The organism is Telmatobacter bradus (genome assembly GCF_048629425.1).
Classification (GTDB): domain Bacteria; phylum Acidobacteriota; class Terriglobia; order Terriglobales; family Acidobacteriaceae; genus Telmatobacter; species Telmatobacter bradus.
Genome location: NZ_CP184532.1, coordinates 2416426 through 2531768 on the forward strand (window position 1 = coordinate 2416426; position 115343 = coordinate 2531768).

Sequence of the window (115343 nt, forward strand, 5' to 3'; positions counted from 1 at the left end):
TTTGCGCATTTGCCTCCGTTGCCAAGCATCATGAACATCCCGGTTCCGGACTCTGGCTAAGTGGCTGGAGCGTGATCGCGCTACACTTTGCCGCGACCATCTTCACCGGACTGCCCGGCATTCTCGGTCTCCTCTTTAACTGGATCTGTGCTGCCGCGCTCACCTGGGCTGCCGTCCTGTTCATGAGCGCCATGGTTCCCTACCGTCACGAGCCCACCCGGCTCTGGATGAGCACTTCGATGCTGGTGGCCAGCACGCTCTATTTGGCCCTGCTCATTTTTCTTCCTTCCAGTCCCCTGCTTGGTCCCGCCACGTTCCTTTTTGGCGTTCCACCTCTGGCCATTGCTCTTAGTACGCTGCCGCGCTTCCAAAGCAGCCTGCGCTGGACGGTGGTCAGCATGCAGAGCATACTGACGGTCTTTCTGCTTTTTACGCAACACCGGCCCGACGGGATCGATCTGGCCATCAACGCCATTCTTTTTACCTATTATCTGAACTGCACTCTGCACTTCTGTCTGTTTAACAAAAAGCTCACCACAGGTACATTCGTTACCATTGCCGGCTTCTTTTCCTGGGCAATGGTCTTTGTGCTAGGTCCCCTGCAGCATGCTTATTTCCCAAGCCTTCACATTGAGAGCGAGGTCTGGAATCTACCCAAGTATGTTGTGGCCGCTTCGATGATCCTGCTGATGCTTGAGCGCCAGATTGATTACAACAAGTACCTGGCACTGCACGACGAACTCACGGGACTTCCCAATCGCAGACTCTTTCAGGACCGGCTGAACAACGCCATTGAGCGCTCTCGCCGCTGCCAGCAACAGATGGCAATGCTGCTGATTGATCTGGACTACTTCAAGCAGGTCAATGACACCATGGGCCACCACATGGGCGACCTGCTGCTCAGGCACGTGGGCGAGGTCTTTCTTGGCCGCCTGCGTCGCAGTGACACCCTGGCCCGTACAGGCGGCGACGAGTTCTCGATTCTACTCGAAGAAAACATCAGCCTGGACGGAGCCCAGCAGGTTTCTGACGCGCTCAGACAACTGCTGGCGCAGCCCATTCTTCTGGATGGACAGATCGTTCGCAGCGGAGCCAGCATCGGCATTGCCATGTACCCGGAAGACGCCCGCACGGGAGAAGACCTCTGCATCCTGGCTGACCGCAAGATGTACGATTCCAAACGCCAGACGCATCTGCTCCGCGAACAGTCTGAATCCGCAGGCAATGTACTGAATCCTGGACCTACAGCCACGGCTTTCGATCGCTAGTTTATTTTAAGGGTGCTTGCTTTGGCGTCTGCGTAGCGGGTTGGAAGGTTACAGGCACCATTTTGATGTTTGACCATTCAGTAGGAATTGGCTCCCATTTCGCGTTGGGCCACTGAGTCGGAATTGGTACCATTTTCGCGCGGGGTTCATGCCGAACCGGCATTAAATCAGCTTTGAGTCCTTCGTTCTGGGCTAACAGCGTGCAAGACTTCTCTTTCGAGTTTGAGAGCGACAGGGAGGCGAAAAGCTTCGAATCTGTCTGCGCATCAAAGCTCAAAACGGACGAATGCACTCTGTTCTTCGAATCAGCCTGTGCGGTGTTCGAAGGCCAGCTTGTTAGCGAACTGGACCGAAGTCCTTTTTTGAGCGGTGCGAAGCTCGATTCTGAGATGCGCGGCAGGGCACTCTTGCAGTTCGTCCGTGGCTGTACAGCTTGCGCGTTCTCTTCCTCTCCTTGATGTGTTTTGAGAGTGGGTAGCGCCGATTGGCACATGGCTACAACGCTCGCACAAAGAAACAAGCCGACAAATATCGATCGCAACTTGCTGCCTCCACTTTAAGCCATTAGCTTTGCCAAAGAGTATACGTCGTCTTTATGCAACAAGAACAGTGAGAGAGTACTGGACGTTTTACTGGCTTCCCGGGCTCTTCTGTTTGGACGTACACCCTAAAACAAAAAGAACCCGGATTCCTAAGGAATCCGGGTTCTTTTTGTGTACTAGCAGGATTTAGGCCTGGCTACCGGCCGGTCCGCGTCCACCGGGACGACGGCGACGGCGGCGGCGGTTCTGCACAGCAGCGGCCGGGCGACCGGGCTGAGCAGGCTGATCCGGCTGCGTGGAATCGGCGCGGTTGAAGTTCGGCTCGGTCTCTTCGTCGAACTCTTCGCCATCTTCATCGTCGAAGTCGTCTCCGCCTTCGATCAGGATCGTGCTCTGATTCGACTGCGGCTGACGCTCTTCGAACTCGTTGCGCTGCTTGGCAGCACGCAGAGCTTCTTCGGCAGCTTCAACAACTTCCGAAGTCTCTTCAGCACCTTCCGCAGGAGCGGCGACGGCCAACTTGGCCTTCTGCTCCTTGATGAGCGCCTTGCGGCTGAGCTTGATGCGGTTGCCTTCGATGGCCAGAACCTTCACCATTACCTGATCGCCTTCGCGCAGCTCGTCCTTGACTTCCTTGACGCGGTGCTCGGCGATTTCGCTGATGTGCAGCAGGCCGTCGGTGCCCGGGAAGAGCTCGACGAATGCGCCAAACTCAGCCAGACGAACCACCTTGCCAAGATAGGTTTTGCCGATCTCAGGAACAGCCGCGATGTTGCCGATGATCTCGAGAGCCTTCTTCAGACCCTCGGCGTCGCTTGAAGCCACGCTGACCTTGCCGGTGTCATCGACATCGATTTTGGCGCCGGTCTGCTCGACGATGCCACGGATAGTGGCGCCGCCCTTGCCGATCAGGTCGCGGATCTTGTCGACAGGAATCTGGATGGTCTCAATGCGGGGCGCATACTGCGAACGCTCCGAACGGGGGCCGTCGATCACGGCATCCATCTTGTCCAGCAGGAAGAGACGACCACGACGAGCCTGCTCCATAGCTTGCTGCAGGATCTCGCGGGTCAGACCGCCGATCTTGATGTCCATCTGCAGGGCGGTGATGCCCTTGCGGGTACCGGCCACCTTGAAGTCCATGTCACCGTAATGATCTTCGGCACCGGCAATGTCGGTCAGGATGGCGTAATCGTCGCCTTCCTTAACCAAGCCCATGGCCACACCGGCCACAGCACCCTTGAGTGCAATACCTGCGTCATACAGTGCAAGACTTGCGCCACACACCGAAGCCATCGACGACGAGCCGTTGGACTCGAGAATGTCGCTGACAATGCGGATGGCGTAAGGCTGTTCGCTGGCATCAGGCAAAACAGCGGTAATGGAGCGTTCCGCCAGGGCACCGTGACCGACTTCGCGGCGTCCAACACCCGTCATACGGCCCGTTTCGCCAACGCTGAAGGGCGGGAAGTTGTAGTGCAGCATGAAGCTTTTCTTCTGCTCGCCTTCGTAGCTCTCCAAACGCTGACCTTCATCGATCGTGCCCAGAGTTGCCGTAACCAGAGCCTGCGTCTCACCACGGGTGAACAGAGCCGAACCGTGGGTGCGGGGCAGAACGCCGGTCTCGATGGTGATCTGACGAATCTCGTCAAAGCCACGGCGATCGGGACGGATGCGGTCCTTGGTTACCTGCTCGCGGAAGATGCGCTCACGCAGAGCTTCGTAGTAGGTGTTGAGCTTCTTCTTGGCATCCGGCTCATCGGCCGGCAGAGCAGCAACCAGTTCGTCCTTGATCTGCTTGACGAGCGCATAGCTCTCCAGCTTCTCATGGGTCTTGGTGTCGAGCGCGTCCTTCAGACGGTCGCCAACCTTGGTCTTCAGCTCTTCGTAGTATCCCTCGTTGAACTCGGGCGCAACAAAAGTGCGCTTCTTCTTGCCGGCCTTGGCAACCAGTTCTTCGATGGCAACGACGATCTTCTTGATCTGCTCGTGACCAAACTCGATGGCCGCCAGAATGACCTCTTCGGTCTCTTCCTTGGCGCCCGACTCAATCATCACGATGCCGTCCTTGTGGCCGACAACCATGATATTGATGGAGGTTTCCTTGCGCTCGGTGTAAGTGGGGTTCACCACGAACTCGCCGTTCACGCGGCCAATACGGACCGCGCCCACGATGGCGCTGAAGGGAATGTCGCTGAGGGCCAGAGCGGCGGCGGCGCCGTTGATGGCAACCACGTCAGGATCGTTTTCCTTGTCGGCCGAGAATACCAGAGCGATGACCTGGGTTTCGTTGCGGAATCCCGCGGGGAAGAGCGGACGGATAGGACGATCAATCTGGCGAGCGGTCAGAATCTCTTTCTCGCTGGGGCGGCCTTCACGCTTGATGAAGCCACCGGGGATGCGTCCACCTGCATAGGTATATTCACGATAATCAACAGTGAGGGGAAAGAAGTCGATTCCTTCGCGCGGCTCATTGGAGGCTACTGCGGTAGTCAACACCACGGTCTCGCCCGTGGAAACTAGCACGGCACCACTGGCCTGCTTGGCCATGCGTCCGGTCTCAAAGACCAGTCGTTTGCCGCCGGCAAGCTCGACAGCTACTTCTTGCTTAGACATAGTATTCCTCGTTTCGTTTGTTCGCTTGGGAAACTTGTAGAGGGGATACGCCCGGGACGACCTCACAGGGGCCGCCGGCATACCGGTGGCGCACAAACCGGAGAGTAGCGCGCTGGCTGCACGGAGCCTTGCAGGTTCCAGACATGCCAAAGCCGCCGGACCGTGCGCAATCAATGGAGATGCGCAGGCCCTGGCGGCTCAGCAGGTTTGCCAGGTACACCACAGCCACGGGTTCCAGACTCAGTCTGGTTGTGGCCCAATTCCGGTCTGGGCGCTTCCGGGTCAAAATTTTCTTTCTGAGTTCTACTTGCGGATTCCGAGCTTGCCGATCACGTCGCGGTAGCGGTCCGTGTCGTGCGACTTCAGGTAATCCAGCAGGCGGCGGCGCTTGCTGACCAATTGCAGGAGGCCACGACGTGAGGCGTGATCCTTCTTGTGGGTTTTGAAGTGTTCGGTCAGCTCGCCAATGCGCTCACTCAGAACCGCGATCTGTACTTCGGGCGATCCGGTATCCGTTGCGTGAGTGCGGAAGCGTTCGATGAGTTCGGTTTTCTTAGCAGTCGCCAGCACGGCGTCAGTACTCCTCTTTTTCTCAGTCCACTCTTCAGTGTCTGAAGTGAGATTACCATGAAAGCCCCCCCGAAGGCTATGCCCTCGCTCTGGAGGATCAAGGAAAACATCTTTATTTTCAGCGTGGCTCGAATCGGAAGAGACGGCTGTCGCATTTTTCCCTGCAGCTTTCAACAATCTGTAGCTGCAGGGCCTCGGGATGCGCAGGGTTCAGGAGATAATTCCACGTATACGGAACGACCGCCGATGGAACGCGGGCCAGAACCGTCGCACAGCTGCGCAGCCAGCCATCCCCAAGGCTCCGCGTCCCTCGCTCGTTGCTGTGCCAGTCAGAAAGTTCTGTGGGATCGATCAGATGGACCGGCAAAGCATCGGGAGCTGATATTTTCAGCAGCGTATGCGAGTCTGGAATCGCTTCCATGTCGCATTCAAGATGGACCAGGACCTCGCACAGGGCAGCAGCCGGTGACTCGGCCAGAAAGACAATCCTGGAACCTCTGCTGTGCCAGCGGGATGAGGCGTAACGGCCACCCTCACCACTCAAATCCGTATGATTGCTGATTCGCCAATAGGTCGCCATGGAGGATTACGCAAACATGCCTTCATCGATCTGAATGAGCCACTCTTCCACCATGCGCCCACCGATCTCAGAGCGCATCATGGCCAGAGGCGTGCGCTCTTCCAGACGTTTTTGGGGCTGCAGCAACCAGTGCCGCGCCTTCTCCGGCTGGCCAAAGACGCGGACTGCCTGCTCGTAAAGCCGCAGCACCCGCGCCAGACGGTCGGATTCATCCAGATTGAAGGCTTCCTTGCGCGCCCGCCGATGCTTGAGCGTTCGGGCGGGAATGACCACATCCAGCAGATCCTTCAGCACAATGCCGGAGGCAGCGGAAAACTCCTCCAACACGGAAAGTGGAATTCCCTTCTCTGCTGCTTCCAGATCGACCTGAAAGAGCGCAGACGGAGGAACCGGGATGTGTACGGCCAAGCTCATGGGGACATTGTGCCACAGAAAAAGAGGCAAAATGTCCCTATGAGCGATTTTTCTTACTGCTCTTCCAGCCAGTAGTTGGCGCGGGCCACTACTTTGGCTCCGTAATTCTCAGCCGTGCGTACGCGCAGGGTATGCAGCCCTGGCGTCGGGTCTGATGGACTAAAGGTGATCAGATAGCGGTTGCGGGCGTGACGGGCAGCCCGCATCACCTGCTCCTGAAATCTTTTGTCGCCGGTAAAGGTCAGATACTCGCCACCGCTCATCTGGGCAACTTCCTTGGCGATGTTCTTGCGGAAGCCCTGAACAATGGCCAGCAGGGCCGGCAACATGCCCGTGGTGCGATCGTCACCGGAATCCTTGACGTCGTGCGCCAGCTCCGCCCACATGGGCGAAAAACTCACGCTTAACACCAGAACCTCACTGCCGCCGATCTTCTGCACCAGCTCAGCCGGTTTGATGTGCTTGCTGCCATGATCGCGTTCCTCGCTGATCAGCAGCAACACCCGGCGATACTCCTTGGGCTGCGTCTTCAGCAGGTCAACGGCCGCGCTAACCGTATCCAGAATCGCCGCTCCTCCATCGCCCGGCTGCAGCTGCTTGAGCGCCTCGTTCACCTTTTCGCTGTCGCCGGTGAAGTCCTGAATCAACTGCTGATCGGAGTCAAAGCCCATCAGCGCCACCTGGCTGCGATGGTCGCTCAAAAACAGGTCCAGCAACGGTCCGAGCTTGGCCAGCTTGTCGAACTCCAGCTCACTGGCGCCGCCGTTCTCAAAGGCCACCACCAGCGAAACCGGTGCGGTGTCCATCTCTTCCTGCACACGGATCTTCTGCGCTACGCCATTGTCTTCCACCACAAAGTCGTTGGCGCGCAGACCATAGACCACATCGCCATCCTTCTTTTCGACCAGCGTCGGCACCAGAACTTCGGTAGTGTTCATGTGTAGCGTGGGCGCATCGGCATGAGCATGCGGCATAGGCAGCGGAGCTTCAGCCGGGGGCAGCTGCTGGGCGTACAGAAAGGATGAACTCAGAAAAGACAGGGCGACCAACTTCAACACAGAGAGTCTCATGGGCACCAGTTCCCTTCGCAGCTCAGGCCTTGCGGCCGGTTTCCCGCTCAATCTGTCCAGTCCAGAGCAGATAGTGCAGCAGCTCCCAGCGCATGGTCCAGGCAAACTGCATGATGTAGGCAGCGGTCAGCGTCTCGGCCGGTTTGCCGGTGTAGGTTTCTACCCGCCAGCGCACATATTCACTGCGCCAGAAGGTCAGGCGGTGGCCGCGAGTTGCATTCCAGAGAAATCGAATGGGGGCGAGCAAGGCATCTCCTCGACCCCTAGTATAGCTGCTGCTCCCGCCGTTTTTTCTTCGCCAAAAGAAGAGGCCGAAGACGCGATAAGCGCCTTCGGCCGGCCTTTTGCTGCTTACCTGCCGTCTTCAGGAAATTTTTTCGAAGAGACTCTTGTTCGTGCTTTCGAGCGAGGCAATCATGTTTTCGAGGGCCGTGTACTGCGTCTCCGAGGTGGAGAGCTTGGTGGCAACCGACGCAATGTCGGCCTGCATCAGATTGTTCTGCGCTGAAGTCAGCTGCATATTGATATTGGAGCTGGAATTGGAGGCCGCTGTCATCTGGTTCATCGAATTGTCGACCGTCACCCTTTGCTGCGATACATAATTCAGCGCCGTATTCAGACTGGCAATATCACCCGCTGCCTGTGCGGCATTCACCGTTCCGGTCGAATAATCGGCAATCAGACTATTCAGCGCGCCAAAAACATCGGCATTGCCAGACTGAAAGATCTGGTCGCCCGGCACATTCAGCTGGATCTTCTGCCCGCCGGGGGTTTCAAAGAAGTTTACGTTGCTGTCGCCTACGTAAGTCGTGGTGGCAGGCGAGGTGCTGGCATCGGTGCTGAAGGGTGCCGTGTTGCTCTGCCCTCCAGCAAAGATGTACTGCCCCTGGTAATTGGAGTTGGCCAGCGACTGTACCTCGTCGCGCACTCCGGCCAGCTGGCTTGAGACCGATTGCACATCGCTCGGGCTCAAGGTGCCGGCGTTGGCGCTGGTGGCCAGCGTAATGGCCTGCATCAGCTCTGAAACCACGCCACCCAAGGCCGAATCTGCCACCTGCAACTGACCCTGCACCTCGGTGGCATTCTGCGTAAATGTATCCGACCGCTGAATCTGGTTGAGCAAAGAAACATTTTCGCCCACCGCAACCGGATCGTCGCTGAGTGCGTTGATGCGCGAACCGCCCGCCATTTCCTGCGTCAGTTGCTGTTCCACGCCCTGCGTCGTGTCCAGCGAATTCGTCATGTAACTGAGATAATTTGGATCTACCCGCATGCGCTGCACCCCTGCCTGTTGAAGATCTCAGCCCTGAACGGGCTCTTTTTTGTCTGCTTGTTCTACTTGACGGCGTTCTTCGTCGTTGGCCGGAACAGACTCTCTGGACTGTTGATCCGGCCATCGGGAATCGTTAGAGCATTTTCGGAATACACGTAGACTTTTTAATGGGCGTTCTAAGTTCCTTTTTCTTGAGGAAAAAGGAACTTAGCATCCAGCTTTCGGTCTACAGCAATTCCGAAAATGCTATACGCTGCTTCTGCTTTAGGAAACCGTGGTCGGCGTTCCAAGGTTCAGTGCCGAAGCCATCAGCGTATTCATCAGCGAGAAGACCTGCGAGGCGGCTTGATAACTCCGCTCCAGCGTCGCCAAAGTCGATGCCTCGTCGTTCAGGTTCACACTGGATTCCGAGCTGACCTGCGACTGCAACTGTGACACCGAGGCGTTTTGCGCAGTGCTCTGCGTCTGCACCTCGGAGACCAGCGCGCCCAGATCCGTCAGCATCGTGGAGTAGTAGTCGGAGGGCGTTGCACCATTGACAATCGGCGCGGTCGCCAGATCCGCCATGGCTACCGAATTCGAGTTATCGCCCGTGCCCGCCGAGGAAGAAGCCGCCGCAATGTGATTCGGGTCGGTCATGATCACGGCCATCGTGCCCGCGCTACCGGCTACCTCATCCTGCTGATAAAAGACGTTCCCGGCATCCGAAGTATCTTCGTCCAGATCCGTTCCCGCATTGTTCAGCGCGTTCACCTGGGTTGAGATGCCGTAAGCCAGCTGGTCAAGATGCCCGAGGACGGTAGAAATATCCTGATCACGCGCCTGCAGTGCTCCCCCCAACTGACCGCCTCCCTCGTACAGCTTTGAGGTAATGTCGGCCGAGCTGGTGGAACCACTGCTCGTCGTCGTCAGAAAGACGTCCGTCACACCATCATTGGCACCTGTGGTCAGGGCGTTATACGAGTCGCCGGAGACCAGAAGCTGGCCATTGGTCGTGGTGATCTCCAGACGGTCCTGCCCGGTTGCAACCTGATTGATGCCAACCAGCTTGGAGAGATTACTGATGTCCTGCCGCCGCTGGTCTTCAAGCGAGAGGTTGTTTTCCGTATTTCCCTGTGCTTCAATCTGCTTGTTCAGCGAGGCAATCGACTTGGTCAGCGCGTTGATCTGGCTGACGGTGGTTGCCACCGACTGGTTCAGGGAGCCCTGCTGCGCACTCAGATTCTGAGAGGCGCTGGAAATATTGGCGGCCAGGGTCGAGGCCGTCGACAGAACCTCTTCGCGCTTGGACTGATTGGTCGGATCCGATTCCAGCGAGGAGAACGAATCAAAGAAGCTGGTCAGGTTCGTACCAATATCGCCCGACGAAGTGGTGCCTGAGCCGGTATTGACCGAAAAGACCGACTGTACGGAATTGAGCGCCGTCAGACGCGCGTCCGAAGCCGAGGCCAGTTGTTGCTGCTGATCAAGCCGTTCCTGCAGAACCGTGTCGGCCGTCGATTTGATCGTGACTACCGAAGAGCCATCGCCATAGTGAATGCCCCGGATCGTGAGCGGCGCATCTTCCTGCCAAACCGCCTTTTCCGCCGTGTAACCAGGCGTATTGGCGTTGGCCACATTGTTGGAGACCACGTTGAGCGCTGCCTGATCGGCATCCAGCGCCTTGCTCATCACGCTGAAGGCTGAATTAATTGTAGCCATGGACGCTCTCCGCTCCTGACCACTCACCAGCAGCCCGCTCGCCATATTCGATCTGGCCCATGCGGATCTCTCTCAGCCGGTGCATTACCCGCAGGTTGGCGCGGGTCGCATCCAGCACCCGGGAAAATACTTCCATCGGTACCGCAGCCTCCCGGGCCTGACGCGTCAGCCGGGCTTGCAATCCATTCGGAATCGGTGTTAGCTCCCGGTTCAGCGCCTGGCAACTGAGTGCCAGCTCCTCCAACCGGTCGGCATCCAGCTGAGCCAGCGCCCGCGAAGCCTCTACCACCATGTTCTTCAATTCCGGATGCCTGTTCTGCACCCCAGATTCGAGCATCTTGTGTTCCTTTCCCATCCCGCCAGAGAAACCCATCCCCCAGCGCCCTGTTCCTGGCTGATCCAGCCGCCGTTTCCCGGTCTAGCCTGGTTCTGCCGTTACCCCACGACATTTCTTCTGATCAGTTCCGGGAGGTACCATCCATGCCCATCTCCGACCCGTGTTCCAGCAAGCTCCCGCCAGGACAAGCCGAGCGGTCCATCTTCGCTTTAGGCAGTCACCATCATCGAATCTGTGATCTTGGAAGCCACGGCCGAAGCCGGAACGTTATAGGTACCAGAGGCCAGTGCCGACCTGACCGCTGCCACCTTGTCCATACGCACACCCTCATCGGAAGCCGTCTGCGAGACCTGCGTTGCCGCGCTGCTGACCGTTGCGCTGTCGCTATCGAGCGCGCCTGATTCATTGATGGCCGCCTGGTTCCTGGCGTTGGCGGCGACCTGTGTGGTCTACGAGGCCTGCGAAGGACCCAGAAGCGACTTCAATCCATCCAAACTACTGCGAATATCCATGGTTTGCTCTCCTAATATTTCGTATCGGCTTTGACTCAAAACACTTCAGTCATTTGAACTTGCTCATCATGGTATTGTCGTGCAAAATTCTGGTTACTCGACAAAGGGTTAAGGGTTACTAATCTGGGTACTATTATGCACATTACCCTCCGGAGAGAGCGAGTGAATAATTTTGTTTGCGATCCCAAAACCGCCCTGCTGGCTAAGCGACTCGCCCAGCACCTGGCCGGCGTAGTCCGACAGCGCACCGGTTGAGCCGCAATCGCTCTCGTCTTCGCTGTCCGACAAACCGTCCGATCCGTTCAGGGGTTGCATTAACTCTTTCATCATCTGCGCCTCAAACTCATGAGCCGCCTTCGTCATGCGCACCTGTGTGAGCGACGCCCCGGGCGTGGTTGTTGCGCTGCCGTATACCGCTGAAATCTCCATCAGAGCACCTCCACATCTGCTTCAAGGGATCCGGCTTCCTTCATTGCCTGAAGAATCGAGATGACGTCCCGGGCCCCTGCCCCAATCCGTTGCAATTCCTGCACCAAATCCTCAACAGTCGCCCCTTCTTTGAGTTCAATCCGGTTCACAGGGCGATCCTGGGCCTGCACGGTGGTCTGCTGCACCACCTGGGTCGTCCCGTTGGAAAATGGCCCGGGCTGGCTGACGATCGGCTGGGTGATCACGTTCACGCTCAAACCACCATGCAGAATCGAAACCGGTTGCAGCCGTACCGACCCACCAATGACCACCGTTCCGGTACGCTCGTTGACCACTACGCGGGCCTTGGGATAGACCGCCACCTCGGTGGATTCCACCCGGTCGAGCAAGGCGACCATATCCTCGCCCGGCAGGGGCACCACGGCCACCCGCCGACTATCGAGGGCATGGGCACGGCCTTCCCCGATCGAGAGATTGATCGCGTCCGACATCAGTTGCGCGGTGTGAAAATCCGGCTGGTTCAGGTCGATCATCACCGTCCGTAACTGCCTCAAATCAAAGGGAACGCTGCGCTCCACCAGGGCTCCATCGGGAATGCGGGCCGTGGTCGGATGATTCACCTGACGGCTGCTTCCGCCGCCGCCCGCCATATAGCCACCCAGTACCAGAGCGCCCTGTGCCTGGGCATAGATCTGACCATCCGGCCCGTAGAGCGGCGTCATTAGCAGTATGCCTCCCTCCAGCGACTTGGCGTCGCCAGCCGAACTGACGGTAATATCCATCTTCTCGCCCGGCCGACTGAAAGGTTCAAGCGTAGCCACCACAAAGACGCCGGCCACGTTCTTGACCTGTAACTTTATGTCAGGAGGAAGGTTAACGCCCAGCCGCCCCAGCGCTGCTACCAGCGTTTGACCGGGAAAGACCGCCTGCTGGCTGTCACCGGTGCCGCGCAGACCCACCACCAGACCGTAGCCGATCAGTTGGTTGTCGCGTATGCCCTCAATGACGGCCACATCCTTGACCCGCGACTTCTGCGAGACGGCCTCGCCCGGCGCACGGACTGCCAGCAACGCCAACAGACAGAATGCCAGCCCGATCCGCGCCGCAAGATTTCCTGACCCCTTCACCACAGCCTCCCTGCTCCAACCATCCAGAATCGAAAGATCGCCGTCCCGTCTATACGTTTTTTTTCCATTTTTCATCCGGTCCCCGTTTCCAGATCTGCACATTATTAGCCGTACCTAACGAAATTTGCCCTAAAGATTAAGACTTCTCTTGCCTGGTAGCCGTAAAAATGAGAACTTGCTCATCTTGACGCGTTCTGCTTTGCTGACCTGTGCAAGACAAGCTCTCTTTCTGCGGGCGATTCCTGTTCATGGTTTGCCCTGCTGTGTTTCGAGCATGGCAGCCCGTCCTGGCCCCAGAGCCCGGCAATGCACCGGAGCTCCCCCGATCTTCAGACGCACCTGAAACGTGGCGCCCTCTATGGCGGGTTGCAGGGCAATCCCCTCGTAGCGGGCATTCACATGCGAAAACGTCTCTTCCACGATCACTGGATCCCCGGCCAGAATCACCGGGGGAACGGAGCGTGAGGCTCCGGCCAGCGCATGTGCGGCTGCCAACTGCTCCTTCTTTGCCGGATCCGGCCGGGAGAGCAGAATCAATTCTTCCGGACTGGCCGGACGGCTGAGATTGCGCACCAGCACCCAGCGATTGCCTGTAAACGGATCGTCAATCTCGCGCACAATGCGCGTTCCAGGTGGAATCGATGCCTCTGCGTCCATGCTGGCAAGCAGGGGCTGGCTACCTGCAAAGCACACTGCCAGCAGCAGACAGGCACTTCTCCACCACACTCTCCCTGTCGGCATCTTTGCTTCCACCATCGTTCTACCTTTTTCCTGGTTCTGTTGCATCTGGAGCCAGTCGCTTCTGATTCTGTGGCTTCTGCTTCGGGCGACTTCTGCCTGCCAGCACAACTTCTGGCTTCATCCTTTTCCGCCCAACAGGCTACCCAAGATCAATGCGCCATGTTGTTGACCTGCGAATACATATCGTCGGCTGCCTTGATCACCTTGGAGTTCGACTCATAGGCACGCTGGGCCAGAACCATCTGCACGAACTCGGTGACCACATCGACGTTGGAGTTTTCCAGGTAATTCTGCTGCAGGGTGCCCAGACCTTCCGTGCCGCCGGGATTACCGGTCACCGGATCGCCCGAATTCTGCGTGCCCACCAGCAGATTGCCACCCACTGCAGCCATTCCGCCAGGATTGGGGAAGGTGGCCAATTGCACCTGTCCGAGCTGGCTCGGATTAGTCTGCCCGCTGATGGTCGCATTCACCACACCGTATTGGGTGATAGTCACGGCCGTTGCATTGGCCGGAACCGTAATCGTCGGAATCAGCGTATCGCCATCGGTGGTCACGATCGTGCCCTGGCTGTTCAGATGAAACTGGCCGGCGCGTGTATAGGCGATGGTGCCATCCGGACGCTGCACTTGAAAGAAGCCCGTGCCCTCAATGGCCAGATCGTACTGATTGTCGGTCTCGTTCAGCGAGCCCTGGGTATTAATGATCTCGGTGGCCGCTGACTTGGTGCCCAGACCGATCTGCAGACCGGCTGAGATCGTGTTCTGGCTCTGCGCCGCACCGGGCGTCACTACATTCTGATAGACCATATCCTGAAACTGCAGCCGCGACTGGCGAAAGCCGGTGGTCGAAGAGTTGGCCAGGTTATTGGCAATCGTATCCAGGTTCATCTGCTGGGCGCTCATACCACTGGCCGCCGTATACAAAGCTCGAATCATGGGTTCCTCACTTGTAAAAAACCTTAGATCTTAGGCAGATCCTCAGTCGCAAATTTGTTGAAGTCGGTATGGAAAATAGTCAAAGCCTTCTGCATCATCTCGGCCTGCCGCTGCATGACGATCATTTCCAGCGAACCCTGCACCACATCCTGATTGGCGCTTTCAAGCGCGCCCTGATGCACGGAAGCCTCGCGTGTGACTGCGGCCTTGACTCCTTCCGGAGCCCGGTAGCGGTTGGCACCCTCTGGAATCAGCTCCGTTCCCTTGGGAAAGCCGACCACGGCGATCGTCGCCACCCGGCCGCCCGCCACCGAAACACTGCCGTCTGCGCCCACCGAAATCTGCCCCGGCGGAAGCTGAATCTGCTTGTCGGCATTCGAGAGCACGGCCTCGCCGGCCTCGGTCTGCAGCTGACCGGCAGGCGAACGGCGGAAGCCGCCATCGCGCGTATAGCGAATGCCGCCCGCGGTCTGAATCTCGAAAAAACCCTGCCCTTCAATGGCCAGATCGAGCGGATTGCCGGTCTGCTGCAGTGATCCCTGCGCCTGATTGAGCAAATCGCCGCCCACCAGGCCAAAGTTGTTCACGGTATGCCCCAGCTGCGAGTCGGTTGCATCCGGCCCCATCAGAACAGAGCGGAAGTACTCCCGTTCAGCCCGATACCCCGGCGTCTGCGCATTGGCCAGATTGGTTGCAGCCATATCCAGCGCCTGCGTGCGCGCCACCAGTCCAGTCATTGCCGCATAATACCCACTATCCATCGTCCGCTTCTCCACTGCCCGGCCCAGCATTCCCCGGATCATGGTCAGTGCCCGGAATTTCCGTGCACCAGACCCCAGCGAATGCCTCTCGGGCGTTCTGCCCTGAAAGAGTGCAAACGGAAGACCGGACGGTGGAAAAAGAGATTAGGAGAGATTCAGAGTAGGGGGAAAAGGGGGGAAGAGTACCAGAATATGCGCACGGGGCAAAAAATAGCCAAAAAAAGGAGGGAAAGATCCTGAAAAAGGGCTTAGTTGCGGCAGAAATCCTGTTTTTTGAAGACTCTATCTTTTTTGGGAAAGCAAATGTATTTCACCTGTCAAGACACGGCCTCCTGCTCACAGCCGTATCTTGACAGGCAGTCTTAGGTCACGCACAGAAATAAGTCTTTAAGCTTGGAATCATCCAAGTTTAAAGTTTCTCTCTCTGGGACATTGTTACCGGCAACTGCAACCAGACTGAACCTTCTGGAAGGACCTTGGGGACCTCTTCCAGAGTTCTCTGCTTCCATTTTGCAGGCACATACAAGGGGTTTTACAGAAGACTCTCCGCACTACAACAGAGAGCTACTGCAGGCCGTCACAAACGATCGTCACTTCAAAGGTCTGATCGTCGAAGGCATAGATGTGGTGGAGCTGGAACTCGGGCGCCTGCACATGCAGGTTATAGTCCCGTCCGGTAATAACCGCCGGAACCGACAGACCACAATTCGCGCTCAACTCCGGCACCTTGCCCTTCCAGGCACCAGCCAGCATGTTGCAGATCTCGCCGATACCGTCTTTGACGATATCGTCGATCTCACTGAACTCCATGCCGGTCATACTGGCGGCAATCTTCAGTGCACCATTCCCGCCGGTCCGGAAGACACATGCACCGCTGAGCAGTCCGCCAAAACCAACCACCGAAGTTACAGATTCAGGCTCGGGATTGGGCACACTCTCAGTACGTTGGCAATTCACCCCCAGCATCAGGTGAAAGACTTCTTCCACACTTGCATCCAGGTTTCTGGGGTCGGAAACCAGTTGCACGGACTCACGTAAGGAAACCGCCATTTCTTGCTCCATTTCGCGATGAACGATCAATCGGTTTCGGACGACCGCCGCAGTTCGAACGCCATTCAACATACGGACACCTCCGCCTAGGCAGCGTTCACCAGAGGCAAAACCCGTTCCTTGACCTGTTCGGCCGTGAAAGGCTTACGGATGTAACCCTGGGCACCAGCCTGAATGGCCTGTTTTACATGCTCTTCACTCGACTCGGTCGTGATCATCACTACCGGAACGCCGGGGGCAAGATTCTGCAGCCGGATCTGGCGCAGAAACTCCAACCCATCCATCGAGGGCATATTGATGTCAGAAAGAATCAGGTCAACCTGCTTGGCCTTCAATAGATCCAAACCCTCAGTGCCACTGCCAGCTTCATGCACAATCAGCGGGTCGAGACCGGCCTGCCGTAACGCACGTTCCACGATTTTACGCATCACCGAGGAATCATCCACAATCAATGTACGAATTTCACTCATGCCCTAGCTCCTCTGCTGTTGTGCCTATCGGCTCTCTACGCCTTTCCTTGAGTGGGATGCAAGAAAACTTTCAGAGCCTGCTATGCAGAATGTGAACAGAACGACAGAAGAACAGAGCAGGAGCAGCTTCCCTTGCGCTGATTTCGGATAAGGAATTTTCGGAATTGCTGCGGATCAGAGGAATGCTCTTAAGTGCCTTTTAGATCAGGATAAAAGCCCCCAGAAGAAGGTTTGAAAAGTCTAGACGTTTGCTGAAAATGTTCTGGAAGTATGTATTTTCATTCGCTTGGCGGAGCTTCCCTGAAGAAATTCCGCCCCCCAACGAAAAGCGCCAGACTGTTAACCAGTCTGGCGCTTTCCCTTTTTTTCACTGTGCGCGAATCGTACAGATCAGATCCTGTACCGAATCCGCATCCGGCATGGGCCCGGTCTGTTTCTTCTTCCAGAGCCGCATCCAGAAACAGTCGTGGACTCGTATCAGACGTGAATCCACGGGTTTGAAGCGCTCCAGGCGACGGCTGATGGCCTCGGCTAGCACCGGCTCGCTGACAGCTTCAATCAACTCGGTGGAAGGAAATCTGGCGGCCAGAATCCTGGTGTGCGCGGGACGGAAGAGCGACTCCTGCACCACACCGCTTTCCACCCGCAGCCCTGTCATCCGCTCCAGTGCCAGCGCCAGAACCGGATCCAGACGATCCTCAAAGCCCAGATAGAGGATCTTGCCTGCCGCCACCCGCAAGGGCAAGGCACCAAAGGCATCCACGAAGAGACGTGGCACCAATGGGGTCAACCCCTCGGCATCATGAAACTCCATACCCAGCACCGGGCAGCCCCACTGCATGGCGAGAGCGCGTGTAACCAGAGGCTCCCCCACACCCTGCTGGCGGACCAGCCAGTAACCGAGTCGCCCGCCGCCGGCCGTCTTTTGCGCTTCGACCGCCTTGCGCAGATGCTCGCTGGTAATCCAGCCTTGGCGCATCATCAGCAAACCCAAGGGGATGCGGTGACGATGCGTCTCTACCGGACCACCCCAGCCGTCCATCTCGCGACGCAGAGCCGCAGCCACCAACGACTGCGTGCACTCCGGCGAGCAGCTCCAGCCCCCTTCGACCAGCGGAGCCGTACGGCTGCGCCAAAGATGCAGCCAGCCGGAACGGCAGACTGGATTGGCGCAAGACTCGAAGAAACCAGGACGCGGTGAAGATGCGGCGGATTTCTCTCCGACGCGCATCGCCATCTCGTTGCGTGTGCGCTGCCGCGCCTCGTCGATGGCTGCCATCAATTCCTTTTCCTTTCCAGGGGTTAAAAGAGGCATCGGATCCCTTCCAGCCGTTTGCGCGGCTCGGCCACTTCCGTGATCCGAAGACCAAAGTTGCCATTGACCAGAACCACATCTCCACGGGCCACAATCTTGTCGCCCACCACCAGATCCACCGGATCAGAGACGTGACGGTCCAGTTGTACGACATCGCCCGGACCGAGGTTCAAAATATCGGAAAGCGGCAGCTCCCGGCAGCCAAAGCGCAGAGAGGCTTCCAGTTCCACATCGAGCAGCAGTTCCAACCCAGGCGAGAGCACAGGTGCGGACGTTGCATGCGCGGGCGAATGGGACGCTGGAGGCGGCGGTGGGGGTGCCTGAGGGGGCGGCGCAGCAGCGGCGGGCTTGGCGGTTTCCACTGGCGGCGCGGCGGCAGGCTTGGGAACCCGCACATCGTCCTTGACCAGAACCGTCCAGGCACGGTCGCCCGACTTCAGCTGAAAGGTGTGCGAAACCTTGCTTTCACCCTCGATCGGTTCGATGATGTCTACCCGGCACTTCTTGCCGGTCTTGGCCAGAAGGTCTCCGGCGGCAGCATCAAAGGTCTCCCGCAGTAGTTCTCCCCAGCTGTCCTTCTGCCCTGGCCCGTCGCCGAGCAGGGGTGCTTCCAGAATAGATCCGTCGATGACGACGGCAAAACGGCCCGACTCATCTCCATTGACGGTTGCGGCCCAGCCAAATGAACCGGGCGAAAGTGGTTTGGGCAGTGAGTCGACGAGCTGGGGCTCCCCGACCAGTGCCTGGGCAAACAGATCTGTAGCAACGCGAATCCAGCAATCTACGTAGTTCATTTTTTATGCCTCACCCATTTTCCGCTCCATGATGGCGGCACGATGCGGGCCCTGGCGCACGGCACGGGCCTCTGTCAGAGTCTGGCCACCCACGCGCCAGATGGGCGGCGTGTTGGCCGGTATATCCAGTTTGAGTACCTGACCCGGCTGAAGATTTTCAAGATCGCGGGCCTGCAGGCGGGTGGAGGGCAGCTGCAGTGAGCAACCAAAGCTGATCTGGCGGGCGGTCTCTTCCATGCGGTGCCGCATGTCGTCGGCATGGCGGCGGCGGCGGGCCCAGTCCGAGGTCAGGCGACGCAGAATGGTGTTGGCCACCACGGCCGGGAAGGCCAGATTCAGCAGACCCGAGCTGTGCGGCATGCGGATTTCAAAGCTGAGGCAAAGCGTCTTTTCCGTGACGTTGATGATGCGCGCCACCTGGGTCTGCATCTGGCGGCGTTCGAAGTTGAAGCTCAGGCCCACCGGCTGCCAGGCAGCGGTCAGTTCGCGGCAGATAATCTCCACTACCGACCCGAGGATCGATTCTTCAATGTCGGTCAGCTCGCGCAAGGGGCCATCCTTGCCCTCGCCACCGAGCAGCAGGTCGATGATCGGCGGTGCCAGACCGAGGTCCAGCTGCATGACCGAAAGTGCACCGAGCGGCTCCAGCCGTACCGAGGCAACATAGCTGATTTCAGGAATGCGCAGCAGAAATTCATTGAACTGGATCTGCTCGGCCGAGACCAGATTGACCTGGAAACGGGTGCGCAGCCAGGCGCCCAGATTATGGGTAAGATTGCGCGCGAACAGATCGTTCAGCATGCTGATGGCGCGCAACTGGTCGGTCGAGATCTGACCGGCCGAGGCAAAGTTATACGGTACGATCCGGGCTTTTATCTCGGTATGTTGCGCGTCCGGCGCCGAACTGCGCGCTGCCTGGAATAGCGCATCGATCTCATCCTGTTTGAGCGTCTTCTCGATCAACTTGTTCCCCCCTCGTGCTCTGCTCGTTGACGCCGGCCTTTTTTAGAGCATTTTCGGAATACACGTAGACTTTTTAAGGGGCTTGCAAGGTGCCTTTTTCTTGAAGAAAAAGCACTTGGCATCCTGCTTTTGATCTACACCCATTCCGGAAATGCTATACCGGCTCATAGCCAGCTTCTGCTACTGGCTGCGTTCCGCTTTCTTCTTAACTGTCTTTTTCTCAAAGACCCCGCGTGCGGCCAGATCGCGCAGCGCACTGCGCAGATGAGCCACCGCCGAGGCATGTACCTGGCTGACCCGCGATTCCACCACGCCGAGCGCCAGACCTATCTCGCGCATCGTCATCTCCTCGTAGTAGTACAGGGTCATCACCAGCCTCTCGCGATCGGGCAGATGCACAATCGCATCAGCCAGCCGTTCCTCCAGTTCGCCGCGCAGACAGCGGAAGAGCGGGTCTTCTTCCGGACGACCCGGCACATAGGCCAGCTCCTCCTCGCCCGAGTCCTCGTTGCGCTCCATGTGCAGCGTGCCGATCTCCAGTCCCTTCAGATCGCCCAGCAGCTGCTGGTAGTCTTCGAGACTCAGCCCCAGCTCGTCCGCCACCTCAGGCTCGCCCGGCGCCGTGCCGTTACGCGCCGTCAGGGTACGGATCGCCTCTTCCACCGCCCGGCCCTTGCGACGCAGCTCCCGCGGACTCCAGTCGAGCGTTCGGAGGCTATCAAGAATCGCGCCCCGGATGCGGAACTGCGCATAGCTGCGAAACTGAACCTTCTTGTTCGGGTCGAACTTGGCGAAGGCGTCCATCAGCCCCACCACGCCTGCCGAAACCAGATCCTCGATGTCCACATGCTGCGGCAACCGCTCGTGGATTCGCCGGGCCAGGAAGCGGACAATGGGCAGATGCTCGAGCAACACCCGCTCCTGTTCGCCACTGAGCACGGGCGAGGGTGCCCCCGTCGCGGGCGGATAATTCCCGACGACTGCGGTCGCCCTGCGCGCCGACCTTTGATTGCCGCCCACCGCCATGTTTTCCAGTGCCATGCCTTCGACCTCTCCTTGTTGGCTCATCGCGGAGCTTTTCTTCTGCCGACGCTCCGTGGTCTTTCTTGCTGCCTTCATGCCATGAGCCCCAATCCTGCTTGACTGCCGACCTGAACCGCTTTGTCTGCCGCAAACCTCATCTCTGCCCTGACTTTCCACGCTGTTTTTGCCTGCCAATCCCTTCTGTTTACCGAACCGTACCGACCGGACGGAGCCGGACATCGGATGGAATCTCGCTGGCCGAGATCACCGAAAGACGGGGCATCACCGGCTCCAGCCACCGCTTGACGTGATAACGGACCGGACTCGGACAAAGGAGCACGGGAAGGGCCGTTGCCGAAGCCGAGCCAATGAGTTGTCTCAAAGAATCCACCAACCGGCGCAGGACCGGGGTTCCGGTGCTGGCCGCCAGCCGGTTACCGGACTCGGGCGAGAGCGTAGCCATAATCTCTTCCTCCAGATTGCCGTCGAGCAAGAGCACCGGCAGCTGTCCATCGCCATCGAGCAAGGGCTTGACCAGTCTGCGTCCAAGCGCCTGACGAGAGGCTTCGACCAGCGCCACCGTGCTCTTGTTCATGGGTGCCGTCTCCAGCAGCGCTTCCAGAACGGTGCCCAGGTCCCGAATCGAAACCCGCTCGCGTAAAAGCTGTTCGAGCACTCGTCCAACCTCGCCGAGGGTCAGCACCTTGGGGACCAATTCCTCCAGAAGTTTTGGATGACTCTCATTGAGCGAATCGAGCAGACGCTTGACCTCGGCCCGGCCCAGCAGCTCCCAGGCGTGGGTGCGGATCAGCTCTCCCAGATGGGTGGTGATGACGGTAACCGCATCGACCACTGAATAGCCGCTGGCGATGGCCTGCTCTTCGAGGTTGGGCGCAATCCAGATGGCTGGCACACCGAAGGCGGGCTCGCGGGTTTCGCGGCCGGCGAGTGCGCGGCGGTTGGGATCGCCCGAGACGGCCAGCATGTGCGTACCCTCGGTCTGCCAGCGTCCGACCTCGATGCCGCGCAGGCTGAAGAGGTACTCACGCGGCTTCAACCGCAGGTTGTCACTGATGTGAACTGGCGGCACCAGAAAGCCGAGTTCGGCCGAAAGGTGACGGCGCAGGGTACGGATCTTGGCCAGCAGCTGACCGCCCTGCTTTTCGTCGACCAGAGGAATCAGCTGGAAGCCAATCTCCAGGGTCAGATCTTCCAGCTTGAGCAACTGGGCCAGATCGGCTGCCTGGGCCGCTTCGGGCTTCTTCTTGTCGCCTGCCGTCAGCTCTGGCACCAGCGGTGTCTCAGCGGCCACCTTGGCCACGCGGCGACCGAGCAGGAAGAGGCTGACTGCAACCAGCATAAAGGCGAATTTGGGCAGGCCTGGGATCAGGCACATGGCTGCCGAAACAATCGCTGCCAAATAAAGCGTGGAAGGCTTGCCGAGCAACTGGGAACGCAGCTCGCCGCCCAGTTGGCCGGAAGAGTTGGCGCGGGTGAGCGTAATGCCGCCGGCCACCGAGACCAGCAGCGAGGGAATCAGCGTCACCAGTCCATCCCCGACGGTCAGCACGGTGTAGGTTTTGGCCGCGGTCGCCAGATCGACACCTTGCTGCAGGGTTCCGATGAGCAGGCCGGCGATGATGTTGATGCCGGTAATCAGAATGGTGGCCAGCGAATCGCGCTGATTGAAGCGGGCCGCGCCATCCATGGCACCGTAGAATTCGGCCTCGCGGGCGATGGCCTGACGGCGTTTGCGGGCCTCATTCTCATCGATCAGGCCGGCATTCATGTCGGCATCGATGGCCATCTGTTTGCCGGGCAGTGCATCGAGAGTGAAGCGGGCCGTGACTTCAGCAGTACGTACCGCGCCGTGCGAGACGACCAGGAACTGGATGGCGACCAAGGCCAGGAAGAGCACAAAGCCGACTACGTAGTTGCCGCCCACCACATAGTTACCAAAAGCCTCGATCACCCGACCGGCAGCCTCGGTGCCCTCCTGCCCGTGGAGCAGAATACGGCGGCTGGAGGCGATGTTCAGCGAGATGCGGAAGAGGGTGAGCAAGAGCAGCAGGGTGGGAAAAACGCTCAGTTCAACGGCCCGTCGGATCTGCATGGCGGCCAGAAAGACGATGCAGCTGGCGGCCATGGAGAGAGCCAGCAGCAGATCAAGCGCCCAGGCCGGCAGCGGCACCAGCATGACAAAGATCATGCTGATAGCCGCCAGCGGCAAAATGAAGTCGCGCAATTGACCGAGAAGAGAACCCATGCCGGAAGGCGACGCGGGGGCAAGAGCAGTCGTACTCATCAGATACCTCCGTTAAAGCCCGGCCGCTCGGTACGCGGATTCACAGGCGGTTGAACTGATTGCTGTTGTTGAGAGCGGGCGCGGCGATCGCGCATCTCGGCCTCTACCCGCTGGCGATACAGGAAGGCCAGAATCGAGGCTACGGCCGCATACAGATCGACCGGAATATTCTGGCCGACCTCGACGGCGCGGTAGAGCGAACGAGCCAGCGGAGGATTTTCGATGATCGGAACACCGGCCCAGCGGGCCTCGGCCTTGATCTCTTCGGCCAGCAGGTTACGTCCCTTGGCCAACACCTTGGGGGCTTCCATGGTGCCAAAGTCGAAGCCCAGAGCCACCGCATAGTGGGTCGGGTTGGTCAGCACCACGGCTGCCTTCGAGACGTCTTCCTTCACCTTGCGGCGACGCATCTGACGCTGCAGGCCGCGGATGCGGGAGCGGATCTGCGGATTGCCTTCCGTCTCCTTGTACTCGTCGCGCAACTCCTGCTTGCTCATCTTCAGGCGGGATTCCCGGCTCTGCCACTCCACCAGGAAGTCGATCAGTGACCAACCGAAGAGAATCCAGGCAGCGGTCAACAGCAATCCGTAAACGTCGCCCGAAAGCATCTCCAGCCGGGCCGTCGAAAAGGGCGGCACATGCAACTGGCGGGCGATGCGCTGCACGGCGAAGACGGCCAGAAGACCGGCCGGCAGTAGCGATTTGCCCATGCGGGCCAGCGAACGGATGGAAAACAATCCTTGAATATTGGTGACCGGATTTAGTCGCTCGAACTTGAAGCCGATCGATTCCATGTGGATGTTCACGCCGCCGGTCTGCAGCAGGGCCACGGCCAACGCCGCGACCACCACGGCAAACATCATCATGATGATGGGCGAGAGCACGGTAAGCATCAGCCCGCGCAGCGCGATCATGGTCGGCCCGACAGTGGAAGGCTCCCAGTGCCCAGGCTGGCCGAGAGCCAGAAATCCGGCCAGAGCGGTACGCCACTGCTCAACGATGCGTCCGCCCATCACGCCCAGGGTAAGAATGCCGGCCAACGAGGCCGAAGCCGCCGTCAGCTCCCGGCTGTGGAGGATATCGCCATCTTTGCGGGCTTTGTCGCGGCGATGTTGGGTTGCCTGTTCTGTGCGCTCTCCGGGCATCGACTAACCTCCGTGTCCGGGAGCGGCAACCAGCCGCTCGGCCATGTCGAGCAGGGAGGCGAAACGCCCCTCAATGAAGTGCGGCCAGAGGGCCAGGGAGCCAATCAGCACGCCAAAACCGGTCAGCGTCTTGATAGGAACGGAGAGGTTCATCACCGGCAACTGGGGACTGATCTTGCCCAGCAGCGAGATGGAGACTTCGACCAGCATGGTGGCCGAAAGCACCGGAGCTGCCAACTCAATGGCGGCCAGAAAGACACCGCTGACGGCATGCACCAGAGCCAGCACGGTACTGGGCGGCAGTGCGTATCCACCCAGTGGTACGGCATGAAAGCTGCGGATGAAGGAGGCCAGAAGAATGCGGTCCAGCCCGGCGGTGAAGATGACCAGCGTGCCCATCAGTTGAAAGAAGTCACCCAGCAACGACGTTTGCTGGTTCGAGGTCGGATCCATCAGGTTCACCAGCGAAAAGCTGAACTGCATGCCCAGCACCTGCCCGGCAAAGAGCAGCATCTCATTGAGCATCGCCAGACAAAGTCCGTAGACCAGACCGACGGCCAGTTCACCCAGAATGGCACTGAGCGTCAGGTCTACATGCGCTCCGGGCAGCGTCGCCACCAGCGGCGAGATCAACCAGGCAATCAACCCGGCCAGTACCGCCTTGGTGCGCATGGGAATGGCATTCGAATTGAAGGGCGGCGCGAAGACAAAGATGCCGCTTACCCGAATCAGGGCCAGAGTCATCGCGCACAGAAAGCTGGGCCAATCGGTCATCCGTATCCCCTTTTAACCCAGAAAACGATGGAAGTCCGTCATCAGCGAACGGGTGTAATCGACCAACCGACCCAGAAACCAAGGCATGCCGACGAGCAGAATCAGAGCCACCGCCGCCAGACGCGGAACGGTCGTCAACGACTGCTCCTGCAGGCTGGTGACGGTTTGCACCAAGCTCAATACAAAACTGATGGCTGCGGCGGCCAGCAATACGGGCGCGGCAATCAGCATCGATTCCTTGAGAAGCTGGCGCATCAGCTCGGAAACCATATCCGGTGTCATTCCAGTCCCCTTTCCTAAAAGCTTTTGAGCAGCGAACTGGCCAGCAGGTTCCAGCCATCCACCATGACAAAGAGAAGAATCTTGAGCGGCGTGGAAACCACCACAGGCGGCAACTGGAACATGCCGATCGAGGTTGTTACCGAGGCCGTTACCATATCAATCAGAAGAAAAGGGAGAAAGAGCACGGCGCCGATGGCAAAACCAGCCTTCAGCTCGGAGAGAATGTAAGCCGGAATCACCACCCGCATGGGCAGGTCATCGGGCGTATTGGGGCGCGGAATCTGCCCCGCGGCGGTAAACAACGCCAGATCTTTTTCGCGGGCGTACTTCAGCAGAAAGTGCTTGATCGGCACCGATCCCCGGTCGATCGCCACCAGTCCCGTGATCTGTCCAGCGCGAAAGGGCTCGACTGCCTGCTGGTCCACCTGATTGAGCACGGGAGTCATCAGAAACCAGGTCATGAACAGGGCCAGACCCATCAGGGTGGGATTGGAGGGTGCGGTCTGTGTGCCCAGCGCCTGACGCAGGAAGTGGAAGACCACCAGCAGACGCACCAAGGGCGTCATGGCCATCAAAATGGCCGGCAGCAGAGTAATCAGCGTGAGCGTGAAAAGAATCGTCCAGGGAGTCGAGTCCGAGGGCCGCATGCGGGCGCTCAGATCAGGCAGGATGGAGTTCGCGGCCGGTGCCGCCAGCCACAGAGCTACCACGAAACCCTCCCGCTCAGATGGCCCTCACGGCTGCGGGCGGCATCCAGAGGATAGAAGGAGGGCGAACCGTCCGCCGCACTGGCCACCAGAAAGCGGCGTCCTTCCACTTCAATCAGCGACAGAGTCTGGCGCGGCGCCAGCGTAATCCGGTCAATCATCTCCAGCCGCGAGCGGCTCTGCGGGGTGCGATTGAGCTTTTCCAGCAACCAGCCGGCCAGCCCCCCGGTCTTGCGATCCTGCATCCGATCCTTCATCGTTCTCCTTTTCTGCGCGCACCGTGGGATCTCTTCCGCCTCAGGCCAACCGGGTAATGCGCACGGCCAGTTCGGTATCAAGCACCTCGAACTCGGTCCAGGCCAGTTGCACCTCGCGGGCGTGCAGCGGCATGTCCTCGCCGTTGGCCCACTGGCTCTCAATCACCTGGCCGGGCTCAAGCGCCAGCAGATTGCGCACCCGGAAGTCGCGCACTGGCACCGAGATATCCACCTCGACCGGAAGCGCCGCCATAGGCCCGGTCAACCCCTCCTCGATGTTTTCTTCCTCATCGGAATCGGTGGGCGTCGGCGGATTCACGGTTACCAGCGCCTGGTTGGACAAACTCTCCGTCTCCTCCGGTTGCGCCATCGACTGGGACGCGTCTTCAGGAGGCGGCGTTGGCAGAACAGACCCCATGGACAAATTGGGAAGGTTCGACAGGTTGGGCAAATTCGGTAATTGTGTTGTGCTTGCCATACGCCGGTAGATATTGCAGTAGGGTGACCAGAATTCAGACAAGCTCATTAAAGGATTCTCATAAAAGAGATCCCCACGTCAGATAGCTTCCGTACCCCTCATCTTTTGCATCCCAACAGTTCTGCCTGCATCCATCTGCCGCGCTGTTACACTGAAAGCAACAACCCAAGCCGGGGCCCGCGCCCATCGCCCGCCCCAGGCCCTTGAATCGAGGTCAGAAGACAATGCCGGAATTGAATGAGAACAAACCTTTTGCGTCCACCAGCCTGCGTTTGAAGATCGGTCTGGCCGAGATGCTCAAAGGCGGCGTCATCATGGATGTGATGAACGTCGAACAGGCCCGCATCGCCGAAGAGGCTGGTGCTACCTCTGTGATGGCTCTGGAGCGCGTGCCCGCCATTATCCGCGCCGAGGGCGGCGTAGCCCGCATGGCGCGTCCCGGCCTGATCAAGGAAATCATGAAGACCGTATCGATTCCGGTCATGGCCAAGGCCCGCATCGGCCACTTTGCCGAAGCCCAGATTTTGCAGGAGATCGGCGTTGATTACATCGACGAGAGCGAGGTTCTGACCCCCGCCGACGAGGCCCATCACATCGATAAGCACGCCTTCCAGACCCCCTTTGTCTGCGGCGCGCGCAACCTGGGTGAGGCTCTGCGCCGCATCGCCGAAGGCGCGGCCATGATCCGCACCAAGGGCGAGGCTGGCACCGGCGACGTGGTTCACGCCGTGCAGCACATGCGTCAGATTACAAAAGAGATGCGCCAGCTTACCGTGCTCAGCGAGCAGGAGCTGTACGCCGAAGCCAAGAACCTGCAGGCACCTTACGAACTGGTTCGCCTGGTGGCCCAGCTCGGCAAACTGCCGGTACCCAACTTCTCGGCAGGCGGCATTGCCACCCCGGCCGACGCTGCGCTGATGATGCAGCTTGGTGCCGAGGCCGTCTTCGTTGGCTCGGGCATCTTCATGAAGGAAGGCGTAACGCCGCTCGATGTGGAGAACAATCCCGCAGAACGTGCCGAAGCCGTCAGCCGCGCCAAGGCCATCGTGCTTGCCACCACCCACTTCAACGACCCCAAGGTTCTGGCCGAGGCCAGCGAGCAGGTCAAGGGTGCCATGAAGGGCCTGGCTGCCGCCTCCATTGCCGAAAAAGACCAGCTGCAAACCCGCGGCTGGTAACCCTGCGGTGGGCCAATGGGCTTCGGCTTGACTGGGCCGTTGGTAATGGCAACCAGCTGCGGTGGGGCTAACTGCCTTCGGCTTGACTGGGTCGTTGGTAATGGCAACCACCTGCGGTGGGGCTAACTGCCTTCGGCTTGACTGGGTCGTTGGTAATGGCAACCACCTGCGGTGGGGCTAACTGCCTTCGGCTTCACTGGGCCGTTGGTAATGGCAACGCTGGTAAATCTGCTGCATGCAATCGCTCCAAATCAACTCCGAAGGGCACGGTTTATCCCGTGCCCTTCTTTGCAGTTTGCGACCAAAGTTTTTCTTAAGTCGTACCTAATCGTGAGACTTTGGCGTGATTGTTTCTTGGAACGGCATTATGGGTGCGCAGCACAACGAACAAAAGCAATGAAATGATTAGGAAGATCTAAGGGGGTTAGGTTTTGAGTGAGCGTTTTCTAATGCCAAAGATCGGCGTCCTCGCTATTCAGGGTGATTATGCTGCCCACGCGGCAGCTCTTGAGCAGGCCGGAGCAACCGTGACCGAAATCCGCAAGCCCGAGCAGCTGGAGGCACTCGATGGCCTGGTGCTGCCCGGCGGCGAGTCCTCCACTATGCTCCGTTTTTTGGAAAAGAATGAGTTCTTTCTCGCCCTGCAGCGCTTTGGCGCGCACAAGCCGGTCTTCGGCACCTGTGCAGGTGCGATTCTGCTGGCAAGGGAAGTTCTGAACCCGGCGCAGAAATCGCTCGGTCTGCTCGACGTAACGGTGGAGCGCAACGCCTATGGCCGCCAGATTGACTCGGCGATTCTGACCACCGAGACGGCCATTGAGGGTGGGCCGCTGGAGATGGTCTTCATCCGTGCCCCGCGTCTGCTCTCGGCAGGCCCCGCCGTGGAGGTGCTGGCACGCCGCGATGCAGATCCGGTGCTGGTGCGCCAGGGGCATCTTTTGGCGGCCACCTTCCATCCGGAGCTCTCCTCCGATGGCCGTGTTCATGCGCTGTTCACCGCTATGGTGCGGGCCACACTACAAGCCTGAGGCAGATTGAAACGCGCCTCAAATTGGCCTCCCCTCAAGCCTGCTTCCCGAATCAGACACCGATTCCATGACGTCTAAAAATCAGTTGCAGATTTTTAGGTCCACATGAAGCACAGTGAGAGTAAATTCATTGGGACGAGGCGCGCCATGCCCACGGCATTCACTTCCCCAATCCGTGCCACGGAACTGCAAGAACCTGGTGCGGGAGGCCGCCCGCCAGTTGATCGCCGCCCCACAGGCGGCGGAGGCGGTGGCGACGACGATAAACATCCCCGCCGGCGTGGTCCGCGCGAGGCTCTGCACCAGGTACGCAGTCTGGTTTTTACCGCCATTCTCTGTGACATGCTTCTGTTTCTGGCCCTGGTCTCTCTCTTCTTTGCCCGCCAGAACGGCGTACATCTGGATATGGCCAGCCATCAGCAGGTCCATGACTGGCTACCGCTCACGCTACCCAAAATTCTCTTCCTCAACACGCTTCTGCTGCTAACCAGCTGCATGACGATGGAGCTGGCCCGCCGCCACATCTTTGTTGAAATCGATGTGCTGGAGGAATGGCTTGGGCTGGGCAAGCCGGCGCTGCGTCAGGCCCGTCCGTGGTTGGCGGCAACCACCGTGCTTGGCCTGCTGTTTCTGGCTGGACAGTGGGAGGCGTGGAAGCAGCTGAGGCTGCTGGGGCACAGCCTTAATTCCTCTTTGGACCCCTCTTCCTACTTTTTTTCTCTGCTGACCGGCGTGCATGCCCTGCATCTGGCCATTGGCCTGCTGGGGCTGCTCTTCTGCCTGACGCTGGTGGGATTTCTGCGCAAGGTTGAGTTCCGCCAGATCGCTATTGACTCTACCGCCTGGGTCTGGCAGGCCTTCAGCCTCATCTGGTTGGGGCTCTACTCGGTTCTGCTCTTTGGGCAATGATGTAGGCATTGCAAAAGGCCGAAGCGGCAGGGCTCCGGCCTTCGTTTGCCTCAAATTTCTTCTTTGTACCGACCGCATGGAAACTGGCACGAAGCCTCTCCCAATCAGGCTGTCCTCAGACCAACCAGCGCAAGCATCTTTTCTTCCAGAGTAGGCTGCACCGGGCACTCCGCATAAATCTGGCGATTGAGCGACATCAACAGATGGACGGCATCCAGTTCGCCATTGGGCGCCTGCATGCTGCCGGTCTCACAGACATATTCATCGGTAAGATATTCGATGGCGTGACCGAGAATCTCGAGCGCACGACCGGCGCGGGGATCGATCCGCCGACGAATGTTCTGCGGAACGGAAAACTCCTGAACCGATGCGGCCATCGGGGCCACCAACATGGAAGCTCGCGAGACGGTCATGAAAATATCCTCCCCCTCATATTCGGCACGAAAGGAGAAAAAGACAGGGTACCGTTGTACTGGCTTCCACTCTGGGAAGTGAATATGCTGTATGATTCTGAGACGATTGGCTGGTTTTCTGGCGCGGAGGAAAGCTTTCACGTTACGCCCTCCATCCGGTATACTTTGCCCGTCTGCCGGTAGAAGAATTTTTACTGCCGCAGGAAGGAAGACGGAGGAAAGGAAGCATGGCAAAGGACGCGTTTTTTCGCAGGCAGAAAGTGCTCCTGATCGAAAACGCTTCTCGCCACTTTGGTCCGCCGCCTTCGTAAAGCTTTTCTTGACTCCACGGATCGATCTTGACGGAACGAATCCAAGAACCTAACCTCTAACCAGCGTGCTCCCCACTTCGGTACTCCCCAAGACCGAAGAAACCACGCTAACCTGTTTTGTGATTCAGGACGAGGCGGTGATGACCCCCATTCCTTACCACTGGCAGTACCTTCCGTTGTTTTTGCAGATTCTGGTCGCCTTCGGCATGGGCGTCGGCATGGTTCTGGCCTCATGGTTCATTGGCCGGCACCGTAACACCAAGGTCAAACTGGATAGCTACGAGTGCGGCATTGAAGCAGTGGGCGACGCTCGCGGTCGCTTCAGCGTGCGCTTTTATCTGGTGGCCGTGCTTTTCATCCTGTTCGACGTGGAAGCGGTCTTCATGATGCCCTGGGCGGTGATCTACCGCCAGCTACCGCAGATTACCGGTTCGCGGCTCTTCGGCTTTTGGGAGATGCTCGTTTACCTCGGCTTCGTCGGCGTGGGCCTCTATTACATTGTGCGCAAGGGCATCCTGAACTGGAGCCAGGACAAGGCGGATCTCTGATATGTCCGAAACCCTGAAGGAAAGATTGTCTGGTGTGCAGGCCGTTACGGAAGCTCTGCCCGACCACCCGGCCGTGAAGGTGTTGCTTGGCTGGAATCCCAGGGCCATAGTGGATGCGCTCCTCGATCGGGGCGAACTCTCGCTGACCGTGCCGAGCACATCGATTCTGGAGGCGGCTCAAGCCCTCCAGGCCGCAGGCTACAACTTTTTTGAAGATATGACGGCGGTCGACTGGTTCCCTTCCGCGCCGCGCTTCCAGTTGAGCTATCACCTGCTCTCGCACGCGTACAAGGAGCGGATCCGGCTGCGGGCGTTTGTGGAGGAAGCCAACCCCGAGCTGCCTTCGATTACACCTGCTTGGCCTGCCGCCAATTACTATGAGCGCGAAGTTTTTGACCTGTTTGGCATCCGCTTTACCGGCCACCCCAACCTGCGGCGTATCATGATGCCCGACGAGTGGGAAGGCTATCCGCTGCGCAAGGACTATCCCGTGGAGGGCTACCGCTAATGGCTGAAACGATTGGTACGCCTATTCTGGCAGCTCCTCCGGCCGAAGGCGCGCATGACCAGCACATGGTCATCAACATGGGTCCGCAGCACCCGGCAACGCATGGTGTTTTGCGGCTGGTGCTCGAACTCGATGGCGAAATCGTGGTGCGGCTCTACCCCGAGATTGGCTATCTGCATACAGGCATAGAAAAAACCTGCGAGGCCAAGTTCTACCAGCAGGTGGTTCCGCTGACCGACCGTGTGAATTACCTGGATCCGCTGGCCAACAACCTGGGCTACTGCCTGGCGGTGGAAAAGCTGCTGCAGCTGGAGATTCCCGAGAAGGCGCAGTGGCTGCGGGTGCTGCTGACTGAGCTGAGCCGGTTGAATTCGCATCTGATCTGGCTGGGAACGCACGCCATGGACATTGGCGCGCTCACCGTTTTTCTGTACACCTTCCGCGAGCGTGAAGAGATTCTGCGCATGTTTGAGGCTTTGGCCGGACAGCGCATGATGACCAGCTACTTCCGCATCGGTGGACTGGTGATGGAGCCGCCGCTGGACTTTCTCGGGCGGGTGCAGGCCTTCATCAAGATTCTGCCGGAAAAGATCGACGAGTACTCCAACCTGCTGACCGGCAACCCGATCTTCCGCAACCGCCTGAAGGGCGTGGGCTATATTTCCGGCGCGGACGCGATTGCCCTCGGCGTGACAGGCCCGCCGCTGCGCGCTTCCGGCATTGATTTCGACCTGCGGCGCGACATGCCTTACTCCAGCTACGAGAAGTTCAACTTCAACGTGCCCATCTCCACCGATGGCGACTGCTGGGCACGGTACGAGGTGCGCATGATTGAGATGCGCGAGAGCATCAAGATCATCCAGCAGGCGCTCGACGGCATGCCGGAAGGCGCGGTGAAGGCCGATGCGCCCAAGATTGTGCTGCCCGACCGCGAGAAGATGAAGACGCAGATGGAGGCTCTGATCCATCACTTCAAGATCGTCACCGAAGGCTTCAACGTGCCGGCCGGTGAGGTCTATCAGGGCATTGAGTGCGGCCATGGGCAGATGGGCTACCACGTGGTGAGCGATGGCTCGGCCAAACCCTGCCGCGTGCATATGCGCTATCCTTCGTTTGCCACGCTGCAGGCGCTGGAAACGATGTGCAAGGGCCAGATGATCGCCGATGTGGTTGCGGTAATTGGCTCGATCGACATTGTGCTGGGAGAGATTGACCGATGAGCGCCGAAACGATGAGCATCTTTTCGCCTAAGCTGGCCGCGCGTTTTGACGCGCTAGTGCTGAAGTATCCGGTCAAACGCTCGGCGCTGATCCCCATGCTGCTCTACGCGCAGGACGAGATCGGCTATCTTTCCGATGCGGTGGTCAGCGAAGTAGCCGAGCGCATCGGCATTACGGAGCTGGAGGTGCGCAACGTGGCCACCTACTACTCGATGCTGCGCTTCAAGCCGGTGGGCAAGTACAACATTCAGGTCTGCACCAACATTAGCTGCATGCTGCGTGGGGCCTATCCGCTCTTCGAACGCTTCCAGCAGGAACTGGGCATTGGGCCCAAGCAGACCACGCCCGATGGCGTTTTTTCTCTGGAAGAAGTGGAGTGCATCGGTGCCTGTTGCTGGGGCCCGGCCATTCAGGTCAACTACACCTATCACGATGAGCTGACGCCCGAGGCTGTGCCGCAGATTGTGGCGGAGTATCGCGCCAAGGAGGCTGGCAATGCCTAGACTGGTCTCCCATCCCGACGAAGTGAAGATCGTCTCCAGCCGCTTTGGCAAGGGCGCGGCCAACATCGACAAATACATTGAACTGGGCGGCTATCAGTCGGCGCGCACCTGCATTGAAAAGGGGCCCGAATGGATCATCGAGGTGATGAAGGCCTCGGGATTGCGCGGACGCGGCGGCGCGGGCTTCCCGACCGGCTTGAAGTGGTCGTTTGTGCCCAAGCAGTCGGCCAAGCCGAAATATGTTCTGGTCAATGGCGATGAGAGCGAGCCGGGCACCTGCAAGGATCATCTGATCTTCCTGCACGATCCGCACACCATCATCGAAGGCACCATCATTGCGGGTCTGGCGATTGGCGCAAAGACGGGCTTCATCTATCTGCGCGGCGAGTATCGCTACCTGCTGGAGATCATGGAAAAGGCCGTGGCCGATGCTTATGCCAAGGGCTTTCTGGGCAAGAATATCTTCGGCTCCGGGCAGGAGTTCGAAATTATTACCCAGACCGGCGCAGGTGCCTATGAAGTGGGCGAAGAGTCGGCGCTGATGGAATCGCTTGAAGGCAAGCGGGGCGTGCCGCGCATCAAGCCTCCCTTCCCGGCCGTGGTTGGCCTGTATGGTGGCCCGACGGTCATCAACAATGCCGAGACGATTGCCACGGTTCCGCATGTGATTGCCATGGGCGGCGCGGCCTTTGCGGCGGTAGGCTCAGAGCGCAACGGCGGCACACGCTTGTTCGGCGTGAGCGGCCACGTGGAGCGACCCGGCGTCTACGAGATGCCGATGGGTTACAACCTGAAGAAGCTCATCTACGAAGTAGCGGGCGGTGTGCGCGGCGGACGGCAGTTGAAGGCCGTGGTTCCCGGCGGATCGTCGACGCCCGTGCTTTTGCCCAACGAGATTGACATTGGTCTGGACTTCGATCAGGTAGGCAAGGCTGGCTCCATGATGGGCTCGGCGGGCGTGGTGGTGCTGGACGATCAGACCTGCATGGTGGAGTTCGCGCTGCGCACCATCAGCTTTTATCAGCATGAGAGCTGCGGCTGGTGCATCCCCTGCCGCGAAGGCACTGACTGGCTGAAGAAGCAGATCACGCGCGTGCATGCCGGCTACGCCGAAGAGCGCGACATTGACACGATCAAGTATCTGGCCGAAAACATGATGGGGCGCACCTTCTGCCCGCTGGGCGATGCGGCCGCAATGCCGACTCTCGCCTTTGTGAAAAAGTTCCGCAAGGAGTTCGAGGATCACCTGAACGGCAAAGCCTGTCCGTTCGCCAACCACACCGATCTGGCTGTGCTTTAAGGGGCAAAGAGAATGGCAGATGTAACCTTCACAGTCGATGGAAAGCTTCTTACAGCCCCTGCCGGGACGCTGCTGATTGAGGCCTGCCGCAAGGCGGGCATCGAGATTCCGGCCTTCTGCTACTATCCCGGGCTGAGCCTGCAGGCGGCCTGCCGCATGTGTCTGGTGCGCCAGGAAAAGGTTCCCAAGCTGCAGACGGCATGCACTACAACCGTCGCTGAGGGACAGGTCTTTTTTACCGACACGGAAGAGATTCATCAGTCGCGCAAAGCCATGCTGCAACTGCTGCTCGGCAACCATCCGCTGGATTGCCCGGTGTGCGACGCGGGCGGCGAGTGCGAACTGCAGGACATGACCTTCAAGTACGGCGCGGGCGAAAGCCTCTATGAGAACGCCAAGAACCATCGCGAAGAACAGCAGTGGTCGCCAGCCGTCTTCTATGATCGGCCTCGCTGCATTCTTTGCTATCGTTGCGTGCGCGTCTGCGGCGAAGGCATGGACGTGTGGGCCCTGGGGATTCAGAATCGCGGCTCAAGTGCGGTGATTGCACCGAACAATGTGGACCAACTGGACTGCGAACAGTGCGGCCAATGTATCGACATCTGCCCGGTGGGCGCGCTGACTTCTGGAAGTTACCGCTACAAGACTCGCCCGTGGGAGATGAACCACGTTTCCACCGTTTGCACCCACTGCGGCGATGGCTGCAAGGTCACACTGGGCGTGCGGGCAACCAGCGAGGGCGCGGAGATTATACGGGCCGACAACCGCGACAAGAGTGGCCTGAATGGCGACTTTCTGTGTGCGCGTGGCCGCTTCGGCTTCGATCTGGTGCACAGCGAAGAACGGCTGACCACACCGCTCGTCCGCAACAGCGAAGGCAAGCTCGAAGCTTCCACCTGGGAGCAGGCGCTGCGCACGGCAGGCGCACGGCTCAAGGAGATTCGTGATACCAAGGGGGGCGCGGCGCTGGGCGTCGTCGGCTCCAAACGCTCCACCAACGAAGAAAATTTCCTGTTGCAGAAGCTGGCGCGCACGGTGCTCGGAACCAGCAACATTGACCACGAACGCACCACTGATTACGCTGTTTTTGCCGCCGCGCTGGCCGGTAACAGCGACCGCACGGCCAGCCTTAAGGATCTGGAAGCGCCGGCGGCAGTGCTGCTGGTGGGCGCGGACCCCACGATGGAGCATCCGCTGACGGCCTGGATGCTGCGCACGGCCGTTCGTCTGCACCGGACGCGGCTTTACATTGCCAACCCTCAGCCGATCAAGCTTGACCGGCAGGCCAAACTTACGCTGCGGCTTGCGGCTGGGGAAGATCTGGCCAAACTGCTGGCAGGCGAAGCAGAGTTTAGCCGCGCCGTCCGCGAGGAAGAGTCGCTCGTCGTGATTCTGGGCCCGCAGTGCGGTAGTGAGGCGATTCGTTCGCTGGTTGCGTGGGGAGTTCAGAAGCCCGGCGTACGCTTTGCCCTGCTCGGCGACGAAGTGAATGCGCGAGGCGCAGCCGACATGGGTATTGCATCCGATCTTCTGCCCGGCTACAAGCCCGCTGCACCCCCGGGCAAGACGCTGGCCAGCATGGTCGAATCTGCCGCCAAAGACGAGATTGCCGCGCTGCTGCTGGTGGGTGCAAACCCGGCGGCGGTGCCTGGTTTTGATTCCGCCGCGCTCAAGAAGACCTTTCTGGTAGTTACCGACAGCTTTTTGACCGAAACGGCGGCACTCGCCGATGTGGTACTGCCTGCGGCCACGCTCTACGAGAAGTCCGGCACCGTCACCAACAGCTACGGCGATGTGCAGCGCGTGAACAAGGGCGCGGATCTGCCTGGCATCAAGCCCGACTTCGAAATCATGGTGCGCCTAGCAGGAGCCATGGGAGCCGACGTGAAGACGCTGGTTCCCTTCGGCAAGGGTGCGAGCGCCGATCTCGGCCAATCGCGCGGCGCACAGGCTGGCGAGGCAGATCGTCATGCGGTTTACCTGGAGGCAAATGGCCTGGAGCCGCGCCTGAGCCCCTTCGATCCGCTGGCCATCCTCGACGAAATCGCGCAGGCGGTTCCCGGCTACGCGCTTGACCGCATCCAACTGCTGACCGGCAACGCGGAGCACGCAGAGACGGTCGCACCGGAAAACTTTGTTCCCAGCAATTTTGTTCCCATTGAGGCCCTGATGGGCGTGGAAGAGCCTGCGGTGAAGGTAGTGGCACAGTTTTCCGCAGGGCCCTTGGGCCGCCACAGCAAGGCGCTCAAGGCACTCGAAGAGCATCAGGAAAAAACACACAAGACTGCGCAGCATTGAGTTCAACCTTTCCGCCGCGAGGCTGTTGCGCGACGGATCAACGCAGAAAAGGCTGAAGGCACGTGACGATTCTCGCATTTATTCTCTGGAGCCTGCTCAAGGCCATCGTGGTAACGGTGGTGATGCTGATGGGCGTGGCCTACACGGTGCTGCTGGAGCGCAAGCTGGTGGGCCGCATCCAGAACCGCTGGGGACCCACGCGGGTTGGTCCCTTCGGCCTGCTGCAGCCACTCGTCGATGGCGCAAAGTCCTTCCTCAAAGAGGACCTGATCCCCGCCAACGTCTACAAGCCGCTCTATCTGCTGGCGCCGATTCTCTCGCTTGGCTGTGCGCTGCTGCTGATCAGCGTAGTGCCGTTTGGCGAGCCGAAAATCGGTCCTGGCGGCTTTGACCTCTTTGAGATTTCGAACACCAACATCGGCCTGCTGGTGATTCTGGCAGTGACTTCGATGGGCGTCTACGGCGTGGCGCTGGCCGGGTGGTCGTCGAACAACAAATTCTCGCTACTCGGCTCGTTGCGCGCTTCGGCGCAAATGATCAGCTACGAGCTGGCGCTGGGAATGTCGCTGGTGGGCGTGGTGCTGGTCTCAGGCACCTTCAACCTGCGCAAAATTGTGGAGCAGCAGTCTACGCACGGCATCGCCAGTTGGAACATCTTTGGTGGCTTCCAGTTTCTGGCCTTCTTTGTGTATTTGATTTCAGCCTTTGCCGAGACGAACCGCTCGCCCTTCGACCTTGTAGAAGCGGAAAGCGAACTGGCGGGTGGCTACAACATCGAGTACAGCTCGATGAAGTTCGCCATGTTCTTTATGGCCGAGTACGGCAACATGATCAACGTGGGCTGCGTGGCCACGCTGCTGTTTTTGGGCGGCTGGACCAGCCCGCTCGGCGACCTGATTCCGCCGCCGCAGAACATCTTTGTGCATGCGCTGATGCCGATCTTCTGGTTCGTGCTCAAGGTCTTCAGCTTCCTCTGTCTTTACGTGTGGGTGCGCGGCACGTTGCCCCGCTTCCGCTATGACCAGTTAATGAACTTTGGATGGCGGTGGCTGTTGCCGCTGGCCATTCTGAACATTGTGGCGACCAGCCTCTGGCTTGCCTACCGGTAAGGAAAGATGCATCTGATCTTCTTCGTACTCTTCGCCGTCTTCTGCCTGGCCGGGGCCGTGAATCTGCTGGTGCAGAGCCATCCGCTCAACAGCGCCCTGTCGCTGATTGTGGTGATGACTTCGCTGGCGGTTCTTTACCTGCTGCTGGGCGCGGAGTTTTTGGCCGTGGCGCAGGTGATCGTCTACGCTGGCGCGGTCATGGTGCTGTTCACCTTCGTGGTGATGCTGTTTAATGCCGGCCGCGAAGAGCATACGCTGGGCAGCAAGGCCTATCGCATCGTCGGCTTTCCTGCCGTGGTGGTGATTCTGGCCGCAATTGCCTCGGTGATTCTCTCCGCGCAGGGTCTGGGCTCGGCCGGTCCGAAGAACGCCATGGTCACGACCGAAGACCTGAGCCGGGTGCTCTTCCATGAGCTGCTGCTGCCCTTCGAGGTCACCTCGGTGCTGATCCTGATTGCGATTCTGGGCGCGGTAGCCTTGGCCAGCAAGGGCCACGGCGAGCAAGACGGAAATCAGGGCGGCAATCATCCGCAAGAAAGGAACTCGCGATGAATGGATTCCTCGCCCAACAGGTTCCGCTTTCCTGGTTTCTGCTGCTCAGCGCCGCGCTCTTCGTGCTGGGTGTCATCGGCTTTCTGATCAAGCGCAATCTGATTACCGTCTTCCTGTCGATTGAGCTGATGTTGAACGCCGTGAATCTTTCCTTTGTGACCTTCGCCTGCCAGTGGCATGCGGTCAAGGGTCAGATCTTCGTCTTCTTTGTGATGATGGTTGCGGCGGCGGAAGCTGCTGTGGGCCTTGCAATCATCATTGCCATCTTCCGCGCACGCGCAACCCTGGCCGTCGACCGTATCGACCTGATGAAGCTATGAACGAGCCTTTGTATCTGAGTCTGATTCCGCTTCTGCCGCTCTGCGGCTTCGTGGTGAATGGCCTGTTGGGCAAGCGATTGCCGAAATGGCTCGTCACCACGGTCGCCTTGCTTGCGCCGCTGGCCTCGTTCAGTGTGGTCGTGCGCGCCGCATGGATCTTCTTCACCACGGGAGCCGCAAAGCCCTTCGTGGAAAGCTGCCCCGTTCCCTGGATCAGTGTGGGCAGCTTCCATGTGGACTTCAGCTTTGTGCTCGATCCGCTTGCGCTGGTCATGCTGCTGGTGATCACCGGCGTAGGCTTCCTGATTCACGTCTACTCGGTGGGCTATATGGCCGAGGAAGAAGGCTATGCGCGGTACTTTGCGTACCTGAACCTCTTCCTCTTCTTCATGACGGTGCTGGTGCTCGCGGGCAATGCCCTGCTGATGTTCGTCGGCTGGGAGGGTGTGGGACTGGCTTCGTACCTGCTGATCGGCTTTTACTTCAGCAAGGATTCGGCCGCGAGTGCCGGTAAAAAAGCCTTTCTCGTCAACCGCGTGGGTGACTTCGGCTTTCTGGTGGCGCTCTTCTACCTGATCGCCAACTTTGGCACACTCACCTTCACGGAGATTGCCAGCAAGATCACGGCCTGCGCCGGATGGCAGGGCGGCGTGCTCACGGTGATTGCGCTCTGCCTGCTGCTGGGCGCAACCGGCAAGAGCGCGCAACTGCCCCTCTACATCTGGCTACCCGACGCCATGGAGGGCCCCACGCCGGTCTCGGCGCTAATCCACGCGGCCACCATGGTGACGGCGGGCGTTTACATGATCGCGCGCCTGCATGTGCTCTTCGATCATGCGCCTGTCGCTTTGGCCATCGTCGCCATCGTGGGCGCGGCCACGGCGCTTTTTGCAGCCACCATTGGGCTGGCGCAGAACGACATCAAACGGGTGCTGGCCTACTCCACCATCTCGCAGCTGGGCTACATGTTTCTGGCCTGCGGCGTGGCGGCATACTCGGCTGGCATCTTCCACCTGATGACCCACGCCTTCTTCAAGGCGCTGCTCTTCCTGGCGGCGGGCTCGGTGATTCACGGCCTCGGCGGTGAGCAGGATCTGCGCAAGATGGGCGGGCTTTGGAAGAAGCTACCTGTCACCTTCGCCGTTACGACCGTCGGCGTCTTCGCCATTGCCGGCTTCTATCCGTTGGCGGGCTTCTTCAGCAAGGACGCGATTCTCTACGCCGCCTTCCTCGTCCCCGGCTATGGTCCGCTGCTGTGGGCCATAGGCGCGCTGACGGCACTGCTCACCTCGGTCTACATGTTCCGGCTCTGGTACCTGGCCTTCCTCGGCAAATCGCGTTCGGAAGACCTGCATGCCCACGAGAGTCCATGGTCGATGCTGGGTCCGCTTGTACTGCTGGCGCTGCTCTCGATTGTTGGCGGCTGGATCGGCGTCGAACGTTTTTCTTCCTTCCTTGCTCCCTCCACCGGCGCGCTGCATCTTGAAAGCTCGATTCCGCATCTGGAGATCATTCTTAGCGTGATCGCCGTCGCCCTCGCCGCGCTTGGTCTGCTGATCGCGCACATCTTCTATTCCGCAAAGCCGGAGGCTCCGGCCAAGCTTGCCACCTCGATTGGCCCGGTCTATACGCTGGTAGCGGGCAAGTACTATATGGATGAGATCTACAACGTGCTGATCGTCAAGCCGCTGCTGCTGCTCTCGCGCTTCGTCCTCGAAGGGGTGGTGGACTTTGCGATTCTTGGCGGATTGGCCTGGCTGCTGGCAGGCGTTGCCAACCTGAGCGGCGCGATTTTACAGTATTGGCAATCGGGCAATCTGCGCAGTTATGCGGCGTGGCTGGCGGCGGGTGCTGCGGCACTACTGCTCTACACGATTCTGCCCTGGGAGCTCATCGCACCCTTTCTTCACATCCTCACGAAAGCTGCGGGGCACTGAGCATGGAAGTACTTAATCACACGATTCTGACCCTGATTCTGCTGGTTCCTCTGGTGGGCGCGCTGCTGGTTGCGCTGGTGCCTGACCGGGGCAGGCTACCGAACTGGATTGCCCTGCTGACGACGCTCGTGAGCTTCGGCCTCACGCTGCATCTGCCCGCGCATTTCCAGGCCGCGCAGGCGGGCTTCCAGTACGAGATCAACCTTCCCTGGATCGAGAGCCCGGCCATCAACTACCACGTGGGAGTGGACGGACTGAGCCTGTGGTTTGTGGTTCTGGTGGGCCTGCTGGCTCCGGTGGGAGTGGTGGCCAGTTGGAACGCGATCAAGGAGCGGCGCAAGGTTTTCTACTCGCTCTTTCTGATTCAGCAAACGGCCATGGTGGGCGTTTTTGTGGCGCTCGATCTGATGCTCTACTACGGCTTCTGGGAGCTTTCGCTGGTGCCGATGGCGATTCTGATCGCCATGTATGGCCGCAAGGATGGCGCCAAGGCTGCGCTGAAGTTCTTCCTTTTCACCTTCATCCCCTCGGCTCCGCTGCTGGTGGCCATTCTGTGGATCTATAGCCAGACCCACAGCTTCGATTACGTCTGGCTGCAGATCCTGCTTACCCACGGCGGATTCTCCTCTGCCGCTCTGTGGTGGGCATCGCTCGCCTTCCTCTTCGCCTTCGCGGTCAAGGTTCCGGTCTTTCCGCTGCATGGCTGGCTCAGCGACACATTCACCGAAGCCCCCGTGGCTCTGGCCATGGTGGTGGCTGGCAAGCTGGGCCTATACTCCATGCTGCGCTTCCACATCGGCCTGTTCCCCGATCAGGCAAAGTACATTGCCCCATTACTGATCGCGCTGGCCGTCATCGGCATTCTGTATGGCGCTTGCCTTGCTCTGGTGCAACGCGAGTTCTGGAAGTTGATGGCCTACGCCGCGCTCAGCCATCTGAGCCTGATTACGCTTGCGATATACGGCCAGACCCAGATCGGCTGGAACGCGGCCGTATTCCAGATTCTGAGTCACGGCGTGGTAGATGCAGCCATCTTCCTTCTACTGGCACTGCTGGAACAACGCTATGGCAGCACCCAGATCGAGAGCTTCGGCGGTGTGGCATCAAGGCTGCCGCGCCTCGCCACCTACTTTGTGATTGCCACCCTCGCCATGATCGGCCTGCCGATGTTGAGCGGCTTTGTGGGCGAGTTTCTGATTCTGTCGAGCACCTTCGCAGACGTCAGCCATGCGTGGGCCATTGCCGCCGCGCTGGGCGTGATTCTGGGCGCAGCTTATATGCTGATTCTGGTACAGAAGATCTTTTACGGCGCGGAGGGCAAACTGCCCACTGCAGCCCCTGACCTGCAGGTGGGCGAACTGGCCACGCTAACCCCGCTTGTGGTGCTGATGCTGGTCATGGGAGTGGCTCCGGCGCTCTGGCTGCAGACGGTTGAGCCAGCCGTGCATCCACCCTCTGCCCAAAGCCCGGCGCACACCTTCGTGCTGCCCGCTAACTTTATCGCCAATCACTCGGAGGTCCTGCGGTGAACCCAGTGCCTGACATCTTCCGCATCCTTCCTGAAGTGGTTTTGACGCTGACCGGCGTGGCCATCATGCTGATTGACGCGAGCCTGCCCGCCAAAGCACCGCGCCGCCCCATGGGCTGGCTGGCGGCGATTGGGACCGCCTTCGCGCTGTGGGTGAGCCTGTGGCAGCTCTCATTGCCGATGGGCACGGGCTACTTTGGCACGGTGGAAACCAGTCCCTTCACGGTCTTCTTCCATGTGCTGATCTGCGGCATTGTGCTGGTGGCCCTGCTGCTGGCCATGGACGCACTGCCTGAGGACACGCACCATCAGGGCGAGTACTACGCGTTGGTCGTCTTTGGCGCGGTGGGCATGTGTCTGCTGACCTCGGCCATCGAACTGCTGCTGGTCTTCATCGCTCTGGAAATTTCCTCCATTGCCACCTACATTCTGGCTGGCTATCGCAAGGAAGACGGTAAAAGTCTGGAAGCCGCCATCAAATATTTCCTGCTGGGCTCCTTTGCCACCGGCTTTCTGCTCTACGGCATTGCCCTGGCCTTTGGCGCAACGGGAACCACACAGGTATACGAACTGGCCCGAGCGATTCCCACGGCCGCCAACCACCCGCTGGTGCTGGCCTCGCTGGCGCTGATGCTGGTGGGCATTCTCTTCAAGGTTTCGGCCGCGCCCTTCCATGTGTGGACGCCGGACGTGTACGAAGGCGCGCCGTCGCCGGTGGTAGCGCTGCTCTCGACGGCCCCCAAGGCTGCGGCCTTCGCGCTCCTGCTGCGGGTGCTCTATGAGGTCTTCCCGAGCCTGCACGCGCTCTGGCAGCCGCTGCTGTGGGTGGTGGCAGTCCTGAGCATGACAGTGGGCAATTTGGCCGCGCTGCGCCAGCAAAACGTGAAGCGCATGCTGGCCTACTCCTCGATTGCGCACGCCGGCTACCTGCTGGCCGCATTTGCGGGAACCGGTACGCTGGGCATTGCCGCCGCCAGCTTCTATGTGGCTGCGTATGCCGCCATGAATGTGGGCATTTTTGCAGTGATTTCGCTGGTCAGCGGCTATCACGACGAACTGCCCACGGTCAGCGACTATCGTGGCCTGCTCTACCGTTCGCCGGTGCTCGGCAGCATGCTGCTCTTCTTCCTGATCTCGCTGGTGGGCGTTCCCTTCACCGGCGGATTCTTCGGCAAGTTTTATTCCTTTTCCGCCGCAGTGGATGGCGGAGCCATTGCCCTCGCCATCATCGGCCTGCTGAACTCGGGCGTGGCCGCGGGTTACTATCTACGTCTGGCGGCCACGGCTGCGCAACGCGATCCCGAGGCGGCTCTCTCCGTTCCTGCATCGTCCACCTACGTGGGTATTCTGGCTTCCATGGCGCTGGTGCTGGCGTTGGGCGCAACGCTGGTGCTGGGCATTGTGCCAAATGGCGCGCTGCATGCCGCGCAGGCCTCAGCACATACGCTGCAGGTGCTGCCCCAGTAAGCAATCCGAAGCATTTCACAATGGGAAGCAGGCGTTCCGTCTTTGCCACGGAGTTCCTGCTTCTTTTTGGCTGGAACCAGAAGCGCAAACCGGACGGGTGGCTCCTTCCGTTACAATCACTTCGATGAAACTCGGTGAACTGGCAAGCAAACTCGGAGCGGAGCTGCGCGGCAACGCGGAGCTGGAAGTAACCGGCGTCAAGGGCATTGAAGAGGCTGGCCCAACAGAGATTACCTTTGTGGCCAACCCCAAGTACGCCGCACTGGCGCGCACCACCAAGGCCGCGGCAGTGGTCGTCGAACCGGAGTTTCCTGAGATCGAAACCGCCACGCTGCGCATCCAGAATCCCTACAACGCATTCAGCCGGGCGCTTCAAGTCTTCTATCAGCCGCCGACGTATGCGCCCGGCATTCATCCCACAGCCGTCGTCGACGCCACAGCCACTGTAGGCGAAGGCGCGCATATTGGCGCGTATGTTGTCGTTGGCCCCGGCGCAAAGATCGGCGCACATGCGACCCTTCTGCCCCATGTGGTGATCTACCCCGGCGTGACCATTGGCGAACGCTTTTTTGCCCATGCGCATGCCGTTGTGCGTGAACACTGCGTGCTGGGCGACGATGTAAAGCTGGAAAACGGCGCGATCATTGGCGGCGATGGATTCGGTTTCTCGAAGAATGCCGTGGGCGAGTGGGAGAAGATTCCGCAGTCGGGTCCGGTGGTGATTGGCAACCGCGTGGATGTGCAGTCGAATGCATGCATTGACCGCGCCACGGTGGGCGCAACCGAGATCGGCGACAACGCCAAGATCGACAATCTGGTGCAGGTGGGCCACGGTTCGAAGATCGGCAAAAGCACGCTGGTTTGCGCGCAGACCGGGCTGGCTGGCTCCTCGATCATCGGCAACAACGTAATTCTAGCCGGGCAGGTAGGCATTGCCGGGCACTGCACAGTGAACGACGGCGTAATTCTGACCGCGCAATCGGCGGTTTCACACGACGTGCCCGCAGGCAAGGTGCTCAGCGGCTCGCCGGGCTTTGATAATCGCACCTGGCTACGCTCGGTTACGCTCTTCCAGCGTTTGCCAGAGCTGGCCAAACGGCTGGACCGCCTGGAAAAACGCGTCCTCAAAGCGCTCGGCACCGAACCACCTGCGGTGGGGCCAACTGCTTCGCTTGACTAAGCCTGTAGCTGTGGGACTTTGCAGAATGTTTTCAGCCGTCAGCACCATGCGCTGACGGCTGAAATTTGCTTACCTGCCCGCACTCACCACTGCGCCCCCGGTTGAAAAAGCATCGGCCAGCGTTACGGTTTTCATCTGTGCCTTGATCTGCTCAAGAGAGGCATTGCTCCACACGTAGACCTCAAAGGTTTCGCCCGGCAACACGTCGAAGTAGTTGTCGCTCAGGTCCACATCCAGCGAGCCAAAGCTCAGCGAAACATCCCGCGCCAGAACCGGCGAAGATACACGCACTTTGTATAGATTTCTGGCTGGAACAAACTCCCGCTGCGTGGGTGACCATGCGCGATGATCCTTTTCCCACGGCATCTGGCTGACCGCATCCACCTTCAGTTTTACGGGCAGCAGGTGGATAGCCTTGGTGGGAGCCAGATAGAGAATGTTCCGCGAAAGAATGGTATTTCCGCTCGAAAGCTCTGCCAAAACAAAAACACGGGAAGTGTCTGTTACAGCAGAGTCGGTGATGCGCTTGAGCGGCCACTCGGTGTAGACGCGGCTCGACAGCTCGGCTACCTTCACCGGTTTGCGATCATCGAGCAGAATGCGGCCACTCATGTCCATCAGGCGAACCCGCAGAGTGGTTGCGCCCACCAGCTTTTCTGGCGTGTCGTTCACAATGTACACGCGCACCGCGCCGTTTTCAATGTGCGGCGAAACCAGTACCGGCGCGTAGAAGCGTTTGGCGTAGTACTGCAGCGCCTTCCAGCGTCCGGTGTAGTCGATGGAAGACCAGGAGGCGACCGGCCAGCAGTCGTTCAACTGCCAGAAGATGGAACCCATGGTTTCAGGCCGCGAGCGGCGGAAGTACTCTGCGCCCATCTTGATTCCCTCGGCCTGCAGCACCTGACTGGCGTAGAGGAAGCTGGCAAAGTCCTTCGGTTCGCCGTAATCCCGCAACATGTAATCCTGGATGATCGAGTTGCCCTCATTGTTCTTTTGATGGGCCTGCATCACGGACGTAAAGATGTTGGCGCGATCCTGCGGCGTGGTAAAGCTCTCGATGGTCGCCATCTCCGGGAAGGACTGGAAGCCAAACTCGGAGACGAAGCGGGCGTGGTGGGTTTCGTAGTTGCTGAAGGGCACGCGGCCGTGCCACACATCCCAGATGTGGTCGTCGCCGGAGTGGAAGGTGGGGGTTTGCGGTTCGTAGTCGGCGCTGGGCGAGCTGGGCCAGTAGGGCGTTTCCGGCGCTAGGCGCGCCACCACGCGGTTCAGAATGCCACTGAACTCGGTCAGGTAGTCCTGCCACATCTGCATGCGCACGTCGCTCGGCAGCAGGTTGCGGCGGCCCCAGCCAAAGGCCAGCTCCGTCTCGTTGTTGCCGCTCCACAGCACGATGGAGGGATGATTGCGCAGTCGCTCGACCTGCTCCCCGGCCTCGGCCTCGATGTTCTGCTTGAAGCTGTAATTGCCGGGCTGCCAGTCATTGCCGAACTGAAAATCCTGCCAGACCATCAGGCCCAGCTCGTCGCAGATGGAATAGAAGTCGTCACTCTCGTAGTAGCCGCCGCCCCAGTGGCGGATCATGTTCATGTTGGCATTGCGGGCAGAGGTCAAAATGCGCCGATAATCGGCCTCGGTCACACGAGGCGCGAAGCTATCAAAGGGAATCACATCGGCGCCCTTGGCAAAGATGGGAATGCCGTTCACCACCAGCTCAAAGCTGCGGCCCCACTTGTCCAGATCGCGACGCAGCACTACCGAGCGCAGACCGATGGCGCGGCTGGCCGTCACGGTTTCAGCTCCGCTCACAACCGTAGCCTTGAAGTGATAGAGAGGCTGCTCACCATAGCCGGCCGGAAACCAGAGCCGGGGCTTGCGCACTTCCACGGGAAAGCTGATCTTGTTGCTACCTGCATGCAGCAAGACTGAACGGCTTTGCACGGAGCGGCTTTCCGTGGCCACTCCCAGTTCCTCACAACTAAGCGCAATCCGCGCCTGCGTGGTCTTGGCCGCAATCACTTCCACTTCCGCGTCCACATGGGCAACATCGCGGCTCACATCGCGCTCGTGCACGGCAAAGTCTTCGATCCGTGCCTGATTCCAGACCTCGATGCGCACCGGCTTCCACAGACCGCTGGTAACAAAGCGCGGTCCCCAGTCCCAGCCATATTCATACGCAGGCTTGCGCAGCAGCGTCTTGCCCTCCGTGCCGCTCTTGCCCATCCACGGATCTTTGCGGGCCAGCTGATCGGCCGCATAGATGGGAGAATCGAAGTGGACCCAGAGATGATTTTTTCCGGCATGCATGTGCGCTTTGACCGGAATCCGCCACATGGGGAAGGCGTTGTTGGCCTGCAGGATCTGCACCCCATTCAGAAAAATCGTGGCCGGGCCGTCGATGCCCTCAAAGACCAGATCCACATTGGCGTGCGCCACCGTTGCCGCGCTCACATCGAAGTCCAGCCGGTACTCCCAGCCGACGTTTTCAATCCATTGCAGCTTCTGCTCGTTGTCGCGGTAGAAGGGATCGGGAATTGCCTTGTTGGCCAGCAGGTCCAGATGCAGATCACCGGGAACGTGGGCACTCAACCAGTTTTCTTCCAGCTTCTGGTTGGGCTTGGTCTGGCGGAACTGCCAGCCCTGATCGAGCACTACGCCTTGAACACGGGGACTGGGCGCAGACCCCGTCTGCCCCCCAGCCAGCGCGAAAGCAGCCCCCCACAACACGCTCAACAGAATCAGGCCATGCGTCTTTCGCATCCTCTTCACTCCTCCAAGGCTATCGTCCCGGCAAAGCCAACCGTTCTCCCGGTCAAACTCGTGGATTTTTGCCTGTACTTACCATAGATTTATCTACCATCTTCCATCAGCACAGAATTTGCTGATAGCGTATTAAAAAGCAAAAAAGTGATTCCCGATTTTGCTTCCAGGTGGAGGGGAGAGTTGTGAAGCGGATCCCAACCATGAAAGACGTAGCCAAAATGGCTGGTGTAGGCACCATGACGGTGTCCCGCTTTCTGAATGGCTCGGCAACCGTGTCGCAGGAGACGGCCGAAAAGGTCGATCAGGCGATCCGCGCACTACACTACCGGCCCAACCAGATGGCGCGGGCGTTGCGTGGCCAACGCAGTCACTCTATCGGCCTGATTCTCCCCTATCTTTACGATCCCTTTTTTGCTTCCTGCGCTCATGCCGTCACGTCTGTAGCCAGAGAACTTGGCTATACCGTGCTGATGACCACCAGCGATGAGGATCCAGAGATCGAGGCCAGCGAGACGGCGCGCATGCTGCAGCGCTACGTCGAGGGGCTGATCGTGATTCCCGCCAACCAGGGCAAAACCCGCCTGACCTATTCGCTGCTGGGCGATCTTCCCCTGGTTGCCTTCGACCGTCCGGTAGATCTGGAAGGCGTGGACACGATTCTGGTGGAAAACGCCGGCGGCGCAAAACGCATGGTGGAGCACCTGATTGGCCATGGCCACAGCCGCATTGCCTTCATGGGCATGAGCCGCAACCTTTACACCATTCAAGAACGCTTTCAGGGCTATCTGCAGGCCATGCACAAGGCAGGACTGAAGGCAGAAGCCAGCTTTGACTGCACCAGCGCCGAAGCCACCCGAGCCGTGCTCGAAGAGCATCGTCAGCGGCCCCATCCGCCCACGGCTTATTTCACATCGAACACGCTGACCTCGTCGTTTGTGCTCAGTGAGGCGCAAAAGCTTGGTCTGAAGATTCCCGACCAGATTGCGCTGGCCGGTTTTGATGACTTCTTTTTGGCTGATACGCTTTCTCCACCGCTCACCGTGGTGCGACAGCCCTACGAAGAGATGGGCCGCACCGCCGCCCGCCAGCTCTTCCGCCGCATCAGCGGTGGGGGCACTCAGCAAAAGGGCGCATGCATGGTTCTGCCTGTCGAACTGCTTTTACGCCAGTCGTGTGGGTGTAATACAGAGCACAGAGAGCAGAGAACAGAGAGTAGTTCGTAGTTCTCTGTGCAAGGTTCCCAGGTCTGAAAATCCAGTTTCAGAGGTTGATTCAGAGGTTTCCTGTTCTCTGTCCTCTGCTCTCTGCTTTGCCGCCGCCAGCACACAGACCACAGGCATAATGGGCAGCCGGTAGCGGCCCACAGCCTGCACGCCACCTGAAGCTATCAGGAACCACGCCACCAGCCCCAGCGCCAGCGCTGAGGCTGGAAGGGCGACAGTACGGCTTGCAAGCCCGGCCAAGGCCATCGCATAGAGTGCGAGCAGCCACACTTCCAGCAGGACCATTCCTGCTGCCAGCGCCGGATGTTCCCGCGCCAGATGCAGAATCGACGCGGCGATGCCCTCATGCACGATCCGCACCGGAGCGTCTTCTGCTCCACTGCCCAGCAGCCGGTACAGGTCTGCCGCACAGGGCGTAAAAGCAACCACGGCCGAGCCCACCATCTGGGTGCGGATCAGGCTCCAGGGATGCGCGTGCAGAATGCGCAGCGTCTCACTCTTCTGAAAGGCCAGCCGCTGCACCTGATTCCAGTCACGCTGCCCGGGATGCGCCGCGCGATAGGCTGCTTCATCGCCATAGCCCATCCGCCGCTGTTCTTCGCCGAGCGTCAGGCCATCGGCTTTTGCCTGCACTTCCGCCGCGCTGTAAAAGTACGCATTGCGCACGCCAATGCTGGAAAACCCCGCATAGCCGGTCTCGACCCAGTTTCTTGCCTGCCAGGCCAGCAACCACGGCAAGACGCACAACAGCAACACGGCCGCAGAGCGCCAGCGCATTCTCCATCCAGCAGGCAAAAAAACGAGCAGTACAAGCGAAAAAATGAAGGGCAGATAGTAGCCAATGGGGCGAATAAAAGCCGCTGCCGCCAGCCAAAATCCGCCCAGCGCCAGCGTCTGCAGTTGCCGGGTTCTGCAAAAGACAAAAATCCGTTCGAGCGCCAGTAACAACACAAAAAGAAAGAGCGTCTCGCTGAGCAGCCGCACGCTGTAGACAATCGAGACCGGCTCCAGAGCAAAGAACCACGCGGCCAGCCGCACGTTGCGCGCGTCCTGCCTGTCCGCATTTTGGAAGCTGGCCCGCGCCAGCCTGGCCACCAGATAAATACTGGCCGCCGAAAGACCCACCTGCAGCAGCGCGGCAAAGGCTGGCCCGAAGCTCCAGCATGCGGCCAGAAACAGCGGATAGCCCGGCGTGCGGTCAATCTCCGCCAGACCTGCCGTGGCAAAGCGCCCCAGAAAAAGCAGATTCTGTCCCGGCTCAAGATAGCTGGCCGTGTCGCCGCTGGTCATTCCACTGGTTCCCGTACGGCAGAGAGCCGCAGCCCACAGAGCCAGGCGCAGAGTGCCGCCCACGGTAACTGCCGCGGCCACGCTACCGGGCCAGTGCAGCTTCAACGCTCTTCCTCTACTCGCTCTTCTTCCACCCGCTCTTCCTCCACCAACGCCCAGTAGATCTGTTCCCATGCCAGAACCCGCGATTCCATGCTGAAGCAGGTGGCAATGCGTTCCCGCGCCAGCCTTCCCACCTGCTGCCGCTCTTCCGGGCTCAGCTTCATCAGGCCCAGCATGGCATCGGCCAGAAGCCGCGGATCCTTGGCCTCCACCACACAACCGGCAAAGCCCACCAGTTCCCGCACGCCGCCCACACCGGTGGCTGCAACCGGTTTTTCCATGGCCATGGCCTCGCCCAGCACCAGGGGCATGCCTTCCCAGGCCGAGGCCAGCACAAAACCATCGGCGGCATCGAGCAGCGCAGGAAGATCGCGACGTAAGCCGAGCCAGCGCACACGCTCTTCCAGGCCAAGGCTGACGGCCAGTTCCCGCAACGCCTCGCGATCGTCACCCTCGCCGGCAATCCAGAGACGAGCCTCGAATTTTTTGGCAGCCACCAGCTCAAAGGCCCGCAACAGATTGGGTAGATCTTTGGCCGGCATCAGCCTGCCTGCCGTCAGCCAGATAAATTCTCCGCTCACCTCCATGGCCGCGCGCATGGCTTCGCGGCGTTCCGCGGAGGGTGCGAATTCTTCCACGTCGATTCCATTGGCCAGCACCCGCATACGGGCGCTCCCGACCGCACCAATGCAGACAAAACGCTCTGCCGCAGCCTGACTGACCGCCGTCGTCTGGCGGACCAGCCTGTCGGTCATGGCATAGGCCATCATGCGCAGCCAGCCGCCCTCCCACACGTTGTGGACAGTATTCACCACCACGATGCGCGGAGAAAGAAGCTTCAGGCAACGCGCAAATACATTGGAGTGGAAGCAATGGCTATGCAGCAGGCGGGGACGAAAGCTCTTCATCCAGCGGCGCGCCTGCCAGAGCGCACGCAAAAACGAAAAAGGATTTTTGCGCATGCGCAGCCGCGTTACCTGCAGCTTTGTTGGCCATTCATCGTGTACCGCACGGCCCAACACCAGCACCTGCACCGTGTGGCCGCGTGCCGTCAGACGTTCGCCAACCGCCAGCGCCTGCCGCTCCGCTCCCCCCATGCCCAGCGTCGTAATTACCAGCCCGATCCGCATCGTTGTTCAAGCCTCAGCCAAAGGTGGCTCGATCATAGCAAGCAAAAATCGAATTGAGCCAACCGCCAGATTGTAATTTTTCGGAAAGATTCTGGCATAGATCTGCCCGAAACGGCATTTTATCGGGAAGCGCTACCATTTTGCCGATCAAACACTTCCTAAGTTTCAGGAATTAAATGAAATCCTTATTTGCAAACTCTTGCAATCACGGTACAATTCACGGGAGGTTCAAGATGGCCGGAGATATTCAACTTACGTGCAGCGATTGCGGGCAGGATTTCACATTTACTGCCGCCGATCAGGCGTTCTTTCAGGAACGTGGATTTTCCACCCCCAAGCGTTGCAAAGCTTGCCGGTTGGCAAAAAAGGGTGAACAGGGAGGCTCCGGTTATCGTTCGGCTCCTTCCCAGGGGACCGCGGTAATTTGTTCCGGGTGCGGACAGAGCACGACGGTTCCTTTCGAACCGCGTGGCGATCGTCCGGTGTTCTGCCGGGATTGCTATCAGGCTCGCAAAGGAAGTGGAAGTGGTGGACCGCCTCGCGGTCGTGGCCGCTACTAGGTTTCCCGACCTGGAAGCTTTGCACTGCAAGTCCGACTGGGTTTCGGAATCGACTTCTGAAGCTCGTGAGAGTTTGTGCGCCTGCTTATGATGCTCTTTGTCCAGGCAGGCCACAGAAACACGTCCGTGGAAATTTACGGCCCAAGCTAAACACCAAAAAGGGCGAGTCCGTCAGGATTCGCCCTTTTGCTTTGCTAAAACTTTTTACAAACGCGCTTTTTACAGAATGCTTGCGCTCTTGCGAGTGCTCAGTACGGAAGCCTCACGCCGGGTGTTGGAGGCCCGATCAATCTCTTTCCAGAACCCTACAAAGTAATCAATGGCAGAGATAATGGAGACGGCCAGGGCAAAGTAAACTGCCGCCACGGCGTACCACTTGACCGGAATCACCAGCCAGCCAAACTGCCAATGATGCCATTGATGCGCCAGAATGGACGAAACCACCGCAACAATCTGCACCACGGTCTTGAGCTTGCCCAGATCACTGGCCTGAATCGTAAAGCCGGAAGAGGATGCGATGGAACGCAGGCCGGAAATGAGGAACTCGCGGCTGATGATGACCACTGCGATCCAGACCTTGACCACGTCGGGATTGTAGGCCACCAGCGCCACCAGAGCACCGGTCACCATGATCTTGTCGGCCAGCGGGTCCAGCAACATGCCCATCGTGGTAATCTGCCCACGGCTGCGTGCCAGATACCCGTCCAGACCGTCAGTAATGGAAGCAAGAATAAACAGCAGCGAAGCGATAACTTCCTGCTCGCCGCCCCCTTGCCAGGGAAAACTCTTCGACAGGATCCACAGAAACAACGGGATCATGACGATGCGGCTCATCGTAATGGAATTAGGAAGATTCATTTGTCGTGCGGCTCCGGTTCGTCTCTCCGGTTCCCTTTTATTATTACACTTTGTTAAGGATGGTTGCATCCTTGCCACACCGACGGCTGAGAATAAAATAAGTGGGGTAGCTGCCTGAGTACAGTTACCACTATGGGTTGTGGTTTGGGGGCGTAAGGCTGGCTCTTGAAGGCCGAAAGCGCGTTGGTTCCGTGACGACCGCATTTTCCAGCAGGCGATAAAAGAGCATCCCCCGGCGACGCGATTTCCTGCGATTGAAGCGAAAAGCAAATTCATCCAGATAGGCGTCCAAGTGCTCGGCGGTCACCGATCCCTGATGCGTTCCCAGCAGCCAACGCTTGAGCAGCGATGCAATCTTATGTGCTCCCGGCATGACCACGTGAGCCGGATCTCCGCTCGTGGAGATGCTCTGAGCATGATGCTGATAACCTTCCTTGGCCAGCCCCGCATAGCCCTTCCAGCCATCTGTGCATACGATGGAACCCGGCTCGGCCGCGTACTTCACAAAGGCGGTCAGTCTGTGCGCCGAGCCATCCTCGATCCGCTTAAGCCGCACCCGCCCGAAGCCTTGGGGTGCGAGCACCTCGATGGCGATGGCCACCATGAACTTACGCTCCGCGCCGCGTCCGCGCGTTCCCTGTGCGATGCCGCCCACATAGGTCTCGTCCACTTCGACCGTGCCCTGAAGCCGGTCGCGGCCCGGACGTACCATGGCTGAGCGCAACTTGCGCAGCATCGTCCAAGCCGTTTGATAGCTGCCCAGGCCGAGCAACCGCTGCAACCCCAGTGCGCTCACGCCGTACTTCTGGTTGGTCATGAACCACACGGTGGTAAACCAGTCGGCCAGCGGGACGCGGCTGCGGTCAAAAATCGTTCCCGCAGTCACCGAGACCTTGCGCGCACAGCCGGCACAGCCCCAGCGCCCGTCCGGCAAGCGCCAACCTTTTCCACTGGCACACTTGGGGCAGCGAAAACCGTCAGGCCAGCGCAACTGCTCCAGGTAGTCGATACAGGCTTGCTCATCCGAAAACCAGGCCCGAAACTGCTGCCAAGTGCCCGGATAATCAAGCTTCGAATCGGGTTTTGACTTAAAAACCACTACATATAGAGCATACTGTACTTAGGCAGCTACCCCACTAAAATAAAAAAGAAACGTGCGAATCCCTTACGGTCATCGCACGTTCTTTTAAGCTCTAATACACCACTGGAGTTGTCTGCGTTGGTAATTTAGGCTGATTCTCACTCATCTCGTGATGCGCAATAACCGCCACCAGCACCATTACTCCGACCGAACATAAGATCAGTACTGCTGTTTGCTTGCCAGATAAGCCCTGGTTCAGTTCCGTTACGTCCGCATAGCGAATATCGATGGTGGCAGGATTGTTGTGCGGCTGCATGATGAACTGCTCTGGACCTATATTGAGGACTCGCCCAAGGATTCCGCTCATATGCATCTTCCCCTTTCTATAGAGAGCTGCACTCTATTTCGCCCAAGCAGTGAATCTCTATTCTGTACAAACGTGGAGATGCAATATAAAGTTGCGCTAGAAAGAAAAAAGGATGAGGCAAACGCCCCATCCTTTTTTCAATCGTCTGCTTTTGTCTTTGACTCTTAGGTCAGGCGTAGATGCCACGCTGACGGATGGTGACGGCCACGCGATCAATGGCCAGCATGTAGGCCGCAATGCGATTGTTGACCGCATGCGCCTCGGCGTAGCGAACCACGTCATCGAAGCTGTCGCGCAGAATCTGCTCCAGCTGTTCGTTGACCACCGATTCCTTCCAGAAGTACCCCTGACGATCCTGCACCCACTCAAAGTAGCTGGCAGTAACGCCGCCGGAGTTGGCCAGAATGTCAGGCACGACAAAGATGCGCTTTTCCGCCAGAATCTCATCGGCCACGGCGGTCGTCGGGCCATTGGCGCCCTCCACCACGATCTTGGCCCGAATCTTGTCGGCATTGCGGCTGGTGATCACATTCTCGGTTGCGGCCGGCACCAGAATCTCGCACTCGCTCAGCATCAGTTCCTCGCTGGGCATGGCTTCAGCCTCGGTATAGCCGAGGATGGAGTTGTTGCGATACTTGTACTCCAGCAACTGATGAATGTCGATGCCATTCGGGTTGTACAGACCGCCATCCTTTTCGGCAATGCCCACGATCTTGTAGCCCTGCTCCATCATCAGGCGGGCGGCATTCGAACCCACATTGCCAAAGCCCTGAATAATGACGCGGCAGCCGTCGATGGACATATTCAGATAGCGCAGGCTCTCGGTGCAGGCCACGCCCACGCCACGGCCGGTAGCCTCAATGCGTCCGCGCGAACCACCAATATTCAGCGGCTTGCCGGTAACAACGCTGGTCACCGTGTGGCGGGCATGCATCGAGTAGGTATCCATGATCCAGGCCATGGTCTGCTCGTTGGTGTTCACATCAGGTGCGGGAACGTCCTTTTCCGGTCCAATGAAGTCGCTGATCTCATTGGCATAGCGCCGGGTCATGCGTTCCAGTTCGCCCTTGCTCATCTTGTGCGGATCGCAGATGACGCCGCCCTTGGCTCCGCCGAAGGGGATGTTGACGACGGCGCACTTCCAGGTCATCCAACTGGCCAGAGCCCGAACCTCGTCCAGCGTCACATCCGCCGTATAGCGAATGCCTCCCTTGGCGGGTCCTCGCGCAATGTTGTGCTGCACCCGGAAGCCGGTGAACATCTCGATCCGACCATCATCCATCACCACCGGAAAATGCACGATGATCTCGCGGGCCGGACTGCGCAGCAGCTTCCACAGGCCCTCATCCAGGTTCAATTTACGCGCGGCAAAATCGAAGCGCGCACTCTGTGCTTCCCAGGGATTAATCTCCTGGTCTAGGGAAAGTTTCGGGATGGTTGTCGACATCTTTGGTTTCTCCTTGCGGTTGTCCTACACCTCAAGCATTTTCGAAAGACCTGCCAGCGTTTCAGGGGACGTGCGGGGAACCTTTTTCTTGGAGGGAAAAAGGCACCTGATCGCCAGCTTTCGGTCTACACCTATTCCGAAAAAACCTCCGGGGTGAAGCAACCGTCAAACACGCCCAAACCTCAGTGAGAATAGGTCACCAGCCATATGGAGTCAAGCTGGTGACGGAAATTACCTCACTGAAAGTTTCCCGGTGTAACAAGGACACATCCCCGCAGGGAAACGCAGTGCGAAAAGGAGCATTATACTTCTACCATGCACAAGGTCCCGTTCCCTTCTCCGGCTTGCTGGTCGATTGCATTCCTGTTCCTCCCTTTGCTGGCGTCTGGACAGGCGCAAGCCCCGCAAGCAAAAAATCCAAGCGCCGCCGCGCTTGTCTACCGCGCCTTTGTCGAGAACAAGAACGACCTGAATGCCCTGCGTAATTATCTGTTTACGACCGACGTCAGCGAAGTGAACTTCGACAAGAATGATCAGCCGAACAAGGCCCGCACCACACACTCCGAGGTCTTCTTCATTGACGGCGAACCGGTGGAGCGCGTGCTGCTGGAAAACGGCCAGCCGCTGGCCGAAAAAGAACGCCGTAAACAGGAAAAAGAGATCGACGAGCAGATGGCCGATGCCGCTTCGCCGAATCCCAAGCACCGGGAAGAACGGCAAAAGCAGGCCGCCAAGGCTCTGGGCGAAGAGATTGAGCTGCGTGAAGACGTGGCCAACGCCTACACCTTCACCGCGCTCGACAAAGAACTCTGCCTGGGCGATCATCACTGCACTCGGCTTGCCGCCGAGCCACGCTCCGACTTCAAAGGAAAAAGCCGCTACCGGGAGCTGCTCCCCCTGCTGCATGGCACCCTGCTGATTGATACGGACTCTGGCCAGTGGGTAGACATTGACGCCGTAATGGTGCGCAAGCTTGGTGGAGGTCTCCTCTACATCGGTGGCGAATCCAACATTCATTTGCACCAGGATCCGGTGGCGGAAGACCTCTGGGTGCTTACCCGGGCCGACGTCCGCCTGAACGTCCGTCTGTTCTGGGCACACAAGAACGTGCGCATTGTGGCCACCGGTCGCGACTTCAAGCGTTTTGGCTCCTCTGCGCGCCTGGTTCCGACGGAGCCCGATGCCGCCAAACCGGCAGCGGAACCGCCGGCGGGAGCAGAAAGCACCACAAAACCCGACGTTGCCAAGCCGTAACTGGCTCATATTCTGCCTGAAGCGTTTAAACTGGGGCTGTGAAAACCAACGCGCAGTCTGTCCAGCCCGCCCGCAAGGAGTTCCTCGCCCTGGCGAAGGAGCACACGCTTGTTCCTGTCTACCGCACCCTGACGGCCGACCTTGAGACGCCGGTCTCAGCCTTTCTGCGCGCGGCCTGGCCCGAACAGGAGTGCTTCCTGCTGGAGAGCGTGGAAAACGGCGAACAGGTGGGTCGCTACACCTTTATTGGCCTCACACCCTTCAAGCGCATTGTGGCCCGCGGTCGCGACATTACCATCGTAGAAGGCAAAAAGACCGTTCAGCAGGAAGGTGACATCTACGAGGTGCTGCGTCGCCACCTCTCCGGCCACAAACCGGCGGTCATTCCCGGCCTGCCGCCGTTTACCGCTGGAGCCGTTGGCTACTTCAGTTACGACGCCGTCCGGCAGATCGAACGCCTGCCTGAAACCGCCAAGGACGAGTTGGGCATTCCCGACGCCATCCTGCTCTTTTTCGATGAAGTGCTGGCCTTTGACCATGTGCGCAAGCAGATCTGGTTGGTGGCAACGGCCGACGTGACCCGCAGCAAACCCGCACTGGCCTACGAAAAGGCCATCGCCCGGCTCGATAAGCTGGAAAAGCGCCTGATCCAGCCCCTGCCCAAGCTCAGCAGCAAAAAGCCTGCAGGCAAGCTCAAGGTGGACTATCGCACCCGCAAGAAGGATTTTCTTTCTTCTGTAGGCAAAGCCAAGGAATACATTGCGGCGGGCGACATCTTCCAGGCCGTCATCAGCCAGCGCTTTGATGTGGAGCCGGGCGTGGATAGTTTTCAGGTCTATCGCGCCCTGCGTACGGTCAATCCCAGCCCCTACATGTTCTTTCTGCGCTTCTCCCCGGAGGCCATGCTGGGAACGCCCTCGGCAAAATCCAAACTGGCAACCAAAAAATCGAAGCGCCCGGCCATTGTGGAGTTGGCTGGCTCCTCGCCTGAACTGCTGGTGCGTGTGCATCAGGGCACGGTGGAGTACCGGCCCATCGCTGGAACCCGTCCGCGCGGCCTGACCGAGGAAGAAGATCAGCGGCTGGCTGAGGAGATGATCCACGACGAAAAGGAACGGGCCGAGCACGTGATGCTGGTGGACCTGGGTCGCAACGACGTAGGCCGCGTCAGCCAATTTGGCAGCGTCAAGCTTGATCGCCTGATGTTCATCGAGCGCTATTCACACGTGATGCATATTGTCAGTGCCATTGTGGGCAGACTTCGTCCAGAATTGACGGCCGTTGACGCACTGCGAGCCTGCTTTCCTGCCGGAACTCTGACCGGAGCGCCCAAGGTTCGCGCCATGGAGATCATCGAAGAACTGGAACCGGTGCGCCGTGCCACCTATGGCGGTACTGTACTCTACGCTGACTTCAGCGGAAACCTCGATTCCTGTATCGCAATACGGTCCATGCTGGCAGTCAACGGTAAAGGATATGTGCAGGCAGGGGGTGGGATCGTGGCGGACTCCGTACCAGAAAGTGAATATCAGGAGTCAATCAACAAGGCAAAAGCGGTAATCCGCGCCATTGAGCGGGCGCGCGAGCTTTAGAGAAAATTTCTAACATATTTTTTATCAATCAGATCCCTGCCAATAGCTAAACCTTTCAATAGGGTTACTTGGCAGGGATTTTAGTTTTATAGAAATTCCATATCTGCACTCACTTTAGGGCAAGTTTCACCATGAAACCGCGCTGCACACTTTATTGTGCCAAAACACTACAGGCCCTGCACACTAGCTTCATACCTTGCTCACACCAACCGCCCATAAGGGCAATACGTTGAGCCCCCTGTGCGAAAGGACACTCCATCATGATGATCTCCGGCCTGCAGAACACCTCGCCACTCTACAGTAAAGACCTCACCAACGTTTCGACAGCACCCTCCGCTTCTGCCCCTACAGACAGCAGCCTGGATGGCGGCAGCTACAAATCCAGCCCACTTGCCAATCTGATTTCTTCCATCCAGTCTGGCGATATGGCCGGAGCCAAGCAGTACCTGAACGAGGCTGAAGAATATCAGTCTTCCGCGCAGAACAGCCCGCTGTCGGCCTTTCTGGGCAGCGTTTCCGAAGCTCTCTCCAAGGACGATCTGGGCTCGGCACAAAAAGCCGTAAGCACTCTGGAAGTTGCTGCGCCGCATGGCATCTCCTATTCCTCTTTGAGCCTTTCGACCTCGGCTCTGCCGGGCACGGTTGCTGGCTCCGCGCAGAATGCGCCCCAGGATTACGACAGCATCATGTCCTCGCTGCAAGCTGATGTACTGAATCTGTTTGGCGCCGTCGCCTCGGGCGACACCAGCGGCGCACACTCGGCCTACAACACCCTGACCAAGGACATGAACATCTCCAGCATCGATTCAGTCACAAACACGACCAACGATGCGACCAGTGGCAATCCGCTGGCTACGGCCATTCAAAAGATAGGCAAGTCGTTGCAGACGAACGACATCAACAGCGCTCAGGCTACTTTGACCAATTTTCTGGATAATCTTTCCTCCGGCTCGGTGGTCAATACGACCGTCTAAGCTCGGATTTCCAGCCATTCCAGAGCTGCCCATGCGTGGACACCTCTGGAATGGCCTTTGCAAGAAAATCCCAGGGACATTCGGGGGCCCGGTGCAAACCGGGCTTTTTTTGTTTTTCTATCACGGTATTGGGGTCAGAACGCAGCGTCAGGACGCGGAGTCAGCGCCAAAGATGCGGCGGAAGAAATTGCCCACGCGCTGCAGGATGCCGGGCTTGCTTGCCGCCGGAGCAGGTTGGGGGCTGGCAGGAACCGCAGTCTTCTGCGTCTTGTCCTGAGCATTGTAGGCCAGTGGCTCCAGTGGCTCCAGCTTACCGCTGCTAGGCGAGGTGGCTGGCAATGGCTCCAGGCCTTCGCTCTGCGCCAGAGGAAATTCATTGCCTACATGCTCGCCCGGCGGGCAGCCGCAGTCTTCCTTGTCGTCCGAGACGCTTTCATGCAGGCTGCCGTGCTGGAAGACGATCTTTTCTCCGGCCTGCACCCGGTAGGCTCCGCCCTCAAAGAGGTTGGAAACCAGCACATAGGGGGCCTGCGTACCCACATTGTCAATACAGGTGTCGCCCTTTTCGCCCAGCCGCACCTTCAAAACCGCCGCGCCGGGTCCGCTGATCAGGATGCGGAAATCGGGAGTAAGCAGCACGTCGGAGTTGCGGCTGGCAGTGGTATTGGCCAGGCTCATTTCCAGTGCGCCGCGCTCGATGGCCACCAGCAGACCAGGCTCACCGGCCAGGCTTGTATCTACGGCCAGCTTGACGCTGGTAGTGGCGCACAGGCGCATCTCGCCACGCCGGGGCAGCTGCACCAGAGCCGCATCCTTGCCTGCGGTCACCGTACCGCTAGCGCCGATCATGGCTCGTCCGCCGTCCACTTCCAGCCCGCCGCTCACCTTGGGCCCAGCGCCGGGTGTTTTGCTGTTCAGAGAAATGATGGCGATGGGGCCGACCGAGACACTGCTCTGTGTTTGCGCAACGGAGGAGGCAGAGGCCGCCAACAGCAGGCCAGCCGTGGCAGTCAGAGCCGTGGTAGCCATAATGGATGCTTTCCTTCTCAAGTCACACAACCCCGTACGCATGGCCGTTATAAGTTCAGAAAATTGCGGATCATCTCGTGGCCATGCTCCGTCAGCACGCTCTCGGGATGGAATTGCACGCCCTCGATGGGCAGGGTTTTGTGACGCAGGCCCATGATGACCACCCCGGAAGCCTCGTGTGTCCGGGCCGTCACCTGCAGCTCGGCAGGCAGAGATTCTTCCCGCACTACCAGCGAGTGGTAGCGGGTACAGGTCAGGGGCGACGGAAGACCAGCGAAGATTCCCTTCGCGTCGTGCTCCACCGGGCTAACCTTGCCGTGCATCAGCTGGCGGGCACGCACCACCTCACCGCCGAAGGCCTCGCCAATGGCCTGATGGCCCAGGCAAACGCCAAAAATGGGCACCTTGCCGGCCATGTGCTTGATCAACGGGATCAGAATGCCGGCTTCACTGGGCGTGCAGGGGCCTGGCGAAAGCAGAATACGGTCGGGTTTGAGCGCCTCCACCTCTTCCGGCGTCAGCTCGTCGTTGCGGCGCACCACCACCTCAGCGCCCAGTTCTCCCAGGTACTGCACAAGGTTGTAGGTAAAGGAATCGTAATTATCGAGGACGAAAACCATTGTGAAGCCAGTGTAGCGCGTGCGGGCTGTTTTCTCATCTTTCTGGCACACGGAACTTGCTGATCTGCGACTATCGTCTGCGGGTGAAGGCATGGATTCCTGGCATTCTGTAATCTGCTTCCGGGTTGCATCCGACCCATCTGCTCTGCCACACTGAACGCGATGATTCTTCATTTTCTGGTCAATGGCCGTGTGCAGGGCGTGGGGTTTCGCTGGTTCGTGCAGCGGGAAGCCGCACAGCTTGATCTGCGCGGCTGGGTACGCAATACCGAAGCAGGGCAGGTTGAAGTGCTGGCCTCGGGTTCAAGCGAGGATCTGAACCTACTACGCCGCAGTCTGGAGCGCGGTCCTCGTGGCAGCCGCGTGGATCGCATCGAAGAAAAGATCATGGACGACAGCCATGCCGAGGGGCTGGGCAGCTTCCGCATCGATGGCGCGTGGTAGGCCACGGCACAGTTTCAAACCGCCCATCCCACAGTTCAGGCCGCAAATCGTATTTCTTCCTCTAAAATACGCAGGAAGAACATGAATACATTGGAAGACTCTTCCCCGAAGTCTGGCCACCAGATACTCTTTACACTTTTTCTGGCGACTCTGGCAGCGCTTCCTCCGCTGGCCACTGATCTTTATCTCTCCACGCTTTCTGTCATTGGCCACGCTCTGGACGTTACGCCGGAGGCTGCTGGCTACACGGTGAGCGTGTTCCTGGCTAGTTTTGCGGCCGCGCAGTTATTTTTTGGCCCGCTCTCTGACCGCATGGGTCGCCGCCCAGTGGGGCTGTTTGGCTGTGCCCTGTTTGCTCTGGGTGGTTTTGGCTGCATGCTGTCCAGTTCGCTGTCCATTCTGCTTCTCTGGCGCGCTCTGGAGGGTGTTGGAGCCGGTTCTGCGACCGTGCTGGCCTTTGCCATTGTTCGCGACCGCTTTGAAGGCAACCATGCCCGGGTAATGATTTCCTACGTGAGCGCCACGCAGGCTCTTGCACCCATGATTGCCCCCGTCTTCGGCAGCCTGCTGTTCAAGGTTGCTGGCTGGCGGATGCTGTTCGCCTTTCTGGGCTCGGCAGGCATTCTGCTTTTGCTGATCTTTCTTTTTGGATTTCGCGAATCGCTGCCAATTGAGCAACGCGCCGCCGCAGGCCTGACTGAACTGCGGAAGAGCTTTCAGCGCATCTTTGGAAGCCGCTCCGTGCTTGGGTACTGCCTGTTGAACGCCTTTATGCTGGCTTCGCTGCTAGCCTTCATCACCGGCTCTTCGTTCCTGTTTGTTGACCTTTTGGGCATGGGCCGCACCACCTACGGCTGGCTGCTGTTTCTGATTGCTTGCGGTTCCATGATCGGCTCATGGCTGAGCGGACTGCTGGGCACAGCCAGAGTTGGCCACGGCCGCATTCTGGCTGCTGGTCTGGCGCTGGCACTCCTGGCCACCTGCGGACTGCTCATACTCAGCCTTGCAGGATGCTTTAACGTTGCTACGGCCCTGCCGCTCACCATCCTGCTTACTATTGCCGTGGGTCTGACCATTCCCAACGCCGCGCATGGAGCGCTGGCTCCGCTGCAGGATGTGGCCGGTACCGCGGCGGCCGTCTTTGGCTGCATGGGCACACTCGGCGGAGCCATCTCCGCGGCCGTGGTCGCCTCCATGCCGCATATTTCGCCGCTGACGCTCTCGGCAATCATGGCTGGCTTTAGCGTGCTGGCCGTGCTGGACGCACTGCTTCTGGCGCGTCCCAAACTCTAGACAATCCCCATTGCTGCGCGCCCCATTGCACCGCGTTGCGCTTTATAATCCGAGAGTGGATGTTGAACCGCGTTTCCGCCTGTTCCTATTCCACAGAATGACCTTTACTGAGGAGCCGACGGTTCATGTCCGAAGCAATCAAGCCAAGCGATATTGAAAGCCTGAAGAAACTAGTCCGCACAGTGCCAGACTTCCCCAAGCCTGGAATTCTTTTTTACGACATCACCACCCTGCTCAAGGACAAGACTGGTTTTGCGCAGATGATCGATGCCTTTGCCTCGCACTACATCGAGCGCAAGGTCGATCTGGTTCTGGGCATTGAAGCCCGCGGCTTCATCTTTGGACCCGCGCTGGCCTACCGCCTGAATGCCGGCTTTGTGCCGGTGCGCAAGCCACGCAAACTGCCCGCGCCGGTGGCCCGCGTCACCTATGATCTGGAGTACGGCTCCGACACGCTGGAGATCCACAAGGACGCGATCCAGCCCGGCCAGAATGTGGTTCTGGTGGACGATCTGCTGGCCACCGGCGGCACCATGGAAGCCACCGTTAAGCTGGTAAACGAGCTGGGCGGCAAGATTGCCGGAATCGCTTTCGCCGTTGAGCTGGACTTTCTCAAGGGGCGCGAGCGCTTTCCCGAGCACGACGTCTTCAGCCTGCTGCACTACAGCGAGTAGCTTTGCCTGTCTGAGTCAGAAATCTGCAAAGAGAAAACCCTCCGGTTGTCTGGAGGGTTTTCTCTTTGTGCAATACGACCGGCTCTACTCTTGCACTTCAACCGGCTCGATGAGAGGAGCTTCTTCCTGGAAGCTCTGCGGATCGGCAAAGCGATAGCCCACGTAAACATCGGTGAGCAGATAGACGGGATTGGAAGCATCGTCTTCGATCTTCTTGCGCAGCTGCCGCACAAAGGTGCGCAGATATTCAACCTCTTCGCGGCAGTCTCCACCCCAGACGGCGGTCAGCAGCTTGGCGTAGGTGACCACGCGACCAGCACGCGACATCAGGCAGTGCAGAATGTCGAATTCCTTGCGGGTCAGGTGTACGGCCTCGTCCCGCTTGGTGACCACGCGCTTGACGGGGTCCAGACGAATTTCACCAATCACGATGGGCGCATCCTCGGCCCGCTCGGGAGCGCGCACACGGCGCACTGCAGTGCGGATGCGAGCGATGAGTTCGCGCACGCTGAAGGGCTTGGTCACGTAATCGTCGGCCCCAAGATCGAGCGCGGCCACCTTGTCTTCTTCCTGATCGCGCACGGTCAGCATCAGGATGGGCAAGCGGGGCGCAAAGGCGCGAATGCGACGCAGGGTTTCAATGCCGCCAATGCCGGGCATGTTCAGATCCAGCAGAACCACATCCACGCTGCCGGCGCGCAGCAACTGCAAAGCTTCCTCGCCCCGTGAGGCCTCGGAGACCTGAAAACCCAGCTCCAGCAACGGCGGGCGCAAAGCTCTGCGGATGGCAGATTCATCGTCCACAATTAGGATCCGGATGGCTGATTGATTCATTGCGTATTCCCCCTATGCTGTCTATCCGGGATCGAAGCGTAAAACGTCGTTCCCTCAACTTCTTCGCTGGTTACCCACACAAAACCACCGTGCAGAATGGCCACACGCTTGGCCACCGACAGGCCAATGCCAGTTCCCGGCGCACGATTGGCAAGCGAGGTTGATCGGTAATAGCGGTCAAAAATGCGCTCGCGATCTGCCATCGGAATCACTGGTCCAAAACTATGTACCGAGAGTATCACTTCAGCCTTGGCTCTTTCGGCGCGTACGGTGATGGTGGTGCCGTAGATCGAGTACTTGCAGGCGTTGTCAACGTACTGCGTCAGCAGCATCACCAGAAGCTGACGATCGCAGCTCATCGTCATCTCATCGTCATCGAGCACAAGTTCGACCTTCATGCTGGCAGTACGTTCGCGCAGGCTGGCCAAAACTTCTTCAATCAATGCGCCCACGCCGATGGGGGAAGCGTTGATCTTCACCTCGCCGCCGTCCAGCCGCGCCGTCGTCAGCAGGCGTGTGGTCAGCTCGTTCAGCACGGCGGTCTGCTCATCGATGAGCGAGACCAGATCGGCCTGCCCTGCCGAGAGCTTGCCCATCTCTGCCAGCCCCGTGCTGGCCGCGCGAATGGCCGTCAGCGGCGTTTTGTAGGCGTGCGCCAGACTATCAAGCACGGTAGCCCGCAACTGCTCGGTGCGCCGCTCGGTTTCAATGCGGCTTTCGTTGGCAAAGGCGCGATAGCGATCAAAGGTCATGGCGATCAGCGAGCTGATGGCGTTGTTGGTCAGCGGACTGGTTTCGCCGCGTACCACCAGGCTGCCAATGGGAACGGAGCCAAGCCGCACTACGCGCCGTCCTAGCCCCGTCTCCAGATCGTCATCATTGGTCTCAAAGTAGTAGACGTTCTGCGCCAACTCCTGCGGATCGATCTTCCAATAGCCGGCCTGATAGACGCGATGCAAATCGGCGTCAAAGACCGCTACGGCCTCCACCTCGAAGATGTCGTGAATCAGATCGGCCAGCTGTACACCGGGCTCCAGATGCTGGTTCAGTTGCAGCGTGCGGCGGGTAAAGTCGTAAAGCGAACGCATCTGTTCTTCGCGCTGCTCGGCCTCGCGGGCGTGATCGTGCACACGCGCTGAAAGTCTGCTGACAACCAGCGCCACCAGCACAAAAGCGAAGAAGGTAATTGTGTTGATCGGGTCCGAAGCCATCTGCAGTTCGGGCTTGCGGGTGATCAGCAGGCCGTGGGCCACCACCGCCGAGAGCGAAACAATCAGCGCCTGCCAGAAGCCGCTCAGCAAAGCGGTTGGCACTACGATCATCAGATAAAGCAGAAAAGCAACCGGAAGCAGCCATCCGAACCAGTGCGCCAAAAAAGCGAGCAGCACCACCGCCAGCACACCCAGCGCACACTCCAGAGAAAACAGCAACATCTTGAGCCCGGATCGAAACCGGTTACGGATTGCCCATGCGTTGCGCACGGGAAAGTAGATTTCAGCCATCTTTCCTAACCTACAACTGCGGATCTGGATTTGGCCAGATCCTGAGGAATTCAGATTGATTTTTTTGCGTGAATGCGCCGAAGGACAAGTTGAGTGTAACAGCTTCCCTTATGCGTTCTTCATCTGCCAAGGGGCGGAAACTCGTCGCTGTCAGACTGGTTGTGCCTGCAGATTCAATCACTTTTGTATCGTTGGAAGCGTGCTGAAATCAATACCCCTAAAAAACTTTTTTATTCCTCATAAGTTCTTTATGGTCTATGAGTGTAACTAGATTCAGATCAATTGAACACGCCGGTAAGAAAGCTTTATAAAAACAGGATTCAGTACCGGGTCGTTGCATAAATCCCGTTACACTTGAGTCCGCCGAGCGTATATGCCTCACCACTGATGTTCTCTTGTTTGTTCAGCCACCTTTCGGCTGATTCAATCCTTTGCTGCAGAACAATATTTTTTTGGAGGATTCGTGTTGATGCAAAAGACTTGGAATCGCGTTTTTCTGTCGCTGGCCGGTGTGGCCATGGGAACTGCTCTGACAGCAATGGCTCAGAGCCCAGCTCCGGCTCCAGCTGCTCCTGCGGCCCCTGCGGCAGACGCTCCAACTCCGCTCTCCACATTTGTTCTTACCGGCCCCCTGCAGTGGCTGCCGCCTGCCACTCTCGATGCGGGTCCGCTCGGCAAGGTTTCCGTGAACGGCATTCTGAGCGGCTACGGCCAGTTCCAGAACAACGCCGTCCCCGGCGACGACGTCAAGAACGCCACACTGACCAACGGTGAAATCTTCATCCAGAAGGCGGACGGAAAATACCAGTACTTTGTACAGGCCGGCACGTATGCCCTGCCCTCTCTCGGCACTCCTTTTATTGCCGCTGACAAGACGGTAAGCAATTTCTATGGCCCGGTTCCGGTGGCCTTCCTCAAGATTCCCACCGGCAAGAACACCTCTTTCCAGATCGGCCAGTTGCCGACGCTGATGGGCGCTGAGTCCACCTTCAGCTACCAGAACTTCAACGTGGAGCGCGGCCTGCTGTGGAACCAGGAGAATGCCATCAACCGCGGCATTCAGGTAAACCAGACAATCAACAAGTACCTCACCGCTTCGCTTAGCTGGAACGATGGTTACTACTCGGATCGCTACTCCTGGATCAGCAGTTCGGTTACCTTTACCAAGGGTCCGCACAGCCTGGTTTATGACGCGATGGGCAATGCCGGACACACGGCCTACCAGACCACAGCCACCCCGGTGCAGAACAACAGCCAGATGCATGTTGTGATCTACACCTACACCAAGGGACCGTGGATCGTGCAGCCGTACTACCAGTACAGCAACGTGCCCACGGACCCCAAGGTGGGCGTAACCAAGGGCGCATCCACCAACAGCGGTGCTCTGACGGTCAACCGTTCTTTCAAGTGCGGCTTTGCCCTTCCGCTGCGCTATGAGTACATTGCCACCAGCGGAAATGCCAACAATGGTGCGGTCAACCTGCTCTACGGCGCAGGCAGCTCGGCCACCAGCATTACGGCAACGCCTACCTACCAGAAGGGTGCGTTCTTTGTCCGCGGCGACGTTGCGTGGGTTCATGCTTCGGACTACACCTCGGGCGACGTCTTCGGCAAGAATGGCAACAACAACAACCAGACCCGTGGCGTGATTGAATTCGGCTACATCTTTGGCAATAACCTGAGCTCGAAGTAACTCAAACTCCGCGCGGGGCCATGTGTGCGGCCTCGTGAGCAACATCTGTACAGGACTCGAACAGCAGAGTGGACAGATTCCTCCAGGGGTCTGTCCACTCTGCTTTTATGCTTACTGACTTATATTTCCGCCCAAATTATTTTTTGCATCCTTATCCGTTCCTGATGCTGTTCTGGATAACTTCATGGTGTGGCAAGTTTGTACATTTTTTTGAAACATTGCGAACTGCCTCACAGATTGAATTCCGGAACCTCTACCGCTCAGGGACATCGCTTCAAACTGCTCGGCCAACAAACCGGACCTCACTCCTCGCATTGGATTTGCCGTAAGAATATCCCGGACCATCCCGGGAGCAGCCATACAAGAAAGACAACCTTAGGAGAATGCTCATGGCAGAACAAAAAGCACCTCAGATGCAGGCAACTCTCGGCCTTACCGGGCTGACCAGCAACGCAATGGCTCTCATCGCTCCCGGCGCATTCCTTTGGCTCACCTTCTATCTGCAGGCAACCACCGGCGTGACCGCACCGTCGATGTGGATTGGCATTCTGGCCGCACTGGTTCTCTGCTTGGCCACCGCCGTCGCCTACGCTGAAATCTCCAAGCTCTACCCCGGCACCGGCTCCAGCTACTACTACGCCGAGCAGGCCATGCTCAGCAAGGACAAGGGCTACAAGTACGCCCGTATCTCCAAGTTCATCGTCGGCTGGGGCTCGCACCTTTACTACTGGGTCTACCCCGGTGTGATGGTTGCCACCACCGGCATCTTTGTTGGCTACGTGGTCGGCTTCCTGTATCCGAACTTCATCAGTGGTTCGAACCCCGGACCGGTGTTCATGGCTCTGGTGGCCATCTGTTTCTCGTTCTTCGTGGCGTGGATTGCGCAGAAGGGCGCAGGCGCTTCGACGGCCGTCAACCTGGCCATCAACGTGATTCAGATCTCGGCCCTGATCGTCTTCAGTGTTCTGGCACTCGGTTATCGCACCAGCCATCCGACTGGCGCGGCGGCCTTCCAGTACGACGGCCAGAGCATGTCCACCTACACCTACCAGTTCGCCACGGACAAGACAGGCGCCACACTGCGTGACTCCAGCGGCGCTCCGCTGCCCCAGTTGGACGCAGCCGGCAAGCCGGTTCCCTTCACCATCTCCTACCCGACGACGGACGCCAGCGGCAACTTCCTGACGCACTCGAGCGCCGCTTCGGTAGTGAGCGCTCACAAGATCAGCTGGATCTTCATTCAGGCTACGGTAGCGATTCTCATCCTGGTTGGTTTCGAGTCAGTTACGGCAATGGGTGGCGAGGCTAAGAATCCAACCAAACACATTCCCATCGCAGTCATTGCATCGCTGCTGATTCAGGGCTTGTTCTGCTACCTGTTTGAGTACTTCGCAGCCAATTACTTCCTCAACTCCGGTTACACCATGGCCAGCGCCTCCACGTCGGCCGCGCCCATCGGCGACATGATGATCATCGTCGGCGACGGACTGCTCGGTCAGGGCCATGGCAAGTACTTTATGCTGGCAGAAGCCTTCACCGTCTTCCTGGCGCTGATCGGCACCACGCTGAGCTGCATGAACACCGGCGCCCGCGTCACCTACGCCATGGGCAAGGACGATGAGGCTCCCGAGCACTTCGGCGTGTTGAACGCCAAGTCACTCACGCCGCGCCGCGCCATCTGGACGCTGGCTGTGATCTCGGCCGTCATCGGTGTGGTGGCTGTCTCGGTGGCCTTCGGCGATGCCGGCGCTCCCACCGATGCTTCCATCGCTGCGCTGCCGCATGGCATCTTCTCCAGCTTTGGCTACACCACGCATGACAAGATGGCGGCGTTGCCCAACACTCTGCTGATGGTCACGCTCACCTCCAACTTCGGCACCTTCATTCTGTATGCACTCAGCTGTTTCCTGTGCATCGTGGCTTACTACAAGCGCGCCGATTTCAGCTTCGTCAAGCACATGCTCATCCCGGGCTTCGGTCTGCTGGCCAACCTGACCTGCATGGCCTTCTACGTGATCGCCCCGGCATTCGGCTTGGGCACCACCAAGGAACCGTTGCTGGCACTGGCAATCTCCTTTGTCTGGGGCCTGTACGGCGCCATCTACTTCCTGAGAAGCTCCAAGGCCAAGGGCAAGGCGATCCTGCTCGAAGCCAAGTAACACTTTTTCGCAACCGCCTCTGGGTGGCCTCTGTTTCGAACTCTTCCCGGGTTCCAGACGAGGCCACCCATTGGCTTTTTCCGTTTTATGTTTCACAATGCCAACATAGGCTCGTGTTTCCAGGGTCACGAATCAAAACCCAAGGCGATGCCCCCATGTTAGACATTCTCTTCGGTCAGCACAGCGATTTTGGCAAGGTCCGCACCAACAACGAAGACTCCATGGGAGCATTCATTCCCAAGTCGCGGGCCCAGGGCCGCTCGCACGGCTTCCTGTTTGCCGTAGCGGACGGCGTGGGCGGCATGGATCTGGGCGAAGTGGCCAGCGCCAAGGCCGTGCAGGTGATGACGGAAGGCTTTGCCCAGGCGCAAGCTGGCACCATGCTCACCAACCTGATGCCCAAGCTGGTGGAAATGGCCAACATTGCTGTACATGACGCCTCCCTGCTGCCCGAGTATCACGGCCACAAAATGGCCACCACCCTCGTCTCGCTTGCCTTGCGTTACGATCAGGCCGTAGTCACGCATGTGGGAGATTCGCGTTGCTATCTGGTGCGCAACGGCGTCGCCCGCCAAATCACGCAGGACCACACCTGGGTCAACGAACAGCGCAAGCTGGGCCTGATGAACGCGCAGGAAGCGGCGGAATCGGAATCGCGTCACGTGCTCATCCGCTCCATTGGGCCTGAAATGTTTGTTGCGCCCGACACCACGGCGCACACCATTCAGCCCGATGATGTTTTTGTGCTCTGCACCGACGGTCTGCACGACGAGATGAAGGAAGAAGAGATTGCCCGCATCGTCACGCAGAAAAAGCCCGCAGAAGAGTTGGTGCGCGAGTTGGTGGCGCGGGCAATAGAAATCGACGGCGGCGACAACACCACTGCCCAGGTGATTCGCGTGCGTGACATCGAGCAGGTGGGCATGTATCGCGGCCGCCCCTATCGCCTGCCCTCTGCGTAAGCATCAGCACAGAATATGAAACAACCGGGCTGCAGAGAGTGAGAAAACCCTCTGCAGCCCGAAGTCATTCCAGCAGAAATCTTCCTCCGCTGTTTCCATCCATCAGAAGCGAATATGTACGCCCCCCTGCAATTGGCGGGCGCTGTTTTGTTGTGAGCTGACCATGCCAAAACTGCTGGAGGTTGGCGAAACGTTCGGTGCACCGAACTGTGGGTGATTGAACGCGTTGAACGCGTCCACGCGGGGCTGAATCACGATGTTGTTGTGAATCGTGAAGTCCTTGAGAATTGAAAAATCAAAGTTGTTTGTGCTGTCGGCACGCAACGCATATCCAGGAAACGTGCGGTAATTCCAGGATGTGGGCTGCACTGCCTGTGCTTTGGTGGACGCATTCACGTATGTGCGCGTGTCAAAAACCGAGGTGTTGAAGCTGGACGTCTTCCAGTTGTGCGCGTGGCTCTTGAAGTCATGCCAGTTTCCGTTATAGATCACATTGCCCCACGCAACCGGGGTGCCCGAAAGGTACTGGTAAATCGTGGTAACTTCCCAGCCACCAATCGCATTGCCCAGGCGCGAATCAGAAAAATACTTCTGTCCCCTGCCAAACGGCAGCTTGTACATGCCGATGAACGTCGCGTGATTTGGATAATCCGACGTCGTCTCGCCATACGAAAGCTTATCGCCGTAGTTGAGGCGGTTCATGAATCCCAGCAGACGTGAGTGTTCGTAATTGAAGTGGAATTCAAAGCCATTCGACATGCGCTTGGCAACCTGGATCAGAAGTCCTTCGAAGCTGGAACTCTGTTCAGGAATGCCTTGTTCCACCAGTTGTTCGTACTCGGGATAGTTCAGCAACAGGCTGCTCAAGGTAATCGTCGATTTGGTGTTCAGCTTGTGTGTATTGGCCACATAGACGCCATCGCTGTTGGTCAGCCCCGGCATCGTTCCCAGGAAGGGGTTTTTTACTGTAGTGCTGCTCATCGTAGTAGAAATAGCTGCTGCATCGTAGCCGTACTGGCTATGAACCAGGTACGGCAGGTACGAGGCCAGACTGATATTTTTACTGTCCAAATCATGAATTCCATGCGACCCCAGGTAGCCAACCTCAAGCAGCCAACTGTTGCCAAACTGCTTCTGGATATCCAGGTCCCACTTTTCCACGTAGGGCATCTTCAACTGAGCGGCATAATCGATGTCGCTGCCCAGCTTGGTATTGATGCCACAATAGGTTCCACAGTTAGCGCCGGGAACTGTCAGAATTGGATTGTAATTTGATTTGCTGGAATCAGTCGGAAAGGGATCGTCCCAGGTGGTTGCAGGCGTCAGATTGTTGTCCGTTGACAGCACCATACTGGAAGCCTGCGTGTAGTTATACCAAATGCCGTCATACAGGCCTTGCGAGCTGGACCAGTCGCCTATCGGATTGATGTAGACGCCGCCGCCGCCGCGAATGGTCAGCTTCTGGTGACCGAATTCCGGCGACCACGCAAAGCCGACGCGCGGACTCGGATAGAGCGCCGCCGTCGTAAACGGGCTGCGCGCACCGTCATGCGCAAACTCCACGTTGCCGGTCGGATTGAAGGCGCTGGGGGACAGATACGAACTGGGGCTGGCCGCATAGGCCGTCTCGGCAGCCGCCGTCGTTGCGTTCGCGAGATTCGGAATCCAGGTCGTCGACATTCTGTTTTGGCCTTCGACAAACGGCGTCGTGTGCTCCAGGCGCAGGCCGAGGCTCAAGGTAAGATTCGGCGTCGCCTTCCAGTCGTCCTGGGCAAAGCCGGCAAAATACCAGTTGTCGTACTGAAAGTCCGTATCGTAGCTGATTGATCCGTCCGTGGGAAGACCAAGTGCAAAGAGCGCGAAGGCTCCGCCAAATGTCTGCGCTGTTTTCTCCCCGGCCACATTGGGTGACTGGGTCACGAATCCACCCGACGATGACTGAAAGACAAACGAACCAGCGGCCGTAGCCTGATCGAGCGGAGCATTCGTGGTCGAGTTCTTGGCGGTCCGGATATCGGCTCCAAACTTGAAGGAATGGTTCTTCCAGGTCTTATTCAAGCTGGTGTAGAACTGTACGGAGTCGTAATACTCGTAGCCGGATACATCCGAGTTCATCGCGCTCAACTGCGGCGTACTGGCCGTGTCTTCGAAGGTGATTTCCGGAATGGCTGTAATCTGCGAGTTCTGCTGCAAATAAGGAGTAAAGCCCATGGTTGTTGAGCTTGTGCCATAACTGGTTGGTTCGCTGTGCGTACCCGAACGCGTGAAGCTTAAGCGCGACTCAAGATTCATCGAGGACGAGAAATTATGTACATCGCTCAACTGGCCGCCCTCGAAGAGCTCCATTTCGTCGGTTCCGGTCAGGATGTTTTGGAAGATGTTCCCGTATTTGATGTCGTTGCGGCTGCGGTGAATATCGACAAAGATCTTGTTCTTGGTGCTCAGGTTGTAATCGATACGCAGTTGGTTCGAAAGATAACGGTTGGTGATCGGCGCATTGGCGTTGTAGTTGTTCTGGCCATCGGCCGTCGTGCTCGGACCGTTGTAATTCGGCGAAGGCATCATCTTCAAATACTGTTGGGCGATTGGATCCACCGACAGGCCGGCATTGGAAAGCTTGTTCCCGGGAATGGTTGTGCGTGTGATATGGCCGGAAACCGGATCTAGCGTTCCACCCCAGGGGTTGTAGAGCTGGCCGTTGGCATCGTTCAGCAACGCGGAAAAATCGCCATTCTTCTCGGCGTCCGTCGGAACTGAAGTGATCGTCGACGTGGAGGAGTTCTGCCTAAACCCTTCCAGCGAATAGAAGAAAAACAGCTTGTCGTGGCCGTGGTAAAGATGAGGCAAATTGATCGGGCCGCCAAAGGTTCCACCAAACTGATGATAGTGCGTGGAAAGCACCGGGGTAGCAACATAGTGCGCCACGGCAGTCAATGGGCGGGAGCCCTCATAATACTCGGACGTGGTTCCATGGTACTGATTGGTGCCGGACTTGGTGGTGATGTTCACAAAACCACCCGAGGTATCGCCCATCGCGGCATTGGCGGTGAAAATATCCACCTTGACCGTGTCAACCGCATCCAGTTCAGGGCTGAAACCATTGTTGCGGGACGAATCCGACATGTTCGGAGCGCCATTCATCAGCAGCTCATTGGATGCGGCAAAACCACCGCCTACGGAAAAGTCGTAGGTAGTTTGCCCGTTGAAGGGCTCGGTCACACTGACGGCGTGTTTGTCCTTGGAAATAACACCGAATTCCATGTGCGCAAATCCGAGTGGCGCGCGCCCATTGCTCGGCAAATCCTGAATCTCTTCTCCCTGTAATTCGTCGCTCATTGAAGCCGTACTGATATCGATCATGGGGGTGCCACCGTAGACGGTTACATCCTCACTGGCCGCGCCAATGTCCAAAAGAATTTTCTCCTGAACAATTGACCCTGTACGCAATTCCAGCCCCTGATGTACATATGTTTTGAAGCCCGTTAGTTCAGCTTTGACTTCATACATGCCGGGCATCAGAAGTGGCACGTTATAGACACCGCGCTCATTCGAAAGAACCTCGGTCACCGCTCCTGTATCTTGATTGCGAATTGTAATCCTGGCCTGCGGCACAATCGCCCCGGTCTTGTCCGTCACTAGCCCAGTCAATGTTGAACGCGTTTCCTGCGACCAACCTGCGACCACGAGTAGACATAGAATCGAGACTGCCAACAATTTTTTTCTCATCATGGCTCACTCTTTTTCCGGTTGTTTTTTATTCCGCTTTTGAAAGCGACAAAACCTTAGGACAAGAGAAATATTGGGTCAACGTGATATTTGTTTTATTTTTTTGGAAATTATCAGTCTTTTATAATTATTCTTTGTTCTTAAACAATTAGCGTCCTACCCCGCGGAACTTTTCCGCCCTTCACATACCGCCATATGGAATCATATTTTCCCGCTCCCGACACAGACTTGATGATCGCAGTAACTTTAATTGCCATAAAATGAACCTGATAGCTGCGATAGAGAGATTCCTGCCCGACTATTTTTGGCGCTCCAGGGAAAGATCGGTACCTGCGCCATGAGTAGACCTATTCTCACTCCCATGCGGCCGTTGACGTCAGCGCCAAAACGGGGTCCGCATCCTGCACGCTGGCCCTAAATTGCCTGTAACTGTATTCACCGGAAACTTTCTGCAAAACCATTACGGTTTCTTTAGCCTTTTTTTGCGATTGTGATCAGAGCTACTGTACTTTCCATTTATCTGCCAAAGCGACCACGGAGCACGCATTCAACATGGGATTTCACGACTCACTCGAAGCCGGTTCTCAGCTGGATTTTTATCGCATCGAATCTCCCGTGGCCCGCAGCGGCATGGCCTCGATCTATCGCGCCACTGACAGCCGCGACGGCAAAACGGTCGCGCTCAAGGTGCCGCATCCTGACCTGGAAGCCGATCCTATCCTCTACGACCGCTTCAAGCGCGAGAGCGACATCGGAGAAAAGCTGAACCATCCCGCCGTGATGCATGTGTATGGCGACGAAAAGCGCTCCCGCGTGTACATGGTGATGGAATGGTGCGAAGGCCGGTTGCTGCGCACCATTCTCGATGAGGAGCGCATCAGCGAAGAACGCGCCTTGCGCATCCTCATCAAGGTACTGGAGGCGCTCGAGTACATCCACCAGAACGGCGTCGTCCACCGCGACCTGAAGCCCGAGAACATCATGGTGAACGAAGCCGAAGGCGACGCTATCAAACTCATTGACTTTGGCATTGCCGGAGACAGCGAAGCCCGCCGCCTGACCTACGCCAACTTTACTGCCACGCTGGGCACACCCAACTACATTGCTCCGGAGCAGGTAAAGGGCAAGCGCGGCGACGCCCGCACCGATATTTATGCCATGGGAATCATCCTCTATGAGATGCTGACCGGCAAGTTGCCCTTCTACGGCATGAACCCGATGGAGGCCATGAACGACCGGTTGCTGAACTATCCGATGCCTCCAGCGCTGATCAACCCCTTGGTTTCTCCTCAAATGCAGGAGGTCATCTATCGGGCTCTGGAGCGCGATCCCAAGAACCGGTACGCTTCAGCACGCCAGTTCATGAGCGATCTGGAGAATCTGGACCAGGTGGGGGTGGAAGACCGCGAGGAGCTACGCAACTGGCAGAAGCGCAAATCGCACAATCTAAGGAAGATGCTCTACTACGCTGGACTCGCGATGATTCCCGTGGCCATTCTGTTGCTGATGATGCTTGCGGCCCGTCATCGCTGAGGGAAAAACGTTTTCCTCAGCGAATCTTCATGAAATCTTTATTTCTAAATCTATAGATTAAGTACAAGTTTAATTTGTACCGAAGGAGACCCATGGCAAAGTACAAACTGGAGTACATCTGGCTTGATGGCAAGTCGCCCATCCCCGAGCTGCGTGGCAAGACCACGATCAAGTCTTTTGACAAGGAACCGACCCTGGAAGATCTGCCGCTGTGGGGCTTTGACGGCAGCTCGACCGAGCAGGCCGAAGGCAAGAGCTCGGACTGTATCCTGAAGCCGGTTCGTCTGTACCCCGACGCCGGTCGCAAGGACGCTTTCATCGTTCTGAGCGAAGTTCTGCTTCCTGATGGCACCCCGCACCCGACCAACCAGCGCGCCAAGATCTCCAATGATCCTGACTTCTGGGCTGGCTTTGAGCAGGAGTACTTCCTCTATGAGGATGGTCGTCCGCTCGGCTTCCCCGCGGAAGGCTTTCCTGCTCCGCAGGGTCCGTACTATTGCGGCGTAGGCCACAAGTACATGGGCTCGGTTGCCCGCGAGATCGTCGAGGAGCACCTTGAGCTTTGCCTTGCCGCTGGTATCAACCACGAAGGCATCAACGCCGAGGTTGCCAAGGGTCAGTGGGAATTCCAGATCTTTGCCAAGGGTTCCACCACCGCTGCCGATGACGTCTGGGTTGCCCGCTACCTGCTGATGCGCCTCTGCGAACAGTACGGCGTGGATGTGGAATGGCATTGCAAGCCGATCAAGGGCGATTGGAATGGCTCCGGCATGCACACCAACTTCTCCACCAAGCAGCTGCGTGAAGTCGGTGGCAAGGAGTACTTCGAGGCCCTGATGGCTGCCTTCAGCAAGAATGTTGCCGCGCACATCGCCGTTTATGGCCCGGACAACCACCTCCGCCTGACCGGCAAGCACGAGACCGCTCCCATCGACCAGTTCCGTTACGGTCTGTCGGATCGCGGCGCTTCGATCCGCATGCCTGTAAACTTCATCAAGAATGGCTACAAGGGCTATCTGGAAGATCGTCGCCCGAACTCTGAGGCCGATCCGTACCAGATCGTTGCCCAGGTTCTGAAGACGATCGCCAGCGTTCCCGTAAAGTAATTGTCGTTCCGGTTGTAAGGTTTTTTGCAGTAAAAGTATCAGTTGTACTTATCGTTCATAGTAGGAAGAAGAGGCCCGGATGCTGCAGCGTCCGGGCCTTTTTGCGTAAAATAAAGCACTTGCAGGCTGGAAGAAGAAAATTCATGCTGCCCGTCCACGGTTCAAGACGCTGGGTAAAACAAATCAATAACCCAAGCGCCCGGGTTTGTAGTACTCTGCCTACATGCCAACCGTCTTGCGATGGGGAAGCTTTCGCGCTGTCATTTACCCCAACGATCATCGACCGGCACACGTTCATGTTACTGGACAGGGGGAGCAATGCCATCTTCGAGCTGAACTGCCCGGCGGGGCTAGTGAGTCTGCGAGAAAACTACGGCTTTCCGGAACATCAAATCAGCAAGATTGCCGCAGAACTGGAAAGACACATTGCCGTGTCATGTGAAGCATGGGGGCAAATACATGATCAGCCATGAAGAATATCTGGAAGCCACACGACGTGGAGAAGAAATGTGCGCCATAACGCCACGCGCAGTCAGCGCACGCTATGACCGCCGCATCGGACGCGTGGTAATCCGGCTGAACACCGGACTGGATATTGCCTTTTCGCCAAAAAACGCACAGGGACTGGAGACAGCAACCTGGCAGCAATTGCAAGAGATCGAGATTGATGGAGGAGGCTTCGGCATTCACTTCCCTGCACTGGACGCTGACCTCCACATTCCATCTCTGCTGGAAGGTTTTTTCGGCTCGAAAAAGTGGATGGCAGCGCGTCTGGGCGCAGAGGGTGGCAAAGTTCGCAGCGATGCGAAGGCAAATGCCGCCCGGAAAAATGGCATTCTGGGCGGCAGGCCCAGAAAATCAGCATCTGCAGCCTGAACAACGCGATGAGCACGGGCAGTGATTCTTCTGCCTCCGAATGACTGCCGAAATCGATGACCGGACTACATGCCTGGAAAAACAATGGAGACAGACCTTTCAGGCCTGCCGCCTTGTTCTGCGCTGATTTTTGCCTACAAATTGCTGTTGCCCGGCTGGCGGACGAGGGAGAGGAACTCGGCGCGAGTCTCTTTTTCGCGGAATGTGCCCAGCATGGCATGGGTCACCGTGGACGAGCTCTGCTTCTCGATGCCGCGCATCATCATGCAGAGGTGGCGGGCTTCAATCACCACGCCCACGCCCTGCGGATGGATGGCTTCATCGATGGCCTCGGCAATCTGCTGGGTCAGGCGCTCCTGCACCTGCAGACGGCGAGCAAAGACCTCGATCAGACGCGGAATCTTGCTTAGGCCCGTGACCTTACCGTTGGGCATGTAGGCCACATGGACGCGCCCGAAGAAGGGCAGCAGATGATGCTCGCAGAGGGAGAACATCTCAATGTCCCGGACCACGACCATCTCGTTATAGTCCACATCAAAGAGCGCGCCGCGCAGAATCTTGACCGGATCCTGATCATAACCCTTGGTCAAAAAGTCCATCGACTTGGCCATCCGCTCAGGGGTACGCAGCAGGCCGTCGCGGTCCGGGTCTTCGCCCAGGCGGCTCAACAGCTCGCGGTAGATCTCTTCGGTCGAGAATCCGCCCAGACCGTCCTCAACGGTCCTGCGAATCGGCTTGCTCACTGCGATGGAGTGCGCCATGTCTTTTCCTTTTTAGCACTCGGGGCTCACTGTGCCGGAACCCTTCAGCATGATGCGGCGAGACGAACTCACCGGCTGGCTAGAGCAAATTCGGAATTTGCTTTATCTCAAAAAAGTTGTTCTCCGTCTCCTCCACGCGCACCCGGTCGAGCATTCCCTCGGGCAGCGCGTTCAGAAGCAGATCGTACACGACGCGGCAAAGATTCTCCGTCGTCGGAACCTGGCGGGCAAAGGCCACATCCAGATTCAGGTTGGCATGATCAAACCGCTCCAGAACCTGAGCGCGAACCGCCGCATCCAGATCCACCAGATTCATCACCATGCCGGTAGCCGCGTCCACCGGGCCTCCCACCACAACTTCCACCACGTAGTTGTGGCCGTGGCCATGCGGATTATTGCACTTGCCGTAAGCCGTGCGGTTCTCTTCCGCGCTCAGCGCTGCAGCATGCAGCCTGTGACTGGCGGAAAACATGTACCGCCGGCCAAAGTACGCCCTCATGCTTCCCCCCGGTACTCGGCAAAGATCTCGGGCGTTTCATAGATGCGCACCCGGCGCAGCCTCACCCGCTCACTCACCGCTGGCTGCAGCCTGTGCCATGCCGCCAGAGCGATATTCTCGGTGGTGGGAACCGTGGTGCGAAAGTCCTCCGTCTCCAGGTTCAGATGGCGGTGGTCCCAGGCATCGAGTACCTCGCGCTCCAGTACGTCCTTGAGCCACTTCAGATCAACCACAAAACCCGTTACCGGGTCCGGCTCGCCTGCCACCGTCACTTCCAGCGTGTAGTTGTGGCCGTGGCCATTGCGATTGGCGCAGCGCCCGAAGACTGCGGCATTCTGCTCCGCCGTCCAGGCCTCGTTCCAGTAGTAGTGCGCCGCCGCAAAAGTAGCCCGCCTCGTCAGCTCGATCATTCAGCCCTCACAGGAACAGATGCCTGAAGTGCCCCGCAGGCTTCAAGGAATGCGCCTACGAATCTGAACAAATTGAAGTTTTGCGCTGGATCCCCACTCCATTCCAATTCAGGCGCCGTAGGAGCGTCCCTTCCAGCTTACCCGCTTCACAATCTTGTGCTGAAACCAGCTGCGGTACAAGAGTACGACAAACAGGGGCAAACCGAGCGGCGTCAACAGACAATCCACCAACGGAAAGTTCGATTTGGCCACCCGCGCATAGAAGCGGATTAAGGTACGCACCCACAACACGGCCAACACCAATCCCGCGCTGAGCCACTGCATGGAGTGCTGCATCAGGCGCGCATTCCACAGAAGTGCCGCCAATACCGGCAGTCCAAAGAGAAGAAAAAAGTCCAGCGCGCGCCAAAGGGCGAGCGTCAGCGTGTTGTTGAACAGCAGCGCAAGATTCTTGGTCCAGCCTTCGGCCATGGCCGCCGTGGTGCGATACATGCGAGTGCTCACGGCGTCATCGGCGTAGCGGAAGCGCAGGCCAATGCGCCGCTTTTTAGCCATAAAGGCCAGCTCCACGTCTTCCAGCACCGAGCTGGCCACGCTTGCGTGGCCGCCCAGACGGCGATAAGCCTCACGCTCCACCAGAAGAAATTGCCCGTTGGCGGCGGCAAGGTTGTGCTGCGCGGGGTCAGAGACCTTGGCGGGCGGATAAGAGATGGCCAGCTCACAAAAAACCAGCGGCATCAACGAGCGCTGCGCAAAGCCGGTGACGATCTGCCGGGGCGAATAGCTGAGCATACCGGCCTTGTGCCGCTTAGCCTCATGCATGGCGCGGTGCAGATTGCCGGGCTCATGGATCGTGTCCGCATCGATAAAGAGCAGCCAGCGGCCACGGGCCTGGCGAGCCGCCGTCCAAAGAGCATTGGCCTTGCCCGTCCAGCCTTTTTCGAGCTTGGGGGCTTCCAGCACCGTTACGCCAGCAAAGGAACGGGCAACCTCGGCAGTGCGATCGGTCGAGTGGTCGTCCACCACGATCAGTTCCCAATCCTTGCCGAGCGCAAAAACGTCCTCCGACTGTGCGACCAGCGACTGTAGACAGTCCCCGAGGCAGTCCTGCTCATTGCGCGCCGGCACAATCACAGTGAGCTCCATCAGCTCGGCAGGCTCTGGCTGGTCAAAGACCGCCCCTTCGAGCGCCTTGCCCACCCAGGCACGCCAATCCTGCGGCTCTGCGCCCGGCTCGTCGCTCAGGCCCAGTACGGGCTTGAATCCGCTGGCCTTTTTCAGTTCTGTCTCATTCTCTTCCGTGCTCATGGGGGTTTCACCTTTCGCTCAAGGGGCTCCGAAAGTATTATAAAGACGTGCGGTTTCCAAGAGCTCTTCCCTTCCTTCTTTCGCTTCCTCTAGTGGCCTTTACGGCCTGCAATCGCGGTGCGCATCCCTCGCAAATGGGCAAACCCGCCCCCGACTTTACCATTAGTGACGGCCAGACCTCCGTCCACCTTGCCAACTATCGCGGCCAAGTGGTTCTGCTGAACTTCTGGGCCACCTGGTGCGGCCCTTGCGTGGAGGAAATGCCCTCGCTGCTGCAACTTCACCACCAGTTGCCGGGCGTTGCCATTGTTGCCGTCAGCGTGGACGAAGACGCCGACGCCTATAAAAGCTTTCTCTCCCGCCGCCACGTTGATCTGATCACCGTGCGCGACCCACAGGAAAAGGCTGCCGGACTCTTCCATACCGATATGTGGCCGGAAACCTACGTCATCGACCGCCAGGGCATGATCCGGCGCAAGTTCATTGGAGCGCAGGACTGGAACAGTCCGGAAATTGTCCGCTATCTGAAGACCCTCTGACGCAGTTGATTCTGGTAGGATTGCAGCCATGACAACGGTGGACCTCGTCTTTCGTCTTGCAGCCGCACCCACTGAGTCGGCTGCCGTGGCGCTCAGCCGAACCCGCGACGTTTATGGCATACGTTGCGTAGCCCTGGACGCCAGCAATCTGCTGCTTACCGTGGAGTACGATGCCACCCGGCTGAACTCCGCAACGGTAGCCAATCTGGTGCGCCGCGCCGGGGTACAAATCAGCGAAGTGGTTGAGCCTGTTACACCTTCGTCAGCCGCTCCGGCAGCGGCCTGATGCGGGTTTTCCACTGCCTGCCGCGCAGAACGGGTTGCAACGAAGCCGAATCCTTGATACTCTGATTTTGTTGCAGTTGTTGGTGATGCGCCTGTAGCTCAGCTGGATAGAGCGTCTGACTACGAATCAGAAGGTCGCAGGTTCGAATCCTGCCGGGCGCACCATAAAAAACGCACGCAAGGCCCGACGGCCAACCGGCCGTTTTTCTTTGCCTTGATGCAACAACAAAAAATCAAATACGTGCGCCTGTAGCCCAGCTGGATAGAGCGTCTGACTACGAATCAGAAGGTCGCAGGTTCGAATCCTGCCGGGCGCACCATTAACTTAGAAACTTCCCTGCGGCCCCCAAGGCCGCTTTCGTTTTTCGCCCTCCTTTTTTCTCTGCGTCTCATTTCTTGCATGCTTCTCACTCAACTGCAATTTCCCTCGTGAAAGAATGGACACAATCCAGACAACGCGAGGAAACGCATTTGCGAGTCAGTCAGAAGGCAGCACAGTTTACCGAATCCGTGATTCGGGACATGACGCGTCAGGCCATCCAGCATGGCGCAGTGAATCTGGCCCAGGGCTTTCCGGATTTTGCCGCGCCCGAGGTGCTGAAGACCGCTGCGCAGCAGGCCGTGGCCGAGGACGTCAATCAGTACGCCATCACCTGGGGCGCAAAAAACTTCCGTCAAGCGCTGGCCGAAAAGTTCTTTCATTGGCAGGGATTTGCGATTGATCCAGAACGCGAAATCACCGTCTGCTGTGGCTCGACTGAGGCCATGATTGCTACCCAACTGGCGCTCATCAATCCTGGTGAAGAAGTCATCGTTTTTGAGCCCTTCTATGAGAACTATGGGCCCGATGCGATCCTCTCTGGCGCGGTGCCTCGCTATGTGACGTTGCACGCACCCACCACGCCCGACGGCGAGTGGTACTTTGATGAGGCCGAACTGCGTGCCGCCTTCAATGCCAAGACCCGCGCCATCATTCTGAATACGCCGCACAACCCTACCGGCAAGGTCTTCACACGCACTGAGCTGGAACTGATCCGCGACCTGTGCGTTGAGCACGATGTGCTGGCCATTACCGATGAGATCTACGAGCACATTCTCTACGACGGAACGCAGCACATCTCTCCTGCCACTCTCGACGGCATGCGGGAGCGCACCATCAGCATCAACAGCCTGTCGAAGAGCTACAGCGTGACGGGTTGGCGCGTGGGCTGGGCCATTGCTCCACCGGAAATGACTGCAGCCATCCGCAAGGTACATGACTTTTTGACAGTGGGCGCAGCCGCTCCGCTGCAGGCCGCCGGAGCCGTTGCCTTGCGGCTGCCGGAAAGCTATTACGCGGAGCTTGCCGCACACTACGGCGAAAAACGCGACCTGCTGCTGGCCGCTCTGCGCAAGGCTGGTTTTACAGCTTTCCGTCCGCAGGGAGCGTATTACATCATGACCGACATTGCAGGCTTTGGCGCGGAGAATGATCGTGCCTTTGCCCACCATCTGGTGAAAGAGGACGGTGTAGCCACGGTTCCCGGCTCCAGTTTCTACAGCAATCCCGCCAAAGGCGCTACGCAGATCCGGTTCGCTTTCTGCAAGAAGATCGAAACGCTCCAGCAAGCCATCCACCGGCTTGCGCGCCTATAGCTCATAAAATTTCTACGCTGCAACGAAACGGCCAGGGTAAAGTTCCTGGCCGTTTTTTATTCTCAAGCGACAGAACAAAGCTTCAGCCCAGCTGCGATTGACTGTCCATATGAATTCCAAGATCCGATATTTTATTCCCGCCGGCATACCTGCAAGCGGCATCACCATTAACGATAACTATTTTTCTTGACAGTAGCGCTTCCCATCCAGGATGCTTACGCCTTGGTTTTCCAAACCCATACGTAAGCCATTGAAAATGAAGACTAATGCAATCGCATTCGTTCGCTCGTTTGGAAAACTTGAAAATATTTCAAGGAGAAAACCAATGACACGCACCAAGCGCACATCGAACGCCATGGCATGGCTAATTTTGCTTCTCGGAATCGCCATCTGTCCCGGCTGGGGCCAGGTTGCTTTTCCCGGAGCCGTTGGATTTGGAGCAAACGCTACCGGAGGCAGAGGCGGCACAATCTATCACGTTACCAACCTGAACGATTCTGGAAGCGGGTCGTTCCGCGAAGCCGTGAGCACGGGCAATCGCATTGTCGTCTTCGATGTTGGCGGTTACATCGTGCTCCATTCGCCTGTCAGCATGGCCAGCAACATCACTGTTGAAGGACAGACCGCTCCGGGTGGAGGAATAGGCATTATGGCCGCGGAGATTTCTCTGAGCGGCAAAACCAATATCATCCTGCGTGGACTGCGCATCCGCCAAGGAACGAAGGATTCACAGACGGGAAAAAGCGCCATCAACCTGGGCAACGCCACCAATGTCATTCTTGACCATTGCTCCTTCGAATATGGGCAATGGGATACGGTTGATGCGGTCGGAAGCGTCAATTTCACCGTTTCGAATTCGATTATCGCCAATCCGATTTACCAGCAATTCGGCGCGCACGTCGAAACCGGTCCCTCCACGTTTTACCGTAACTTGTGGGTCAACGGGCATAACCGCCAGCCACTGGCCAAAGACGACACGATCTACATCAATAATGTGATTTATGACTACGAGCTTGGATATACGGTTGGCAACACGGGAGGACATTTTTCCCACGACATTGTGGGCAACTACTTTATCGCGGGCCCGATGACCACTACGCCCTCGGATCTTTACTTTCAGGTGAACAGCAATCAAACCATCTACGCAGCAGGCAATCTGCTGGACAGTAACCTCGACGGCCAATTGAATGGATCGGCAGCCAACACCGTGGGCAGCGCCGTCGTGGCCTCATCGCCATGGAGCAGCCTGACAGCTACGATTCCTACACTGAGCGCCACCGATGCCTATGCGCACGTTGTGGCCAGCGCCGGCGCGTTTCCACGCGATGAGGTAGACACCTTCGTCATCAGCAATGTGCAATCGTTGGGAACCGTGGGAACGCTCTACAAGGATCAAGCCAAAACTGGCATCGAAAACGACGGCTATGGACTGATCGCCAGCGGCACAGCCTTTGCCGACGCCAACGACGACGGCATTCCCGACTACTGGGCAAGCACTTACGGCATCAGTACGACCGATACAAGCGCTGGCACAGAATTGTATGGCAGCACTGGATACACCAACCTCGAGGTATATGCCAACAGCCTGATCCTTCCTGATTTGTGGACCGGCAGCGATCTGAACACGCCTCCCGTTGCAGGAACGTCAAGCTATAACCCGTTTTCCCAAACCTGGCTACTAACGGGCAGCGGCAACAGCCTCGATCAGGGGCAATTCGCCTCGCAGCAGTGGTCGAGCGATGGAAGCTTAGTCGCGGAAGTAAGCTCGCTGAGCGTCGGTCAGGCAGGACTAATGGCACGCGCCAGCAGCAGTTCCGACGCTGCCTACGCTGCGATCACACTGAACAGCAGCGGACAGGCTAGCTTTCAATGGCGATCCTCAGAAGGCGCTACGGTCAGCGGCATTCAGCTCAGCAATGTATCGGTACCGACCTATCTCAAGCTTGTCCGGCAAAACGGCACGCTGGCAGGTTATATCAGCAGCGACAATCTCTCCTGGACGCTGGTCGGCCTGGCACAGGTGTCTTTGCCCGATACGTCTGTGGCCGGCATGATTGTTACCTCATCTTCGTCCACACTGGCCACGGCGCAATTCGCCGCTGCAGCATTCACGCAGACGCAAGACAGCACCATCACGCTGCAAAGTTCATCGAACGCCATTACCTATCCCGCTTCAGTCAATCTGACTGCAACCGTAACGGCAACCACTACGGCAACGGCCTCCGGTTCCATTCAGTTCTGGGATGGAAGCACGCCGTTGAGCACTCAGACATTGCAAGGCAATAGCGCAGCCTACTGGTATCTTCAGCCGGCCTTGAGTGCAGGCACCCATCTGCTGACGGCCAGCTACTCAGGCGACGCGAACAATACTGCAGGATTCTCCGATCCACTCTCCATCACCGTGGCGCAGGCTCCGGTCACGCTTTCGGCGGCATGCTGGAATAGCAGCTTTGCCTACGGCGCCGATGCTCAATGCACCGCGAACGTCAGTTCAGCGGCTGGCGCCCCAACCGGCACGCTGCTTCATGCCCTGGACGGAACAAGCAGTTCGACAACACTCAACAATGGTTCCGCGCAATGGACGATCTCCAAACCGGATGTCGGTTCGCACAGCATTTCGATAGGTTTTACCGAGCAGGGCAATTTTGCGTCGAGCAACACACTCAACGAAACCTTCACGGTCACACCAGCCTTAGTTTCCATTCAACTGACCCCGTCTAGCTACTATCAGAGCGCAAGCTCCCCGCTCACGCTTCAGGCAACGCTCTCCAGTTGGAGCGCACCCGCACCAACCAGCGGCACAATCAGCTTTTATGACAGCGGAACATTGCTGGGCACTGCCAGCCTCGGCTCCAGCAGCAGCGCCACATTGAGCCTGAACACGCTCAGCGCGGGCCAGCACAGCATTACGGCCGTTTATGCAGGAACAAACGATTACAGCGCAGCTACCTCTTCAGTGGTAACTCTGCAAACCTATTAGAGCCCTTACGGAATACACGTTGACTTTTTAAGGGGTGTGCTAAGGAGCCTCTGCACAACCCACGATTTTGCGGTGTAATTACAATGCAATGGGTTCGGAAGCAGTTATAGCCAGAATTGCGGGTTCAGTTGCATCCAGGCGCGGGCTCTACGTGGTTGTTTTTTGTCTCTGGAGGCCGTTTTCCGGCCTCCAGAGACACTACGCCCCCAGCGCGACCAGCCGTTTGCGATTTTGGTAAAGGTTAACCAGGGCAAAGGCCGCGCAAAGCCACTCGTGGTTCTTCCTTAAGCCACGATAGCGCACCTTGGTAAATCCAAAAACGCGCTTCAGAATGCGGAAACACCACTCCACCTTCGATCTAACTCTGGCCTTGGTCGTATTTTTGCGCTTGGCTTCTTCGTCTACATAATTTTTGAACTTGGTGCGGCGGCTGGTCATATCTTGCGCCCCGGGCGCGGCCGCATGAATTGCCTCGGTTTGTCCTTGATAGCCTGCGTCTCCCCAGACTTTCTTCTCTGCGCCGTGCAGTAAGTCAGGCAGCATATGTTTGTCCGCCACGCTGGCCGCAGAGGTGCAGACTGAGTGCACAATGCCCGACTTGCTATCAACGCCAAGGTGCGCTTTCGCGCCGAAGTACCATTGCTGTCCCTTCCTGGTCTGGTGCATCTGAGGATCGCGCTTGCCGGTCGAGTTCTTCGTCGAACTCGGAGCGTTGATAATCGTTGCATCCACGATGGTTCCCGTGCCGATGCGAATGCCCCGGCTGGCTAGAAAGTGGTTCACCGTATCGAGTATCTGGCCGCATAACTCATGTTCTTCGAGCAGGTGGCGGAAGCGCAGAATGGTGCTTTCATCGGGCGCGGAGGCACGGCCCAGATCAACTCCGGCGAAGCGCCGCAACGCGGGCGAATCATAGAAAGCTTCTTCCATTCCGGGGTCTGAAAAACCAAACCACTGCTGCAAGAAGTACGTGCGGAGCATGATCGACAAGCCTGCTGGTTGGCGGCCGTTGCCAGCCTTGGGATAATGAGGCTCAACCAGCGCCAATAACTCCGCCCACGGCACCACTTGCTCCATCTGATCCAGAAAAAGCTCCCGCTTGCCCTTGCGACCATACTGCTCAAAACTCGCTTGTGACGCCAGTGTTCGTTGCCGCATCGCCCTTGCCCTCTACTTATCATTTTATCCAAGCAGAATGCAGTATTGGGACTTGTGCAGAGTCTCCCTAAGGGACTTTTTATTGATAAAAAGGCCCTTAGCCGCCAGCTTTCGGTCTACACCTATTCCAGAAATGCTTTGCGGTGCTCCTCCGCGACAGGCGAAGAAGGTCCGCCAGAACGAAGACTATTCCTACCCCAATCGTGGAAGTTTCTTCCGCGATTTTCTCTTATTTATTTCACCAGATGAGACTTTTTGACTCTAATCAGGCCACATATAAAAATTTTCACACAGCATATCTTCTTCTTTTTCTATTAGGTAAAGACGGCTTGGCAGATTCGCAGTGACCTAGATCACGGACCAATTCAGTCTGATTTGTATAATGAAAATGATTTTCATGTTCTCTTGAAAGAGAATTTCATTTCCCTTTTCTCTCTCAAGAGTTTTTCGGCCGCCTTTCTGGCCTGCACACGCACAATCGGCCTGGGCTGGATCGTACTTCCTGCCTTGGCCAAAGGAATACAGTTCACTATGATTCGCTTCCCTGCTTTGTTCCGTACTGCGACGCTCACTCTCCTGCTTGCCGTTGCTTTTTCCGCTTCCGCCGCATGGGCTGGCGACGTGCTACGCTTCTCCGGCTTCATCTACGACGCATCGGGCGCTGCCATTCCCGAGGCACATGTGTCCATTCTGAACCAGGGCACTGGCCAAAAAATGACGATCCAGAGCAGCGCACAGGGTTGGTACGAATTTCTGGCACCGGCCGGCATCTATCAACTGGAGATTGCTGCGCCCGGCTTCCAATCCTACAAAAGCGATGGGCTGACGCTTGGCCCGACGGCTCCGCTGCGTCATGACGCTGCACTGAGCATCGCATCCCGCGCTGAAATCGTCGAGGTCAACGATGCGAATAGCACCACGGTCGATACCGTGACTACGCAGATCGGCGAAGGCATTGAACAGAAGAAGATGACCTCCGTGCCTTTGAATGGCCGCAGCTACACCGATCTTTTGGCCTTGCAAGCAGGCGTGATTCCCATCAGCAGCGCGCAGACGAATGCGGTTGTGATGTCGGGCGCAACCTCGACGCCGCCCTCGGGCGATCTGAATCCTGGCGATATGTCGGTGAGCGGCCAGCGTGAGACGGCCAATGGATTTTTGGTCAACGGCAGTTCAGTGGAAGAAGACTTCAACAATGGCAGCGCGGTGATTCCCAATCTCGATTCGATTGCCGAGTTCCGCGTGCTGACCAGCGGCTTCGATGCCGAGTACGGAAACTTCAGCGGCGGTCAGGTGATTGTGACCACCAAGTCAGGCGTGAATCAGTTGCATGGCTCGGCCTTTGAATTTGCCCGCAACACCAATCTGGATGCGACCAACTATCTGGCTGGCGAACGCGCTGCCTATGATCGCAATCAGTTTGGCGGAACGCTGGGCGGACCGGTGCTGCGCAACAAGCTTTTCTGGTTTGCCGACTATCAGGGAACGCGCATGACCGAGGGCCAGGAGACGGGCAACATTGCCGTGCCCACAGCATCGGATCGCGAGGGAATGCTCAGCGATGAAGCAAGCTCGCTCACCGGCACGGTCAGCGGCGACTATCTGGCTTCGATCCTGACCACACGCCTTGGCTACACCGTCAGCACTGGCGAGTCTTACTACACCACGGGCTGTACCAGTTCAAGCGCCTGCGTTTTTCCGAATGCGACGATTCCCACCGCCGCATGGTCTGCACCCTCCAAAAATCTGCTGCAATACATTCCCAGCCCCAACGCTGGAACCAACACATTTTCGAGCGCCAGCTACAACGAAACGCTCAACGACGACAAGGCTGCCCTGCGGCTGGACTGGACGACGCATTTCGGCGACTTCTCGGGTTACTACTTCCGCGATGGCTACGTGCTCGATAATCCGTATCCCACCAGCCAGGGCGGCGCAAGCGTACCGGGCTTTGACGCCAGTTCGCACGGCCGTGCACAGCTGCTGAACCTGGGATGGACGCGCGCCTGGGGCAGCACGCTCGTCAATGAGCTGCACGTCAGCGTTCTGCGCGACTCCAACGTAATTGGCCAACCGGTGGGCGGCGTTGGCCCCACGCTCAGCTCTCAGGGCTTTGTGGAGGGCGAAGGAACGCTGGGCATTGTGGCCATGAACCCCAGCGTGGAAGGCATCGAAAACGTCTCGCTCAACGACTTCACCTTCGGTGTGGATACAACCGGCGAACGGCAAGCAAATAACACCTACCAGATCACCGAGAATCTTTCCAAGGTGCTCGGCAAGCACACCTTCAAGTTCGGCACCAGCCTGCACAAGGATCAGGTGAACATCCTCTCCAACTCAATCAATAATGGCGCATTCGTCTTTCAAGGCTCAGAGACGGGCCTGGACTTTGCCGACTTTCTGATTGGTGTGGCCAGCACGTATGAGCAGGGCGATGCGGCCGGCTTCTATCTGCGCAATCAGTATGCGGGCATCTACGCACAGGACAGCTGGCAGGTGCGCAACAATCTGACGCTGAACTATGGTGTGCGCTGGGACATGCTGCCGCCCTGGCATGAAAAGTACAACCAGCTCCAGACCTTCGTGCTCGGCCAGCAGTCCGAAGTTTACCCCAATGCCCCCGCTGGCATCGTATTTCCTGGCGACAAGGGTATTGCCAACACACTGAGCCCAACCAAATGGACCAACTTTTCTCCGCGCATTGGTGTGGCCTATTCACCCTCATGGAATCGCGGCCTGCTGAGCCATGTTTTTGGAGCACCGGGCAAGAGCAGTATTCATGCGGGTTACGGCATCTTCTACACGGCCTTTGAAGGTCTTTCGGCGGGTATCATGAGCGCCTGCGCACCGTATGGCTACGACTACGACAGCACGTCAGGCCGTCCGCTCTTCGATGAGCCGTTTGTCTCCGCTTCCACTGGCGCAACCAACGGTCAGCCCTTCCCTTCACCTATTCCGGCTTACGGCGCATCGGTCAGCCATCCGAATTCCTCGGTGGACTGGTCAAAGTATGAACCGATCACTGGCGATCCGGCCTTCTACTACCAGAACCAGTCGCCCTACACGGAGAGCTACAACCTGTCGCTGGAGCGTGAGCTGTATACGGGCACGGTGCTGACGCTTGGCTATGTAGGTTCGCAGGCGCATCACTTGCTGGATCTGATTCCGGCCAATCCAGGCAACGCGACCAAGTGCCTGAGCGTGAGCGAAACCAATCAGGTGGCTGCTGGCTCCAGCACCTGTGGCCCGTTCGACGAAGGTGGAAGCTTTACCAAGGCCGATGGCACGACCGTCGTAGCCCGTGGTCCCTTTGGTCCGCTCTTTGACGGCATCACCTACCAGAAGACCATCGGCTACAGCCATTACAACGCGCTGGAAGCTACGCTGAAGCATCAGGATCGCCATGTGGAATTGCTGGCCGCCTACACCTATTCAAAGTCGATCGACAACGCGTCGAGCCTGTCGGAAGAGATCAACCCGATTGAGCCATCGATCAGCCGCGCCGTCTCGGCCTTCGATGTGACCCACAACTTCGTCATCAGCTACCACATCAACCTGCCGGTAGAAGACGTCTTTCATCGCACCAATCGCTGGACCAAGGGCTGGACGCTCTCTGGCATTACGCGCTTCAGCTCCGGCATGCCGGTCACGCTCTTCAACAACGACGACACCTCGCTGATCGGCTCGATGCCGAACGGCATCAATAACAACGGTGTGGATACGCCCACCTATGCGGGTGGAGCGCTCAAGCTGAACAAGAATCCGCGCAATGGCAGGAAGGCTTTCGACACCACGCAGTTTTCGATTCCCAACTCCAGCGAATACGGCACCATCGGCAACGCACGCCGCCGCTTCTTCTACGGGCCGGGCCTGGAGAACTACGACATGGCGATGGAAAAATCCGTGAACTTCGGTGTGCACGCACTCACCCTGCGTCTGGAGAGCTTCAACGTCTTCAACCATGCACAGTTCTTTGGACCGAACGCCGTGCAGGGCAATCCTGACAGCAGCAACTTCGGCAAGTTCGTTAACGCCAACGATCCGCGTGAAATGCAGATGGCCGTGAAGTATTCGTTCTGAAAAGTTTTGCCTGAATTTAGGGCGGCGCTCCATGCGTCGCCCATTTTTTGCAACAATCTCCAAATCGCAGGCAATCCATCTTTACTTTTGCAGGGACTTTCCCATCGTACTTTGCGACTGTTATGCTTTGCTCGTTATGGATCGTCGTGATTTATTGAAGTACTCTCCTGCTATTGCCTTGGCCGCTTCTGTGGGCCATGTGCCGCTGGCTGAAGCGCAAGCTCCAGCACATGCGGTGGAAGCCTTCGTGAACGTGCGCACCTACGGGGCCACGGGCAACGGCAAAACCGTGGATTCACCCGCCATCAACAAGGCGATTGAGGCCGCTGCCGCCATGGGTGGTGGAACGCTCGTCTTTCCCGCCGGAACCTACCTGTGCTTTACGCTGCGGCTCAAGTCGCATGTGGATCTGTACCTGTCGCGGGGCTGCACGATTCTGGCTGCCGACTCACCCCGGCCCGGCGACCAAAGCGGCTACAATGGTGGCACCTACGATGCTGCCGAATCGAACGATCCGTGGACGCCCTATCAGGACTACGGCCACAACCACTGGCACAACTCGCTGCTGGTGGCCGATGGACAGCATGACTTTTCGATCTTCGGCCCCGGCCAGATCTTCGGCAAAGGCCTCTCGCATGGCGGGCACGGCAAGCGCGGCGGCTATGATGCATTTGTGGCCGAGCAGCCCGGCGTGGGCAACAAGGCCATCGCACTCAAGAACTGCTACAACGTGCTGCTGCGCGATTTTTCCATTCTCAAGGGTGGACACTTTGCGGTGCTGGCCACTGGCGTTGACAACCTGACCATCGACAATCTGCTGGTGGATACGGACCGCGACGGTTTTGACATTGACTGCTGCCGCAATGTGCGCGTGGTCAATTGCACGGTCAATTCGCCTTGGGACGACGGCATCTGCCCCAAGTCCAGCTATGCGCTCGGTTATGCCCGCTCCACCGACAACGTGACCATCGCCAACAATTTTGTGACTGGCGGTTACGAGCTTGGCAGCGTCGTCACAGGCGCATGGAAGCTCTACTCGGACGAAGACAACATTCCGCGCCAGGGTCGCATCAAGTGCGGTACGGAGTCGAACGGGGGCTTTCGCAACATCACCATTACCGGCAACGTGATGGAAGCCTCAAAGGGGCTCGCGCTCGAAAGCAGCGATGGCGCATGGCTGGAAGACATTGCCATCATCGGCAATACCCTGCGCGACACCATCGATGCGCCGCTCTTTCTGCGGTTGAACAAGCGCAACCGCAATCCTAAAGAGACGCTGCGGCCGGGCACGCTGCGCCGTGTGCTGATTTCTAATCTGGTCAGCTATAACTCGAACTGCTCGACGGCGCCCTTTATCTCCGGCTTGGCTTCGAATCTGATCGAGGACGTAAAAATCACCGACTGCTACTTCGGCCACAAGGGACTACCGCAGAAGATGCTCACCCACTGGGCCGAAAAGCAGGAACCCATGCCCGACTGGCGCAGCATTCAGGTTCCTGAGCTGGAAGATGCCTACCCCGAGCTGTTGCAGTTTGGTCCCACTCCAGCGCATGGCCTCTTCCTGCGCCACCTGAAGAACCTGGAACTGGCGCATGTGGAGTTTGCGCCCGCGGCAAAGGATCCGCGACCCGCGCTGTGGTTGCAGAATGTGCACCGGGCCGACTTCTTCGCCATCACGGCTCCCGTGCAGAAGAACTTCTCGCTGCACAACGTGACGGACTTGCGTCTGGCCTGGTCGCGCGCGGCCCGGGACCAGAACGTGGACAAGGCCGAAACGCTGGAGTTCTAGAGCAAAGCCAAACCACCCTCGGACGGAATGCGTTCGAGGGTGGTTCGCTTTACGAACCATGCGGCAACGCACCCAGCGTAGAAACAGATGACACTCTGCAGCCTATGTGCTAGTTTTTATTTGGCATGAATGGCAGCAAGAAGCAAAGCACAGAGCACAGCCCAGACAGCAAGAGAAAATCAGCCCCCAAAAAGCCGACACGGCGCAAGCTCATTGGCCTCAGAGTCGACGAGGGCTACATGCAGCATCCCTTTGACCTGCAGCACGGCGTGCGTACCAGCGGTCTGGTGGCCGGGCGCAATCTGAAGAGCGGTCACACAAACGACCGGCACAACACCGCGTACTATGGCGTGGCACCCTCGGTCTTTCATGACCTGGTGGCCCGCTGGCGCAGCATCAAGCCGCTTGTGCCCATCAACGAATACACCTTCATTGACGTGGGCGCGGGCATGGGCCGGGCGATGATGCTGGCCTCCGAACTGCCCTTTCGCGCCGTAATCGGCGTTGAGATGCACCCCACACTAGCCGGGATTACGCGGCGCAACCTGCCCCTCTGGCGCAAACACCAGAACGCACTTGCCCCGCTGCGCACGCACTGCTGCGACGCGCTCGAATACAGCCTGCCGCCCGGGCCCTGTGTGCTGTTTCTATTCAACCCCTTTGGCGCTTCCATGCTACGCAAACTGGCTCAGGCCTGGGAAAAAGAATCAGCAGACCGAGCGTTTCCGCTCGATCTGCTGTATGTGAACCACGAACATGAACTGGTGTTGCGTCAACGCTCTGGCTGGAATCGCCTGTTTGCCGACAAGGTCTACCGTTCCGCGGAAGACGCCGAAGCTGAGCGCCGCATCCTCAACCATCAACCCGACGGCGAATATGCGGCCACCAACTGGGAAGACTGTTCAATCTTCCGCTGGACGAACCCAAAAAACACTCTCTGAAAGGCTCAGGCGTGTTCCTGGTTTGTCACCACTTCCGGCGATCCGTTCTTTAGCCAGCTCTGAATGCCGGGATTGCTGGCGGAAACAAACTCCTTGTACTCCCCGGTGCCGCTATCGTTGATCCAGAGCCCGACGGCGTGGCCGGTTTCCTGATCGACAGCAACTCCGGTTACCGTCACGGCATGATTCACGCCATTTCCGGCATCGTATTCCGGTTCATTCCAGAGTTTACCGGCATTAACTTCAAGAATGGCTCCATGCCCTTCTTCCAGTTCCTTGCCCAGACCATCAAGCGAATTTCCCAGCTCTTGATGCGCCGGAATGCCCAGACCATCCAGAAGCGCAACCTGGTTCTTCATGGTTGTACCGCCGAGTGCGGAGGCATCGCCATTCACCACCGTCTCGTCATGATCAACGGCGTAATGAACCACGTAATTTTCCGTCACCTTTTCGCCGAACTGTGTGGCCACATCGCCAACAGAAACCAGTCCACAGGTTCCCTTGTAGTCAAAATCGTTTTTGCCCTGCATGTGGAAGTAATTGGCGCTGGAATCCACGTCACCCAGCTGCAATACATCCTGGCCATTGTCGAGTGTGGTCGGCTGGGCGTAGTTGGGAGTTGCTTCGCTCACCCCCAACTGTTTGCTCGGCACAGGATCATGATGCGCACCTGCAGAAGCCACATAGGCCGACCCAGCCTTTTGCGCCGCCGCAGAGAGTGTAACCGTATCCTCGCTCAAACGATTTGTAGCAACCGAACCACCGTTGCTGGAAGCAACACTCGCACTGGCGGATCTGCTACTGGCCATCGCCACAGGATCATAACCGCTGGAATACAACGCATTGGAAAGTAGTGAGGAAGTCAACTTTACCTCCAGGAATCCCCACTCTCTCTATCGTCGTCTGTTCGGTTTTCCTTAGGGAATTTGCTCCATAAATCCTTTTTGAGCTCTGTTGACCGACAAAATTACCATATTGCAGTACGCGGAAAGGTTTTCCTGTCCCTTATCAAGACAAAAAATCGGCTCATGCAGGATGAGTGCATGAGCCGATCCAAAGATGCAGTTCCGTTGATTTCCGCGCAGAACCTTACAATATCCGCGGTTTATTCAATCACACTCTTTACAACGTCGTTGATTGCCACCTTGCCGGTTCCCTTGAAGTGTCCAATGGCATAGAAGGGCCCAACGCTGGTGATGCTGATCTCGCCCACCGGATCGTCAATCGAACGAATGATCCTGCCGGATGCGGGATCCCTGATGGTACGCGTTGGACGCGTAATCACAAGGATGTCGCCCAGTTGCACGCCGCCAACGCTGCCCACGTTGATCGTCACCATATCGTCGCTGACGTCGGCCACCAGTCCCTCAATCTGCTGAGGACTGTATACATGCGTGCCCGGCATACCGCGTTCCAGGTTTTTGGCGACATTGGAAATTGCCATATAAAAAGCCTCACCCTGCGTCGAGTGGGGGAAGATCACATCGCGGAGCCCCGTGGCGTTTCTGGAATAGCCCGGAGCCGAAAGCAGGCTGCAGCGAGCATGCAACGATTGCGTCTTTACCGTGGTTGTGGCCATCACTTCACCGGTATTCAGATCCACAATACGGGCATTAACACCCAGCACAGCCCTGCGGGCCGGGCAGTGTCCACCAAAAAGCCCCCGCAACGTGTCGAAAAAATCAACGCGGCGATTTTCGTCCCGGCCAATGGCGGTAATTTCTCCGGTAAGCAGCACATCTGCATCGAAGTATTTAATCACCTGATTAACGCCAAGCAGCGCCCCGACCTTGTTCTCCTGCGGCTGCGGTGTATCCACGCCGATGCCACCCAGATTCATCAGTCCCCCCATGTAGCGGGTCTCCTCGATCGGTTGCTGAATCTGTACCGGCTGCTGCATCGCCCTTCTGAGTGCGTCCCGATCAACGACGCGCACCAAACCATCGCTGGCCATGCGCGCGGCCAGCTGATCGGCAAAATAGTCTCCTACGTCCTGGCTGGTACCGAACTCGGCCACAACATCATCGGCAACCGTGGCATGGCTGAAGCCGAAAATAGCCACCCTGTGCTTGGGTGGACCAGGTTCCAGCGGCACCGGTGGCGGCAACTGTACAGGCGGTTGCAGAGGTGCCCTTGGCGCCTGCACCCTGGCCGGCGCAGCAGTGGTCCTTCCTGCCTGATTGGGCGTAGTCTGCTGGCCTGTTGCCCCTGCCTGCTGGGCTGGCGTCGCCTGAGCGGGCTGGGCAGCCTGGGCGGCAGCGGGAGCTTGTTGCGCTTGCGGAGCCTGCTGAGAGTACAGATATGAACCGTATAAAAACAAAACAACAATAGCGATGAATGCTGTGTTCCTCTTTGATGTCATGGACATCTGCATCCGGTCTCCTTCAACGGAAAGGCAAGGTGGAAAAGCCTTCCTGCTAGCTCATACTACGTTCCAGAAGGCTGGACGACTTTAGCTATTTTCTGCGTATTTTCCAATTTTTCGTTTCGGAATACCACTTCGGAAATGGCAGTTTTATTTTGGAACAGGCGTCCTGCATTATGGTTTCAAGATCATCTGGTTACTGATGATCTTCCCCGCTTCGTATCTGATATTGACGAAGCCATACCAAACACGAAAGCCTTAGAGCGCCACAACTCGCTTTCCACATTTTCCTGTCCGTTTGTAACCTGACAGCAATCGTTGAAAGTCAAAATGGCAGCAGGCTGGATAGAGGACACGCAGTGAATCAACCGCATCTGATTATTGGCATTGGTGAACTTTTATGGGATCTACTGCCGGAGGGAGCGCGTCTGGGCGGAGCGCCGGCAAACTTCACGTTAATGGCCGGACGGCTGGGCAACCATGCCACCATCCTTAGCCGCATTGGCCGCGATGCCCTGGGACGCGAAGCCATTGCCATGCTCAATGAATTACCGGTGGACGCGAGTCAGGTGGGTGTAGACGCCCAGCATGAAACCGGCCAGGTAACAGTCAGCCTGCATCAGGGCGAACCCAGTTACCAGATTCACGAACCGACTGCATGGGATTTTCTGGAACTCACCGATGAGTGGGTACAGTTAGCCGAACGTGCCGACGCGCTCTGCTTCGGATCGCTGGCGCAGCGCTGCCGGGAATCGCGCCAGACCATCCAAACGCTGGCCGCGCAGACCCGCTCGCGCTGTGTACGGGTCTTTGACGCCAACCTGCGTCCGCCCTTCTACTCGGGTGAAATCATTCAGGAGTCCCTGGAGCTGGCCACAGTGGTCAAGCTGAACGAGGCCGAACTGCCCCTGATTCTGGGCCTGCTGGGCATGCAGGCCAGCGAAGCGCCCAATGGCGCAGGCCAGCGCCAGGATGCCGAGCGGCTGCTCGAAGAGTTCCCCACGCTGGAGATGGTGGCCATCACGCGGGGCGCGCACGGCAGCCTGCTGATGAAGCGCGGCGAGTGGAACGAACATCCAGGCTGCGCGGTAAATGTGGTGGATACGGTAGGCACCGGGGATGCGTTTACTGCAGCCTTGACCCATTACCTGCTGCAGGGTGCCGACCTGGCCACACTGAACCAGGCAGCCAACCGCTGGGGAAGCTGGGTGGCCACAAAATCCGGCGCAATGCCCGCACTCAACAGCTCTATTTTAGAAGAAATCAGCAACGAGATCGAAGCTCCGGCTGGCAGATAATCTGCCAGCCATGGCATTTTGGTTCATCCAAGCCTGCCAGAATCAGGTAAACCTTTTCTATTGTAAAAACCAACTTGCCAAGGTACTATTTCTTCGTCATGAAACGACATCTTTCTGCCTTCGCTCTCTCTTGCGTACTGTTTTCTTCCTGCCTGACCGCCCAACAGCCAACGCTGACGGTGCAGGCAGACCAACCCTCGGCCAAAGTCAGCCCCACTCTCTATGGGTTGATGACCGAGGAGATCAACTACTCCTACGATGGCGGCCTCTACGGCGAACTGGTGCGCGACCGCGTACCCGCGCGCAGCTGGGGCAACCTGCATAACTGGCCAGCCGTGCGCCGCGGCGACTCTGCCGTACACATCTCTATCGACGAGAAGGATGGCCCCAGCGCGGCCATCACCCACAGCATCAAGGTAAGCGTGACCGCAGCCAGTGAAAAGTCGACAGCGGGCATTGAAAATACCGGCTACTGGGGCATTCCGGTACGGCCCAACACCATCTACACCGGATCTTTCTGGGCCAAAACCGACACGCCGGGCTTGCCCGTGACTGTGAGCCTGGAAAACGATCAGAGTGGCGCGGTAGCGGCCACGGCCACGGTAACCGGCGTCAGCGGACAGTGGAGTGAGTACAGATACACACTCAAGACCGGCAACGTTGCTGCTTCAACGAACAACCACCTGCTGCTGACCGTAACCAAGCCCACCACGCTGTGGCTGGAGCTGGTTTCTCTCTTCCCGCCCACCTACAAGGATCGTCCCAACGGCAACCGCATCGACCTGATGGAGAAGATGGCGGCCATGCATCCGACCTTCCTGCGCCTGCCGGGCGGAAACTATCTGGAAGGCAACCACATCTCCGAGCGCTATGACTTCAAGCAGACGATCGGCGATCTGGTGAACCGCCCGACGCATCCGAGCCCGTGGGGCTATCGCTCTTCGGACGGTATGGGCATACTCGAGTTTCTGGAGTGGTGCGAAGACCTGAAGATCGAGCCGGTGCTGGCCGTTTATGCCGGTTACTCACTGGAGCAGGAGCACATCGAGCCCGGCACGGCACTCACGCCGCATGTACAGGACGCGCTCGACGAGATCGAGTTTGTGACCGGCGGACCGGAAACCCATTGGGGTGCTTTGCGCGCCAAGTACGGCCACCCTGCGGCCTTCCCGCTGCACTACGTCGAAATCGGCAACGAGGATCAGTTTGACCACTCGCATAGCTACGACGGCCGCTACGAGCAGTTCTACAAGGCCATCAAGGCCAAGTATCCGGAGCTGCAGTTGATTGCCACCACGCCGGTCAAGAGCATCAAGCCAGATGTGGTGGACGACCACTACTATGAAGCGGCCGAGACCATGTTCGACATGACCGACCACTACGACAAGATCGACCGCAATGGCCCCAAGATCTTTGTAGGCGAGTGGGCTACGCGCGAGGGCGATCCTACGCCCAACCTGAACGCCGCGTTGGCCGACGCTGCCTGGATGACCGGCCTTGAGCGCAACAGCGATCTGGTGGTAATGCACGCTTACGCGCCGCTGCTAACCAACGTGAACTCGCATGGCATACAGTGGGACACGGATTTGATTGGCTATGACGCGCTCAGCAGCTACGGTTCGCCCAGCTATTATGCGCAGGTGATCTTCGCCGGCCATGTGGGTACAGAGGTTGTGCCCGCCAAGCTCGACGGTGTGCCTGCCCGCGTCTACTCCGTGGCCACCCGCGACGAAAAGACGCACAAGCTCTACATCAAGCTGGTGAATGCCACCAGCAATCCGCTACCGCTGGCCATCAACCTGAATGGTCTGGCCAAGGTGGATTCAACCGCCAAGCTGATCACGCTGAGCGGAAAGACGCCCAACGCCACCAACACGCTGGACCATCCCACCGACGTTGTACCGACGGAAACCAACGTGAAGATTGCTGGAACCAAGTTTGTGCAGACGCTGGTTCCCTTCTCTGTGAATGTGCTGGAACTGAACTACTAGGGCGTTTTCGGAATACACATAGACTTTTTAAGAGGCTTGCAAGGTGCATTTTTCTTGAGGAAAAATGCACTTAGCATCCTGCTTTCGGTCTACAGCAATTCCGAAAATGTTATAGCCTTGTTCTTCTCTCCACCGAACGCCCGCAGCCAATCTGGTTGCGGGCGTTTTGCCTGGCTCTTTTCTGTGGAGCTACGTGCTCTGGGATTGTGCACGCGGAAAGACCATGCGTACCGTTGTTCCCTGCTGCAGGACGCTGGAAACGGTGAGCGTTGCACCGTGCATATCGGCAATCCACTTGGCAATTGCCAACCCCAGACCGCTGCCTTCGGTCTGGGCACGCGATGGATCGGCGCGAAAGAAGCGGTCAAAGATGTGGGACAAGTCGGATGCGCCAATGCCCACACCATGATCGCGGACTTCAATCACGGCGGTTCCTTGCACCATCTCAGCATGAATTTCGATCAGCCCCGAACGCTCGGTAAACTTGAGCGCATTGTCGAGCAGAATCCAGAAGAGGCGGCGCAGGGAAGAAGCATCGCCCATCACTTCCAGAGCGTCCTGCTGGGGCAGCGCTTTGTTCAGGGTCAGGCCACGTTCTGCCGCCACGGGTGCAGCAAGTTCCAGCGCCGACTCCAGAACCGTACGCAGATCAAGCCGCACCAGCGGCAGTCCCTCGCGACTGGTGTCTCCACGCGCCAGTGTCAGCATGTCTTCCAGTAGCACAGAGGCCGTGGCCATCTCCTCCACAATTTCCTGAAAGGCCTGTCTGCTCTCAGCGTCGATCTGCGGATTACGCAAGGCTACTTCGGCAACCGTACGCACGAACGAAAGCGGGCCACGCAACTCATGCGAAGCATCGCCAGTGAATTGCTTGATCTGGTTTACGGCCGCTTCTATGCGCTCGAGCATCGCATTGAAGGTGGCGGCAAGCCGCTCCAGTTCGTCACCGGAATCAGGAACGGCGAGCCTCTGAGAAAGATTGCGAATGCTGATGAAACGCGCCGTCGCGGTGATGCGGTCCACCGGTTGCAGCGCGCGACGGCTCACCCAGTAGCCGCCTGCCGCGGAGATGAACAACAGCACCGGAGCTGAAGCTAGCAGCCCGATCCAGAAGCGATTCAGCACCAGATTGTTTCCTGTGGCAGGAGCGGCAACGGCCACAAAGACTGTCTTCTGCTGCCAGTTCAAGCAGCGCACCAGAACCCAGTAAGGTTGCTCCGCAGCCTGCACCTGCACAAACTGCTCCTTGCAATCGCCCTGCAGAGAGGGCCAGGGAAAGCTGCGCGCCATGGCCGAGGGCGAGGGCAGAGCGCGCGAGCCATCGGTACGAAAGACCTCTGCCAGCCCATTGCCGGTGGCATGGGCAAACTCCTTGAAGTCCTCGTACTGCTGCTCTGCATCCTCGCTCTCACCACTTTGCAGGACGGCCTGCAGACGATCAAAGCGGCGCTCCAGCGTAGTGCGGCGCTCACTGGTCAGGGTCTGGTAAAGATTGAGCCACATGGCAGCACCGAAGAGCATCCAGCCGCCCAGAAAGATGGAGACATACCAGAGCGTCAGGCGGAGTGAAACGGTAGCGCGCATCAGTTACCAGAACCACCGCTGCAGAGCCCACTGCGCAAGGCGTACCCTACGCCACGAATGGTTTGCAGCAGTTCTTTTTCGCCGGGTCCGGTGATCTTGGTCCGCAGGGCGCGGATAAAAACATACAGGCTATCGTGACTCACATCGCTTTCCGCGTCCCAACCCTCTTCAATCAGCAAACCATGCGGCACAACTGCAGGAGAACGCCGCATGAGCACACGCAGTAGAGCGCATTCCGTGCGCGTCAGCGATGCAGTGCGCGCGCCCCGCTGCAGTTCAAAGCGATGGGGACGCAGAATCAGATCTTCAACCGCGAGTTCCTGCGGCGGAGCAATCGGAACGCGCCGCGCCGCGGCACGAATCTTGGCCAGCAGCACATCGAGTGGAAAGGGTTTGGTCAGGTAATCGTCCGCGCCGGAATCAAGGCCACGCACAATGTCTTCCATCGAATCACGCGCTGAAACCAGAATGGTCTGGGTCTGCACATGGGCGCTGCGCAGGCGGGTGATCACCGAAAATCCATCCATGCGCGGCAGCATTACGTCGAGCAGCATCACGTCGAAGTTTCCCGTCATACCCTGCCGCAAAGCCTCTTCCCCGTCAAAGGCCAGCGCCGCAGAGTACCCCTCGCGCTCCACGGCCTTGCCCAGGTGCATGGCAAGGCTTCGCTTGTCTTCGACGATGAGGATGCGCATGGTAATGATGCTAGAGTGCGAATGTGAATCCTGTATGAAAACAGCGCAACGGCCTCGGATCCTAAGGTTCAGCTTAGGTTCAACCGCGATACTCACCTCAAATCTCTAGTCGCCCAAACGGGCAGATTTCGAGATAGGAGAGTGTTTCATGTTGACGCTTCAACGCCTTTGCAGCAAATGGCGGCAGGCCACAGTGCTGCTCTGCCTTCTTGCTTCTTTCTTCCCGGTCTTCGCTCAGTCTTCACGATGCGTTTTGGCTGGAACCGTGGTGGATGGCTCTGGAGCAGTGCTCAAGGGAGTCCAGATTACCGTTCTACCGATCAATAAACAGATCGTCAGCGACGCCAATGGAGCCTTTACAGTCTCTGATCTGCAACCGGGCCACTTCAAGCTGGTGGTTTCCAGCATTGGCTTTGACAACCTCGCGCAAGAGGTAGATCTGAAGGTTGGCCAAACGACCAACCTTGAATTGCGCATGAACGTTGCCTCGCAGAAGGAAGAAGTCGTTGTGACGGCGGAGCGCGTGCATGGCGAAGCCGACGCCATCAATGTGACGCGTACGGCGGACAACATTCTGCAGGTGCTGCCGGCCGAGGTCATCACCAGCCTGCCCAACGCCAATGTGGCCGATGCGCTCGGCCGCATGTCCTCGATCACGCTCTATCGCTCCGAAGGCGAAGGCGAATACATTCAGGTGCGTGGCACCGAGCCCCGCTTGACCAACGTGACCGTGGATGGAATCACCATTCCGGCACCCGAGCCAACGGTGCGCCAGGTGCGCCTGGATGTGATTCCGTCGGAGATTGTGGAGTCGGTACAGATCAACAAGACACTCTCCGCCAGTCAGGATGCAAACGGCATTGGCGGCTCAGCCGATCTGCGTCTGAAAACGGCCAGCGAACATCCTACGTTGATCCTGTTCACCAATGGCGGCTACACGCCCATCCTCAATGGCCGCGCCTCTTCCGAGACCGGCGGCAATTATGGCCAGCGCTTCGGCAAGACCAAACGCTTTGGCCTGATGCTCGATGGATCCTACGATTACAACGGTCGCGGCATTGATAACTTTCAGCCCGCCATTGATCCTCTGTCCACCTTTTTCGTTCCTTTCTACGACAACAACACCATTCGCGATTACCGTTACTATCGCTACCGCACCGGCATCGCCGGCGCGGCCGATTACCGCATCAACAGTACCGATTCCATCTACGCCCACGGCTTTTATACCGACCTGAAGGACTGGGGCGACAAGTGGTACTACGAGCCGATTTCAACCGCGCTCAGCTGCCCCACGGGCGACACCTGCAACAACGGCGCAAACGTCGTCTATCCCAGCGCCAGCGCCAAATCGTCGAGCCCCAAGTTCTACACCTCCAGCAAGCGCCCCAATGCTTCGGTAGGCACGCTGATCCTGGGCGGCCATCATGCAATTGACGGCGGCACACTGGCCTGGCAACTCTCCGGCTCACGCGCCTACATGATCGATTCCGCCGGAAACCCCAAGGCGGATTTCTCCTGGATCGGCCCCTCCGTTTACTGCAACTACATTCCATCGCAGCAGACCAGCATCTATCGCCCGGTCTTCGGCAATTGCGACGGTGCCAACTCCATTCTTGAGCATGCTTCGTACTGGGCCTTCAAGGACATCACCACTTCCACCGGAAAGACGGGCGAAACCGATCTGACGGCGCAGGCCTCCTACATTCACAACTACAGTACGCATGGCCACTTCGGCGTCTTCGAGGCGGGCTTCAAGATTTCCAACGCCCACAAGGCACAGGATGCAACAGAAACCGTCTACGACGGCTGGTCCACCTCATCTTCTTCACCGGTTGCCACCATGACCGGCCTGCAGAGCGGCTTTGACAACACTGATTACTTCAAAGGCCAGTTCCTCGGCGGCAACTTCGGCCCCGTCTCCGACTTCAACAAGGTGCAGGCCTTCACGCTCAAGAATCTGCCCGGTGACATTGACGAGTACAAGACCGTCAGCGACACCTGGCCGAACATCTTCCACTTTGTCGAGCGCATTCCCGCTGGCTACGTGATGAACACCATCGACTTTGGCAGACTGCACATGCAAACCGGCCTGCGCATTGAAGCCACGCAGATGAACACCTTCGGCTATTACCTGCAGTGGGCGGCTTCCACCACCGCCAGCGGCACTGCCAGCGCACAGCCCTCAGCCTGCGCGAACGGCACCATTACCGGGCACACCAACTGCTACGTGGCCAGTGGCTATGCGAATAATCCTTCCTACGTCGATGTGCTGCCCAGCGTTCAGTTGCGCTACGCACTCACGCCGGCTCAGAACCTCCGTCTGGTGTACGCGCGTGGCGTGGCCCGCCCCGATCCATATCAGCTTGTTCCCTACACCTCGGCAGACGATACGGCGAATACTGCCTCCATCGGCAATCCCTCGCTGCGCCCCGAGCACGCCAACAACTACGACCTGCTTTATGAAAACTTTCTGCATCCACTCGGCATGATTCAGGCCGGCGTCTTCGTCAAACAGCTCACTGCGCCTCAAGTCGAATTCCAGATTCCCAGTGGCGTGAACGTTGCCAAACTGCCAGCCGGAACCATCCCCGCCTGGATGCTGCAGGAAGTGGAGAACGCGCAGTCCGAGGCGGGCTCGACGGCTTCGGTTACGCAATACGTCAATGGCCAGAACTCCTACCTGTACGGCTTCGAGATCAGCTACCAGCAGCATATGAGCTATCTGCCTTCGCTGCTCTCCGGCCTGGGCATCTCCGCCAACTACAGCTACACCGCCTCACAAATGAAGGGCCTGTGGCTGCGTTCGGATCAGCCCCGCCTGATAGATCAGGCCACCAACACCTGGAACCTGAGCCCCACCTACGATTACAAGCGGCTTTCCGTGCGTGCAGGCCTTTCGTACAACGGAAAAAGCCTCTTCAGCTACAACTGGATCTCGCCCACGCTGGCCCCGGGCGCAGGCGCTGACCCCAGCGGACTGGGCGCAACCGGCCCCTCCGGCGACGTGTGGACGCTGGCTCACTACCAGGTCGACGCGCAGGGTAGCTACCGCATCTGGAAGGGCCTCACCGCAGTCGTCTCCGGCCTCAACCTGAACAACGAAGTCTTCGGCTACTACACCGGAAGCAACGTCTTTGTGAATCAGCGAGAGTACTACAAGCCCACCTACACGGGCGGCCTGCGCTACAACTTCAACTCGCTGTTCGAGCACAAATAGTACGCCTTCTACTTCAGGAAACGGGGTGCGATATTCCACTCCGTTTCCTCGTTTTCATGCTGCAATGTACCTTTCTGGAGTCACTGTGGAATCAGGCCACCGGTTACGTTTGCTTCTTCTCTTTCTTTTCTTGCTGAACTGTCTCTCCACGCTTCGCAGTCAGACCACCGCAGTTGCACTCAGCAACAAAACAGAAGCGCAAGCAGAGCACTTGAAGTTTGCGGTCATTTTTACCCGCCACGGCGTTCGCTCACCCACCGGTAAGGTTGACGCGGCGAATGCCTACTCGTCGGCACCCTGGCCGGAATGGGCGGTTGCACCCGGCTATCTGACAGCGCATGGCACTGAGTTGATGCGGTTGGTAGGCGCTTACGATCGGCAATGGCTCACGCAGGAGGGCTTGGTCACTGCAGATGGCTGTGCCGATGCTGCTCATATCCGCATTCTGGCCGACTCTGACCAGCGCACGCGCGAAACCGGCAAGGCATGGGCCAAGGGATTTGCTCCAGAGTGCAATCTGGTTGTTTCGGCTCGCGCCGAGGGCACCGCAGATCCGCTCTTCCATCCCCTGGAAGCCAGCGTCGGGCATCCTGACAAGCAACAGGCTGCGGCAGAAGTGCTGGCGCGCCTCGGCGGTAAGCCGGAAGCGCTCGCCCTGCAGCATCAGGACGGATTGCAGTTGCTGGAGGAGGTTCTTACCGGCTGCAAGAGCGGGATTGCCTGCCCGACTGCAACCGGCACGACTCCGCATTCGCTTTTGGAGCTTCCCGCTTCGGTCCATGCCGGCAGTGGCGACCATATGGTGGATCTGCGCGGCCCCCTCAGCCTGGCTGCCACACTGTCGGAAAATTTTCTGCTCGAATATACGGAGGGATTTTCCGGCACAAAACTGGGCTGGGGAAGGCTGGATCGGGCCACCCTCAACCAGCTGATCGAACTACACACCGCCAACGAGGATCTGACTCAGCGCACCGCTTCCGTTGCCCGGGCACAGGCATCGAACCTGCTCTTTCACATCGCTAAGTCCATGGAACAGGGCATCGAACAAAAGCCTGTGGACGGTTCGTTGATTGCAAACAGCGACAAACTTCTGCTGCTGATCGGCCATGACACCAATCTGGCCAATCTTTCCGGTGCGCTCCATCTGACCTGGACGCTCGATGGCCGTACGGAGGATACGCCTCCGGGCAGTGCGCTGATCTTCGAAGTCTGGGAGGGTGCGCACGGGGCCGAGACTGTAAAGGCCTACTTCACGACGCAAACACTCGATCAGATGCGCAATGCAACGCCCCTGACATTGACCACGTCACCAGAACGGGTTGCGGTAGCAATTCCCGGTTGCAGCAATGTCGCAGGCGTTTGCTCCTGGAGTTCTTTCCAGACGGTTGTGGAACGGGCAGTAAATCAGGAGTTCGTGCAGTAAGTACAGCGCCGCCATAGAAAAGCGGCTCATCGCAAGGATGAGCCGCTTGATTTATTGCGTACGACAAAAAAAGATGAATGCGAATTAATTGTCTTACTGAAAAATTTAAGGCTTAGCCCCTAAAAATCCACGGACTCGCCCTTCTCTCGAAATGAAACCCATTACGTCCTACGCGGACCAGCTGGCGACACGGCTCCGGCCCATCGAAATGTAGCCCATATCCAGCGAAATACCGCGCACGCACTGCAACAGGTGGTTGGCGATCGAGGGCAGTTTCTGCGCGGTCACACGGAAGGACGGTCCGGAAACGCTGACCGCGGCTACCGGCTGACGCTGGGCATCCAGAAGGGGTACAGCAATGCAGCGCAGACCTTCCTCAAGCTCTTCGTCGTCAACGGCATAGCCACGGCGACGGGTCTTCTCAAGTTCGGCGCGCAGGGCTTCCGGAGTGGCGATGGTGCGGTGCGTCAGGCGCTCATAGCGGATGCGCTTGAAGATTTCGTTCACCCGCTCTTCGGGAAGGAAAGCCAGAATAGCTTTGCCCACCGAGGTGCAGTGCAGCGGATTGGTGGCGCCAATGCGAGTGATCATGCGCACCGAACGCGTGGGTTCAATCTTGTCAATGTAGATGACACGAGCCGCCTCCAGCACGCAGAGGTGAGCCGTTTCTTCCGTCTCGGCCACCAGACGGCGCAGATGGGGCTGGGCGCGGTCCCGCAGATCGTACTGTTCGATAGCGCGATTGCCGTAATCGAACAGACGCAGACCTAGGCGAAATTTACCATTGGCTGTGCGCTCGACCATTCTGTGGCGTTCGAGCACCATCAAAAAGCGATGAGCCGTGCTCTTGTGCAGCTGCAGAGCACTGGCGACCTGCGCAAGTCCCAGCGGAGAGTCACTTTCTCCGAGCAGATCCAAAACGGCAAATGCCCGGTCCAGGGCCTGGACTTTATAAGTGCCTTGTGGTGTAGCGTCTCGCATTGTGATCCCCCATCTTGCGGTATGATTGATTTCTTAAGGTTCTCAAAATGTGATACCAGAGTCAAGAGGTGAGACTACGTTCATTCCGAATCTATCGTTTCATCCGCATGATTTGCTTGATTTTATAAAGTTAGAAAGTGTTTCAGAATCCGCTTCTATACTTCCTACGATTCCTTCACAAACTATCAATTTCATTTGAATCGGGGGCATCGCCTTCCCCAGGAGCCAGAAAAAGATTGGCTTCCAGGCCATGCTGCCGCGTATATAGATCGTAATAACGACCTTTTCTTTCAAATAGTTGAGAATGATTCCCCTGCTCCACGATCCTACCCTCTTCCACGACGAGGATCTGGTCGGCGCGACGGATGGTCGACAGGCGGTGGGCAATTACAAAGGTGGTGCGGCCCTGCATCAGATGCTGCAGGCCAGCCTGGATCATGGCCTCGCTTTCGCTGTCAAGCGAACTGGTGGCCTCATCCAGAATCAGAATACGTGGCTCCGCCAACAAGGCACGGGCAATGGAAAGCCGCTGGCGCTGGCCGCCGGAGAGCTTGACGCCCCGTTCGCCCACAATCGTGTCATAGCCTTCATTGAAGCGTTCGGCAAACTCATCCACTCTGGCGGTGTGACAGGCGGAGAGAAACTCTGCCTGCGAGGCTTCAGGACGCGAAAAAAGGATATTTTCGCGAATCGTACCATCAAAAAGGAAGGAGTCCTGCAATACGATACCGAGCTGGGAGCGGAAGCTGTCCAGGTCCACGGTAGCCAGATCCACGCCATCAACCAGTACATGGCCTTTGTCCGGGGTATGGAAGGCGCAGAGCAGGTTGATAATGGTGGATTTGCCGGAACCTGAACTACCCACCAGCGCGGTCACCGTGCCGGGCTCGGCTAGGAACTCAATTCCATGTAGCACGGTCTTTTCTTCTACATAGGAGAATTCGACGGCTTCAAAATGGATGCGGCCCTTGATCGGAGCCAACTTCACCACGCGTTCCGGGTTCTGGTTCTCCTCCATCTCGGAAAGAATCTCGTGGGTGCGCTCCAATCCGGCAAAGGCTTCGGTCAGTTGTGTGCCAATGTTCACGACCTGGAAGACGGGCGCGATCATGAAGGCGAGAAACATGTTGTAGCTGAAGTAGTCGCCCACGGTCCAGCTGGCTTGCAGCACATTACGCCCGCCCAGCCACATGACCAGTGCACTTACCAGGCCAAGCACGGTTGTAGATGCAGCAGAGAGCGTGCTGGTCATGGTGAGCGAGCGCATCACGTTGGTAAGCAGCCGATCTACGCCTGCCGAGAAGACGCCAGCCTCCCGTGCCTCGGCGTGATAGCCCTTGATGACGCGCACACCACCGAGCGATTCAGTCAGCCGACCGGTGACTTCCGCATTGATTTTGCTCCGCTCGCGGAAGATGGGCCGGATGACGCGAAATCCGTACTGGAGCACGAAGATAAAGCAGCCCATCACGGCAAAAACCGAGAGCGTAACCACCACGCTGCGATGTAATAGATAAAGGAAGGCCAGTCCGGCCGTCAGCATACCGCCGACGAATTCCACCAGCCCGGTTCCCACCAGATTGCGCACACCCTCCACATCGGTCATGATGCGGGCGACGAGCGTGCCGGTGCGGTTTTCATCGTAGTAGGCCACCGGGAGCAGGCCCACATGGCGCTGCACCTGACTGCGCATCTCGGCTATCAGCCGCTGGCCAGCCTTGGAGAGCAGCTGGGTCAGCGAAAAGGAGGTAATGGCCTGCAGCACGGTGGCGCCGAAGACCAATGCGATGAACCTGGGCAGCAGTTCAGGATGGGGATGCGCCCCGGCCAGCACGTCGTCGAGCAGCGGCTTTGAGGTGTAGGGCATCACCAGCCCGGCAATACGGTTGACCACCATCAAAATCAGACCGACGCTGAGCAGCCCCAGACGCGGCACCACCAGCGAACGGATCTTCGGCCAAAGTTTTTTCAGGCTGGGCCGGCGCTTGGGCGCATCCTCCTGGGCACGGCGGGCCGTACGGCCGTGGGGTGTGCGTTCAGCGCGCAAGCCAAAGTTCATTCCACCGCCGTGCATGGCTGCCATAACGTTAGTCCTGTTCCGCGGCGGCCTTCTTTGCGGCACGCAGGTTGAGGATGGAGCGAACCGAGAGGTTCAGATAGACGAAGAGCGTAGCCGCCATCACCAGACGATAGCGCAGCAGATCCACATCCACATCCACGCCTTCGCTGCGGGCCGATCCATAGCCATTCAGAGCCATCAGCGCGCTCAGCAGCAGGCCCAGCACGGCCACGCCGGAGCTGACATAAAGGAAGGTCTCGTGCCGCTTTTCATTTTTGCTCTTGGTCAGAATGCCGCTCACGATCATCAACAGACCGAAGACGATAGGATAAATTGCCGCCGAGTGCACGGTTTCCTTCCACTCTAGCCCGCCAACTCCGAGAGCCACCAAAAGAACACCAAAAATGCAGGTAAGAACAGACATGCACAACCTCCAGAGATTTCTTGCCAAGGATAACAGGACGGCGGCAGCGAAAAAAGGCACAGTTTCCTGCCGCGCTTTCCACTGCTCAGCTGTTGGCGTATTTACCAACTCTAAGGTAGACTAAAGTCAATGCGTTGATCGGTTCTTCCTGGAGCCAGAAGCGCATCTGGTGGGAGCTCGTAGCTCAGTTGGTAGAGCAACGCCCTTTTAAGGCGTGGGTCCTGGGTTCGAATCCCAGCGGGCTCACCAGAATCTCTTTAGAATTTGAGTAAATGCGCGTATTTTCTTACGCGCATTTTTTATTGCTCGGCACCTCGGGAAATTTCCCCGACAGATCCACACTTCCTTTGAGAAAAAGCAAGGCGCACGGACCGGAGTCCATGCGCCTTGCCATGTTCGATTTTCCTGGTCTATGTCCAGAGAAGCAAAACAGCATCTTGCCCGTCTGACAAGAAAATGCCGTGGCTGAAGCCTGTGGCCCTTTTTCGGGATTTTTGCAGGGGTTAAACCCCCTGCCTCTCTCCATTTTGCAGCAGACACCGTTAGAACTGGATGCGGGCGCTGAACTGCATCACACGCGGTCCGCCGCCACCCAGTCCAGGATTGCCTTGCGCCACATCGGGGGTTTGCGAAATCACACCCATCGGCAAGACGTTGCCATTGGCATCGTCGCCAAACGAGAGTGAGCCGTCGGGCAGAGCAAAGTTCGGATGGTTGAAGATGTTGAAGAACTCGGCACGCAGTTGCAATTCCAGATTCCTGCGCAGCGGCGTGCTCTTGAGCAGCGAGACGTCGGTATTCCAGAAGCCGGGTCCGTAAAGCTGGTTGCGACCCAGGTCGCCGAAGGTGCCATCCGCTGGTTGCGTAAACGCCGCCGGGTTCAGATAGCCGCCCGCCGGAGTCCAGTGCGACAGAATTGGGTTGACGCCCGGAACCAGGTTGGGACGCTGACGATAGTTGTAGCGTTCGCTGGTATCGTCCGAGTTGGCAATCTGAATGGGACGCCCCGACTGCACCGTGGCGATAGCGTTGGCCTGCCAGCCTTTGCCTGCCCATACGGGAACCGCAGCAATGCGCGGGGCAAGATAGTTGAAGGCCAGGGTAAAGCGCTGGCGCGTATCGAACGATGAGTTGCCATGCTCGGCACGCAGGTTGGTTGAATCCTGCGGCAGAGCGATGCCGGCCGCATAGTCAATGCCATCGCTAGCATCGTCAATCGAGTGCGACCACGTATAGCTTGTGAAGCCAGAGATGCCGTGCAGATCGCGGGAGCGCACAGTGGCCTGCAGCGCATGATAGTTCGAGGCCGACTCGGTGGAGAGAATGCCGATCTGCTCGTAATTCGCGTTCGGATAATTGCCGTACGCATCGGTCTGATTGGCATCGTAGAGGCGCGTCAGATGTGTGCCCTTCGAGCCCACGTAGCCGAGTTCAAACGATGCGGCCTGACCGAGCTGCTGCTGCACATTCAGATTCCAGCTCTGCGTGTAGGGCACGGTAAAGTTCTTGCCGGTGCCAAAGATGCTGTATGGACCACCCGAGGCAACGTAGGCCGGACCGATGTTGCTGGCCCATGCGCTGCCGTCAAAGTTCATCGACACAACCGGCTTGGCTCCAATGGGGTTGGTCGTCAGGCCAGCAGCGTTGGCGTAGTTGGCAATCAGCAGGTTCTGCGGAATGTAGTCGTAGTATAGACCATAGCCACCGCGTACCACGGTATTCGGCAATGTGCGCAGGGCAAAACCCAAGCGGGGTGAGAAGCTGGTGTACTTGGGGTCATAGCCACGGCCCTGCAACAGAGCCTTCGTATTGAAGTCGTAGTTGGAGATCAGGCCGTGCGTTTCGCTCAGCGGTCCAAAGTACTCCCAACGCAAGCCACCGTTGATCGTCAGACGATCGGTCAACCGATAATCATCCTGCGCGAAAACACCGAAGTTGTTGTTGACCGTGGTGCGCTGCGTGTTGCCGGACTCAATGGAAGCATCGATGTCGCCCGTGTAATAGCTGACCAGCATGTTGGTCACCGAGTCCGTGGCGTACAGATTGTTGCCATTGGCATCGGTCTCATCATTCACATCAAGCAGGCCGCGCTCCAGATTGTCGTCGTAGGAATTGACGATGGCGCGACGGTACTCCGCGCCCACCTTGATGCTGTGCTTGCCGCGTACGAAGGACAGATTGTCGAGCAACTGCACGGTCTGACTGGTGCGGGCACGGGGAATGCTGTAGGCGGAAGCGCCAAGATTCTCTACCAGTCCACCGAAGTCAATTTCCGGCAGACCATTGCGCTGATCGCCCAAGTCCAGACCCATCGAAGTGGGATCGAGATTCGCATCGGCTCCAGCAAAGCTGCTGTGATAACGCGAGTAGCCCACACGGAACTCATTCAGCGTGCTGTTGCCGATGGTAGTCAGCAATCCACCCGAAGCCACCTGCACACGGGTGGGCGAAACCTGCGCAAAACTGCCAATGCGTGAGCCCGTTCCATAGCCCAGACCGCCCAACGGGAAGCGCTGATTGCTGGAACTGTAGACGTAGTTCACATAGGCGCTTTCATGCGGGCTGAACTGATGATCGATCTTGCCAATTACACTGCTCAGGTCATTCAGATCGTTTACCGCGCCATTCACCGTGCCCGTGGTCGAGGTCGGGAAGTAGGCAAGGATCTTGTCGAGCGCGGGATTCACGCTGGTGCCCAGTTGCGTGACGGCAATCGCGCGGGCGGCAGAAATTTCCTTCGCGGTGGGCACATACAGATCAAAGTCGCTGGTCACACGCTCCCGCTGCGCTTCATAGGCGGCAAAAAAGAAGGTGCGATTCTGTTGGATGGGACCGCCAATGGAGCCACCGAACTGATTGTTCTTGAACGGGCTCTGCGGATTGGCCGTGCCGTCGGAGTTGGTGACGGTGTTGAAGTAGTTGCGCGCATCAAAAGCCGAGTTGCGCACGTACTCAAACAATGCACCATGGAACTGATTGGTTCCCGACTTGGTGAGGATGTTGACGGTGGCACCGCTATTGCGACCGTACTCGGCCGCTGCCTGCGTCTGCAGATTGAACTCCTGAATGGCGTCAATCGGCAACAACGATGCGGGTGCGCCGGTAATGCCCACCTGATTCAGCGCGGAGTTATTGAAGAAGGGATCGTTGTCGTCGGCACCATCGAGCAGATAATTATTGGAGCGATCGCGATTTCCATTGATGTTGAACTGGCCGAATCCCTTTTCCGTTCCGGCTACGCCCGAGCCTTCCACCGTTACACCGGGAGTGAGGGCGACCAGCTTGCCGAAGTCGCGACCGTTGAGGGGAAAGTCCTGCACCAGACGGTTGTCCACCACCTGCGAAAGCGTGTCGCGCGTGGGCTCAATCAGGGGCGCGGCAGCGGTCACTTCCACCTGCTGTACTACCTTTTCCAAGCTGCCCAGTTCAAAGTCCACGCTGGTTTCAAGGCCAACGCTCACCAACACCTGACGGCTTACCTTGCGCAGGCTTGCACTTTCAGCCGTCACCACATAGTTTCCGGCCGAGAGCTCACGCAGGGTATAGCCTCCGCGCCCATCCACCACCGCGCTACGGACCGCACCCGTCTCCACGCTACGCGCCGTCACCTGCCCTTGAGAGAGGGTATTGCCGGAAGCATCCAGCAGATGGCCGCTGATGCTTCCGCGAAACGATTGTGCACTGGCTGAAAATACGGCAAAAAAAACAAACAAAAGGAGTGCAATCAGTTTTCTCATACTACCTTTCCAGTTCAACGGTGTTGGGGAGGGAAACCTTGAACGACTTCCTGGATCCATGCGTCACGCAAACAAAAAAACCACCGCGCAGGATGCGGGTGGTTCTTGCAAGGCCGGATGATTTTGCTGAATCAGACCAGAAGAGACGCCCGCGGAGTGCCGCACATAGGGCAGCACATACACATCCAGGCGTAATTCAGGACTGTCGCGATCACATGCCTCCATGCTGCAAATAAAGCAGCAAGCATACTCGTAATTTAAGTTTTCCTGCGTATTTTGTCAATTTTCTATCAATTCCGCACCCAGTCTGCCCGCTTCCTCTGATGAGCGATTTACTCGGGAAGCTTGTCGGCAGCAATGGAGAAGCGTACCCGGAAGCCACTCCCTGCCGCATTCCCGCCCAGGCAGAGCAGCGCGGCCATGGCAATGCAAGCAGTCAGACTCAGAGCTCCATCGACAAAAAACATCCCGGCCAAGCCATGACCGCCATAGATGCGGCCATCGAGTATGCCCATGTAGAGAATGGGAAGCACCGTGGCGTTCGTCAGCAAACTAAACTGTGTGGCGGCCAGCGGATTGTCTTTTCCAATGGTTGCAAAACAGATGGCAACCGCTGCGGTAAAGCTGAGCGCCTGCATGGAGTTTTCGCCAAGAAAAGCAAGCGCAAAGGTCAGAGGCGTCTTGGGGAGCAGCAGAACGGCCAGCGTAAACGCGCTTCCTGCCGTGCCAATCATCAGATAGAGCGGCAGCGCCTTGATGCGGCGGGCGAGCATGGGCAACAGCAGGCAGGACGCGGCTCCGGCCACCGTCAAAATGATTCCTCCCATGCGACTGACAAAGGCATCCGAGGCATGAAAGTCCCGCGCCACGCCGCTCAACTGATTGCTCAAGGCAAAAGAGCCTGTGGGAGCAACAAACAGAAGCAGCGACAGCAAGACTTCCTTCCGCTTGAGCAAGGCACCCAGTTCGCTGAAAAGCTGGCGGAAGCCGTCGCGCAACTGGTGGCGCAAGGCCATTTGCGCTTCAGCAACTTCGGCCTTTGGCAGCGGAATCCAGGGAAAGATGGCTGCGGGAAGAACGACCAACAGCCCCAGCAGCGGAGCGATAATATGCAGCGGCAAGCGGTGCAGGCCTTCTGCCGCCAAGCCAGCCATCAGGCCATTGCCGAGGAAGAAGCCCACCTGCGTCCACGCACTCAGCCATGCGCCTTCGTGGCTCTCTGTGTCGCCCTTGTTGGCGGCAATCTCGGAGACCAGCCCGGCCAACCAGCCACCCAGCGCATTGGAACTCAAAACCGCCGCGGCGTTGGCAATCATCAGCGCAATTTCCAGCAGCAGAAGA

96 protein-coding genes, 3 tRNA genes and 1 pseudogene (2 of these 100 only partly in view) are annotated in these 115343 nt (G+C 58.1%); 45 read left to right on the forward strand and 55 right to left on the reverse strand.

Annotated features, from left to right (window positions below; translation table 11 throughout):
• Positions 1–1268, forward strand: partial view of a diguanylate cyclase domain-containing protein gene (locus ACOBR2_RS10070; protein WP_420239882.1) — the 3' portion only. Its footprint begins 46 nt before the window's first position; only the last 1268 of its 1314 coding nucleotides appear in the window; the start codon falls outside the window, past its left edge; the stop codon is at positions 1266–1268.
• A 728-nt stretch (positions 1269–1996) separates the two neighbouring features.
• Here the strand turns inward: ACOBR2_RS10070 and pnp are convergent.
• The 28 genes and pseudogenes from pnp to ACOBR2_RS10210 all read right to left on the reverse strand — a co-directional run bounded on the left by pnp (position 1997) and on the right by ACOBR2_RS10210 (position 26490).
• Positions 1997–4426, reverse strand: a complete 2430-nt coding sequence (pnp, locus tag ACOBR2_RS10075) for a polyribonucleotide nucleotidyltransferase (RefSeq protein WP_420239883.1) — start codon at positions 4424–4426, stop codon at positions 1997–1999.
• Between the two features lie 303 nt (positions 4427–4729).
• Positions 4730–4996, reverse strand: a complete 267-nt coding sequence (gene rpsO, locus ACOBR2_RS10080) for a 30S ribosomal protein S15 (protein ID WP_420239884.1) — start codon at positions 4994–4996, stop codon at positions 4730–4732.
• 118 nt (positions 4997–5114) lie between these two features.
• A complete protein-coding gene (locus tag ACOBR2_RS10085; protein WP_420239885.1) occupies positions 5115–5576 on the reverse strand; it encodes an RES family NAD+ phosphorylase in 462 nt (153 codons plus the stop codon).
• Positions 5577–5582: 6 nt separating this feature from the next.
• Complete coding sequence (gene parS / locus ACOBR2_RS10090) at positions 5583–5990, reverse strand: type II toxin-antitoxin system Xre/ParS family antitoxin (protein WP_420239886.1); 408 nt, start codon at positions 5988–5990, stop codon at positions 5583–5585.
• A 53-nt stretch (positions 5991–6043) separates the two neighbouring features.
• Positions 6044–7045, reverse strand: coding sequence for a VWA domain-containing protein (locus ACOBR2_RS10095; protein WP_420239887.1), 1002 nt, complete (start codon positions 7043–7045; stop codon positions 6044–6046).
• Between the two features lie 37 nt (positions 7046–7082).
• On the reverse strand, positions 7083–7307 hold the full coding sequence (locus ACOBR2_RS10100; protein WP_420239888.1) for a hypothetical protein: 225 nt from the start codon (positions 7305–7307) through the stop codon (positions 7083–7085).
• Positions 7308–7424: 117 nt separating this feature from the next.
• Complete coding sequence (locus ACOBR2_RS10105; RefSeq protein WP_420239889.1) at positions 7425–8303, reverse strand: flagellar hook-associated protein 3; 879 nt, start codon at positions 8301–8303, stop codon at positions 7425–7427.
• A gap of 294 nt (positions 8304–8597) precedes the next feature.
• Entirely contained in the window at positions 8598–10034 is a 1437-nt protein-coding gene (gene flgK, locus ACOBR2_RS10110) for a flagellar hook-associated protein FlgK (protein ID WP_420239890.1), read from the reverse strand.
• Positions 10021–10371, reverse strand: coding sequence for a hypothetical protein (locus ACOBR2_RS10115; RefSeq protein WP_420239891.1), 351 nt, complete (start codon positions 10369–10371; stop codon positions 10021–10023). The genes flgK and ACOBR2_RS10115 overlap by 14 nt, the downstream gene beginning before the upstream one ends.
• A 209-nt stretch (positions 10372–10580) precedes the next feature.
• Positions 10581–10796, reverse strand: a pseudogene (gene flgM / locus ACOBR2_RS10120) (flagellar biosynthesis anti-sigma factor FlgM); the annotation flags it as partial.
• A gap of 195 nt (positions 10797–10991) precedes the next feature.
• On the reverse strand, positions 10992–11312 hold the full coding sequence (locus ACOBR2_RS10125) for a hypothetical protein (RefSeq protein ID WP_420239892.1): 321 nt from the start codon (positions 11310–11312) through the stop codon (positions 10992–10994).
• Positions 11312–12514 (reverse strand): flagellar basal body P-ring protein FlgI, encoded by a 1203-nt coding sequence (locus ACOBR2_RS10130; protein ID WP_420239893.1) that lies wholly within the window; start codon positions 12512–12514, stop codon positions 11312–11314. The genes ACOBR2_RS10125 and ACOBR2_RS10130 overlap by 1 nt, the downstream gene beginning before the upstream one ends.
• A 171-nt stretch (positions 12515–12685) precedes the next feature.
• On the reverse strand, positions 12686–13180 hold the full coding sequence (locus tag ACOBR2_RS10135) for a hypothetical protein (RefSeq protein WP_420239894.1): 495 nt from the start codon (positions 13178–13180) through the stop codon (positions 12686–12688).
• A 149-nt stretch (positions 13181–13329) separates the two neighbouring features.
• Positions 13330–14118: a flagellar basal-body rod protein FlgG gene (gene flgG / locus ACOBR2_RS10140; RefSeq protein WP_420239895.1), complete on the reverse strand. Its 789-nt coding sequence runs from the start codon at positions 14116–14118 to the stop codon at positions 13330–13332.
• 23 nt (positions 14119–14141) lie between these two features.
• On the reverse strand, positions 14142–14879 hold the full coding sequence (locus tag ACOBR2_RS10145; RefSeq protein WP_420239896.1) for a flagellar hook-basal body protein: 738 nt from the start codon (positions 14877–14879) through the stop codon (positions 14142–14144).
• 564 nt (positions 14880–15443) lie between these two features.
• Positions 15444–15929 carry a chemotaxis protein CheX gene (locus ACOBR2_RS10150; RefSeq protein ID WP_420239897.1) on the reverse strand — a complete coding sequence of 162 codons (486 nt, stop codon included), beginning with the start codon at positions 15927–15929 and terminating at the stop codon, positions 15444–15446.
• A gap of 86 nt (positions 15930–16015) precedes the next feature.
• On the reverse strand, positions 16016–16399 hold the full coding sequence (locus tag ACOBR2_RS10155) for a response regulator (protein ID WP_420239898.1): 384 nt from the start codon (positions 16397–16399) through the stop codon (positions 16016–16018).
• A 367-nt stretch (positions 16400–16766) separates the two neighbouring features.
• Complete coding sequence (locus ACOBR2_RS10160) at positions 16767–17714, reverse strand: hypothetical protein (protein ID WP_420239899.1); 948 nt, start codon at positions 17712–17714, stop codon at positions 16767–16769.
• The gene (locus ACOBR2_RS10165) at positions 17702–18508 is read right to left on the reverse strand and encodes a FliM/FliN family flagellar motor switch protein (RefSeq protein WP_420239900.1); all 807 of its coding nucleotides are present in this window, start codon (positions 18506–18508) and stop codon (positions 17702–17704) included. The genes ACOBR2_RS10160 and ACOBR2_RS10165 overlap by 13 nt, the downstream gene beginning before the upstream one ends.
• 3 nt (positions 18509–18511) lie before the next feature.
• The gene (locus ACOBR2_RS10170) at positions 18512–19471 is read right to left on the reverse strand and encodes a flagellar motor switch protein FliM (RefSeq protein WP_420239901.1); all 960 of its coding nucleotides are present in this window, start codon (positions 19469–19471) and stop codon (positions 18512–18514) included.
• Between the two features lie 180 nt (positions 19472–19651).
• Complete coding sequence (locus tag ACOBR2_RS10175; RefSeq protein ID WP_420239902.1) at positions 19652–20539, reverse strand: FliA/WhiG family RNA polymerase sigma factor; 888 nt, start codon at positions 20537–20539, stop codon at positions 19652–19654.
• 160 nt (positions 20540–20699) lie between these two features.
• On the reverse strand, positions 20700–22799 hold the full coding sequence (flhA, locus tag ACOBR2_RS10180; RefSeq protein ID WP_420239903.1) for a flagellar biosynthesis protein FlhA: 2100 nt from the start codon (positions 22797–22799) through the stop codon (positions 20700–20702).
• A complete protein-coding gene (locus ACOBR2_RS10185) occupies positions 22799–23944 on the reverse strand; it encodes an EscU/YscU/HrcU family type III secretion system export apparatus switch protein (RefSeq protein ID WP_420239904.1) in 1146 nt (381 codons plus the stop codon). Before ACOBR2_RS10185 ends, flhA begins: the two co-directional genes overlap by 1 nt.
• 3 nt (positions 23945–23947) lie before the next feature.
• Positions 23948–24718 (reverse strand): flagellar biosynthetic protein FliR, encoded by a 771-nt coding sequence (locus ACOBR2_RS10190; RefSeq protein ID WP_420239905.1) that lies wholly within the window; start codon positions 24716–24718, stop codon positions 23948–23950.
• A gap of 12 nt (positions 24719–24730) precedes the next feature.
• Positions 24731–25000, reverse strand: a complete 270-nt coding sequence (locus ACOBR2_RS10195; protein WP_420239906.1) for a flagellar biosynthetic protein FliQ — start codon at positions 24998–25000, stop codon at positions 24731–24733.
• A gap of 14 nt (positions 25001–25014) precedes the next feature.
• Positions 25015–25710, reverse strand: coding sequence for a flagellar type III secretion system pore protein FliP (gene fliP, locus ACOBR2_RS10200; RefSeq protein ID WP_420239907.1), 696 nt, complete (start codon positions 25708–25710; stop codon positions 25015–25017).
• Complete coding sequence (locus tag ACOBR2_RS10205) at positions 25704–25964, reverse strand: flagellar biosynthetic protein FliO (RefSeq protein ID WP_420239908.1); 261 nt, start codon at positions 25962–25964, stop codon at positions 25704–25706. The genes fliP and ACOBR2_RS10205 overlap by 7 nt, the downstream gene beginning before the upstream one ends.
• Positions 25965–26004: 40 nt before the next feature.
• Positions 26005–26490, reverse strand: coding sequence for a FliM/FliN family flagellar motor switch protein (locus tag ACOBR2_RS10210; protein WP_420239909.1), 486 nt, complete (start codon positions 26488–26490; stop codon positions 26005–26007).
• 176 nt (positions 26491–26666) lie between these two features.
• Here ACOBR2_RS10210 and pdxS point away from each other — a divergent pair, with 176 nt between their 5' ends.
• The 3 genes from pdxS (at position 26667) to ACOBR2_RS10225 (ending at position 29557) form a co-directional block, all read left to right on the forward strand.
• Positions 26667–27620 (forward strand): pyridoxal 5'-phosphate synthase lyase subunit PdxS, encoded by a 954-nt coding sequence (gene pdxS / locus ACOBR2_RS10215; RefSeq protein ID WP_420239910.1) that lies wholly within the window; start codon positions 26667–26669, stop codon positions 27618–27620.
• A 449-nt stretch (positions 27621–28069) separates the two neighbouring features.
• Entirely contained in the window at positions 28070–28648 is a 579-nt protein-coding gene (gene pdxT / locus ACOBR2_RS10220; protein WP_420240005.1) for a pyridoxal 5'-phosphate synthase glutaminase subunit PdxT, read from the forward strand.
• Positions 28649–28795: 147 nt separating this feature from the next.
• The gene (locus tag ACOBR2_RS10225) at positions 28796–29557 is read left to right on the forward strand and encodes a heme-copper oxidase subunit III (protein WP_420239911.1); all 762 of its coding nucleotides are present in this window, start codon (positions 28796–28798) and stop codon (positions 29555–29557) included.
• Between the two features lie 104 nt (positions 29558–29661).
• Here the strand turns inward: ACOBR2_RS10225 and ACOBR2_RS10230 are convergent, their stop codons facing one another.
• Complete coding sequence (locus tag ACOBR2_RS10230) at positions 29662–29970, reverse strand: hypothetical protein (RefSeq protein WP_420239912.1); 309 nt, start codon at positions 29968–29970, stop codon at positions 29662–29664.
• A gap of 451 nt (positions 29971–30421) precedes the next feature.
• Between ACOBR2_RS10230 and ACOBR2_RS10235 the strand changes: the two genes are divergently transcribed.
• The 13 genes from ACOBR2_RS10235 (at position 30422) to lpxD (ending at position 44751) form a co-directional block, all read left to right on the forward strand.
• A complete protein-coding gene (locus ACOBR2_RS10235) occupies positions 30422–30829 on the forward strand; it encodes an NADH-quinone oxidoreductase subunit A (protein WP_420240006.1) in 408 nt (135 codons plus the stop codon).
• A gap of 1 nt (position 30830) precedes the next feature.
• Positions 30831–31337 carry an NADH-quinone oxidoreductase subunit C gene (locus ACOBR2_RS10240; protein WP_420239913.1) on the forward strand — a complete coding sequence of 169 codons (507 nt, stop codon included), beginning with the start codon at positions 30831–30833 and terminating at the stop codon, positions 31335–31337.
• Positions 31337–32557: an NADH dehydrogenase (quinone) subunit D gene (gene nuoD, locus ACOBR2_RS10245; protein WP_420239914.1), complete on the forward strand. Its 1221-nt coding sequence runs from the start codon at positions 31337–31339 to the stop codon at positions 32555–32557. Before ACOBR2_RS10240 ends, nuoD begins: the two co-directional genes overlap by 1 nt.
• Entirely contained in the window at positions 32554–33060 is a 507-nt protein-coding gene (nuoE, locus tag ACOBR2_RS10250) for an NADH-quinone oxidoreductase subunit NuoE (RefSeq protein ID WP_420239915.1), read from the forward strand. Before nuoD ends, nuoE begins: the two co-directional genes overlap by 4 nt.
• Positions 33053–34360 carry an NADH-quinone oxidoreductase subunit NuoF gene (nuoF, locus tag ACOBR2_RS10255; RefSeq protein WP_420239916.1) on the forward strand — a complete coding sequence of 436 codons (1308 nt, stop codon included), beginning with the start codon at positions 33053–33055 and terminating at the stop codon, positions 34358–34360. The genes nuoE and nuoF overlap by 8 nt, the downstream gene beginning before the upstream one ends.
• 12 nt (positions 34361–34372) lie before the next feature.
• Complete coding sequence (gene nuoG, locus ACOBR2_RS10260) at positions 34373–36658, forward strand: NADH-quinone oxidoreductase subunit NuoG (RefSeq protein WP_420239917.1); 2286 nt, start codon at positions 34373–34375, stop codon at positions 36656–36658.
• Positions 36659–36720: 62 nt separating this feature from the next.
• The gene (gene nuoH / locus ACOBR2_RS10265; RefSeq protein ID WP_420239918.1) at positions 36721–37767 is read left to right on the forward strand and encodes an NADH-quinone oxidoreductase subunit NuoH; all 1047 of its coding nucleotides are present in this window, start codon (positions 36721–36723) and stop codon (positions 37765–37767) included.
• Between the two features lie 6 nt (positions 37768–37773).
• Positions 37774–38319 (forward strand): NADH-quinone oxidoreductase subunit J, encoded by a 546-nt coding sequence (locus ACOBR2_RS10270; RefSeq protein ID WP_420239919.1) that lies wholly within the window; start codon positions 37774–37776, stop codon positions 38317–38319.
• On the forward strand, positions 38316–38639 hold the full coding sequence (gene nuoK, locus ACOBR2_RS10275; RefSeq protein ID WP_420239920.1) for an NADH-quinone oxidoreductase subunit NuoK: 324 nt from the start codon (positions 38316–38318) through the stop codon (positions 38637–38639). Before ACOBR2_RS10270 ends, nuoK begins: the two co-directional genes overlap by 4 nt.
• A complete protein-coding gene (gene nuoL, locus ACOBR2_RS10280) occupies positions 38636–40576 on the forward strand; it encodes an NADH-quinone oxidoreductase subunit L (RefSeq protein ID WP_420239921.1) in 1941 nt (646 codons plus the stop codon). Before nuoK ends, nuoL begins: the two co-directional genes overlap by 4 nt.
• A gap of 2 nt (positions 40577–40578) precedes the next feature.
• Positions 40579–42105, forward strand: coding sequence for a complex I subunit 4 family protein (locus ACOBR2_RS10285; protein WP_420239922.1), 1527 nt, complete (start codon positions 40579–40581; stop codon positions 42103–42105).
• Positions 42102–43571 (forward strand): NADH-quinone oxidoreductase subunit N, encoded by a 1470-nt coding sequence (locus ACOBR2_RS10290; protein ID WP_420239923.1) that lies wholly within the window; start codon positions 42102–42104, stop codon positions 43569–43571. The genes ACOBR2_RS10285 and ACOBR2_RS10290 overlap by 4 nt, the downstream gene beginning before the upstream one ends.
• A gap of 124 nt (positions 43572–43695) precedes the next feature.
• Positions 43696–44751 (forward strand): UDP-3-O-(3-hydroxymyristoyl)glucosamine N-acyltransferase, encoded by a 1056-nt coding sequence (lpxD, locus tag ACOBR2_RS10295; protein ID WP_420239924.1) that lies wholly within the window; start codon positions 43696–43698, stop codon positions 44749–44751.
• Between the two features lie 69 nt (positions 44752–44820).
• On the opposite strand, the gene ACOBR2_RS10300 is transcribed toward lpxD, so the two are convergent.
• Complete coding sequence (locus tag ACOBR2_RS10300) at positions 44821–47511, reverse strand: beta-mannosidase (protein WP_420239925.1); 2691 nt, start codon at positions 47509–47511, stop codon at positions 44821–44823.
• Positions 47512–47696: 185 nt separating this feature from the next.
• On the opposite strand from ACOBR2_RS10300, the gene ACOBR2_RS10305 reads away from it, so the two are divergent.
• Positions 47697–48737 (forward strand): LacI family DNA-binding transcriptional regulator, encoded by a 1041-nt coding sequence (locus ACOBR2_RS10305; protein WP_420239926.1) that lies wholly within the window; start codon positions 47697–47699, stop codon positions 48735–48737.
• Here ACOBR2_RS10305 and ACOBR2_RS10310 read toward each other — a convergent pair.
• The gene (locus ACOBR2_RS10310; RefSeq protein ID WP_420239927.1) at positions 48675–50132 is read right to left on the reverse strand and encodes a hypothetical protein; all 1458 of its coding nucleotides are present in this window, start codon (positions 50130–50132) and stop codon (positions 48675–48677) included. The genes ACOBR2_RS10305 and ACOBR2_RS10310 overlap by 63 nt on opposite strands.
• Positions 50129–51259 (reverse strand): glycosyltransferase, encoded by a 1131-nt coding sequence (locus tag ACOBR2_RS10315; RefSeq protein ID WP_420239928.1) that lies wholly within the window; start codon positions 51257–51259, stop codon positions 50129–50131. The genes ACOBR2_RS10310 and ACOBR2_RS10315 overlap by 4 nt, the downstream gene beginning before the upstream one ends.
• A gap of 233 nt (positions 51260–51492) precedes the next feature.
• Here ACOBR2_RS10315 and ACOBR2_RS10320 point away from each other — a divergent pair, with 233 nt between their 5' ends.
• The gene (locus tag ACOBR2_RS10320; protein ID WP_420239929.1) at positions 51493–51819 is read left to right on the forward strand and encodes a CxxC-x17-CxxC domain-containing protein; all 327 of its coding nucleotides are present in this window, start codon (positions 51493–51495) and stop codon (positions 51817–51819) included.
• 219 nt (positions 51820–52038) lie between these two features.
• Here the strand turns inward: ACOBR2_RS10320 and pgsA are convergent, their stop codons facing one another.
• The 4 genes from pgsA to ACOBR2_RS10340 all read right to left on the reverse strand — a co-directional run bounded on the left by pgsA (position 52039) and on the right by ACOBR2_RS10340 (position 55572).
• Positions 52039–52677, reverse strand: a complete 639-nt coding sequence (gene pgsA / locus ACOBR2_RS10325) for a CDP-diacylglycerol--glycerol-3-phosphate 3-phosphatidyltransferase (protein WP_420239930.1) — start codon at positions 52675–52677, stop codon at positions 52039–52041.
• 130 nt (positions 52678–52807) lie between these two features.
• A complete protein-coding gene (locus tag ACOBR2_RS10330; RefSeq protein WP_420239931.1) occupies positions 52808–53776 on the reverse strand; it encodes an IS1595 family transposase in 969 nt (322 codons plus the stop codon).
• A 94-nt stretch (positions 53777–53870) separates the two neighbouring features.
• Positions 53871–54125, reverse strand: a complete 255-nt coding sequence (locus ACOBR2_RS10335; RefSeq protein WP_420239932.1) for a hypothetical protein — start codon at positions 54123–54125, stop codon at positions 53871–53873.
• 169 nt (positions 54126–54294) lie between these two features.
• Complete coding sequence (locus ACOBR2_RS10340; RefSeq protein WP_420239933.1) at positions 54295–55572, reverse strand: Glu/Leu/Phe/Val family dehydrogenase; 1278 nt, start codon at positions 55570–55572, stop codon at positions 54295–54297.
• Between the two features lie 315 nt (positions 55573–55887).
• On the opposite strand from ACOBR2_RS10340, the gene ACOBR2_RS10345 reads away from it, so the two are divergent.
• The 3 genes from ACOBR2_RS10345 to ACOBR2_RS10355 all read left to right on the forward strand — a co-directional run bounded on the left by ACOBR2_RS10345 (position 55888) and on the right by ACOBR2_RS10355 (position 59392).
• Positions 55888–56826: a hypothetical protein gene (locus tag ACOBR2_RS10345; RefSeq protein WP_420239934.1), complete on the forward strand. Its 939-nt coding sequence runs from the start codon at positions 55888–55890 to the stop codon at positions 56824–56826.
• Between the two features lie 38 nt (positions 56827–56864).
• Complete coding sequence (gene trpE, locus ACOBR2_RS10350) at positions 56865–58418, forward strand: anthranilate synthase component I (protein WP_420239935.1); 1554 nt, start codon at positions 56865–56867, stop codon at positions 58416–58418.
• Positions 58419–58678: 260 nt separating this feature from the next.
• Positions 58679–59392, forward strand: coding sequence for a hypothetical protein (locus ACOBR2_RS10355; RefSeq protein ID WP_420239936.1), 714 nt, complete (start codon positions 58679–58681; stop codon positions 59390–59392).
• A 147-nt stretch (positions 59393–59539) separates the two neighbouring features.
• On the opposite strand, the gene ACOBR2_RS10360 is transcribed toward ACOBR2_RS10355, so the two are convergent.
• On the reverse strand, positions 59540–60421 hold the full coding sequence (locus tag ACOBR2_RS10360; protein ID WP_420239937.1) for a hypothetical protein: 882 nt from the start codon (positions 60419–60421) through the stop codon (positions 59540–59542).
• A 47-nt stretch (positions 60422–60468) separates the two neighbouring features.
• A complete protein-coding gene (locus tag ACOBR2_RS10365; protein ID WP_420239938.1) occupies positions 60469–61041 on the reverse strand; it encodes an anthranilate synthase component II in 573 nt (190 codons plus the stop codon).
• Positions 61042–61203: 162 nt separating this feature from the next.
• On the opposite strand from ACOBR2_RS10365, the gene ACOBR2_RS10370 reads away from it, so the two are divergent.
• The 3 genes from ACOBR2_RS10370 to ACOBR2_RS10380 all read left to right on the forward strand — a co-directional run bounded on the left by ACOBR2_RS10370 (position 61204) and on the right by ACOBR2_RS10380 (position 63452).
• The gene (locus tag ACOBR2_RS10370) at positions 61204–61485 is read left to right on the forward strand and encodes an acylphosphatase (protein WP_420239939.1); all 282 of its coding nucleotides are present in this window, start codon (positions 61204–61206) and stop codon (positions 61483–61485) included.
• Between the two features lie 81 nt (positions 61486–61566).
• A complete protein-coding gene (locus ACOBR2_RS10375) occupies positions 61567–62778 on the forward strand; it encodes a multidrug effflux MFS transporter (RefSeq protein WP_420239940.1) in 1212 nt (403 codons plus the stop codon).
• Positions 62779–62903: 125 nt separating this feature from the next.
• The gene (locus ACOBR2_RS10380) at positions 62904–63452 is read left to right on the forward strand and encodes an adenine phosphoribosyltransferase (RefSeq protein ID WP_420239941.1); all 549 of its coding nucleotides are present in this window, start codon (positions 62904–62906) and stop codon (positions 63450–63452) included.
• A gap of 84 nt (positions 63453–63536) precedes the next feature.
• Here ACOBR2_RS10380 and ACOBR2_RS10385 read toward each other — a convergent pair whose 3' ends face one another.
• Together ACOBR2_RS10385 and ACOBR2_RS10390 are read right to left on the reverse strand one after the other, a co-directional pair.
• On the reverse strand, positions 63537–64286 hold the full coding sequence (locus tag ACOBR2_RS10385; RefSeq protein WP_420239942.1) for a response regulator transcription factor: 750 nt from the start codon (positions 64284–64286) through the stop codon (positions 63537–63539).
• A complete protein-coding gene (locus ACOBR2_RS10390; protein WP_420239943.1) occupies positions 64283–65788 on the reverse strand; it encodes a sensor histidine kinase in 1506 nt (501 codons plus the stop codon). Before ACOBR2_RS10390 ends, ACOBR2_RS10385 begins: the two co-directional genes overlap by 4 nt.
• A 469-nt stretch (positions 65789–66257) precedes the next feature.
• Between ACOBR2_RS10390 and ACOBR2_RS10395 the strand changes: the two genes are divergently transcribed.
• From ACOBR2_RS10395 to ACOBR2_RS10405, 3 genes are all read left to right on the forward strand, one after another.
• Positions 66258–67481, forward strand: coding sequence for an outer membrane beta-barrel protein (locus tag ACOBR2_RS10395; protein ID WP_420239944.1), 1224 nt, complete (start codon positions 66258–66260; stop codon positions 67479–67481).
• Positions 67482–67870: 389 nt separating this feature from the next.
• Positions 67871–69640, forward strand: coding sequence for an APC family permease (locus ACOBR2_RS10400; protein ID WP_420239945.1), 1770 nt, complete (start codon positions 67871–67873; stop codon positions 69638–69640).
• Between the two features lie 155 nt (positions 69641–69795).
• On the forward strand, positions 69796–70602 hold the full coding sequence (locus ACOBR2_RS10405; RefSeq protein WP_420239946.1) for a PP2C family protein-serine/threonine phosphatase: 807 nt from the start codon (positions 69796–69798) through the stop codon (positions 70600–70602).
• 102 nt (positions 70603–70704) lie between these two features.
• Here ACOBR2_RS10405 and ACOBR2_RS10410 read toward each other — a convergent pair whose 3' ends face one another.
• Positions 70705–74331, reverse strand: coding sequence for a carboxypeptidase regulatory-like domain-containing protein (locus tag ACOBR2_RS10410; protein ID WP_420239947.1), 3627 nt, complete (start codon positions 74329–74331; stop codon positions 70705–70707).
• A 549-nt stretch (positions 74332–74880) separates the two neighbouring features.
• On the opposite strand from ACOBR2_RS10410, the gene ACOBR2_RS10415 reads away from it, so the two are divergent.
• The 3 genes from ACOBR2_RS10415 (at position 74881) to ACOBR2_RS10425 (ending at position 77843) form a co-directional block, all read left to right on the forward strand.
• Entirely contained in the window at positions 74881–75861 is a 981-nt protein-coding gene (locus ACOBR2_RS10415; protein ID WP_420239948.1) for a serine/threonine-protein kinase, read from the forward strand.
• A 92-nt stretch (positions 75862–75953) separates the two neighbouring features.
• On the forward strand, positions 75954–76967 hold the full coding sequence (locus ACOBR2_RS10420) for a glutamine synthetase beta-grasp domain-containing protein (RefSeq protein WP_420239949.1): 1014 nt from the start codon (positions 75954–75956) through the stop codon (positions 76965–76967).
• Positions 76968–77426: 459 nt separating this feature from the next.
• Positions 77427–77843 carry a DUF2442 domain-containing protein gene (locus ACOBR2_RS10425; protein ID WP_420239950.1) on the forward strand — a complete coding sequence of 139 codons (417 nt, stop codon included), beginning with the start codon at positions 77427–77429 and terminating at the stop codon, positions 77841–77843.
• A gap of 134 nt (positions 77844–77977) precedes the next feature.
• Here ACOBR2_RS10425 and folE read toward each other — a convergent pair whose 3' ends face one another.
• The 4 genes from folE to ACOBR2_RS10445 form a co-directional block, all read right to left on the reverse strand.
• Positions 77978–78604, reverse strand: coding sequence for a GTP cyclohydrolase I FolE (gene folE, locus ACOBR2_RS10430; protein ID WP_420239951.1), 627 nt, complete (start codon positions 78602–78604; stop codon positions 77978–77980).
• A gap of 79 nt (positions 78605–78683) precedes the next feature.
• Complete coding sequence (locus ACOBR2_RS10435) at positions 78684–79103, reverse strand: 6-carboxytetrahydropterin synthase (protein ID WP_420239952.1); 420 nt, start codon at positions 79101–79103, stop codon at positions 78684–78686.
• On the reverse strand, positions 79100–79513 hold the full coding sequence (locus ACOBR2_RS10440; RefSeq protein ID WP_420239953.1) for a 6-pyruvoyl trahydropterin synthase family protein: 414 nt from the start codon (positions 79511–79513) through the stop codon (positions 79100–79102). The genes ACOBR2_RS10435 and ACOBR2_RS10440 overlap by 4 nt, the downstream gene beginning before the upstream one ends.
• A gap of 108 nt (positions 79514–79621) precedes the next feature.
• Positions 79622–80821 carry a glycosyltransferase gene (locus ACOBR2_RS10445; protein WP_420239954.1) on the reverse strand — a complete coding sequence of 400 codons (1200 nt, stop codon included), beginning with the start codon at positions 80819–80821 and terminating at the stop codon, positions 79622–79624.
• 47 nt (positions 80822–80868) lie between these two features.
• Between ACOBR2_RS10445 and ACOBR2_RS10450 the strand changes: the two genes are divergently transcribed.
• The 6 genes from ACOBR2_RS10450 (at position 80869) to ACOBR2_RS10475 (ending at position 86260) form a co-directional block, all read left to right on the forward strand.
• Positions 80869–81360: a TlpA family protein disulfide reductase gene (locus tag ACOBR2_RS10450; RefSeq protein ID WP_420239955.1), complete on the forward strand. Its 492-nt coding sequence runs from the start codon at positions 80869–80871 to the stop codon at positions 81358–81360.
• Positions 81361–81388: 28 nt separating this feature from the next.
• Positions 81389–81646 (forward strand): hypothetical protein, encoded by a 258-nt coding sequence (locus ACOBR2_RS10455; protein WP_420239956.1) that lies wholly within the window; start codon positions 81389–81391, stop codon positions 81644–81646.
• Positions 81647–81733: 87 nt separating this feature from the next.
• A tRNA-Arg gene (locus tag ACOBR2_RS10460) sits at positions 81734–81810 on the forward strand.
• Positions 81811–81888: 78 nt separating this feature from the next.
• Positions 81889–81965, forward strand: a tRNA-Arg gene (locus ACOBR2_RS10465).
• Between the two features lie 151 nt (positions 81966–82116).
• Entirely contained in the window at positions 82117–83280 is a 1164-nt protein-coding gene (locus tag ACOBR2_RS10470) for an aminotransferase class I/II-fold pyridoxal phosphate-dependent enzyme (protein ID WP_420239957.1), read from the forward strand.
• Between the two features lie 325 nt (positions 83281–83605).
• Complete coding sequence (locus ACOBR2_RS10475) at positions 83606–86260, forward strand: Ig-like domain repeat protein (RefSeq protein ID WP_420239958.1); 2655 nt, start codon at positions 83606–83608, stop codon at positions 86258–86260.
• Between the two features lie 198 nt (positions 86261–86458).
• On the opposite strand, the gene ACOBR2_RS10480 is transcribed toward ACOBR2_RS10475, so the two are convergent.
• On the reverse strand, positions 86459–87418 hold the full coding sequence (locus ACOBR2_RS10480) for an IS5 family transposase (protein WP_420239842.1): 960 nt from the start codon (positions 87416–87418) through the stop codon (positions 86459–86461).
• 531 nt (positions 87419–87949) lie between these two features.
• Here ACOBR2_RS10480 and ACOBR2_RS10485 point away from each other — a divergent pair.
• The 3 genes from ACOBR2_RS10485 to ACOBR2_RS10495 all read left to right on the forward strand — a co-directional run bounded on the left by ACOBR2_RS10485 (position 87950) and on the right by ACOBR2_RS10495 (position 94228).
• The gene (locus ACOBR2_RS10485) at positions 87950–91498 is read left to right on the forward strand and encodes a carboxypeptidase regulatory-like domain-containing protein (protein ID WP_420239959.1); all 3549 of its coding nucleotides are present in this window, start codon (positions 87950–87952) and stop codon (positions 91496–91498) included.
• 136 nt (positions 91499–91634) lie between these two features.
• The gene (locus ACOBR2_RS10490) at positions 91635–93287 is read left to right on the forward strand and encodes a rhamnogalacturonidase (protein WP_420239960.1); all 1653 of its coding nucleotides are present in this window, start codon (positions 91635–91637) and stop codon (positions 93285–93287) included.
• Positions 93288–93526: 239 nt separating this feature from the next.
• The gene (locus ACOBR2_RS10495; RefSeq protein WP_420236069.1) at positions 93527–94228 is read left to right on the forward strand and encodes a class I SAM-dependent methyltransferase; all 702 of its coding nucleotides are present in this window, start codon (positions 93527–93529) and stop codon (positions 94226–94228) included.
• A 5-nt stretch (positions 94229–94233) separates the two neighbouring features.
• Here ACOBR2_RS10495 and ACOBR2_RS10500 read toward each other — a convergent pair whose 3' ends face one another.
• Positions 94234–95037 carry a hypothetical protein gene (locus tag ACOBR2_RS10500; protein WP_420236070.1) on the reverse strand — a complete coding sequence of 268 codons (804 nt, stop codon included), beginning with the start codon at positions 95035–95037 and terminating at the stop codon, positions 94234–94236.
• Between the two features lie 296 nt (positions 95038–95333).
• Positions 95334–96596, reverse strand: a complete 1263-nt coding sequence (locus tag ACOBR2_RS10505) for a hypothetical protein (protein ID WP_420236071.1) — start codon at positions 96594–96596, stop codon at positions 95334–95336.
• Positions 96597–96952: 356 nt separating this feature from the next.
• Here ACOBR2_RS10505 and ACOBR2_RS10510 point away from each other — a divergent pair, with 356 nt between their 5' ends.
• Positions 96953–97891: a carbohydrate kinase family protein gene (locus ACOBR2_RS10510; protein WP_420236072.1), complete on the forward strand. Its 939-nt coding sequence runs from the start codon at positions 96953–96955 to the stop codon at positions 97889–97891.
• Positions 97892–97989: 98 nt separating this feature from the next.
• Complete coding sequence (locus ACOBR2_RS10515) at positions 97990–99882, forward strand: alpha-L-arabinofuranosidase C-terminal domain-containing protein (protein WP_420236073.1); 1893 nt, start codon at positions 97990–97992, stop codon at positions 99880–99882.
• Between the two features lie 189 nt (positions 99883–100071).
• Here ACOBR2_RS10515 and ACOBR2_RS10520 read toward each other — a convergent pair whose 3' ends face one another.
• Together ACOBR2_RS10520 and ACOBR2_RS10525 are read right to left on the reverse strand one after the other, a co-directional pair.
• Entirely contained in the window at positions 100072–101466 is a 1395-nt protein-coding gene (locus tag ACOBR2_RS10520; protein WP_420236074.1) for a sensor histidine kinase, read from the reverse strand.
• Positions 101466–102161, reverse strand: a complete 696-nt coding sequence (locus ACOBR2_RS10525) for a response regulator transcription factor (protein WP_420236075.1) — start codon at positions 102159–102161, stop codon at positions 101466–101468. Before ACOBR2_RS10525 ends, ACOBR2_RS10520 begins: the two co-directional genes overlap by 1 nt.
• Before the next feature lie 148 nt (positions 102162–102309).
• Here ACOBR2_RS10525 and ACOBR2_RS10530 point away from each other — a divergent pair, with 148 nt between their 5' ends.
• Together ACOBR2_RS10530 and ACOBR2_RS10535 are read left to right on the forward strand one after the other, a co-directional pair.
• Positions 102310–105378: a TonB-dependent receptor gene (locus ACOBR2_RS10530; protein ID WP_420236076.1), complete on the forward strand. Its 3069-nt coding sequence runs from the start codon at positions 102310–102312 to the stop codon at positions 105376–105378.
• Between the two features lie 130 nt (positions 105379–105508).
• Positions 105509–106801, forward strand: coding sequence for a histidine-type phosphatase (locus ACOBR2_RS10535; protein WP_420236077.1), 1293 nt, complete (start codon positions 105509–105511; stop codon positions 106799–106801).
• A 168-nt stretch (positions 106802–106969) separates the two neighbouring features.
• Here the strand turns inward: ACOBR2_RS10535 and ACOBR2_RS10540 are convergent, their stop codons facing one another.
• The 3 genes from ACOBR2_RS10540 to ACOBR2_RS10550 all read right to left on the reverse strand — a co-directional run bounded on the left by ACOBR2_RS10540 (position 106970) and on the right by ACOBR2_RS10550 (position 110265).
• Positions 106970–107782: an IclR family transcriptional regulator gene (locus tag ACOBR2_RS10540; RefSeq protein ID WP_420236078.1), complete on the reverse strand. Its 813-nt coding sequence runs from the start codon at positions 107780–107782 to the stop codon at positions 106970–106972.
• A 175-nt stretch (positions 107783–107957) separates the two neighbouring features.
• Positions 107958–109865, reverse strand: coding sequence for an ABC transporter ATP-binding protein (locus ACOBR2_RS10545; RefSeq protein ID WP_420236079.1), 1908 nt, complete (start codon positions 109863–109865; stop codon positions 107958–107960).
• A gap of 4 nt (positions 109866–109869) precedes the next feature.
• Positions 109870–110265 carry a hypothetical protein gene (locus ACOBR2_RS10550; RefSeq protein ID WP_420236080.1) on the reverse strand — a complete coding sequence of 132 codons (396 nt, stop codon included), beginning with the start codon at positions 110263–110265 and terminating at the stop codon, positions 109870–109872.
• Positions 110266–110438: 173 nt separating this feature from the next.
• Here ACOBR2_RS10550 and ACOBR2_RS10555 point away from each other — a divergent pair.
• Positions 110439–110514, forward strand: a tRNA-Lys gene (locus tag ACOBR2_RS10555).
• A 293-nt stretch (positions 110515–110807) separates the two neighbouring features.
• Here ACOBR2_RS10555 and ACOBR2_RS10560 read toward each other — a convergent pair.
• Together ACOBR2_RS10560 and ACOBR2_RS10565 are read right to left on the reverse strand one after the other, a co-directional pair.
• The gene (locus ACOBR2_RS10560) at positions 110808–114002 is read right to left on the reverse strand and encodes a TonB-dependent receptor domain-containing protein (RefSeq protein WP_420236081.1); all 3195 of its coding nucleotides are present in this window, start codon (positions 114000–114002) and stop codon (positions 110808–110810) included.
• Between the two features lie 332 nt (positions 114003–114334).
• On the reverse strand, positions 114335–115343 hold the 3' portion of the coding sequence (locus tag ACOBR2_RS10565; protein WP_420236082.1) for an MFS transporter. 293 nt of this gene lie beyond the right edge of the window; only the last 1009 of its 1302 coding nucleotides appear in the window; the start codon falls outside the window, past its right edge; it ends in the stop codon at positions 114335–114337.

Bases quoted from the DNA above. Each gene is read 5' to 3' on its own strand.
- pnp (WP_420239883.1), bottom strand. From the start codon at position 4,426: ATGTCTAAGCAAGAAGTAGCTGTCGAGCTTGCCGGCGGCAAACGACTG.
- ACOBR2_RS10085 (WP_420239885.1), bottom strand. From the start codon at position 5,576: ATGGCGACCTATTGGCGAATCAGCAATCATACGGATTTGAGTGGTGAG.
- parS (WP_420239886.1), bottom strand. From the start codon at position 5,990: ATGAGCTTGGCCGTACACATCCCGGTTCCTCCGTCTGCGCTCTTTCAG.
- ACOBR2_RS10105 (WP_420239889.1), bottom strand. From the start codon at position 8,303: ATGACGAATTCGCTGGACACGACGCAGGGCGTGGAACAGCAACTGACG.
- flgK (WP_420239890.1), bottom strand. From the start codon at position 10,034: ATGGCTACAATTAATTCAGCCTTCAGCGTGATGAGCAAGGCGCTGGAT.
- ACOBR2_RS10115 (WP_420239891.1), bottom strand. From the start codon at position 10,371: ATGCTCGAATCTGGGGTGCAGAACAGGCATCCGGAATTGAAGAACATG.
- ACOBR2_RS10125 (WP_420239892.1), bottom strand. From the start codon at position 11,312: ATGGAGATTTCAGCGGTATACGGCAGCGCAACAACCACGCCCGGGGCG.
- ACOBR2_RS10130 (WP_420239893.1), bottom strand. From the start codon at position 12,514: ATGAAAAATGGAAAAAAAACGTATAGACGGGACGGCGATCTTTCGATT.
- ACOBR2_RS10135 (WP_420239894.1), bottom strand. From the start codon at position 13,180: ATGCCGACAGGGAGAGTGTGGTGGAGAAGTGCCTGTCTGCTGCTGGCA.
- flgG (WP_420239895.1), bottom strand. From the start codon at position 14,118: ATGATTCGAGCTTTGTATACGGCGGCCAGTGGTATGAGCGCCCAGCAG.
- ACOBR2_RS10145 (WP_420239896.1), bottom strand. From the start codon at position 14,879: ATGGATAGTGGGTATTATGCGGCAATGACTGGACTGGTGGCGCGCACG.
- ACOBR2_RS10150 (WP_420239897.1), bottom strand. From the start codon at position 15,929: ATGGCGGTTTCCTTACGTGAGTCCGTGCAACTGGTTTCCGACCCCAGA.
- ACOBR2_RS10155 (WP_420239898.1), bottom strand. From the start codon at position 16,399: ATGAGTGAAATTCGTACATTGATTGTGGATGATTCCTCGGTGATGCGT.
- ACOBR2_RS10160 (WP_420239899.1), bottom strand. From the start codon at position 17,714: ATGCCTCTTTTAACCCCTGGAAAGGAAAAGGAATTGATGGCAGCCATC.
- ACOBR2_RS10165 (WP_420239900.1), bottom strand. From the start codon at position 18,508: ATGAACTACGTAGATTGCTGGATTCGCGTTGCTACAGATCTGTTTGCC.
- ACOBR2_RS10175 (WP_420239902.1), bottom strand. From the start codon at position 20,539: ATGAGCCAACAAGGAGAGGTCGAAGGCATGGCACTGGAAAACATGGCG.
- flhA (WP_420239903.1), bottom strand. From the start codon at position 22,799: ATGAGTACGACTGCTCTTGCCCCCGCGTCGCCTTCCGGCATGGGTTCT.
- ACOBR2_RS10185 (WP_420239904.1), bottom strand. From the start codon at position 23,944: ATGCCCGGAGAGCGCACAGAACAGGCAACCCAACATCGCCGCGACAAA.
- ACOBR2_RS10190 (WP_420239905.1), bottom strand. From the start codon at position 24,718: ATGACCGATTGGCCCAGCTTTCTGTGCGCGATGACTCTGGCCCTGATT.
- ACOBR2_RS10195 (WP_420239906.1), bottom strand. From the start codon at position 25,000: ATGACACCGGATATGGTTTCCGAGCTGATGCGCCAGCTTCTCAAGGAA.
- ACOBR2_RS10205 (WP_420239908.1), bottom strand. From the start codon at position 25,964: ATGAAGGATCGGATGCAGGATCGCAAGACCGGGGGGCTGGCCGGCTGG.
- ACOBR2_RS10210 (WP_420239909.1), bottom strand. From the start codon at position 26,490: ATGAGCTTGTCTGAATTCTGGTCACCCTACTGCAATATCTACCGGCGT.
- pdxS (WP_420239910.1), top strand. From the start codon at position 26,667: ATGCCGGAATTGAATGAGAACAAACCTTTTGCGTCCACCAGCCTGCGT.
- pdxT (WP_420240005.1), top strand. From the start codon at position 28,070: ATGCCAAAGATCGGCGTCCTCGCTATTCAGGGTGATTATGCTGCCCAC.
- ACOBR2_RS10225 (WP_420239911.1), top strand. From the start codon at position 28,796: ATGCCCACGGCATTCACTTCCCCAATCCGTGCCACGGAACTGCAAGAA.
- ACOBR2_RS10230 (WP_420239912.1), bottom strand. From the start codon at position 29,970: ATGACCGTCTCGCGAGCTTCCATGTTGGTGGCCCCGATGGCCGCATCG.
- ACOBR2_RS10235 (WP_420240006.1), top strand. From the start codon at position 30,422: ATGACCCCCATTCCTTACCACTGGCAGTACCTTCCGTTGTTTTTGCAG.
- ACOBR2_RS10240 (WP_420239913.1), top strand. From the start codon at position 30,831: ATGTCCGAAACCCTGAAGGAAAGATTGTCTGGTGTGCAGGCCGTTACG.
- nuoD (WP_420239914.1), top strand. From the start codon at position 31,337: ATGGCTGAAACGATTGGTACGCCTATTCTGGCAGCTCCTCCGGCCGAA.
- nuoE (WP_420239915.1), top strand. From the start codon at position 32,554: ATGAGCGCCGAAACGATGAGCATCTTTTCGCCTAAGCTGGCCGCGCGT.
- nuoF (WP_420239916.1), top strand. From the start codon at position 33,053: ATGCCTAGACTGGTCTCCCATCCCGACGAAGTGAAGATCGTCTCCAGC.
- nuoG (WP_420239917.1), top strand. From the start codon at position 34,373: ATGGCAGATGTAACCTTCACAGTCGATGGAAAGCTTCTTACAGCCCCT.
- ACOBR2_RS10270 (WP_420239919.1), top strand. From the start codon at position 37,774: ATGCATCTGATCTTCTTCGTACTCTTCGCCGTCTTCTGCCTGGCCGGG.
- nuoK (WP_420239920.1), top strand. From the start codon at position 38,316: ATGAATGGATTCCTCGCCCAACAGGTTCCGCTTTCCTGGTTTCTGCTG.
- nuoL (WP_420239921.1), top strand. From the start codon at position 38,636: ATGAACGAGCCTTTGTATCTGAGTCTGATTCCGCTTCTGCCGCTCTGC.
- ACOBR2_RS10285 (WP_420239922.1), top strand. From the start codon at position 40,579: ATGGAAGTACTTAATCACACGATTCTGACCCTGATTCTGCTGGTTCCT.
- lpxD (WP_420239924.1), top strand. From the start codon at position 43,696: ATGAAACTCGGTGAACTGGCAAGCAAACTCGGAGCGGAGCTGCGCGGC.
- ACOBR2_RS10300 (WP_420239925.1), bottom strand. From the start codon at position 47,511: ATGCGAAAGACGCATGGCCTGATTCTGTTGAGCGTGTTGTGGGGGGCT.
- ACOBR2_RS10315 (WP_420239928.1), bottom strand. From the start codon at position 51,259: ATGCGGATCGGGCTGGTAATTACGACGCTGGGCATGGGGGGAGCGGAG.
- ACOBR2_RS10320 (WP_420239929.1), top strand. From the start codon at position 51,493: ATGGCCGGAGATATTCAACTTACGTGCAGCGATTGCGGGCAGGATTTC.
- pgsA (WP_420239930.1), bottom strand. From the start codon at position 52,677: ATGAATCTTCCTAATTCCATTACGATGAGCCGCATCGTCATGATCCCG.
- ACOBR2_RS10335 (WP_420239932.1), bottom strand. From the start codon at position 54,125: ATGAGCGGAATCCTTGGGCGAGTCCTCAATATAGGTCCAGAGCAGTTC.
- ACOBR2_RS10340 (WP_420239933.1), bottom strand. From the start codon at position 55,572: ATGTCGACAACCATCCCGAAACTTTCCCTAGACCAGGAGATTAATCCC.
- ACOBR2_RS10345 (WP_420239934.1), top strand. From the start codon at position 55,888: ATGCACAAGGTCCCGTTCCCTTCTCCGGCTTGCTGGTCGATTGCATTC.
- ACOBR2_RS10355 (WP_420239936.1), top strand. From the start codon at position 58,679: ATGATGATCTCCGGCCTGCAGAACACCTCGCCACTCTACAGTAAAGAC.
- ACOBR2_RS10360 (WP_420239937.1), bottom strand. From the start codon at position 60,421: ATGGCTACCACGGCTCTGACTGCCACGGCTGGCCTGCTGTTGGCGGCC.
- ACOBR2_RS10365 (WP_420239938.1), bottom strand. From the start codon at position 61,041: ATGGTTTTCGTCCTCGATAATTACGATTCCTTTACCTACAACCTTGTG.
- ACOBR2_RS10370 (WP_420239939.1), top strand. From the start codon at position 61,204: ATGATTCTTCATTTTCTGGTCAATGGCCGTGTGCAGGGCGTGGGGTTT.
- ACOBR2_RS10375 (WP_420239940.1), top strand. From the start codon at position 61,567: ATGAATACATTGGAAGACTCTTCCCCGAAGTCTGGCCACCAGATACTC.
- ACOBR2_RS10380 (WP_420239941.1), top strand. From the start codon at position 62,904: ATGTCCGAAGCAATCAAGCCAAGCGATATTGAAAGCCTGAAGAAACTA.
- ACOBR2_RS10385 (WP_420239942.1), bottom strand. From the start codon at position 64,286: ATGAATCAATCAGCCATCCGGATCCTAATTGTGGACGATGAATCTGCC.
- ACOBR2_RS10390 (WP_420239943.1), bottom strand. From the start codon at position 65,788: ATGGCTGAAATCTACTTTCCCGTGCGCAACGCATGGGCAATCCGTAAC.
- ACOBR2_RS10395 (WP_420239944.1), top strand. From the start codon at position 66,258: ATGCAAAAGACTTGGAATCGCGTTTTTCTGTCGCTGGCCGGTGTGGCC.
- ACOBR2_RS10400 (WP_420239945.1), top strand. From the start codon at position 67,871: ATGGCAGAACAAAAAGCACCTCAGATGCAGGCAACTCTCGGCCTTACC.
- ACOBR2_RS10405 (WP_420239946.1), top strand. From the start codon at position 69,796: ATGTTAGACATTCTCTTCGGTCAGCACAGCGATTTTGGCAAGGTCCGC.
- ACOBR2_RS10410 (WP_420239947.1), bottom strand. From the start codon at position 74,331: ATGATGAGAAAAAAATTGTTGGCAGTCTCGATTCTATGTCTACTCGTG.
- ACOBR2_RS10415 (WP_420239948.1), top strand. From the start codon at position 74,881: ATGGGATTTCACGACTCACTCGAAGCCGGTTCTCAGCTGGATTTTTAT.
- ACOBR2_RS10420 (WP_420239949.1), top strand. From the start codon at position 75,954: ATGGCAAAGTACAAACTGGAGTACATCTGGCTTGATGGCAAGTCGCCC.
- ACOBR2_RS10425 (WP_420239950.1), top strand. From the start codon at position 77,427: ATGATCAGCCATGAAGAATATCTGGAAGCCACACGACGTGGAGAAGAA.
- folE (WP_420239951.1), bottom strand. From the start codon at position 78,604: ATGGCGCACTCCATCGCAGTGAGCAAGCCGATTCGCAGGACCGTTGAG.
- ACOBR2_RS10435 (WP_420239952.1), bottom strand. From the start codon at position 79,103: ATGAGGGCGTACTTTGGCCGGCGGTACATGTTTTCCGCCAGTCACAGG.
- ACOBR2_RS10440 (WP_420239953.1), bottom strand. From the start codon at position 79,513: ATGATCGAGCTGACGAGGCGGGCTACTTTTGCGGCGGCGCACTACTAC.
- ACOBR2_RS10445 (WP_420239954.1), bottom strand. From the start codon at position 80,821: ATGAGCACGGAAGAGAATGAGACAGAACTGAAAAAGGCCAGCGGATTC.
- ACOBR2_RS10455 (WP_420239956.1), top strand. From the start codon at position 81,389: ATGACAACGGTGGACCTCGTCTTTCGTCTTGCAGCCGCACCCACTGAG.
- ACOBR2_RS10475 (WP_420239958.1), top strand. From the start codon at position 83,606: ATGACACGCACCAAGCGCACATCGAACGCCATGGCATGGCTAATTTTG.
- ACOBR2_RS10480 (WP_420239842.1), bottom strand. From the start codon at position 87,418: ATGCGGCAACGAACACTGGCGTCACAAGCGAGTTTTGAGCAGTATGGT.
- ACOBR2_RS10485 (WP_420239959.1), top strand. From the start codon at position 87,950: ATGATTCGCTTCCCTGCTTTGTTCCGTACTGCGACGCTCACTCTCCTG.
- ACOBR2_RS10490 (WP_420239960.1), top strand. From the start codon at position 91,635: ATGGATCGTCGTGATTTATTGAAGTACTCTCCTGCTATTGCCTTGGCC.
- ACOBR2_RS10495 (WP_420236069.1), top strand. From the start codon at position 93,527: ATGCAGCATCCCTTTGACCTGCAGCACGGCGTGCGTACCAGCGGTCTG.
- ACOBR2_RS10500 (WP_420236070.1), bottom strand. From the start codon at position 95,037: ATGGCCAGTAGCAGATCCGCCAGTGCGAGTGTTGCTTCCAGCAACGGT.
- ACOBR2_RS10505 (WP_420236071.1), bottom strand. From the start codon at position 96,596: ATGTCCATGACATCAAAGAGGAACACAGCATTCATCGCTATTGTTGTT.
- ACOBR2_RS10515 (WP_420236073.1), top strand. From the start codon at position 97,990: ATGAAACGACATCTTTCTGCCTTCGCTCTCTCTTGCGTACTGTTTTCT.
- ACOBR2_RS10520 (WP_420236074.1), bottom strand. From the start codon at position 101,466: ATGCGCGCTACCGTTTCACTCCGCCTGACGCTCTGGTATGTCTCCATC.
- ACOBR2_RS10525 (WP_420236075.1), bottom strand. From the start codon at position 102,161: ATGCGCATCCTCATCGTCGAAGACAAGCGAAGCCTTGCCATGCACCTG.
- ACOBR2_RS10530 (WP_420236076.1), top strand. From the start codon at position 102,310: ATGTTGACGCTTCAACGCCTTTGCAGCAAATGGCGGCAGGCCACAGTG.
- ACOBR2_RS10540 (WP_420236078.1), bottom strand. From the start codon at position 107,782: ATGCGAGACGCTACACCACAAGGCACTTATAAAGTCCAGGCCCTGGAC.
- ACOBR2_RS10545 (WP_420236079.1), bottom strand. From the start codon at position 109,865: ATGGCAGCCATGCACGGCGGTGGAATGAACTTTGGCTTGCGCGCTGAA.
- ACOBR2_RS10550 (WP_420236080.1), bottom strand. From the start codon at position 110,265: ATGTCTGTTCTTACCTGCATTTTTGGTGTTCTTTTGGTGGCTCTCGGA.
- ACOBR2_RS10560 (WP_420236081.1), bottom strand. From the start codon at position 114,002: ATGAGAAAACTGATTGCACTCCTTTTGTTTGTTTTTTTTGCCGTATTT.